The organism is Paractinoplanes pyxinae (assembly GCF_026626335.1).
GTDB lineage: Bacteria > Actinomycetota > Actinomycetes > Mycobacteriales > Micromonosporaceae > Actinoplanes > Actinoplanes pyxinae.
This window is the reverse complement of the sequence record NZ_JAPNTZ010000003.1, coordinates 167,522-282,864: the sequence shown is the minus strand read 5'-3', so window position 1 is coordinate 282,864 and position 115,343 is coordinate 167,522. Positions and strand designations below refer to the sequence as shown.

Below are 115,343 nucleotides of genomic sequence, written 5' to 3'. Positions count from 1 at the left end.
AACACGTGCTGCGGGACGGCTGCGGCAAGGCCGTGCGCCCGGCCGTGACCGAGCTCAACCGCCGGATCGCGACGCTGGCGCCGGTGCTCAACACCCAGTCGTACGCGTGGAATTTCAACGCCGGCCTGGACACGATGCTCAAATCCCACGAAGGCTCGCACTTCGTCTTCGCCATGCCGGGGCGCGACGGCGGCACGGGCAGCCAGACCCTGACGCTGCCGCCCGGGCTGACCGGGACGAGCGCCGAAGTGCTCTTCGAGAACCGCAGCGTGCCCATCTCGGGCGGCAAGCTGCAGGACACCTTCGCGAAGGAGTCGAGTTACCACATCTACAAAATCACGCCCTAGACATCGGGCCTTCCGAAGTGGACGGGCGCTCGATCGTCGGCGAGGACTGTCGACTATGGGATAGCGCCTCGTCCATTCGACCGGTTGTTGCGCACCGGCGGGGCCGGAAGCATCCACGGCGTGCGAATAAGCGTCATCGTGCCCGCTTTCAACGAGGAGGCAGGCATCCGCGCCACGTTGTCCGCATTGACCGACAGTCCCGATTCGGGCCCCGACATCGAGATCCTGGTCGCCGCCAACGGCTGCATCGACCGCACGGCCGACGTGGCCCGCGGCTTCGGCGTCCGGGTGCTCGAGATCGCCACACCCTCCAAGACGGCCGCCCTCAACGCGGCCGACGAGGTCGCGACGGGCGACGTCCGCGTGTATCTGGACGCCGACGTCCCGGCCTCGCCGTCCCTCGTGCGGCAGCTGGCCGAGGCGGTGGGCCGGCCCGGCACCGAGGCCGCCGTGCCCCGCCCGGCCGTCGACGCATCGGGCAGCACCTGGCCGGTGCGCGCGTTCTACGCGGTCAACGCCCGGCTGCCGGTCTTCCGCGGGCGGTTGTTCGGGCGCGGCGTCATCGCCGTCTCGTCGCGGGCCCGGTCCCGGTTCGACCGGTTCCCCGCGATAACCGCCGACGACATGTTCCTGGACGCGGTCGTGGCTCCGGCCGAGAAAACCGAGATCGACATTTCCGTACGCGTGGCCGCCCCTCGGACGACCGGCGACCTCATCCGCCGGGTGGCCCGCGCTCGCGACGGCAACGCCGAATTCGAGCGCTACATAGGCGCCAACCCGGGCGTGGTGGCCGCGCCGGCCGAGGCGGACTCCACGTCCTGGCTGCGCGACGTGGTGCTGCGCCGGCCGTGGCTGGCGCCCGCCGCCGTGGTCTACGTCGCCGTGGTGCTGCTGGCCGAACGCAAGCGCCGCTCGCCGTCGTGGGACGTGCGCTCCGGCTGGGGCCGCGCGGCCCAGCCCGTACGCGTGCCCGCGCCCCGCTCCCCCGCCGACGACACCGACAAGGTTGCGCCATGAGACGCCGGCTCGCCCTGACCATGCTGGCCACGCTGACCCTGACGGCCGCGTGCACGGCGGAGGACGAGCCGCGGGCGCCCTCGGTGGCGGCGAGCGAACCGAGCGCCGAGGCCGCCGGGTCGGCCGCGCTGGCCACGGCCCGTGTGCCGTGGGAGGGCGGGCCGTCGTACTACGCGAAGTTCGCCAAGGCCAAGGCGGCCGGCTGGGACGACCCCGAGTTCTTCCCGCTCGGCGTCTGGTACGAGAGCGTGCAGGCCCCGGCCGACGTCGCGAAGGACAAGGCGGCCGGCCTCAACACGTACGTCATGCTGACCAGCACCTCGAACATGGAGGTCGTCAAACGCGGCGGCATGCACGCCATGACCGAGATCCGGAAGGACGCCGGCGGCGAGACCACCGCCTGGCTCCTCAACGACGAGGTCGACATGTGGGGCGGTCCGGGCGACGGCACCTGGAGCGGCAAATTCCCGGGCGAGGGCGACATCTGCTCCCGGGGCAAGTCGTGCGGCTTCGACGTGCTGAAGCAGCTGTCGGGCAAGTTGCCGGCCGATGACGGCCGGATGCGCTACGCCAACTTCGGCAAAGGTGTCATGTTCTGGCAGAGCGACGACGAGGCGGCCCGGTTCGTCAACGAGTACACGACCGCGGTGTCCAACGACATATACTGGTACACCGACCCCAACGTGTGCACGTCGAGCTCCGAGGGCGCCCGGCTCGGCGTCGAGAAGGACAACTGCCGCCGGGCCGCCAACTACGGGCTCACCATGGACCGCATGCGCGAGCTCGACGCGACCGACGGCAAGCTCCAGCCGGTGTACGCGTTCATCGAGGTCGGGCACCCGTTCAGCGAGGCCGACGCCCCCACCATCACCGCCGACCAGATCGCCGGGGCCACGATGAGCTCGCTGATCCACGAGGCCCGCGGCATCCTCTACTTCAACCACAACTTCGGCGGGCCGTGCATCTCGCAGCACGTGCTGCGCGACGGCTGCGGCACGGCGGTGCGGCCCGGGGTGACCGAGCTCAACCGCCGGATCACCAGCCTGGCCCCCGTGCTCAACACCCAGTCGTACCGCTGGGACTTCAATTCCGATCTCGACACGATGCTCAAGGCGCACGACGGGTCGTACTACATCTTCGCCATGCCCGGGCGCACCGGTGGCACCGGCGAGCAGACGCTGTCGCTGCCGACCGAACTGGCCGCGAGCTCGGCCGAGGTGCTGTTCGAGAACCGTTCGGTGCCCGTTCAGGGCGGGTCCATCACGGACACGTTCGACAAGGAGTTCTCGTATCACATCTACCGAATCCAACCCTGACGGCCGATGGCCGGGCAACCGTTCGCAGCCTTGCGGGGATCGCGGACGGGCGAAGACACTGAACGGGTCACGGGGGAACACTGTGGGCAGTCCGCCCTCTCCGCGTGGCCGTGGCGAGAGGACGGTAGTGGACTTCTGGGACCTCACCAAGCTGTTGTTCCGGCGTTGGTACATCTCCGGGCCCCTGCTGCTGCTCACCGTCGCGGGCACGCTGATGGCCGCCAAGCGCATCGAGCCTGACTACGTGGCCACGAGCTACGTGCAGCTCGTTCCGCCCGCGGTGACGCCCGCCCTGACCGAGAGCAAGGCGCCGCAGCCCAAGAACCCCTGGCTCGACCTGGGCGTCAGCTCGCTCGGCAAGGCCGCGATGCTCACCGTCCAGGACCAGAAGGTCGTCGAGGTGCTGGACAAGGCCGGCTACTCCGACGACTTCACCCTCGAGCTCGACCAGTCGCTGCCCATCGTCACCTTCGAGGTGATCGGGCACACCGAGCAGCAGGCCTCGACCACCACCAAAGAGCTGATCAAGCGGTTCGAGTCCAGCGTCCGCGCCCTGCAGAACGAGTACGGCGCGCCCAAAAACCAGCTGGTCACCATCCGCCAGCTCGACCTGGGCGACAACGTGACCGAGTCGACCTCGAAGGTCAAGCGGGCCCTGGTCGCCATCGGCGGCATCGGGCTGCTGCTCACGGTGGCCCTCACCATCGCCTTCGACGCGCTGATGCGCCGCCGGAAGCCGGCCACTCCCCCCGAGGCGCCGGCGGTGGCCGAGACGCCCGTCGCCGACCCGGTCGTCCCGCCGCTGAACGGGCACGCCGTCGTCAACCGGCAGCAACCGGACGTTCCCCGGCCCCGCTCCACCTCGGCCGAGGAGACGCAGGCGATCGTGATCGGCGAGGACCGCACGGTGCGACTGCGGCCGACCAGCCGCACCCCGGACGACAAGAGGTAACCCCTTTTGACGGTGTCGCTGCTGCACCCGGACGACCTCGAGCCGTCCCGGCTGGCCCGGGGAACCTACGCCTCGCGCCGCCGGTTCACCTACATCGACGCGGCGGTCCTGCTCGGCCTGATGCTGTGCCTGCTCATGCTCATCCCGGCCAAGCTGATCGTGCCGAACATGACCGCCCTGGGCCGGCCCGGCCTGATCGTCGCCGTCCTGCTGTTCTGCTGGTGGGTGCTGGCCCGGTTCAGTCCCCGGCTGGCCATGATCGGCCCGCAGCCGCTGCGCTGGGTGGTGCTGCTCTATGTGCTGTCCACGCTGGGCTCGTACGCGGTGGGCTACCTGCGCGGCCTGACCACCATGGAGGCCAACAACGCCGACCGGACGCTGCTGTACACCGCCGCCTTCATCGGGGTGGCGCTGATCGTGGCCGACGGCATGCCCAACTGGTCGCGCCTCGAACTCGTGCTGAAGGTGTTCGTCGTCTGCGCGGCGTTCATGGGGCTGGTCGGCCTGCTGCAGTTCGTGCTCTGGACCGACGTCACGGTCTATCTGATGGTGCCCGGCCTGGAACCGCTGGGCTTCGTGCCCGGCTTCGAGATCCGCGGCTCGGGCATCCGGGTGGCCAGCACGACCATGCACTACATCGAGTTCAGCGCCGTGATGGCGACCGCGCTGCCGTTCGCCATCCACTTCACCCGGTTCGCGGCGACCCGCCGGGCCCGGCAGATCTTCTTCGTGCTGGCCCTGTTCGTCGCGGCCGGCATCCCGGCCACGGTGTCGCGCACCGGGTTCCTGGCGGCGGGGCTGGCCCTGCTGGTGATGGTGCCGGTGTGGACGTGGCGGATGCGCTACAACATGCTCATCCTGGCCACCACGCTGCTGGCCGGCATGACAGTGGTCAAACCCGGGCTCATCGAGACGGTGTGGGGCCTGTTCACCGGGGCCAGTGAGGACCCGAGCGTCACGTCGCGGACCGACCGCTACGACATGATCTACAGCTACTTCGTGCAGCGGCCCTGGTTCGGCCGGGGCACCGGCACCTGGGTCTCGCCGCAGTATCAGTATCTCGACAATCAGTGGTTCGCCCAGGCCCTCACCACCGGCGTGGTCGGTGTGGCCGTGCTGGCGCTGGTGCACATCGTGGCCTTCACGCTGGCCGTCATGGCGGTGCGGCGGGCCACCCGCGAGGTCGACAAGCACCTGTGCGCGGCGCTCGCGTCCACCCAGCTGATCGGCGTCGCGGTGGCCTTCACCTTCGACTCCTTCAGCTTCACCACGTACGCCACGATCTTCTGGCTGATGGTCGGCGGATGCGCCGCCGTCTGGCGTTTCACCCACCCGCAGCGCACCGTGCGGACCTCGGCGCCCCGCCGCCTCGGGCAGGAAGACGGAACGCGATCCACCGTCCGGTCGTAGGGTTCCGCCCCTTCGGCGACAGAGACCCGCTTTCGGCGAAACAACCGCCCGAGAGGCCGAGCGTGAGCGGACCCGGCCGTCAATAGCGTCCACAGTGGCTGAACTGTGGAAAGGCGATGGAGATGAACGTTCGGGTCAAGCGGCTGGTGGGAGCCGCAGCGACCGCACTACTGGCCACCAGCCTGGGTCTGGTGGCTCTGCCGGGGCGGTCGGCGGCCGCCGATCCGTGCAACCCGGTGGTCAACCCGATCATCTGTGAGAACAGCAAGGACGGCGCCCCGAACGAGGAGTGGGACATCTCCGGCGCCGGTGACGAGGACATCCAGGGCTTCGCGACCGACATCAGCGTCAACGCGGGCCAGCGGATCAACTTCAAGATCAAGGCGCCCGGATCCACGTACGGGATAAAGGTCTACCGCCTCGGCTACTACGACGGCGACGGCGCCCGGTTCATCACCGACGTCCCCTCCTCGGTCACGCTGCCTCAGACCCAGCCGGCGGACTGCATCCGGCAGACCGCCGTCGAGCTCTACGATTGCGGCAACTGGGCCATCTCGGCCTTCTGGAACGTCCCGGCCACCGCGGTCTCGGGCGTCTACATCGCCAAGCTCAACCGCACCGGCGGCGGATCCAGCCACATCCCGTTCATCGTGCGCAACGACGCCTCCACCTCCGACCTGCTTTTCCAGACCTCCGACGCGACCTGGCACGCCTACAACACGTACGGCGGCTCGGATTTCTACGAAGGCGGTGAGAACGGGCGGGCCTACAAGGTGAGCTACAACCGGCCGTTCAACACCCGCGGTCTGATGGCCGGGCGCGACTTCCTGTTCAGCAACGAGTACCCGATGCTGCGCTTCCTCGAGCGCAACGGCTACGACGTCAGCTACACCACCAACGTCGACTCCGACCGGCGCGGCGCGCTCATCAAGAACCATCAGGTGTTCCTGTCGGTCGGCCACGACGAGTACTGGTCGGGCAACGCGCGGGCCAACGTCGAGGCGGCCCGCGACGCCGGCGTGAATCTGGCCTTCTTCAGCGGCAACGAGGTCTACTGGCGTACGCGCATGGAGGCCAGCAAGGACGGCAGCAACACCGCCTACCGCACGCTGGTCTGCTTCAAAGAGACGTGGGCCGACGACCGCATCGAGGACGTGCCGGCCGAGTGGACCGGCACCTGGCGCGACCCGCGGTTCATGACGCCGACCAACGGCGGCGGGCGGCCCGAGAACGCCCTGACCGGTACGGCCTACATGGCGAACTCGGTCGACATGGCGATGAAGGTTCCGGCCGATCAGGGCCGATATCGGTTCTGGCGCGGGGCCGGCCTGTCCACCACCCAGACGACCACGCTGGCCGAGCACACTGTCGGTTACGAGTCGGATGAGGACCTGGACAACGGCTTCCGGCCGGCCGGGCTGATCCGGCTGTCCACCACCACCGGGCCGGTCGACGAGTACCTGCAGGACTTCGGCAAGGCGGTGAAGGCGGGCACCACCACCCACCACATGACGATGTACCGGGCGGCCAGCGGCGCGCTGGTGTTCTCGGCGGGCTCGATCCAATGGGCGTGGGGACTCGACACCTACCACGACGGCCCGGTCGAGCCGGTCGACGAGCGCATGCAGCAGGCCACGATCAACCTGCTGGCCGACATGGGCGTGCAGCCGGGCGACCGGATGGACGAGCTCGACCCGGCGTCGGCCTCGACCGACACCACCGCCCCGGTTGTCGCCATCACCTCGCCGTCGGCCCCGGCCAGCACGGTCGCCAACGGCGCCAAGGTCACGCTGACCGGCACCGCGACCGACACCGACGGCCGGGTGGCCGGGGTGGAGGTCTCGACCGACGGCGGGGCCAAGTGGCACCCGGCCACCGGCACCGCGTCGTGGTCGTACTCGTTCTTCACGCAGGGCGTCGGCTCCCAGGTCGTCCAAGTGCGCGCGATCGACGACAGCGTCAACGCCGGCGTCGCGTCCACCCGGCAGTTCACCCTCACCGGGCCCAACACCCTGTTCGGCACCCGGGCGCCGGAGACCGAGGCGGCCGACGACAGCGGCAGCACCGAGCTCGGCGTCCGTTTCGAGCCCAAGGTCGACGGCTTCGTCACCGGGATCCGCTTCTACAAGGGCGCCGGCAACACGGGCCCGCACACCGGCACGCTGTGGAGCGCGGGCGGCTCCGAGATCGAGTCGGGCACGTTCGTCGACGAGACCGCCACCGGGTGGCAGACCCTGGTCTTCAGCCAGCCGGTCAACGTCTACGCCGGCACCAAATACGTGGCCTCGTACCACGCCCCCAACGGGCACTACGCGGCCGACGGCCGGTTCTTCAGCGCCGCCGACCACGACGCCGGCCCGCTGACCGCCCGGCGCTCGACCCAGGTCGAGCCGAACGGCGTCTTCGGGTACGGCTCGGTCTTCCCCGACCGTACGTGGGACGACACCAACTACTACGTCGACGTCCGCTTCGTGCCCAGCGCCGACGCCCCGCCGGTCGTGGTGGCCACCACGCCGCTGGCCAACGCCAACGGTGTCCCGGTGTCGACCGCGCTCAAGGCGGTCTTCTCCAAGGCGCTGACGCCGTCGTCGATCGCCTTCACACTCAAGGACGCCGGAGGCGCGACCGTGGCCGGCACGACCACGTACGCTGCCGCGACCCGCACGGCCACGTTCACCCCGGCCGCGCCGCTGAACGCCGCCCAGGCGTACACGGCCTCGGTGACCGCCACCGACACGGGCGGGCACCCGGCCGAGGAGCCGAAGATCTGGTCCTTCCAGACCGAGCTCGACCCGAGCGTGCACAAGTTGTTCGCGACCGACGCCGTGCCCGCCCACCCGGCGGCCTTCGGCGACACCAGCCCGCTCGAGCTCGGCGTGCGGTTCACCCCCGCCGTGGCCGGCGAGATCGTGGGACTGCGGTTCTATCAGGGACCGGGCAACACCGGCACGCACACGGGCACCCTGTGGAAGGCCGACCAGACGCCGATGGCCCAGGTGACGTTCCCGCCGGGCAGCGGATCGGGCTGGCAGACCGCCGTCTTCGACTCGCCGGTCGCGGTGGCCGCGGGGACGACGTACGTGCTGTCGTACTTCGCCCCGAACGGGAATTACGCGTACGACGAGAACTTCTTCGACTCGGCCTGGACCAGCAGCGCCGGCAGCCTGAGCGCACCGGGCGGCGGCAACGGCGTCTTCCGGTACGGCAGCGCGGGCTTCCCGGAGAGCTCGTACCACAACACGAACTACTGGGTGGATCCGTTGTTCCGCCCCGGCGCCGGCCCCACGCCGACGCCCACCCCGACACCCACGCCGACTCCGACACCGACACCGACCGGTCCTGTCGTGCCTCCCACGGGGGTGACCATCTTCGCCGCCGGAGCCACACCGGCCAACGCGGCCTGGAACGACCCGGCCGAGATCGAGGTCGGGGCGCGGTTCACGGCCGACGTCGACGGAAAGATCACCGGGCTGCGGTTCTACAAGGGCGCGAGTAACACCGGCACCCACACGGGCACGCTGTGGTCGGCCACCGGGCAAGAGATGGCCTCGGCCGTGTTCCCGGGCGAGACCGCCTCGGGATGGCAGAGCGTCCGGTTCGCCACGCCGGTCGACGTGACGGCGGGCACGACCTACATCGCGTCGTACCACACGACGGCCGGCAACTACGCAGCCGACATCAACGCCTTCTACCACGACGGCGCCGACAATCCGCCGCTGCACATCCCGGCCGGCGGGAGCCTCTACCGGTACGGCGCCCGGGACTTCCCGAACGGCACGGCCAACCACAACTTCTGGGTGGACGTCTACTTCCAGCCGGCCGGAGCGGGAGGCTCCTGATCCATGACTTCCTCGGTGGACGACCGGCCGTTGATGGCCCGGGCCGGCCGGGCCCTCGGCTTCAGCTTCGCCAGCACGGCGATCGGCCGGCTGAGCACGCTGGCCATCGGCATCGCCCTGGCCCGCATCCTCGGGCCGGAGGAATTCGGTACCTACGCCGTGGCGATGGTCGCGCTGATCGCCGTGCTCAGCTTCAACGAGCTCGGCGTCAGCTTGGCCATCGTGCGGTGGCCGGGTGACCCGCGCGAGATCGCGCCCACCGTGGCGACCCTGTCGCTCGGGGCCAGCACGCTGATCTATCTGGGCTGCTACCTCGGGGCGCCCGCCTTCGCGAACGCGATGGGCGACCCCGAGGCGGTGCCGGTGGTGCGACTGCTGACCCTGGCCGTGGTGGTCAGCGGCCTGGTGGCGACTCCGGTCGCCATGCTGCAACGCGAGTTCAAGCAGGGCCGCAAGATGATCGCCGACCAGGTCTCGACGTGGGCCGGCGCGCTCACCTCGATCGGCTGCGCGCTGGCCGGACAGGGCGCGATGAGCCTGGCGATCGGCCACATCACCGGGGCGGTCATCGGGGCCATGCTGTTCATCGCGTTCGAGCCGCGCGCGGTCCGGCTCGGCTTCGACCGGGCGAAGGCGGCCGCCCTGCTCAAGTTCGGGCTGCCGCTGGCCGGGTCGAGCATCGTGGTGTTCGCGGTCGGCAACGTCGACCGGCTCATCGTCGGCATCGTGCTCGGCCCGGTGCCGCTCGGCCTCTACGTGCTGGCCAGCAACCTGTCCAACTGGCCCATCTCGGTGTTCTCGCAGCCGGTCCGCGCGGTGGCCCCGGCCGCCCTGGCCCGCCTGCAGCACGACCCGCCGGCCATGCGCCGCACGTTCCTGTCCACCACGGGCCTGCTGGCCGCGGTCACGCTGCCGGTGTGCGTGCTGCTGGCCGCCTCGGCCGACCCGCTGATCCATTTCGTGTACGGCGAGGCCTGGCGCGACGCCGCCGCGGTGCTGCCGTGGCTGGGCCTGCTGGCCATGCTGCGCATCCTGTTCGAGCTGGTCTACGACTACTTCGTCGTGCTGGCCAACACCCGCGTCGTCTTCACCGTCCAGGTGATCTGGCTGGCCGTGCTGGTGCCCGCCGTAGTGGCCGGCGCCCACCTGGCCGGCACGCCGGGCGCAGCGGCCGCCCAGTTCGCCGTCGCCCTGGCCGTGGTTCTGCCGCTCTACCTGCGCGAGCTCAAACGCGTGGAGATACCGCCCACCGCTTTCGCCCGCCAACTGTTGCTACCTCTGGCCGCCACCGCCGCAGTGGGTGCCATCGCCTGGGCCGCGGCCGCCACCATCTCGGTCGACCTGCTGGCCCTGCTGGTCGCCGGGGCAGCCGCCCTCGCTGCGGTCAGCGCCCTCGTTTACCGCCTCCGCACCACGCTGAGGAGTCTGCGGGCGTCCTGACTTCCCGCGGTCTCGTCAGGCGTCGGAATGGGCTCCGTCGAGAGTTGCTTCCGGTTGACCGCAGACGATGCACCGCTGCGCCGCCCACCAGGCGGTGTCCTCGTCGGCCTCGACGAAGCAGGCCTCCTGGAATCCGTCGCCGCAGGAGCATGCGGTGCCGGCCGGCGTGCGGTGCAGATGGTGACCGACATGCCCGGGACGGTCCGGCAACAGTGGCCGGCGGCGGCGTGCGATGCGTTCGGCCGCCCGCGCGGACGATCGAGCAGCCATCCGCTCTTCCCAGCTACCGTCCACCGGGACACCGTAGCGCCTGGGGAGTCGCCGGGCCGCCCGGTGGATCGTGGTGTGGTGAACTGGGGGCATGCAGATGCGTCCGGCCGAACTGGCGGCCATCCGGGCCGGTGAGGTCGATGTGGCGTTCCGGCGGTGGGAGCAGCCCCGGGTCAAGGTGGGCACCCGGATGCGGACTTCGGTCGGGCTGGTCGAGATCACGTCCGTCGAGCGGGTGCCGGTCAGCAGGCTGACCGCGGCCGACGCGCGCCGGGCCGGGGCGGCCTCGCTGGCGGCGCTGCGGCAGGGGCTGGACAAGGTGCACGCCGAGCGGCCGGTGTATCGGATCGGGCTGCGGTACGCCGGGGCCGACCCGCGGCAGGCGCTGCGCGAGACGGTGCCCGACACCGCGGAGATCGAGGCGATCGGGGCGTGGCTCGACCGGCTCGATCGCGCCTCGCCGACCGGGGCGTGGACGCGGGCGACGCTGATGCTGATCGACGAACTGCCGGCAGTCCGGGCGCCCGAGCTGGCCGGACGCGTGGGCCGCGACACCGCCTCGTTCAAGCTGAACGTGCGCAAGCTGAAGGAGCGCGGCCTGACCGAGTCGCTGGACATCGGGTATCGGCTCTCGGCACGAGGCGCCGCCGTGCTGGACCACGAGGGTCATCCCCGGTCGGCCGGCAGCCGGGTGGCGCCCGAACCCGGCACCCCGCTGCCGCACCTCGGGGCGCCCGCGACCCGGGCGCTCACCGCGCGCGGGGTGGTCCGGCTCGAGCAGGTGGCCGACCTCAGCGCGGCCGAGGTGCAGGCGTTGCACGGCGTCGGCCCGTACGCGCTCAGCCACCTGCGCTCCGCGCTGGACGCGGCCGGGTTGTCGTTCCGCGACGAACAGCCGGACCAGCAGCAGCGATGAGTTCGGGCCTCATGCCCGGTCTGTTCTGGTGACACCGGACAGAGGAGAAGAACCATGGGCAAGGTCGTCGCATCCATCTCCACGTCGGTCGACGGGTATGTCACCGGGCCCGACGACGGGCCGCAGTACGGGCTGGGCCGGGGCGGTGAACGGCTGCACTACTGGGTGATGGGTGGCCCATGGACGTACGAGAGTGGCCATGAATTCGCCATGCACGGCCCGGACAAGCAGTTCTACGACGAGATGGTCGCGACGATCGGGGCCGGCGTCGTCGGCCGCGGCATGTACGACGCGGCCGGCGCGTGGGGCGGGACCAACCCGTTCCCGGGGCCGCTGTTCGTCCTCACCCACCGGGTCGCGGATCAGCCGCCGGCCGAGGCCGGGTTCCGGTTCGTGGCGGACCTGGACACGGCGCTGAGCCAGGCGGTCGAGGCGGCCGGCGGTGGCGATGTCTCGGTCGGCGGCGGCGCCGACGTCATCCGGCAGGCGTTGCGGGCGGGGAAGGTCGATGAGCTGGTCATCTCGACCGCGCCGGTGATCCTCGGGGCCGGCAAGCGGCTGTTCGAGGGGTTCGACCGGGACGTGGACCTCGAGGTGGTCAAGGTCTACAGCTCACCGCTGGCCACCCACGCGCGGTACGCGGTGAAGAAGTAGCTGTAACCGGACGCCGCCGTCGAACGTGTAACCCCTGAACGCCCGGGACGCCGGGCGCCGGGGGGAGAGAGGGCACCGTGGTCGATTTGCGCCATTCACGCGAGGTCGATCCCGACCGGCCGCCCGATCCGGACTTCGACACCTTCTACGCCGCCCACTTCTCGTCGCTGACGATCCAGCTGTACGCGTACACCGGCGACCTGCCCACCGCGCAGGACGTGGTGCAGGAGGCGTTCTGCCGCGCCCTGGCCCAGTGGAAGCGCACGTCCCGGATGGACGACCCGCTGGCCTGGGTGCGCCGGGTGGCGTGGAACCTGGCGACCAGCCAGTGGCGCCGCGCCCGCACCGCCGCGCTCTTCGTGCGCAAGCACCGCATGGAGCACGTGCCCGCCCCCGGGCCGGACCGGGTGGCTCTGACCGCCGCGCTGGCCACGCTGCCGGCTCAGCACCGCCGGGTGGTGGTCCTGCACTACCTGGCCGATCAGTCGGTGCGGGACATCGCGGACCAGGTCGGCGTGCCCGAGGGAACGGTCAAGGCGTGGCTGCACCGGGGCCGCACGGCGCTGGCCGCCCGCCTCGCCGAGGAGGAGAAATGACCGATCACGATCCGCTGACCGCCGCGTTCGACGAGTTCCGCAGCCAGGCGGCCACCATGGTGAAGCCGGTCGGCGCCGAGCGTACCCACGAGGTCGTCCGCACCCGCAAGCGCCGGCGCGGCCTCACCCTCGGAGCGTTGGCCACCCTGGTCGTCGCGGTGCCGTTGACGGTCGCGGCCGTGCTGCCGGGCGACCCCCAAGGACCGCCGACCGGCTCGCCGCCGTCGGCTCCGCAGGTTTCCGCGTCCGCGCACTACTTCGTCGGGCCCGGGCAGAACGTGAATCCGTCGACGACCGCGCCGGCCGGGGGCCTCAGCGAGGCCGGCCTCTACTCGGCCACGCTCGACCTGCCCGCGTGGCCGGCCGAGATGAACGACGCGCGATGCCCGACCGGCCCGGTGCCGTTCCGGGCCGGCGACACCGTGGTCAACGACGCCAACCTCTGGATCGCCGGGGTCGTGCACGCCGACATCGACCAGGATGGTCAGGCGGAAACCCTCGCCCGCGTCTTCTGCATGAACGGCAACGACATCGGGTCCCAGGTCGTGGCGTTCGGTGCCGCGCCCGGCGGCGGGGTCCGGACGATCGGGCCCGTCCTGCAGCAGGGCGGCGCCGTGGTGGCCATCTGCGGGGTGCGCGCCGGCACCGGCGGCGCGGTCCAGGTCGAGACGGCCGACTTCCCGGTGCCGTGGCGGTGCGCCGACGCCGATCAGGGCAAGCCGCGCTACGTCACCCGGCAGTGGCTGACCTTCACCTGGAACGGGTCGGCCTTCGTCCAGCAGGGAACGACGCCGCCCACGACCAACAAGTACGCCACCGACCTCGAGCTGACCAGCACCGATCTCGTGCTGACCCGGCAGGGGAACGGGCACTACGTGGGCTCGATGACGTTGACGGTGCGCAACACCGGCACCTCGGCCATCCCGTACAAGACGCAAACCGTCGTCTCGGACGGCATGAAGCTGGTCGACGCGCCACCCGGCTGCGCCTTGGACCGGTCGCAGGCCGGCGGCGGGATGGTGGACATCCTCTGCACCGCGACCAAAATCACCGGCGGCGCGACCCGCACCGTGACGCTGAAGGTCGACTCGCCGCGGCGGTACACCCTTACCTACGTGCCGGACACGAACATCCTTCCGCTCGATGGCTTCAACGACCCCAACGAGGCCAACAACCGAGCGCCGCTGACCATCGAGTTCCGCGACTGACCGGGAGGCGAGTTCACGCACCACCCGGCCGCTTGCCCATGATGACGGTGTCGTCGCCGATGCCCGGCCCGAGCACATGCCAGCCTTCCGAGGCGTACAGGCGACGGGCCGGGTCGGTGTCGTCGGCGGTGGTCATCAGCAGCAGCCGGTCGTGGGCGAGACCGTCGGCCACGGCTCGCAGCAGCGCCCGGCCCACGCCCCGCCCGCGGGCGCCGGCCACGACTCCCAGGCTGACGAGCTCGAAATGACCGCCCAGCCAGGCCTGGCCGACGCCGGGCGGCAGCACCCGGCGGGCGTTGTCCGTCCACCATTGACCGTCACGGCCCGTGTAGCCGTAGGCGAACCCGACGAGCCGGCCCTCGTCATGGGCGCGGGCCAGGCGGAAGCCGTCCCGGACCCGATGCCTGTCCCAGACTTCGTCGCGCCAGGTGTCGAAGTCGCGCTGGTCGTCGAACACTGATTGGTAGACCGGCCACAGCGAGGCGCCGGTGGCCGCGTCGTCGACCCGGAACTCGAAGCTCACGACCTCAAGCTTGGCCCCGCATCGACGAGGACGCCAGCGTGGCCGCGTTGAAGTCGTCCCGGGCGGCCGTGCCCCGCATGCCCTCGTAACGGCGCCGCACCTTGTAGCTGATCAGACCGGCCGCCGAGCGCAGGCCGGCCCGGGTCTGACCGCCGTCGGCGGCCGACACCACCGCCGTACGGTAAATGTCCTCCTGCACCCGGGCGGCGCGCTGCAGACTGAAGCGCTCGACCGCCAGTTCGCGACCGTAGCGGCCGAGCCGTTCCCGCAAGGCCGCGTCGCCGATCACCTGCCGCAGGATCGCGGCCAGGCGGTCGGGACCGCCGGTGCCGTCGCCGATGCCGTACCACCCCTGTTCGAGGAAGAGCGGGCAGCTCTCGCGGGTGAGCAGTTCCCAGAAGCCGCGCTCCCCCTGCACCACCAGCGGTTTGCCGAAGGCGAGGGCCCGCAGCGCCGAACCGCCCATGCCGAGCATGATGTCGGCCGCCGCGTACGCGGGACGGGGGTCCATCAGCTGCCCGGTGAGCACGACGGCGGTGCGCCCGGCCTCCGCGTTGGCCTTGCGGGCGTGCTCGGCCACCTGGTCGCGGGCCGGGCCGTCGCCGACCACCACCAGCTGCAGCGGATGCTCGGCGCCGAGCCGCCCCACGACGTCGATGGCGGTCAGTAGGCCCTCGAGTTTCAACTCCGGCACCAGGCGGCAGACGACACCGAGCAGCAGCGACCCGTCCAGTCCGTGCTCGGCCCGGAAGTCGCCGGCCGGAAAGTCAGGAGCGTTTTCCCGTACGTCGACCGGCGGCTCGATGAGATGCACGGGACCGGGCCGACGGGCCGCCGAGTGCTTCTGCAGGGCCGCCGTGCCGACCACGAGCGGCATGGTGGCGGGCAGGAACGGCGCCACCGCCATCGACATGACCGTGCAGACGGCGGCGGTGCCGGGATTCCCGTACGCCGCGGCCGCCGCTTCCAAAGCGGGTGGCCATTCGTAGCCGTGCACGACGGTCAGGCCGCGCTCGCGCACCAGCGACCGCAGATGGCTCGCGACCGACGGCGACGGGCGGCGGCGCTTCGACGGCAGCGGCAGGTGTTCCAGGCCGAGCCCGTGGATGCGGTCGAGCAGCGGCCCGTCCTCGCCGATGACGGCGACCCGGTGGCCGAGGTCGCGCACGGCGGCGGCCAGCTCGATGGCGTTGAGCTGGCTCCCGCCGACCTCCATGGCGTGCGGATAGACCAGGACGTTCAGCTCTGCCATGTGGGGGTCTCCTCGGTGCGGGACGGGACGAGTCCGAGGGCGGCGGCCAGCACTTCGCCGCGCGCCTGCCAGGAGTGGCCGGCCGCAAACGCACGGCGGGCGGCCACGAGCTCCGGACGCGGAACGGCCGCCCGGCGGACGGCGTCGACGAACGCAGCCGGGCCGTCCGCGATGGTGATCAGGTCGGTGTCGAGCCAGCGGGTGGCAGGCAGGTCGGTGCTGACCGCGGGCAGCCCGGCGGCCAGATACTCCAGTGTTTTCAACGGGAACGAGGCCCGGTTGAAGGCCGATCTCGCGTACGGGGTGACACCCACATCCATCTGCGCGAACCACCCGGGCAGCGACTCGTACGGCTGCCGGTCGGTCCAGCGCACATGCGGGCGGGCGACCAGTTCCTCGAATCGGCCGGGCGCCCACCTCGGGTCGCGGGGGCCGACCAGCAGCAGCGAGATGTCCGCGTCGGCCAGGGCTTCCAGAAACGTGATGTCGATGCGCTCGGAGAGCTGGCCGACCACCCCGGCCACCGGGCGCGGCAGCGTGCTCTCGCGAGGCGCGGCCACGGGCAGCGGGGAGACGCCGTTGGGCAGCAAGCGGACGTCGCGAGCCCCGAGCCCCCGCCAGCGGTCGGCCAGCGTGGGCGAGACGGCCAGCACGAGGTCGGCGTCGTCGAGCGAGGCCCGCTCGTCGCGGCGCACCTCGTCGGGGTCGCCGCCCATGAGCTCGGCGCCGCCCACGAAATCGTCGGTGCCGTACAGGATCCGGCGCACGCCCGGCTCCCAGCCGCTGAGCATCCGGCCCATCCGGCTGTCGATCACCGCGTACGGGCGCTCCCCCAGCCGCCGCAGCGCGTGGTCGATCTGGGCCCGCAGGACCGCCCGGGTGGCCGGGCGCACGCGGCGGCGGGTGTGCAGGGGCGGGGCCACCGGCCGGAGCCGGATCAGCCCGGGTTCCGGTTCGTCGAGGCTGGGCCCGAACCGCCGGGCCGTGCCCTGCCGCAGGCCGTGCCGGGTGACCACCGAGAAGGCGGGATCGACCCACAGCACCCGGGCGTGGCGCAGCAGTTCGGCGGCCATCCGGCGGTCGGTGCCGGGCACACCGTCCCACGGCGTGCCGGCCCCGAGCACGATCAGCGGGGCGCCGGGCTCAGGCATGGCTGATCCCGGCCACGGCGGCCCGCCGCAGGTGGCGTGGGGTGCCCGACTTGGCGGAGATCATCACGGCGATGTCCTCGGGGCGGACCTTCCCGAGGAACGACCGCAGACCGGCCTCGTCGAGCGGCACCTCGTCGAAGTACTGGGGGCACAGCATGTCGTCGGTCGTGAAGCCGGTGGCCGGGGCGCCGAGCACCTCGTCGACGTAGACGCCGTACAGAATCAGTTCGGAGAAGTGCAGTTCGGCCCCGATCACGGTCGGCCAGGGGCGGCCCGCCACCTCCTCGACCCGGGCCAGCAATCCGCGGACGATTGCCGGGTCCCACGACGCGGGGGCGCAGATGTAGTCGGTGTAGGGCGGCTTTCCCGGTGGCAGACCGAGCATCCGGCGGGCGACCTCGTGCCAGATGAGGTGGCGGGGCATCTTGTCGTGGACCGCGCCCGGCTTGCGGAAGAACCGGGTCACCCCGTCGCGGCGATAGACGTCCGGGCCGAACGGGCGGATCACCTCGATGTCCGAGTCGATCAGCAGGGCCACGTCGGTTTCGAGGCGGGCTGCCGCGGCCAGCTTGACGATCTGCTGGGCGATCCAGCCCCGGATCGGCGGGTAAGGGCGGCGGGCGTTGACCCAGCCGTTCACCGCGGGCAGCGTCAGGAACGTCCGCGGCAGATACTCGGCCACGTCGTGCACGTGGGTCCGATCGCCGGCCAGGGAACGGAAGCGGGCGCGGTCGCGCCGCGGCACGATGATGTGGTGGTCGACGCCGGGCAGGAAGGCGCGTACCGAGGCGTGCAGGTCGGCGCAGAGCTCGAAATCGGGCGCGTAGCTCGGGGTGATGATGGCCAGGGGCGGCACGGTCTCTCCGTTCGTCATCGCACGACCGCCGGCGACCAGGCGTCCGGCACGAGGACCTGCGGGGGCCCGCTGCCGTCGGCCGGGACGCGCCAGATGTCGCTGGTGGCGGCGCCGTTGGTGTCGGTGCGGGGCAGGCCGTAGACGAGGGTGGCGTCGTCGAGCCATTCGACCTGGTCGTCGACGCTGCGCTGCTCGCTCGAGACGGTCTCGGCGCCGGTGCGCAGGTCGTGGACGGCCAGGCGCCACTTGCCGGGCGGCAGATCGCCGTGCTTCTTGAAGGCGATGCGGGTGCGGTCGGGCGACAGCGACGGGCACTCGACGTCGGGTCGCAAGGCTTTCACCGTACGGTCTTTCAGGCTGCCCTCGACCAGCCAGGTCTTCCCGCCGGTGGCGGCGGTGGCGTAGAAGCGGTCGTCGTCGGAGAACGTGACGCCCCACAGGTTCTTGTCGGCCGCGGTGACCGTCTTGCCCTCGACGATCAGCCGGAACTTCTCGATATCGCCGACCACTTCGCCGTCGGTGCGGGTGACCACCGTACGAGTGGAGAACTGCCCGGGATTGGCGTAGGAGTCGCCGAACACGAAAGTCGTGGTGGCGGCCAGCGAGCCGTCCCGCGAGAGCCGGGCCCGGCTGGGCAGCCCGGTCAGCGGCAGGTCACGCGTCGCGGCCCAGTCCGTGTCGAGCAGCTGGGCCCGGTATTTGGTGACGATGCCCCGGTCGGCCGACAGGCAGATCGCGTCCTGGGCCGTGGCGTAGACGCGCTCGCAGGCGGCCGGGGTGAACGCCCGGGGGCCGGTCGGCGCGCTGAGCGGCACGACCGCTACCCGCCCGTACTCGTTGCCCAGGGCGGTGCTACGGAAGACCAGGTGGGGTTGCGCGCGCAGGGACGCGAGGTCGCCGCCCTGAGCGACGGCGGGTGCGGCGGCCCTGGTCTGGGCCTGACTTTGCCGTACGTTCCACACGTACCCACCGGCGCCGAGCGCCACCACGAGCACGACCGCGACCAGCAGCGCGACCCGCAGCCGGAGAGTCATGCCGCGACCTCCTCGCGGCTGATCCCCCGCAGAAGCCAGGCGGCAACCGGGATCGCCGCCGCGAGCACGGCCGCGAACAGCAGCAGCGAACGCGCTGGCCCTTGCAGGCCCCACATCAACCCGAACAGCACCGAGGACGCGAAGCGGGCCAGCGCCACCACGGTCTGCGCGGCCGCGATGCCGCTCCCCCGCGCCTCGCCCGGCACGAGCCGGCTGATCAGGGCGGGCAGCACCCCGTCGGTGGCCGCGTAGAACACGCCGAGCAGCAGCAGGACGACGACGGTCAGCCCGGCGCCCCCGGCCGGCAGCGCCGCGAGCAGGTAGCAGGCGAGCAGGGCGCCGTGCCCGGCCACCAGCACCTTGCCCCGGCCGACCCGGTCGGACAGCCGGCCCAGCGGCACGGCCAGGCTCAGGTAGGCGATGTTGGTTCCGACGTACAGCAAAGGGAAGTAGATGGCGGCGAAGTCGTCGCGCTCCTGCAGCGACAGGTAGAGGAACCCGTCCCCGACCGTCAGCAGTCCGAGCAGGCCCGCCGCGAGCAGCGGCTTACGCAACCGGCGCCCGCCGACCTCGCGCATCGCCCGGCGCAGGCCGATCCGGGCCGCCCCGGCCGCCGTCCGCAGGTCGGGCACGAACAGCACGAGCACGGCCAGGCCGGCCAGCGCGAACGCGAACGACACGACGAAGATGGAGTCATAGCTGCCCGGCACGCTGGCCAGCAGCGCGAACGCCACCAGCGGTCCGAGCGCGGCCCCGATCGTGTCGAGCATCCGGTGCACGCCGAACGACCGGCCCAGCATGCTCGGATCGGACGCCTCGGCGATGAGGGCGTCCCGGGGCGCCGTACGCAATCCCTTGCCCAGCCGATCCCCGGTGATCACCGCCGTGATGGCGGCGAACCCCGCGGCCGGCAGCATCGCGATCCTGCTGAGCGCCGACGCCCCGTACCCCAGAACCGCCACCCACTTGGGATGGCCGCCGCGATCGCCCGCGTAGCCCCCGGCGATCCGCACGAAGGCGCTCACACCCTGGTACATGCCGTCGAGGAAGCCGTACGCGACCGGGCTCAGCCCGACCACGGCCGTCAGATAGAGCGGCAGCACCGACGCCACCATCTCGGACGACAGGTCGGTCAGCAGGCTGACCACGCCGAGCAGCAGGACCGTCGACGACACCCGCCGCGCGACACGGCCGGTCCCCGGCGCCTGATCGGCGCCGGGACGGTCCCGCAGACTGACGTACACGACAGTTCAGCCCTTCAGGGCGGTGGCCAGCTCGTCGGCCACGCGGGCCTGCTGGTCGGGGGTGATCTGGGGATAGATGGGCAGCGACAGGATCTCGGGCGCGGCCGCCTCGGCGTTCGGGAAGACGCCGCCCAGGTGAGCGAAGGCGCCGGTCTTGTGCACGGGGATCGGGTAGTGGATGCCGGCGCCGATGCCCGCCGCGTTCAGCTTGGCCAGCACCTCGTCGCGGCGGCCGTCCGGAACCCGTACGCAGTAGATGTGCCAGACGTGCTCGTTGCCCTCGTCCGTCGCCGGGCGCACCACGTCCACACTCGCCAGCAGGTCGTCGTAGCGGGCGGCGGCGGCCCGGCGGCGGGCGTTGCCGTCGGCCAGGCGGGCCAGCTTCGCCCGCAGCACGACCGCCTGCAGGCCGTCCAGGCGGCTGTTCACGCCGATCAGGTCGTGCTGATACTTCTTCAGACCGCCGTGACTTCCCAGCGTGCGTACGGTCGTGGCCCACCCGTCGTTGTCGGTGACCACCGCGCCCGCGTCGCCGTACGCGCCGAGGTTCTTGCCGGGATAGAAGCTGGTGGCCGCGATGCCGCCCGTGCCCGCCGTCCGCCCGTTGCGGGTGGCGCCCTGGCTCTGGGCCGCGTCCTCGACGACCGCCACGCCGCTCGCGCGCAGGCGCTCCACGTCGGCCATCTGGCCGTACAGGTGGACCGGCGCGATCGCCTTCGTGGCCGGGGTGACCGCGGCCAGCGCGGCCTCGGTGTCGATCAGGTACGTACGGGGGTCGCAGTCGACCAGCACGGGCCGGGCGCCGGTGCGGGCGACCGCCTCCGCCGTGGCGATGAACGTGTTGGCCGGCAGGATCACCTCGCTGCCGGCGCCCACGCCGACCGCGCGGAAGGCCAGCTCGAGCGCGTCGGTGCCGTTGGCCACGCCGACGCAGTGCGGCAGGCCGCTGAACGCCGCGTACTCCTCCTCGAACGCCGCCACCTCGGCGCCGCCCACGAAGGCGGTGGCCGCGATGACGCGCTTGAATCCGACCTCGACCTCCTCGGCCACCTCCGCGTGGGCGGCGGCGAGGTCGACGAGCGGGATGCGGGACATGTGCTAACTCCTCAGGAGGGGACGGATCAGGTGGGCCGGGTTGCCGGCCCAGACCTCGTTCGGCGGCACGTCGTGCAGCACCACCGAGCCCATGCCGACCAGCGAGCCGGCGCCCACCTTGACGCCCTCACGGACGAGGGCGCCGGCGCCGACGTACGAGCCCTCGTCGAGCACCACGCCGCCGCCCAGGCGGACGCCGGAGGCGACGGTGCAGTAGCCGGACACGTGGTTGTCGTGGGTCAGCACGGCCTGCGGCATGACGGCCACGTGGGCGCCGATGGTCACGTCGGCGGTGAGCACCGTGCCGGCCAGCAGCACGGTGCCGGGGCCGACCTCGCTGCCCGCGCCGACCGACGCAAGCGGGTGCACGACCGTGGCGTACCGGTCGTCCGGCAGGTCCAGGCGCTCGACGATGCTGCGCCGGGCCGTGAAGTTGCGGGGATTGCCCACGCAGACCACGACCGCGGCGTCCATCTCGCCCGCCAGCTCGGTGCCGCCCAAGATCGGCCGGCCCGAACGGGTGGTGCCGTGCAGTGCTTCGTCATCGTCGAGGAAGCCGAGCACGTTCCACACATGTGAAGCGGCGGCGGCAGTCTCGCGGGCGAAACCGCCGGCGCCGACGATGACGAGGTCGTTCACCGGGACAGCCCGCGCAGGACGGAGACGATGCGCTCCTGGTCGTCGGCGGTCAGTTTGTGATGCAGGGGCAGGATCAGCGAGTTGCGCGTCAGCCGCTCGGTCACCGGCAGCGGCGGCGGGGCGACATCGGCGTACGCGGGTTCGAGGTGCGCCGCCATGATGCCGCGCCGGGCCGAGACGCCCTGGGCGGCCAGCTCGGCCAGCACGTCGTCGCGGCTCGTCGGGAAACTGTCGAGGAGGACCCAGAACGACTGGTAGTTGGTCTGGCCGTAGGCGGGGTCCTTGATCGGGGTGAGCCCCTCGATTCCGTCCAGCAGTTCGTGATAGCGGGCGGCCAGCTGCCGGCGCTGGGCGACCAGACCGGCCAGACGGCCGAGCTGCACGAGCCCGATCGCGGCCTGAATGTCGGTCATCCGGTAGTTGTAGGCGGTCTCCAGGTAGGCCTCGAGCACCGGCTGCGAGCTGGCGTGCCGGTCGGCGGCCGACACGTTCATGCCGTGCTCGCGCAGCCGGCGCAGGCGGGTCGCGTGGCCGGCGTCGTCGACCGTCACCATGCCGCCCTCGCCGGTGGTGAGCAGCTTGCGCGGGTGGAACGACCAGGCGGCCACAGCCGCGCCGGCGCCGACCGGCTGGCCGTACGCCGTCGAGCCGGCCCCGCAGGCCGCGTCCTCGACCAGGTGGACGCCCCAGCCGTCGGCCGCCTTGCGCAGGGCGGCCGTGTCAAACGGGACGCCACCCTGGTGCACCGCGACGACCGCCCGGGTCTTTGCGGTGCGCACCGCGTCGACGGTCTCGACCGTGACGTTGCCGGTAGCCAGGTCGACATCGGCGAAGACGGGTGTCGCCCCGACGTAGCGGACAGCGTTGGCGGTGGCGATGAACGAGAAGGACGGCACGACGACCTCGTCGCCCGGCTTGATGCCGAGCACCACCAGCGCCAGGTGCAGCGCCGTGGTGCACGAGCTGGTGGCCACGCCGTGGGCCGCGCCGACCGCGGCCGCGAACTCGTGCTCGAAGCTCTTGACCCGCGGGCCCTGAGCCACCCAGCCGGAACGCACCGCCTCGGCGGCCGCCTGGGCTTCTTCCTCGCCCAGCAGAGGAATCATCACGGGAATCATCGGGACGACCGCCACCAGTCGACGAGGCCCTGCAGGCCCTCGTGCAGGCTCAGTTCGGAGCGGAAGCCGAGCTTGTCGGCGGCGGCGCTCGTGTCGGCCAGGCGGCGGGTGACGCCGTTGACCGCGCGGGCCGGCCCGAACTCGGGCTCGAGGTCGCTCTTCATCACGTCGCTGAGCGCCTGGGCCAGCTCGCGCAGGCTGGTCTCGGTGCCGCTGGCGATGTTGAAGACCTCGTCGGTGACGTCGGCCCGGGCGGCCAGGATGTTGGCCCGGGCGATGTCCGCCACGTGCACGAAGTCCATGGTGGCCAGGCCGTCGCCCAGGATCAGCGGCGGCGTGCCCGACTCGATGCGCTCCATCCAGCGGATCAGCACCTCGGTGTAGAGGCCGTAGATGTCCATCCGCGGCCCGTACACGTTGAAGTAGCGCAGGGCGACGTAGTCGAGGCCCTTCATGGCGTGGAAGCTGCGCAGCGTGGCCTCGTTGAACGCCTTGGCCGCGCCGTAGAACGTGTCGTTGTTGTACGGGTGGTGGCGCTCGGTCGTCGGGAACTGCTCGGCCAGGCCGTAGACCGACGCCGACGACGACGCGATCAGCTTCTTCACGCCCGCCTCGGCCGCCGCCTCGACCACGTTGAAGGTGCCGTCGACCAGCACCTCGTTGGCCAGCCGGGGCTCCTCGGCGCACTGCGTGATGCGGATGGCGGCGAGGTGGAAGACGAGGTCTTTGTTCTGCGTGCTCTGCTCGACGAGGGCGCGGTCCCGGATATCGCCTTCGATTAAGGTGACGTTCCCGTTGTCCAGAGCCCAGGTCAAATTCTCTTTGCGCCCGCGTACGAAGTTGTCGAGCACGACAATTTCGGACGCCCCGCCGCGCACGAGTTCGTCCACGACGTGCGAGCCGATCGTGCCCGCCCCGCCCGTGACGAGGGCCCGCGCGCCCTCGATCTCCACGCCCGTCACGCCATGCGCCCTTCGTCGAGTTTGATCATCGTGCCGCCCTCGGCCAGGCTGACCGAGGCGGCCTGCAGAATTTCCAGTACGCGCAACCCGGAACGGCCGTCGGTCAGGGCGGGCGTGCCGGTGGTGATGGCCCGCGCGTACTCGTCCACCATGGTCCGCAGCGCCTCCCGCTCGACCAGGGCGGGCGCGACCATGTCGCCGGAGCGGTACGAGACCAGCATGTCGCGGCGCTGCTCGTCGCCCAGCTCGTCGGGCGAGGCCACGTCGACGCCGCGGTCGTAGACGGCGATCCGCTGGCTCGGGTTCAGGTCGTCCCACACGAGGGTGCGCTTCGAACCGCCCACAATGGTGGTGCGAATTTTGACCGGAGACAGCCAGTTGACGTGGATGTGCGCGATCGCGCCGTTGTTCAGCTCCAGCGTCAGATAGGCGACGCAGGCCCGGCCGGCGCCGATGCCGTCGGCCCCGTGGGCGGCCACGGCCACCGGCCGGACGCCCGGCGGCAGAACGAAGTCGAGGATGGAGAGGTCGTGCGGCGCCAGGTCCCACACGACGTCGATGTCCCGCTGCACCAGGCCCAGATTGATGCGTACGGAATCGAGGAAGTGCAGTTCGCCCAGCTCGCCCGAGTGCAGCAGCTCGCGGATGCGCAGGACGGCCGGCGTGTAGCAGTAGGTGTGGTCGCACATGAGCGTGAGGCCCCGCTTCGACGCCTCTTCGACCAGTTCGAGGCCTTCGGCGTAGGTGGCGGCCAGCGGCTTCTCCACGAGCACGTGCTTGCCGGCGCGCAGGGCGGCCATGGCCACCGGAAGGTGGGTGCCGGCCGGGGTGGCGATGGCGACCGCCTGCACCTCGGGGTCGGCCAGCACCTCGTCGAGGTCGGCGGTCACCTGCACAGTCGAGTAGCCGCCGAGGACCCGGCGGGCCCGGTCGACGTCCAGGTCGCACAGCCACCGCAAGCGGAACGCGGGCGTGGCCTGGAAGTTGCGGACGAGGTTGGGACCCCAGTAGCCGGCTCCGACGACGGCGACGCCGATGGGCGCGGAGGAGGAAACAGTCACGGATATCCCGTTTCGTTGGGCTCTTCGTGCATGGTGGACGGTGCTCGACGGAAAGTTATCGACGGTTTCCGCTCCGCCGCCAGAGGACTGCCGGAAAACCGTCGGAAGCCGGGAGGGCGGCCCGGTACCTTCGGACACCGGGTTCCGACTGTCGGCCGGACCGGGCGACGACCATCGGTCAGAGTGAGCCGAAGTGTCGATGTTCCGGTGTCGCGAAAGGCGTTGCGGTCATTAGGCTGACACGCCGCCGAACCTCCGGAGAGGACATAAATGACCAACCGCGAGGGCGTCACCGTGGCCCCCACGGCCGACGTGGACGAACGCGCCAAAATCGGTGCAGGCACCCGGATCTGGCATCTGGCGCAGATCCGTGAGAATGCCACCTTGGGCGACAACTGCACCGTAGGCCGAGGCGCCTACGTCGGCCCAGGCGTTACCTTGGGCAGCAACGTGAAGCTGCAGAACCACGCCCTGGTCTACGAGCCCGCCCACCTGGCCGACGGCGTCTTCATAGGCCCCGCCGCCGTGCTCACCAACGACGAATACCCCCGGGCCGTGACCCCCGACGGCCGCCTCAAGACAGGCGACGACTGGACAGCGGTCGGCGTCACCATCGGCGAGGGAGCCGCGATCGGCGCCCGCGCGGTCTGCGTGGCCCCCGTGACCATCGGCCGCTGGGCCCTGATCGCCGCCGGCGCCGTGGTGACGAAGGACGTCCCTGATTTCGCCTTGGTCGTCGGCGTCCCCGCCCGCCGCATCGGCTGGGTCGGCCGAGCCGGCCGCCCCCTCACCCCCAAGGACGACGGCATCTGGCTCTGCCCAGAGACAGGCGCCGAATACACCGAGAAGGACGGCCGCCTGACCGAGCGCTGACGCTGTCGGCCGCCGCGAGGTTGCATTACCTCGATATCGTCGCGGACCGGGCGAAGACACGGAGGTTGGCCATGCCGGACATCGCCGATGATGCGGAGGAATGGGTCCGCTCCTGGTCGGCATCCGTCTCGGAGAAAGCGGCCGCTGCTCAGTCATTGTCCGACCAGGTCAGCCGTGTGACGGCCACCGCGTCCGACCCGGAACAGCTCGTCACCGTCACAGTCGACGGGTCAGGCTGCGTCGCCGGCCTGCACCTCGACCAGCGGGCCGGCCGACTCGAGATGGACCGTCTGGCGGAGGTGATCGTCCGAACCATGCGGAAAGCCCAGTCCCGCCTCACCGAGCAAGTGACGTCGATCGCCGAGCAGACGGTCGGTATCGACAGCGCGACCGGAAGGGCTGTCGTCTCGAGCTTCGAAGTCCGCTTCCCATCCGAACCGACCGGTACGGACGATGAGCGCTGAGTCGGGCTTCGAGGTTCAGGCCGACGCGATCACTCGGCATGCTGCGACGGTCGACGACGTGGCCGACCAAGTCGCTCAGGGGCGAGGCGCCGCCTCCGCTGTCACGATGGGCCGCGACGCGTACGGATTCCTCTGTCAACTCATCCCCACCCTGGTCGAAACCTTGCAAGAGGCGACTACCGACGCCTTGCAAGAGGCGGCCGACTCGCTGCAGCGATCAGCCGATGACCTTCGCACGACGGCCCGTGCCTACACCGCCTCGGACGAGCGCACCGCCGCCGCCTTCCCCAAGGAAGGGCCGTGAGCGACACCGCCAACCCGCTGATCGCGCCCCGCGAGGACAGCACCCGCTGGTTCAGCGGCGTTTTCCTGGCCGAGGACGTCGATGCGCTCATGTCGTCGTTCGGGACGGGTGGGTGGATCGATCCGGCCATCGGAGGTATCGCCGCCGGCCTCGACGCCCTCGCCTTCGTCACCGACCCGCTCGGCCAACTGGTTTCGTGGGGCGTCGGCTGGCTCATCGAACACGTCAAGCCGCTCTCGGACGCGCTCGACGCGCTGGCCGGCGATCCCGATCAGATCAACGCCTATGCCCGGACGTGGAGCAACGTCGCCGGCGCCGTGACGGCGGCCGGGACAACCCTGCACGACGGAGCAGTGCGGCAGATCAGCAGTTGGACGGGCGTCGCCTCCCGGTCATACCGGCATGTCGCCGGCGAACATGAGGCAGCCCTGCAGGCGCTGGCCAAGGCCACAACGGCGCTCGGCCAGATCACAGCCGGCGCCGGGATGCTCGTGGCCACCGTCCGCATGATGGTCCGGGACCTCATCGCCGATTTCGTGTCTGTGCTCGCCGTACGCCTGTGGGAGTGGCTGGCCGAGGCCGGTGTCACGCTCGGCCTCGGCACGCCCTGGGTCATCGCCCAGGTCACCACATTGGCCGGCAAGTGGGTCGCCCGCATCGCCAAACTGCTCGATGGTCTCATCGGCAGCCTCCGCCGGCTGACGCCCATGATGCGAGGTCTCGAAAAGATCATCGAGGACATCAAGGCGGTCCTGCGCCGGCTCGGCAGGAATGCCGGCGCAGCCGGTCCCCAGACGCGACACCCATCTGTTCCACGCCGAAGCTGACCCGCTGCGCAGGCATGGTTCCGCGCGTCAGACCCACCCCGCCGAGTGGGATGCCGCCATGCGGGAAGCCGAAGCGGCGGGCGTCGACGTCGTCGTGCGGGAAGGGGCGATGGCGTACGGACCGGCGCCCTCCGCCGGCAACCCGGGACAAATGATCCTGGACCCGGACGCCTCGTACGGAGCCCTGCTCCACGAGATGTCACACTTGCGCGACGACCGGGACGCCGGTTGGGCGGGCATGGCGGGAGCGATGGGCGACCCTCGTGCGCGCTACGAGAACGAAGCCCGGGCCTACCAGCAAGAGATCGACTACGCCCGGTCGATAGGCGATCAGGAGTCGGTCGACCGGCTGCACGAACTGCTCCGGCAGGAGTACGAGTCCATATTTGGAGCGCCACCGTGACGATCCCACCGCCTCCCGCTCTGCCGCCGGAGCCCCCGGTTCGTGACATGACCGTGGGCGAGTTGCGCGCGCTGGTCGAACGGCGGGATGTCTACCGGGCCAAGGCGGTCTTCGAGCTGGCGGCCAGGGCGCGCGATGACGACGCGGCGGCCGAGACACTCGCGGAACTGAGCCGGTTGCCAGTCCTGCGGAACGACCGGTTGCACGGGTTCGTGTCACTGGCCTGGGCGGCGATCAGCGGGCTCCTGGCCGCCGAGACGCCGCGGGCCCGGCAGACCGCGTACGCGGCGTTCGCCGACCTGCCGCCGGGCGATCAAGACCTGTTCCTCACCTATCTCAGGGCTGACACCATCGAAGCGGCCCACCCGCGGCTGTAGCCGCGATGTCAGGCGGCTTTGCGCTGGGCCTTGCGGACCGCTTTCTCGAGGTCGGGGCGGCTCAGCTTCGAGCGGCCGGGGACGTCGAGGTTTCGGGCCAGCTTGGTCAGGTCGGCCTTCGACAGGTCGCCGAGATCGGCTTTGCCGGTGGGCTTGGCCGATTTCGTGGTCTTCGCGGGCTTGGCGGTCTTTGCGGGCTTGGACGAATCGCCGGAGGCGCGGCGCTTGGAGGCGGCCTCGACGCTTCGGCGTAGGACCTCGAAGAGGTCGGAGGCTGCGGTGGGGTCGGGGGCGGGCTCGGCCGCCTTGACCTCTTTGCCCTTCTGCTTGGCCTTGATGAGCTTGTTGACGCGGTCCGTGTAGGTGTCGCGGAAGTCGGCCGGCTTCCACGGGCCGGACATCGAGTCGATCAGTTGCTGGGCCATGTGCATCTCGGCCGGCTTGGCCGTGTTGCGCTTGGGCAGGTCGTCCAGTTGTTCTTTCGGGTCGCGCACCTCGTCGGCGAAGAACATCGTCTGCAGCACCAGCAGGTTGCCGTCGGCGCGGATCGTGGTCAGGTATTCCTTGCCGCGCATGACCAGCGTGCCGATGGCCGCTCGGCCGGTGTCGGCCATGGCGTCGCGCAGAAGCCCGTACACCTTGGCCGTCTCGTCGCTTCCCGGGCCGAGCCAGTAGGTCTTCTGGTAGTACAGCGGGTCGATGTCGGCCAGCTCGACGAAGCGGTGAATGTCAAGACTGCGGGAACGACCGGGCGCCACCGAGTCGAGCTCGTCCTGGTCGAGCATGACGTAGTCGCCGCCGCCGACGTCGGCGCCCTTGACGATGTCGTCGAAGTCGACTTCCTTGCCCGTACGCTCGTTGACGCGCCGATACCGGATGCGATCAGCCGTGCCCTTCTCGAACTGGTGGAAGCTCACCTCGTGCTCGTGCGTGGCCGAGTACATCGCCACGGGAACGGACACCAGGCCGAAGGTGATCGCGCCGGTCCAGATCGGTCGTGCCATGTCCCAGCCAATACCCAGCAAAGGACTGACCGAACCAGCCGTGCTGCCCGCCCATCCGGCGTAGCGTCCAAAATTGTGACCACCAGTGCGACCGCCCACCGGAGCCGGTGGGCCGGGAAGCGCCGGTCCGTGCTGGCTCTCGTGCTGGTGGCTGCCGTCGGGCTGGCCGGCACCACGCTGGCCGCCGTCACGCTGAGCCGCATCGAGCAGGACCGCCTCGATCGCGCCCTGAGCCAGCGAACTCAGCTCGTCGAGCAGGCGATCTCGGCCGAGGTGAATCGCTACGCCTCGTTGCTGACCGACCTGGCCAAGGCCGTCGGCGCCCAGTCGGAGCTGGAGAGCGCCGAGTTCACTTCCATCACCGCCGCCGTCGACCGGCAGCGCCTGCCGGGCGCCACCGGGCTGTCGTTCGTCGTGCCGGTCCCGCATTCGGGGGTTCGAGCGCTGCAGGACGAGTGGCGCCGGCTGGGCTCGCCCGGGCTGACGCTGCGGCCGGCCGGCGAGGGCCGGCACCGGTTCGCCGTCCTCAGCAAGCCCCTCGACGGCACCGGTTCGACGGCCGGGCTCGACCTGGGCCGCTCGGCCGAGGCGGTGGAGGCCATGGACATGGCCGAGCAGTCGCGCCGGGTGACCGTCAGCCGCACCTACCGGTTGCTCAAGGACGCCGGCCTGCCGATGGAGCGTCGCCAGCTGTCGTTCGTCTTCCTCGCCCCGGTGTACGCCAGCAGCCCCACCGCGACCGACGTGGGCCGGTTCCGGGGCTGGCTGCTGCTGGGCACCCGCGGCAGCGACTTCCTGCACGAAGCGGTGGCCGGCGCGGCGGGCGACGCTGTGGCGGTGACGTTGCTCGACGGCAGCTCCGGCGATCCGATCCCGATGGCCTCCTCGCGGCCCACCGGGCCGCTCGAGACCGCCGTACAGCCGATCGACACCACCGTGCCGGTCGCTCAGCGCGTCTGGAACCTGCGCGTGGAGGGGACCCGGCAGTTGCTGGCCGGCACCGACCGGGGGCTGGACCGGATCGCCTGGTTGATCGGCCTGGTGCTCACCGCTCTGCTGGTCGCGCTCACCGGCAGCGTCGTCGGTTCCCGCAACCGTGCGCTGCGCCGGGTCGACGAGGCCACCGCCGCCTTGCGCGCGGACATCTCGCAGCGCGAGGTGGTCGAGCACCGGCTGCGGCAGCGCGAGACCGAGCTGGTCGGCTTCGCCGGCGTCGTGGCGCACGACCTGCGCAGCCCGCTGGCCCGAATCATGGGGTACGCCGATTTCCTGCACGAGGAGGCGTACGACCGCCTCGACGGTACCCAGCGCGACTTTTTGGGCCGGCTGCGCAAGGGCGCCGACAACATGCGGGTGCTGATCGACGACCTGCTCGACTACGCCACCGCCGAGAACCGCCCGATGGTCACCGTCCCGGTCGACCTGCGCCGCCTGGCCGAGGAGGTGGCGCGCGACCGGGCGGGCGACCGGGCCGCGATCATCGAGATCGGTGAGCTGCCGACGGTTCACGGCGATCCGACTCTGCTGCGCCAGGTTCTCGACAACCTCATCGGCAACGCCATCAAGTACACGCCGCCCGATCGCGAACCGCGGATCCGGGTCGGCTGCCTTCCGCTCGAGGGCGGGCGGTGGCGCTGCGAGGTGTGCGACAACGGCATCGGCATCCCGGACCGCGACCGGGCGGCCGTCTTCGACGCGTTCACCCGGGTCGGCGGCAGCGAGAACTTTCCCGGTACGGGTCTGGGGCTGGCGATCGTGCATCGGATCGTGGAGCGTCATCACGGCGAGGTCGGGGTCGACCCGAATCCGGCGGGTGGCAGCGTTTTCTGGTTCACCGTCCCCACTGACGCACGGCTGCCCGCGCCGCTGTGAGCGGCGCGGGCAGTCACTTTCTCCTTCAGCTGAGCGTGCAGCTGACCGCCGGGGTGGCGGCCGGGCCGCTGCCGATCAGGCCGAACGTCGTGCTCGCGCCGGCCGCCAGGGCGCCGTTGTGGTCGGCGTTGCGGACGGTCACGGCGGGCGTGGTGAGCACGCCGTTCCACAGCGAGCCGACCGTGGTGCCGCTCGGGTTCGTCCAGTTCACGGTCCACCGGCTGCCGGCGGTCGTGCCCGTGTTGCGTACGGTGACCTCGGCCTGGAAGCCCCCGCTCCACGAACTGGTCGTCTTGTACGTGGCGGAGCAGCCCTGATTCTCGCCGCTGCCGCCGCCGGCCGTGGTGGTCACGGTGCGTCCGGCCGAAGCCGCGGAGACGTTACCGGCCGCATCGCGCGCCCGGACACTGAACGTGTAGGCCGTCGACGCGGTGAGACCCGTGGCGTTGTAGGTCGTCCCCGACACCGTCGCGACGACCGAACCGCCGCGCAGGACGTCGTACGCCGTCACGCCGACGTTGTCGGTCGACGCGGCCCAGCTCAGGGTGGCGCCGGTGGCCGTCACGTTCGTGGCGGTGGGCTGGCCCGGGACAGTCGGTGCCGTCGTGTCGTTCTCGCCGCCGCCGGTGCTGTACCGCTGGCCCAGGCTGATGCCGGTCGTGCTGCCCGTCCCGCCCAGCGGCACCTGGTGGTCCAGGCTCACGAACTTGCCGCCGTACTGCCACAGCGCGGGCTTGAGCAGCGCGTACTTCTGCTCGTCCCAGGTCTTCCAGTCGTCCAGCAGCAGGCCGCCGGTGTCGCCGGAGTTCGGGTTGAGCACCCAGAACGTCTGGTGCAGCTTGTTCTCGACGATCAGGTCCCGCAGGGCCGTCATCCACTTGTCCTGCCGCGCGTCCTGGCCCAGCCGGCCGCCCCACTCGCCGATCAGCAGCGGCGCGGTGCCGTTCTCGTGCAGGTAGAACCAGTTCGGCCGCCACACGTCGTTGGTCAGCGAGGCCTTGTCGAACGGCTTGTCGAACCACGGCTGGTTGAACACGAGCGGGCCGTAGTCGTGCGGCGAGTAGACGAGCTGGTCCTGGTTGGCGCCCAGGTTGATCGGATAGTCCTTGACGCCGCGCAGGTTGCCGCCCCACCAGTTGTAGTAGTAGTTGGGCGACAAGTCGGGGTTGGTGTTGGGCGAGCTCCAGGTCTTGCCCTCGCGCGGATAGACCTCCTGCCCCTCGACCAGGATCAGCACCTCGGGGTTGATGGCGAGGATGCGCCGGGCCGCCGTCTCGGCCGTGTTCTTCCAGTTGTCGATGTCGGTCGAGTTGTCCCACTTGGCGCGGGTGGTGTCGTTGGCCGTGCCGTGCGGCTCGTTCTTGAGGTCGAACGCGACCACGGTGTCGTTGGTCTTCCAGCGCGTCGCCGCCCACTCCCACGCCTGGTAGTAGAGCTCCGGCGTCACCGAACCCTTGTACCAGACCGGGTGGATGTGACCCGAGTTGTCGGCCTCGGCGGAGTGCACGTCGAGAAGAACCTTTATCCCGTACGTCTCACAGAGGTCCAGCCAGTACTCGAAGATCTCGAGGCTGTCGAGCCCGGTCAGCTCCGGATTGGCGTACGTGTTGACGTTGGGCGCCGTGGCCTGGCCGGCCTTCCACTCCAGCAGCAGCTGGGTCGAGATCGGCACCCGGACGATGTTGATGCCGCGCTGGGCCATCGACCGCGTGACCTCGGTGATGTTGGCCGACCAGAGGCCGTGGAAGACGCGCTCGGACGCGTTGAAGCCGAACCAGTTGACGCCGGTCAGCCAGACCGGATTGCCGGCGGAGTCGACGATCTGGTTGCCGTTGACGTGCAGCCAGTCGGTGCCCGGCGCGGCCGCCGCTGCTTTCGGCGGAGCCTCCGGCGCGGCGGTGGCGGCCGCGGCCGGTAACGCCAGGATCAGGCCCAGCGCGGCGGCCAGGCAGGTTGTCACTCGGGTACGGAACACATGTACTCCCGGGGATCGGAGTGGTTTGCCGTGGGACTTGTGGGAGCGCTCCCATCGACAGTATTTAATGCGTTCGTCATCCAGGCAAGGGGTTCCAGGGTGTGCGCCAGGGCCTTGCCCTGGGGCGACGCGGGCCCGGCGGGGCGAATGTGAACACATGACAGTCACCTACCGCTTCGAAGTCACCGTCCTGCCTGTCTCCGACGTCGACCGGGCCAAGTCCTTCTACGAAACTCTCGGCTGGCGCCTGGACGCCGACTTCCCGATCAACGACAACCTGCGGGTCGTCCAGTTCACCCCGCCCGGATCCAAGGCGTCGATCCAATTCGGCACGGGCCTGACCGCAGCCCCCGCCGGCTCCTCACAAGACCTGATCCTGGCCGTCGACGACGTGGAGGCCGCCCGCGAAGACCTGCTCGCCCGCGGCGTCAAGGTCAGCGAGACCTGGCACGGCCTGCGCGGCCTCGACACGAGCAACCGCCTGCCCGGACCCGACCCGGAGGGCCACTCGTACCGCAGCTACGCCTCGTTCACCGACCCCGACGGCAACGGCTGGCTGCTGCAACAGATCACCGAACGCCTTCCCAACCGAGACTGATCGACAACCGCCACTGAAGCGCGTACGGTGCAGGATCGGTGGGAGCGCTCCCACTTCCCCGCCTCATCCCCGGAGGTCCTCCACCGTGCGCACCTTCAGCGCCCTTGGCTCGCTCCTCGTAGTGGCCGCCATCTCTGCCGCCGCAGCCTGCGGAACCGCCCAGCCGCCGAGCGCCGCCCAAGGAGCATCAGGCGCCCCCGCTCCCGTCTCCGCCGCGCCGCCCGCCATCCGCACCACCTGCGAGGCGCTGGGCCGCGCCTACCAGGCCAACATGGCCCCCTTGGCCGAGGCCCTGACCAAGCTGGTGGCCGACCGCAAAACGATCGCCACCGCCCAGCAGTCCCTGGCCTCCTTCGCCACCGCAGTGCAGGACGCAACCGCCGCCAGTGCCGACCCCGACCTGAAGTCAGCCGGCAAACAGGCCGCCACCCAGATGCACCAGAAGTCCACGGACGAGAAGTTCTTCAACGCCATCAAGACCACGAAGGACGTCGACAAGACCCTGGGCCCCACCCTGACCGGCTGGCTCTCCCCCGTAACCCGCCACTGCTCCTGACCGCCGCTACTCAGGCCCGGAACCACGCCGGACAGGGGTGCCGGCGGCGTCCGGCCTGGAGTCGTCGGGGGCCGGGGAACCGGCCGTCTCCTCCTCGAGGGCGGCCGATCCCGCCTTGGTACGCAGCGGAAGCTCCGGGAGGAACAGGAAGACCAGCAGGCCGAGCACCATGACCCCGGCGGCGATCAGGAAGATCATGTCCATGGAGTCGGAGAAGCCGGCCTTGAACGGGTAGGCCAGCACCGGGTCCACGTGGTTGAGGAACGACGTGTCGTTGAGCGACGCCGAGTTCATCTCGCCGCCGCCGCGCAGCGCCTCGACGACCGGCTGGTTGGCCGGGTCGGCCGCCACCGCCGGGTTAGCAACGGCCTGCTGGAAGGCGGGACCCGCGGTCCGGAACCGGTCGGCGATGTTGCCGCCCACGGTCGAGAACAGCAGCGACAGGAACAGCGCCGTCCCCGCGGTCGCGCCCATCTGGCGGAAGAACGTGGCCGACGAGGTGGCCACGCCGATCTCGCGCGGTGACATCGCGTTCTGCACGGCCAGCGTGATCGGCTGCAGGATCAGGCCCAGACCGAGGCCCAGCACGGCCATGTAGATGCCGGTACGCCAGAACGGGGTCTCGACGCCGACCAGGTGGATCAGATAGAGCCCCACCCCGGCCAGCGCGGCCCCGGCAACCGGGAAGACCTTGTAGCGGCCGGTCCGGCTGATCAGCTGCCCGGCCACGATCGACCCCACCATCAGGCCCGCCGTGAGCGGCAACAGCTGCAGGCCCGACTCGGTGGGGGTGGCGCCGCGGACGATCTGCAGATAGAGCGGGAGCAGGGCGAGCCCGCCGAACATCCCGAGGCCGACGATGAAGCCGCCCACCGCCGTCAGGCTGAAGGTGCGGTTGCCGAAGAACCGCAGCGGGATCAGCGCGTCCTCGCCCATGCGCTTCTCGGCCCACACGAACAGCGCGATGCCCAGCCCGCCGATCGCGAACGCGACCAGGGCCCGCGGTGAGCCCCAGCCCCAGTCGCGGCCCTGCTCGGCCACCGTCAGCAGCGGCACCAGCCCGACGCACAGCCAGATCGCGCCCCACCAGTCGATGCGGTGCTCGCGCCGCACCTGGTCGACGCGCAGTACCTTCGCCACCACGGCCAGCGCCACGATTCCGATGGGCACGTTGACCAGGAACACCCAGCGCCACCCGGTGATGCCGAGGATGCTCGGGGCGCCCGCGAAGAAGCCGCCGATGACCGGCCCGATCACGCTCGACGTACCGAAGACGGCCAGGAAGTAGCCCTGGTAGCGGGCCCGTTCGCGGGGCGGCACGATGTCGCCGATGATGGCCAGGGCCAGCGAGAACAGCCCGCCCGCGCCCAGGCCCTGGAAGGCGCGGAACGCGGCCAGCTGGTACATCGACGTGGCGAACGAGCTGGCCGCCGAGCCGACCACGAAGATGGCGATCGCGGCCAGGAAGAACTTCTTGCGGCCGTAAATGTCGGACAGCTTGCCGTACAACGGGGTCGAGATCGTCGCCGTGATCAGGTAGGCGGTGGTGACCCAGGCCTGCGCGCTGAGGCCGTGCAGGTCGTCGCCGATGGTGCGGATGGCGGAGGCCACGATGGTCTGGTCGAGGGAGGCCAGGAACAGGCCGAGCAGCAGGCCACCCAGCACCTGCAGCACCTGTCGATGGGTGAGCCCGGTCGGGGCGGCGGATGTGCTCATGGCCCGCTCACTACCCAGCGCACCGGTGGGGTTTCGCGGAGAGGGACGGCCGTCACGTGCGACGGCCGTCACGGATCCTCACAGGGGCAGCGCCCGCCGGACGAGATCGAGGGCTTCCTCCGCCCAGGCCAGCACCTTCAGGCCGGAGCCGAGGTTCTGCGGCGGGTGGTTGACCAGGGTGTCGCGGCGCAGCAGCCGGTCGAAGTCGACGGTGACCGGGTCGGTGCGGGCCGAGCCGTCGGGGCGGCGGAACTCGACGCCGGCCCGGCGCATGACCCCGATCAGCTCCTGGGCGATGATGCCGTAGCCGGCCGTCGTCGGGTGCACGCCGTCGAGCGAGAACAGGCCGCCGCCGGCCCGTCCGCCCCGGCCGTCGGCGGTCAGGAAGCCGGACGTGAGCGGCGGGTCGAGCGCGGCCAGCGCGGTGGGCAGCGGGTACGGCGTCCACCAGTCGGGCCGGGCGTTCGGATCCTCGGCGTAGCGGCGGTCGGCCAGCCGGTCGAGCACGCCGGCCAGGTCGAGCAGGTACCAGTCGGCGCCGTTCTTGCGGGCGTCGCGCACCAGGCCGGTGATGGCCTCGTTGTACTCGTCGATCGCGCTGTCCACGGCGCGGGCCTGGTCGGCCGTGATGTGCGGGTGCCGCCGCTGGTCGAAGGCGCGGTCCGAGATCCAGGGGCGGGTGTAGTACGGGAAGTAGCGCGAGCCCGGCTCGACCTTGGAGCCGACGCCGCGGCAGATCGGCGCGATCGTCACGTGCGGCACGGTGCACCAGATGACGTGCCGGGCCTTGATCCGGCGGACCTTGCGGTCGACCTCGGTCAGCTCGGCCCGGAAGTGCTCGGGCCGCCACACCGTGTACTCGCCCTTGCGTTCGAGGTCGTCGTACCCGTCGCCGCTCCAGCTGACCCGCAGGTCGACCACCGAGCGCAGCGCGTTGTTGGCCCCCAGGAAGACGACCAGCGTCTCGATGCCGTGGTCGGGGTCGTCCTCACCGAGTTCGGCGGCGAGGTCGAGAACCGTACGGCTGCGACCCGCCACCGGCAGCGTGGGATACAGACGCAGCGCCGCCCGCTCGGTGTGGTTCTCGACGCCCTGCTTCACAAAGCCGTCGGTGGGCGCCTTGAGGCGGGCCAGGAAGCCGTCAACTGTCTGGTCGAGGGCGTCGCGCAGATCCCACCCGTACACGGAAAGGTTGTGCGGAATGCCGGTGGACTGAGGCACCGGCGAGCCCGGGCCGCGTTCCCAGTAGTCCTCGAGCCGGTCCATCCACTGCCGCGCGGTGAACAGGGCCAGCGGCACCTCGAGCGGGTTCAGGCTGGGTCCGTGGCGGCTTTCCAGCTCACGGAACAGCAGCTCCACGTTGAACGGCAGGCCGCCCGGGCCGCCGTACTGCGGGCGGCGGAACTGGTCGAGCCAGCCGAGTTCGTGGGCGACGATGGCCGGCGCCGACAGGTCGGTCTGATAGACGGCGCCGCTCTGGAACCCGTGGAAGAGAGAGTCGCCGATGGTCACCAGGCGGTGCGGCGGCGATCCGCTCCATTCGGCCGGCACCTCGATGCCCAGGCTCGGGTCCTCGACCGGCTTGCGGGCCTGCGGAAAGATGTCCATGGCGATCCCCTTCGAAGGAAAGAACGGCCATTCCAGGTTGAGTTCCGGGCGCCGATAAAACGTCTGCCCGGCCGCCTACGCGAATCGGCGCAGAAGATCGCTTTCCTGCGTCCCTGATCCGACAGGGAAATCGGAGGGAAAGCGGACGATGAATGCCGGTCACGCGAGCAGGATCGACAGACGTGGAGAACATTCGCGAAGGAAGATACGAAGGGGACAGCGCCCGCTACTTCCTCGAACTGAGGTTCGATACCACCGACGGCGGCATCGTCAGTGGCGACCTGTTCGCGGCCGGCGACCCTCCCCGCGACTACCTGGCCTCCTTCCGGTCGAGCGCGCGACGGGAGGACGGCTGGTCGGTGGTCGCCCAGGCGGCCGGGGGTCAGATCAGCGCCGGCAGCCTCACCGTCATCCCGTTCGAGGACGGCGACGACTCGGTGGCCGTGCGGCTCCGGCTCGACCAGCCGCTGCCGGGCCTGCCCTTCGGCGCGACCGTGGCCGTCGCGGTGCGCTGGGTCTCGGCGGCGTTCCGGGTGCTCTTCGTCGAGACGGAGACCGAGGAGGACGTCGAGGTGCCGGAATTCGCGACGGTGAACGGCGTCCGGGCCTCGCTGCAGGACTGTCTGAGCCGGGCCGGCATCGAGGTGCGCGCGGCCGGGCGCCCGTCCCGGATCAACGCCGAGGCCGGCGGCTGGCAGTGGAACGACGCCAACGTCCAGTCGTTGCTCGAGGCGACGGCGAACCGCTACCGGGATCCGGGTCCCCGCGCCGACTGGCAGATCCAGGTGCTCCGGCTGTCCCGCTCGACCGAGCCGGGCATCTACGGCGTCATGTACGACGACGCCGGCCCCGACCCCCGGCAGGGCTGCGCCGTCTTCGTCAACGAGATCGAGAGCAGCTTCACCTCGGTCGAGGAGCGCGAGCGGGAGATCGTCATGACCCTGGCCCACGAGGTAGGTCACGCGCTGAACCTGACCCACCGCTTCGAGCGGGCCGTGGGGCGGGCCGGCTCCACCTCGGTCATGAACTACCCGCAGGAGTACGACGGCGGCGGCGGGGTCGACGGGTTCTGGGAGCGCTTCACGTACAGCTTCGACCCGGACGAGCTGGCCTTCATGCGCCACGGCATCCGGTCGGCCGTGATGCCGGGCGGATCGCCGTTCCACTCGGCCGACTACTGGAGCTCGGCCCCGGGCGGCCGCCCGGTGCTGCCGGTGAGCACCAGCACCGCGTTCGAGCTGTCGCTGGTGGCGCCGCCGGACGGGGCCTACTTCGCGTTCGGCCAGCCGATCATGCTCGAGGTGTCGCTGCCCAACATCTCGGGCCGGACTCAGCTGGTGCCGCGCGGGGTGCTGGACATCAAGGCCGGCTACCTCGAGATCCTGGTCGAGCGCACGGACGCGGCGGGCACGCCCCGGCCGGGCGAGGCGCAAGCGTTCACGCCCGCGATCCAGCGGTGTCTCGACCTGACGCCGGGCCGCCGCCGCTTCGAGCCGGGCGACAAGCCGCTCACCCGCAACGTCAGCCTCAGCTTCGGCGCCGGCGGTTTCGCGATGGCCGAGCCCGGCGGCTACCGCCTCACCCCGGTGCTGACGATTCCGGGCCGGGCGGGCGGACCGGCCACGGTCGTGCTGCGGGGCGCCTCGCTGCCGGTGTGGGTGGCCTATCCGAAGACCCGCGTGGACGAGCAGCACGCGATCAGGCTGCTGCAGCCGGACGTCGGCGCGTTCCTGTCGCTGGGCGGGGGCAGCTCGTCCGACCGGGCCGCCGACACCGTGCTGGACATTCAGGACGAGCGGATGGACCGGCTCGACGATCCCCTGCGGGATCCGCTCACCGCGGCCCTGACCCGCATCCTGGGGATCTACTTCGCCCGGTCGTACCTCCGCTACGACCGGTACGACGGCACGTTCGACGTCAAGCCGGAGGAGACGAAGCTGGCCGCCGCGATCCTCAAGCCCCTGGTCGACGACGACCGGGCCCTGCGCTGCTTCGACCGAAGCACGGCCGAGGCCACCCGGGCGCTCGCGCGCGACGTGTGGGCCAAAGCTTAAGCCGGGACGGCCTCGTCGGGCAGGACGCGGACGAGGCCCGACCGGTACGCCACGACGACGGCCCGGGTGCGGTCGCGGCACTGCAGCTTCATGAGGATGCGACCGATGTGGGTGCGCACGGTGCCGTCGCTCAGCCAGAGCCGTTCGGCGATTTCGGCGTTGCCCAGGCCGTGCGCGAGCAGCACGAGCACCTCGCGCTCGCGCACGGTCAGCCGGCGGATCAGGGCGTTCGAGCTCTCCCCGTCGGCCGTACGGCTCACCGGCTCGAGCAGCAGGTCGCGGACCACCACGTCGTCGAGCCAGACGCCGGCCGTGGCCACCGCGCGGACGGCGCTGACCAGCACCTCGGGCGGCCGCGAGAGCAGCAGGAAGCCGGCCGCCCCGGCCCGCATGGCGGCCCAGGCCAGCTGGGGCGTGTAGTCGGCGGCCAGCGCGAGCACCCGTACGGGCCGTTCCGCGCAGTAGTTGAGCCCGTCGGCCACGATCCGGCTGATGGCGTCGACGGCCTCGCCGTCCACGCCCGGCACCTCGAGCAGCAGCACGTCCGGGCAGAGCGTGGCGGCGACGGTCTTGACGGCGTCCTCGCCGCCGGCGGTCTCGGCCACCACGTCGATGTCCGGGCAGGCGGCGAGCAGGGCGCCGATGCCGGCCCGGATCAGCGGGTGGTCGTCGGCCACGACCACCCGGAGGCTCGCCGGCATCTTGACCGGCCTGCGGGGCGCCAGCAGGGCCACCGTGCGGTTGTCCAAGTTGCTCATGGGAGCCTCCGAGGGTGCGATGTCTCCTCATCGTCGATTCGCCGGCCGGGCGGCGGCGTCAGGGTGTCACCCCTGAGATTAGGGTCTGCGCCGGAACCTACCGTCCGGCTCCCATCGCGGCGCCCAGGTGCTCGCGGCCGGGCACGGCGAGCTTGCGATAGACGGCGGCGAGGTGGGTCTCGACGGTCTTGATGGTGACGTAGAGGGTCTCGGCGATCTCGCGGTTGGTGCGGCCCTCGGCGGCCAGCCGGGCGACCGCGGCCTGGCTGTCGGTCAGCGCGGAGACCCCGGTGACCCGGGTGCGGCGCGGGCGGCCGCCGGCCGCGTGGATCTCGGCGGTGAGCTTGGTGGCCAGGCCGGGCATGTCCAGGCGTACCGCGCAATCGAGGGCTGCGGCCAGTTCGGTGCGGGCCTCGCGCAGCCGCCCGGCCCGGCGCAGCGCGGCGCCGTAGCTCGCCTGCACACGAGCCAGCACCGGCAGGCGGGGCGTTCCGGTGGCGGCCGCCGAGGCTTCGGCCAGCATCTCCACCGCCTCCCGGGCCGGCGCGAAGGTGGCCCGGCGGCGCAGGGCCAGCGCGAGCCGGAACGGCGGGCCGTGCCGGCGGCGGACGGCCACCTCGCGCTCGGCCTCGTGCCGGGCCCGGTCGCGGTCGCCCAGGCGCTCGTACGCGTGACTGGCCACCAGGTGGGCCTCGAACTCGATCTCGCGCTCGGTGACCGCCGCCGCCGGGTCGCTCGGCAGGGCCAGGCCGGCCAGCGCCTCGGCGGGCCGCCCGGAGAGCAGTTCGGCCAGCGCGGTCAGATAGAACGCCTCGCCCGCGCCCCGCCGCAGGTGCCGCGCGGCCTCGGCGTAGTCGCCCCGCTCGAGGTGGATGCAGCCGCGGGCGGACTGCGCGGACCGCACGTAGAGGGTGAGGCCGTGCCGCTCGGCGAACCGTTCCGCCTCGCCCAGCATGACCTGCGCCTCTTCGAACCGGCCGCATCTCAACCGATTCAGCACGGTGCGATGCGACCACTCGGCCTGCAGATCGGGGGCGATGTGCCGCAGCCGGGCCACCTCGGGCCGCAGCCGGGCCAGCACCCGGTCGGCGTCGGGCATGGCCTCGACCGAGGCCAGGTAGGCGGCCGACTCGAGCGCCGCCATCACCTCCCAGTAGGTCAGCGGGCGCCGGCCGGGCAGGTCGTGGACGGCCCGGCGCAGGTGGGCCAGGAACTCGGCGGGCGGGCAGTGGCCGGTGCCCCGGCGGTGGACGGCGGCGTAGAGCAGCAGCCGGCGCTGCTCCCCCGAGCCGGTCGGCAGCGCTTCCAGGTCCACGTCGATCAGCCGGGCCGGCGCGGGCTCGGCGAGGCCGGTGGCCACGTGCATGAGCAGCGTCGAGTGCAGCCGGATCTCGGCCGGGGTGTTCCCGTACGGCTCGGCCGCGATCGCACGCCGGCGGAGCCCGGCCGCGGCGTCCTCGTCGTCGACCTCGTACAGCAGCTCGAAAAGCTCGGCCATGGCGCAGATCGACAGCTCGCGGGAGCCGGTCTCGACTACCTCGGCCAGGTGCTCGCGGGCCTTGGCCTGCGCGCCCGTGGCCCGCTCGGCCCCGGCCAGGGCCAGCAGCAGGGCCGGGCGCTCGGCCGGGGCCGGCGGCTCGGCCAGCGCACGGGCCAGCAGCTGGTGCGCGGTCGCGGGCGAGCCCGACTCGAGGTCGTGCCGGGCCTCGCCGGCCAGCAGGTCGACGACGCCCGGCGAGGCCGCCGGCGGCGCCCGTAGCAGGTGCTTGGCCACCTGAGCGGCCGGCGCCGAGGCCTGTTGGAGCACGCGGGCGGCCCGGGCGTGCAGCCGGCCCAGCTGTCCCTCGTGGATGGTCTGCTCGACCGCCGCCCGGACCAGCGGATGGGGGAACCCGACCGGCTCGGCCCGGGCCAGGATCGAGGCGGCCCGCAGCGCGGCCGCGGGCACGGCGGCCTCGTCCACGGCGGCCAGCGCCTCGACGTGGCGCAGCGGGGTGTCGTCGCCCAGCACGGCCGCGGCCTGGGCGACGGCGGTGGCCGCGGGGCCGAGCTCGCCCAGCCGCCACCGCACGGTGCGGATGAGCGCGTCCGGCCCGGTGGCGGCGAGTTCGGCGGCAGTGCCGGCCGTCGGCGGGCGACCGGCCGCCACCAACGGGCGCACGAGCTCTCGCAGATAGAAGACGTTGCCCCCGCTGGCCTGGGCGCAGGCCTGGGTGAAGGCCGGGTCGGGGGCGGCGCCGAACGCGGCCCGCAGCACGGCGGCGACCCCGGATTCGGTCAGCGGCCCCGGCCGCAGCACCCGCGCGCCCTCGATCGTGGCCAGGCGGTCGAGCATGGCCTCGACCAGAGGGTCGGACGCCGGGCGCGCGGTGACGACAATGCCGAACGGTGCGTTCTGCAGGTCTTCGGCAGTGTCGGCCAGGATCCGCAGCGATTCGGCGTCGGCCCAGTGCGCGTCGTCCACCGCGAGCAGCAGCGGCCCCTCGTCGGTCAGGGCGGCCAGCAGCCAATGGCAGCCGTAGTCGACGCCGGCCACCGTGGCCGCGCCCGGGCTGAACAGCGGCGCCGCGAAGGCCGCCGCGCCGGACAGGGCGCCGGGGCCGCCGAGCCGCATCACCTCGGGCCCCAGCAGCCGGCGCAGAAGCTCGTAGGGCGCCGCCGTGGCCAGATGCGGGCTGCGGGCCCAGAGCGCGCGGAAGCCGGCGGCCAGCGCCTCGTCCCGGGTGGCTTGCAGCAGCGCGGTCTTGCCGACACCGGCCGCGCCCTCGATGACGACGACCCGCGCCGTCCCGGATTCGGCATCACGCAACCCCGCACGCAGTGCGGCGAGCTCCCGCGTGCGATCGACCATCGTGGCGGTCCGCTCGCTCCCGGCGGCGGCCCGCGGCCGTGCGGCCATGCCCGGAATGCTAAGTGGAACCGCGGAAACTCCGCATCCCAATAACGGAGCCTTCTCGGCGTATTGACATTCACGTTTACCGGCGGAAGCGTTCATAGCCGGACAGGCCGCTATTCGATCATTGTTGTCAGACTTTTCTGCGAGCATCCGGCCGGGAGTGATCGACAATGCCCAACGGTGAAGAGGCGTCCGGAATCAACTACATCGTCATCGACGAGGAATCCATGGCGGTCTTTCCCAGCGACACTCGCCGGGCCGCCGAATTGCTCACCGCCTTCCTCGACGGCATCACGGTGGGAAGGATGACCGTCGACAGCTCCGACGACAACGACGCGGCCGGCGATGCGCCGCGACCGAAGTCCGCGCGGTCCCTGCGCGAACGCATCGAGGCGTCGATCGCCTCGGACCGGTCGCCGTTGCGAGGCCCCAAATGCACTCTCATCGCGCGCGACGTGAGCCGGATCCGCGAATCGAACGACGAGCGCGACGTCGTGATCGTGTGGGGCCCCAACGCCGCGGCCACCTTGCGGCAGATTTTCCCGTCATGAGGGAATCCCGGTACAACGTGTGGGTCGAGGACGGCCCGCTCGTGCACGTCTACAACGGCGTGTCGGGCCGGACGACGTCGATGCCGGCCGACCGGCGCGAGCCGTTGCAGCGGTTCATCGCGGGCGACGACGAGGCGCCGGCCGACCCGGGGCTGCTCGAGACGATGGCGGCCAACGCGATGATCGTCGCCGACGGCGCCGACGAGCTCGAGCTGCTGCGGGAGCGGTACGAGTCGACCCGCGCGAACCCGGACCGGTTCCACCTCACCGTGGTGACCAGCCTCGGCTGCAACCTCGACTGCCCGTACTGCTTCGAGGCCAAGCATCCGTCGCTGCTCGACGACGAGGTCCAGCGGCAGCTGCTGCGGCTGGTCGATCAAAAGCTTTCCCGCGTACGGGATTTCGGGGTGCTCTGGTACGGCGGTGAACCGTTGGTCGGCCTCCCGGCGCTGCTGTCGCTCTCCGACGAGTTCATCGCGCGCGCCGCCGCGGCCGGTGTGGCGTACGAGGCCGACATCATCACCAACGGCCACCTGCTCACCGCCGCGACCGCCCGCGAGTTGCGCGCCCGCGGCGTCCGCAACGCCCAGGTGACCATCGACGGCCCGCGCGAGGTGCACGACCGCCGCCGTCCACTGGCCGGCGGCCGGGGCACCTTCGATCAGTTGCTGGCCAACGTGATCGCGGTGGCCGGCATCATCGACGTGGCGGTCCGCGTCAACCTCGACTCCGAGAACCTGGACCAGGCGCCGCAGTTGCTGCACGAGCTGGCGGCGGCCGGGCTGGCCGGGCGGATAGCCGTCGCCCCCGGGCACGTGGTCGCGACCAAGGTGAACCCGCTGGCGCCCAGTGCCCGCTACCGCACGGCCTGCCTGCCCCGGTCCGCCTTCGCCGAGGCCGAGGGGCAGTTCGCGGAGCTGGCCGACCGGCTCGGCTTCGCCACGATCGCGCCGCCCGGCCCCACCGGTGCGCCCTGCACCGCCGTACGGGACAACGAATTGGTCATCGGCACCCGGGGCGAGATCTACAAGTGCACCGAGACGGTCGGCGACCCCGGCGAGGTGATCGGCAACCTGCGGTCGTGGCCGCAGCCGGGCGACCGCCTCTCGAAGTGGCTCACCTACGACCCGTTCGCCGACGCGGACTGCCGGTCGTGCATCGCCCTGCCGGTCTGCATGGGCGGGTGCGCGTACCACTCGATGAACGCGAGCCTGCGCGACTCGCGCTGCTCGACCTTCCGCTTCCGCCACGAGGGGCAGGTGCGGCGCCTGGCCCGGCGCGGCTCGGCCGAGGTGCGCCGCCGTCCGGGTTGATCTTGATACGGTCGGTCCTCGTGGGAGCGGTGGAAGAGGTGGCCGCCGAGCTGCGCGGGCGCATCATGGCGGGTGAGCTGCGGCCCGGCACGCGCGTACGGCTGGAAGAGGTGGCGGGCCGCCTCGGCCTCAGCATCACACCCGTACGGGAAGCGCTGTTGGTTCTTCGCGGCGAGGACATGGTCGAGCTGGAGCCGAACCGGGGCTATGTCGTGGCCCCGCTGTCCCGGCAGGACGTCGGCGACCTGTTCCAGATCCAGGCCGGCATCGCGGGCGAGATGGCCGCCCGGGTCGCCGCCCGCATCACCGCGGCCGGCCTCGACGAGCTGGTCGCCGCCGACCGGGCCCTGGGCCGCGCGCGGCGACCGGCCGAGATCGAGCAGCGCGAGCACGAATTCCACCGTCTGGTGAACCGCCAGGCCGATTCCCGCAAGCTGCACTGGTTCCTGCACCCGGCGACCCGCAGCGCGCCCCCGCCGGCCGAGCCGCCGGACCGCGACGGCCTGCGCCGCGCGCACAAGGAGCTGCTGGCCGCGTTCGCCGCCCGGGACACCGAGGCCGCCCGCGCGCTGACCATCCGGCATCTCACCGAGGACGCCGACCGCCGGCTCAGAGCCCTCGACGAGCTGGGCGTCTGGGCCGTCGAGCGGCGCCGCCGAGGATCAGGGCGCGAACAGGCCGGGCAGACCGGCGCCGGTTGAGCGCTGCGCCGCGAGCAGTTCCCCCTCGGCCACCCGCTCCTCCTCGGCCAGCACCTCGGCGGCCACCCCGGCCACGTACGCCTGCTGGCGCACCCGCGCCGCCTCGGCCGCCGCATGCTCGTACCGCTGCTTCGCCGTCCGCACGACCTCTTCGGGGGCGCCGGTCGTGGTCTCGCCGGGCACGTGCCGCCAGATCGCGTCGAGCTGGGCCGCGGTGAGATCGCCGCGCCGGTACGCCTCGAGCGCCGCCCGCTCCACCAGCTTGCGCGGCTCGTCCGGCCCCGGCCCGTACTGCGCCTCGCGATACCGGTACTCGGCCTCGTCCCGCCGCTCCTCCGCGGTGTCGACCCGCGCCCGGGCCTCGTCGGCCGCCCGCCGGGCCCGCTCGGCCGCCGCGCCGACCTCGGACGCCTGCTGGGTGAGGTCCTCGATCGGTTCCGGGAGCACCGGGGGCAGGTCCGCCGCCCGCTCGTGCTGACGATGGGCGACCACCCCCAGCAGACCGAGTCCGCCGAGCGAGAGCACGACCAGTACCACCACAGTCATCCGGTTCCTTCCGTCGATGATCGTCTCTGTCCGCTTTAACCGGGACGCGCATCGGTAAACGAAGTCCTACGATCGTCGGCATGAGGAGTCTGACCCAGGTCGAGGCCGAGCAACGGGCGGCGCTGATCACCGTCGAGCGCTACGACATATCGATCGACTTCACCGACCTGCCCACCGGCTCCAGCGTGGTCTGCGTGTCGGCCGTGACGTTCACCTGCCGCGACCCCGGGGCCTCCACGTTCGCCGACTGCGTGGCCCCGGTCATCTCGGCCACCCTCAACGGCGAACCCCTGCCCGCGCCCGTCGACGGCCGCATCCACCTGCCCGAACTGGCCGCCAGCAACGTGCTGCGGGTCGAGTCCGTGCAGGCCGACACCACCGACGGTCCCGCCGTGCACAAGTCGGTCGACCCGGCCGACGGCGAGGTCTACGTCTGGACGACCTTCGCCCCCGACGAGGCCCGCTTCCTGTTCGCCTGCTTCGACCAGCCCGACTTCAAGGCGCCGCACGCGTTCAGCGTCACCGCGCCGGCCGCCTGGCTGGTGACCAGCAACAGCGGCGACCCGGCGATCGAGGACCTCGGCGGCGCACGGCGCTGGGTCTTCCCCGACACGCCGGCCCTGGCCACGTACAACACCGTCGTCAACGCGGGTCCCCTGCACGAGGTGCGGCGCGAGGCCGGCGGTCACGACCTGGGCCTGTTCTGCCGCCGCTCGCTGGCCCCCATGCTCGACCGCGACGCCGACGAGCTGTTCACGGTCACCGAGCAGGGCCTGGCCTTCTTCGGCGAGGTCTTCGGGCTGCCCTTCCCGCAGCGCAAGTACGACCAGGTGTTCGTGCCCGACTTCGGCGGCGCCATGGAGAACTGGGGCTGCGTCACCTGGGAGGACACGTTCCTGCGGCGTTCCGAGCCGACGCCGGCCGAGCGCGAGGTGTTCGCCGTCGTGCTGCTGCACGAGATGTCGCACATGTGGTTCGGCAACCTGGTGACCATGCGCTGGTGGGACGACCTGTGGCTGAACGAGGCGTTCGCCGAGTTCGCCTGCTACTGGGCGGCCGTGCACGCCACCCGCTACACCGACGCCTGGGTCGGGCTGCTCGCCTCGGACAAGCTCACGGCGTACCTGGCCGACCAGGGGCCGGTGTCGCACCCGATCCGCCAGCCGGTGCCCGACGTCGCCGAGGCCGCGTCCATCTTCGACGCGATCACCTATCCCAAGGGCGCCGCCGTCCTGCACCAATTGATGACGTACGTCGGTGAGGAGCACTTCGTCGCCGGGATGAAGCGCTACTTCGCCCGGCACGCGTGGGGCAGCACCACCCTGCAGGATCTGATCGACGCCCTGGCCGAGGGCTCCGGCCGCGACCTGAACGCCTGGCGGGCCGGCTGGCTCGAGACGGCCGGGGTCGACCGGCTCGTGCTGGAGGGCGGGGTGCTGCGCGGAACCGGTCCGAGCGGGCCGCCGCGGCCACAGGTGGTCGGCATCGGGGCGTACGCGAAAGGACCTGAGGGTTTCACCCGCACCGCCCTGGAACTGGTCGACGTGCAGGGGCCCGAGACGGTCGTGCCGCTGCCCGCGGGGGCCGATTTCCACCTGGTCAACGACGACGACCTGACCTTCGCCACGACACGCCCGGCGGCCGCCGACCGGGCCACGCTGATCGGCGAGGCCGGCCTGCTGCCCACGCCGGTGTCCCGCGGCGTCGCGGTGGCCACGGTGTGGGACATGCTGACCAACGGCGAGGCGACCCCGGCCGAGGCGGTGCGGTGTGTGACGTCCGTGCTGGCGGTCGAGACGGCGGACACGGTGATCGAGCCGTACCTGCGCCTGGCCGGGGACGCCGCCGAGTTCTGGTCGGGCGACGACAGCCGGGGCGAGCTGATGGCCCAGGTCTTCGAGACGTGCGCCGGGCTGGCCGACAAGCCGGGCCGCCGTCAGGTGGCTTTGCGGGGCATGGCCCGTACGGCGGCCGACCTGGACGCGGTGGGCCGGGTGCGCGCGGCCGACGACGACGTCGACCTGGCCTGGCGCTGCCTGCTGCGCGCGGCCGAGCTGGGCGGCGACACCGACGCCGACGTCCGTGACCTGCTGGAACGCGACCCCGACCCGGATGCGACGTTCCGTGCCCTGGCAGTGCGGGCGGCCCGTCCGGACGCCGGCGAGAAGGCGGCGATCTGGCAGACGCTGGCCGTCGACCGGGCGGTCGGGGTGGGCTCGATGGGTCAGGTGGCCCGGGCCTTCTGGCGCCCCGGCCAGGACGCGATCCTGGCCCCGTACGGCGAGAAATACCTGAACCTGCTGCCGACCTTCGAGCGGGGCGGCATGATCCCGTCCATGGTGTTCGCCGGCCGGCTGCTGCCCCGCTTCGGCACCACCGAGGATTTCCCGTCCCGGGCCGAGAAGGCGGCGGCCGAGGTGGCGCCGGTGGTTCGGCAGACCGTTCTCGAGTACGCCGACGAACTCCGCCGGATGCTGCGAGCTCGCGGCTGACCCTTCTCGCACACTCAGCAGACTCTCAGGCCCCAATCTCACCAACTTGATCGAAATTGTTGTAAAGTCCGTGGACACGAAAGCGCGCAAGATCAATTTCTTGCGCGCTTTTCCACAAGCGTCTCCCGCGATTTCGTACGCAAAGGACACGGGCTCGACGATGTTCAACAACGCTGTCATGTACGCCAAGCAGAACGCGCCGGAATCGGTGCGCGTCCTGGCACGCCGCACCCAGCTCGAGGCGTACAACGCCCGGCTGCGACTCACCGTGCCCGTGGCCACACGCAGCGAAATCGAAAACGTCTACCACTGCGCCATCCGCAAGACCGCCAGCCAGTGGATCAAGGCAGTGTTCAGCGACCCGGTGATCTATCGCCACAGCGGCCTGCTCACGTACGACCCGCGCTTCTACAACTGGAAGCACCCCCAGGTCGTCCCCCGCCGGCGCATCGGCCTGTCGATGTTCATCCCCCGCGCCCGCTTCGACAAAATGCCGAAACCAGAGAAATACCGCGCCTTCTTCGTGATGCGCGACCCCCGCGACATGCTCGTCTCCAGCTATTTCTCGACGCGCAACTCCCACGGCCCCATGGGCGACGTCCTCGAGCAGCGCCGCGTGCTGGTCGAGAAGCCCCGCAAAGAGGGCATGCTCTGGTTGATCGACGACCTGGCCAAGAAGGGCCGCTTCAACGTGCTGCGCTCCTGGATCGACGCGCCCGCCACGGACGAGGTGCGCCTGGTCCGCTACGAAGACCTGACCGGCGACAAGCAGGCGGAGGAGATGGAAGCCCTGCTACGCCACTGCGGCATCATCCTGCCACCGGCCGAACTGGCGCAAACCCTGGAAAAATACAGTTTCACCAAAATGAACGAACGCCAGGGCACGGCCAAGGTCTCCCACTACCGCAAGGGCCAACCAGGCGACTGGCAAAACCACTTCGACGACGACATCTACGAGGCTTTCCTCAAGGCCACAGGCAACCTGGTCGAGCGGGCCGGCTACCCCACCTACCAGCAGAAGTAAGCCGCCCTCGCCGAACGCATCCGTGCGGTCGCGCCCGCCCCCGCACGGCCGAAAAGTTCACGCGACGCCGGCCAACGCACGGCCGGCCAGGCCCACCCCCACAAGGATGATGAGCGCGGCCGTAGCCGACGGCGCAACAGCCTGCCAGCGAGCCACCCACCGCCACCGCCCATCGATGCGGTGCCGCAGCCGCACAAGCAACAAACCGGCCGCAGTCAACGTGGCCGCCATGCCAAATCCATAGGCGATCACAAGCAGGACCCCGAACACCGTCCGCCCCAGCGCAGCCGCCCCCAGCAACACAATCAACGCCGACGGACTGGGCACAAGCCCACCGGCGACCCCGAGCCCGGCGAGCCCCCAACGCCCAGCACCGTGAGCGTGCGTATGCCCGTGCCCGTGCCCGTGGACATGGCCGTGCCCATGCGTCTCGCCATGCCCGTGAGCGTGGTGGTGACTCCGCCTGCGACCGATTGCACGCCTGCGAGCACGCGATTCATCGTGGCCGTGGGCGTGGTCATGACCTGACGTCTGCCCACGACCGTGCGCTTCGTCCTGACCTGGTGCGTGGTCGTGCGCACCGACCCAGCCGAGCACCGAAGCGCCACTCTCCAGCGACCGCACGCCGTCCTGGACATCGCTTACTGCACGAACGTGCACAGCAACCCAGTTGCCGTGCGCAAGATGGTCGTTCCGACCGTCGCTTTCTGCACGAGCATGCACGAACGCGCAGTCCTCAACCGACCACACACCAGCCGAGCCGTCGCTCCCTACACGAACATGTACAGAACCGTCGACGAGATGCGCGGGGTCGTCGTTTTCACTGTCGCTTTCTGCACGAGCGTGCACGGATAGGCCGTCCTCAACCGACCGCACACCATTCAGGCCGTCGCTTATTGCATGAACGAGCACAGTGGTCCCGCCGCCCTGCGCAGGATGCTCGCTCCGACTGTCGCTTTCTGCGCGAGCATGCACGGATACGCCGCCCTCGACCGACCGCTCACCACCCACGCCATCGCTTGCTGCAGGAACGCGCGCAGGGACGTCGTCGAGGTGCGCGGGGGCGTCGGTTTGAGTGTCGCTTTCTGCATGAGCGTGCACGTTTGAGTCGGGTGGCGTCAGGTGGGTGGTGGTTCGGCGGCTGAGTGCTGGGACGAGAGCGCCTACGCCCACTGTGGTTACTAAGGTTCCGCTGGCCAGGCCTAGGTAGCCGAGCACTGTTTCGCCGGCCACGCCGGAGACTGCTGTCAATATGAGGCCGAGGGCGATCACTCCGGCTGTGTGCGTGAAAGTTACGGTCGCGCCGACTAAGACTGCGTCTCGAGGACGGCCTTGGCTGCCGGCCAGGTAGGCGGCCATGACCGTCTTGCCGTGGCCGGGTAGCGCGGCGTGCGCGGCGCCGAGCACGAGGGACAGCAGAACGGCCAGCAGGCCGACCAGCGGAGTGAGCTCGGTGCCGCCGACCAGATCGTCCAGCCGCTGCTCGAAGCCGCCCAGCAAACCGGACGACTGTGCGAAGGAGCTGCTCGAGACGTGACCCGGCGATTCCGCTGCCTGAGATGAGCCTTGCGCCGCAGGGCCCGGCGACGTCGCGGACGGGGGTGCTGACGCCTGGTCTCGTGATGTCGAGGACGCGGCGGAATCGGGAACTGTGGTCAAGGTTGCTGAACGCACGTCCGACGGGGAAACGAGGGGGTCGGACGGGTATGAGCGCAAGTTGTTGGTTGGGCTCTGTGTCGGTAGCGGCGAGTTCTGCAGGCGTACGCCGGAACCGACGGCGACCAGCTCGCGCCAGCCGATTCGGTCGTCGCGGAAGCGGTTGGCGGCGTCGATGCGCGCGGGAGCAGTCAAGGACGCCGACGCGGACAAGCGGCATTCGAGGCGGCTGGTCTTCAGACCGCCTGCACCTGCGGGATAGGTCAGGGATGTGTCGCCGATCGTCCAGCGCACGGCCGCGTCGTTGACGGTCACGGTGAGCGCGGCCGCCGCCTCCTCGCAGGAAGCCGGCTCGTCCTGCAAAGTTGGCAACTCGGCCAGGTCGGCTATGGCGAGCGCGTCTATCCGGTCGGGGTGCACGGTCAGCGTGGCGGATCGGTTGACCGAGAAGTTCCCGAGCGGGTGGGCGGCGGCCGCACCAGCGGGTAGGACGGCGAATCCGACGCCCACCATTCCGGCCACCACGAGCAAGCTCTTCACGGCTGGGCCTCCAACTCGGTCAGGGCTTGGGCGGCGATGGGAGCGTCGGTGGCGGAGAAGTGCGGGTTCAGCGCGCGGACCTTCGTCAGCAGGGCGCGGGCCTCGGGGCGGTGGCCCAGGGCCAGGTGGATCTGGGCCAGGTGGAAGGCGTACGCGGCGTTGTCCGGGTTCTGCGTGACGGCCTTTTGCGCGAAGGTGAGCGCTTCGGCATCGCGGCCGGCTTTGTGCAGGGTGTGGGCCAGGATGTCGGCCACCTCGGCGAAGGGGCGGCGGCGCCACTCGGATTGGGCTGCGGCTACGGCTTCGGGGACTTGGCCGCGGGCCAGGGCCAGTTGGGCGGCGGTCAGGTCGTCGCGGCCGCCGTTGGCTTCGAAGAGTTTGTGGGCGGCTTCGGCCAGGGTGAGCTGGTGGGTGGCTTCCGCGGGGCGGCCGGCCAAGCGCAGGTATTCGGCGTACTCCATCAGGGTTTCAGGGGTGGGGGTGCGCGTGGCCACGGCAGCGGCGTCGGTGACCGCGGCGTCGAATTGAGCGTTGGCGGCGGCTATTCGTGCACGACCGCGCAACAACGGCTGGTAGGCCGGGTCGATGGCGAGGCCGGCGGCGTACTGGGCCGACGCCTCCGCCACATTGCCGCGGAACCAGGCCAGATCGCCTAACTGGTTGCGGCAGAAGGCGATGTCGGCCGGGTCGGTCGCGGCGGTCAGGGCGCGCCGCATCATGCTTTCCGCCTCCGCCAGGCGGCCGCGTTGCTCGAGGTCGTACGAACCGCGCGCGTACGCGGCCAAGCCGGGTCGCAGATCGAGCATGTTCTGCACGGCTGTGGTCGCCGACTGCGCGTTTCCGAGCTGAGTCTCGGCGTCGGCGAGCACACCGTAGGCGTACGCGTCGAAAGCATTCGCGCGAAGCGCCTGCTGCGCGAAAGCCTTGGCGGCGGCGAAATCGTGGCGGGCGTTGGCCAGCGCGCCCAGTCCGGTCAGCGCGTCGGGATTCCCTTTGACGGCCAGTGAGCGCCGCAGCGCCGCCTCGGCCAGCGGGTATCGGCTGGGGTCGGCGGTGATGCGGGCCTGTTCCACGTACGCCGAACCAAGCTCAGCCCACGTGCGGTAATCACCGGGAAGCGTGCGCAGGCGCTGCTGGGCGCGCTCGATGGCCTTGGCGCGCTGATCGACCGGCAGCACCGACACGGCCCGCGGTCCGGGCTGCGCAGGCTCGCGCAGCCCGAACACGGCGCCGACAGTGAGCAGGGCGAGCGCGGCGACCGAGACGGTCAGGGCAGCCCTTGTCGGACGGAACATGTCAGAACCTGATCGTGGGTTCGTTGCTGGACGTCATCGGGGCCCGCCGGCGTCGTTTCATCAGCCACCAGACGGTGAGCATGACGAGCAGGGCGCCCACGCCCCCGACCCCGAAGATGACCGCGGACCCGTTGCTCAGCCCGCTCTGCGCGGACGCCGGCGCGAGGTCAGGGGCGTCGGGCGCGTCGGCCGCCCCGGCAGCGGCGCCCGACGAAGACGAGCTGCCGTCCCCGGCCGAACCGGGCGAAGACGAAGACGACGAGCTTCCGGCGGCGGCCGGTGCGGCCCGATCCGCGTTCACCGCCCCCTGGTTGGGCAGTGCGACGTACGGGAAGGAATCGCCGAAGGCGTTGTCGTTGCTGTCCACCTTGTCGCCCGCGGCCAGCGCGTCGACCAGCTTGCCGCTCTGCGCCGCGCCCTCGACCGCCTGCACCGCGATGTCCACGGCGTCGTCGGTCAGCCGGCGCCCGTTCGGGAAGCCCTGCAGGTCACCCGCGAGCACCCCGAGCCGTTCGGGCTCGTCGCTCACCGGCACCGACAGGTTGAGCCGCAGCATCTCCGACGGCCGGAACCGGCTCGCGTCGACGTCCATGTTGTTCAGCTGCGAGTTCAGGTCGGCCTTGATCGGCCCGCCGGCCTTGGTGGTGATGCCGGTCAGGAAGATCTCCACGAGGTCGTTGCGCGGCGTGGCCGGCGCCTTCACGTTGTAGATCTTCTCGATGAGTTTCGGCAGCTCGGGATCGGTGACCCGCTTGACCACGGCCGGGATGCCGGCGTCCTTGTCGGGTGAGATCGAGTTGAACGCGTCCTTCAGCCCGGCTGGCACCACGACCTCGTTGACCAGCGGGTTGCCCAGCCGCGAGACCTGCACCCGGTCACCCCGGCTGGGCCCGTCGGACACGCGGGAACGGTTGCGCTCGGTCGTCGTCCAGATGCCGATGTTCGGGTTGCGCTTCGCGTTGCCGCCCAGCGCCACATCTTTGAACGGCACCTGCAGGGCGATGCTGTTCACGTTGTAGCCGGCCAGGGTGTCCTGCCCGGTCTCGCTCAGGTCCCCGCCGTACAGCAGGTCGAAGACCCGCAGATCGAGGAAGAAGGGGTCGTCGGCCTGCCCGGCGAACAGCTTCCAGCCGCCGTCGAGCTGGACCGTGGCCTGGTCGCGCAGCTTCTGGTAGTCGGGCATGGAGGCCGCGCCGATCCGGGACGGCGCCACCGGGGCGTCGCTGATCCGGGTCTTGAACGGCTGCCCGCCGAAGGACGACTCGAGCGTGTACGTCTGCCGGAACAGCAGATTCTCGTCGTCGAGCGAGGTGACCGGCCCGTTGTTGTAGAGGAACGTGTTGTTGCCGCGCTGGTCGATGTTCTTGAACGTCCACCGGAACACCGCGTCGGGCTTGGCGTCGCCGTCGTTGTCCACGTTGATCCGGTACGCCGCGTCGGTCGCGAACGGATAGAAGTTGGGGCCGCCGTCGGGTTCCTCGAACGGGATCCAGTTGGCGATCATCGTGACGTAGCCCGGCCGTTCCGGGCTGACGAACGCGTACAGGTCGGTGTTGTCGGCGGCCGGATCGCTGGCGATCAGCGGCGCTTCCCGGTGGCTCGAGGCGACCGAGGTCGCCGGTCCGAGCCCGGTCAGCGCCACGACGAGCACCGCCGCCCCGGCCGCCGCCGCTACAGGTTTGCGGATCATTGGGTCCTCCCCCTCTGTCGGGAGGACTTCGCACCGGCTCAGCTCGTGGTTGGGTGCGACTTCAGGTTTGGCACATTCAGCGCCGGCGAGTGGCGGCCAGCGCCCACGCCACGAGGGCGGGCTGGCCGAGCAGGCGGACGGCGCGTTTGGTGTCGGTGTCGAGGCCGAAGCCGTCCTTGCGTTCGACGAACTGGGCGATGTTGCCGGGGAAGACGCCCACGAAGAAGGCCGCCGCGAACTGGCCCAGCCGCGAGCGGGCCGGCTGTCGCCACGTGGCCAGCAGAGCGGCGCCCAGGGCCAGTTCGGCGACGCCGCTGACGACGACCACCTTGTCCGGGTCGGCCGGGAACCAGGACGGGACCTGGGCCTGGAATTCCCGGCGCTTGGTGGTCAGATGGCCGGCCCCGGCGGTGATCAGCACACCGCCGAGGGCCGCCTGCCCGAGTGCTCGTGTCCATCGGCTCATCCCGGGCACGTTCCCCGCTCGGAGCCGATCAACACCAGGTGAGCGTCGAATTGGTGCGCGTCACGTTGCTGATGGTGTTGTTGCTGCCCTGGCACGGGCTCCAGGTGATGTTCGTGTTCGCAACCGTCAGGTTCTGGAACCGGATGCCCGACGAGGGCGGGAACTCGCTGCGGGCGGCGATGCGGACCTCTCCCCCGCCGCTGATCGTGCCCGAGACGCCGGCGATGACGACGTTGTAGCAATTCTCGACCAGTACGGCATTGTTGCCCGTGTTGGCGATGTCGACGCGGTCGATGGTGGCGCCGCCGCTTTCCGAGACGCAGAAAATGCCCCGGCCGCCGCCGCGGGCCTTCACCGTTCCGACGCGGATGTTGTTCGGGTACGCGTCGCCGATCCGGCCGTTGCGGTTGGCCATGCGGAAGGCGGCGTAACCCGTTCCGGCGCCCGCGTTGTCGGCGTCGACAGTGCCGACGGTGGCGTTGATGGTCTGGTTGAGCAACAGCCCCGATTCGCCGACATTGCGGGCGGTCACCGTGCCGATGGTGATGCCGTCCACCCCGTACGTCTCGACCGCATGGGACGACGCCCCGGACACGTACACGTTGTCGATTTTGACGTTCCGGGTCCATTCGGCGGTGTTGCCGCGGTTGTCGATGCGCACGCCGAGGCCGCCGCTCAGACGCATGTCGATCTGGCCCAGCCACACGTTGCTGACGTTGCGCATGAAGATGCCGTAGATCGGCGCGCCGGTCACATTGAGATAAGGCACCTCGATGTTGCTGACGCCGCGGGCATAGATGGGCGCGTAGTCACCACTGCCCGATCCGGTCACGTTGATGGTGCCGCAAACCGAGAGCGATGTGTACGACGCGAGCGAGATGCGCGAGCCGGCGCTCATGGATCCGTTGCCCCGCACGACAACGCGCTGAATTGACGTACGACCGGAAGCGAGACTGCCGATGCCGGCCTGCACGGCCGCCCGGAAATCGGTGCCGCTGTAGACACTCGCGCCGGAAGCATTGCGCGCGGTCCACGTGCTGCCGCTGACGGTGACTTCCGACTGGAAGGCGCCCGAACCGCAGCCGCTGCTGCTTCCGCTGCCCACCTGAACCATCTGCCATTGCTGATTCGCCCCGTCGGCGTCGGCGAACTGCGAGACGATGCCGCCGTCCGCCGTGGACCATTCCCAGACGTCCAGGGCCTTGCCGCTGTGCCGGTTCAGCAGGCGCACGTAGCCGCCGGCCGAGTCCTTGAGCGTGAACTGCTGCCGGGTCGTGCCGTTGTCGGTGTTCTGGATGAGCTGCGTGCCGTCGGTGGCGTTGGGCAGCTCCAGCACCAGGCCGCTGTGCCGGCTCTTGATCTTGTAGTAGCCGCTGCCGGCGTCGACGAACTGCCACTGCTGCCAGTTCCCGTCGTTGCGGGTGAACTGGGCGATGCCCGCGCCGGCGTTGGTGGCCAGGTTGTAGACGTCCATCGCCTTGCCGCTGTTGCGGTTGACCAGCACGTACCAGGCGGAGGTGTTGACCGTGGCCGCCTCGGCCGGGGCCCAACCGACGAGCGCGCCGGTCGCCGCGAGCGCGAACACACCGAGCGCCGCGATCCATCGTCGTCGTGGCATGATCATCCTTTGTTATCGTTCACATTGACAGGTGTCCATGAGTGTGGGACCGCTCCCAGCCGGTGTCAACAATTAGCCCTCCAACGGGGTACCCATGACTATAGGCTTACGACTATGGTGAGCGCGTGTTGGACGCCGCTCAAGACCTCTGCGACACGGCGATCGTGTCCGAAAGTGATTACTACGACGTATGCGGTGGGAGATGTCGCGCTCCTCCCTATCGACACTCCGCGAGGACCCCGACCGCAGGAACTTGGTTTTTCCACACGCACGGCTCGCGACAAACGCGCCGAGCGGGGGTAACGTGCTCCCCGCCCGTCCTGGCGATGCCAACGGGCAGTTTTTGCGCGCTTGCCACTCTGACCCTTTACGATCAGGGTTTCGCTGTGCGTTTCATTGTGTTAGGTCCCGTCGTTCGCTTTTCATACCGGTAGGAAGCCTTGGACAAGACCACGGCGATCGAAACAGATCTCGCCGATCTGCGCGGCACCACCCTCGACCAGTTGTGTCAGCGGGCGCTTCAAGACGCCCTCGAGCCGTATCGCCGGATCCTTATCAGCCAGGTCGAACGACCCCGCCTCAACATCGGAACAGGGCCCCCCGGACGCGCCGACTGACCTAGATCCACATCGACGCGCGCTGGAGGAAACCCACTCGATGAACCCGGTCACCCGGCACCGCCTCTCCGCGGAGTCCTTCGCCGTCCTGGCGAGGGGCGAGGGAACGGCGGCCATCACCCGCGACCTTTGGGCGACGGAGGAAAGCAGGCGTTTGCTGCTGATCAGCACCCTGCTTAACGAGATCGACGCCCGCCACGGCGGCCTCGGTCCGCTGGAACCGATCGCGGCCGTACTCGCGATCCTGACCGAGGCGCAACGGGCTGCGCCGGAGGCCGTCCGCTCACTCCTGCTCGACCCGGGCGTCGGGAGCTCCTGCGCCTACGCTCTTCGCCGGTTGCGGGGTGGCGCCCATAGCGACGCGCCGCTCTTCGTCGACCTCGGCGTCGTCCACGCGCTGGGTCTCGCGGCGGCCGCCCGCGCCGGATTGCCGTGGTCGGCGCGGTTGCCGCTCCGCGAGGGTGACCTCATGGTTCACACCTTCGGGCTGGCACGCTTCCCGAAGGCGGACGCGGACGCCACGGTGGAGGCGAGCACCAACGACGGCGGGTTCACGTTTCACCTCGGCCGGCGCACCCTGGTCGTTCCGTCTGACGATACCGATTCTGATCAGCTGTCCGACGAGGCCACGTGGTGGGCGCTACGCCGCGTCACCGCCGGCCGTGAGCCGCGGCTGTCCGTGTGGGTCGATGACTTGGACCCGCTCCGTGACCTCGGTGACCCAGTTCGGCCGGCACGCCTCGATGGGGACGAGTTCGCCCGTTGGCGCGGCCTCATCGAGGACGCGTGGGCATTGCTGTGCCGCGACTACCCGGACGACGCCGACGCGATGGCCGACGGGGTCGCTTCCATTGTTCCGCTCAAACACCTGCCCGGCTGGGACACCCGTAGCGCCTCCAACGGTGAGGCCTTCGGCGGTGTCATGGTTTCCGAACCGCCGGACGCGACCATCATGGCCGTTTCGCTGATCCACGAGTATCAGCACATAAAATTGGGTGCGCTGCTGCATTTGATCCAGCTGACCGAGCCCGACGACGGATCGCTCTATTATGCTCCGTGGCGCGATGACCCCCGGCCGCTCAGCGGTCTCATTCAGGGAATCTACGCGTTCTTCGGCATCGCCCGTTTCTGGCGCATCAGGCTGCAGAAGGTGGACGGCCAGGAACGGGACGTCGCCGCCTTCGAATACCTGTACGCCCTGAAGCAGACCGCCGAGTCCGTCCATATCGGCCTCGCGGCCACGGGTCTGACCGAGACCGGCCGGCACCTCCTGGAAGGCCTGCGCGATCAGGTCGGCGAATGGCTCGCCGAACCGGTCGAGGCAGCCGGGCCGCAGTTGGAGCGGCTCGCCCAGATCACCGCGGACAGCCACCGGACGGGTTGGCGCCTGCGTCATTTCCGGCCGCGCGCCGAAGAGGTGACCACCCTGGCCGGACTGCTGGAACGACAGCAGCCCCCCGCTGCGGAAGCGGTGAGCTCGGCCGTGATCGATCCGCATCCCCAGCTGCGATGGCGGCAGCGCATTCCCGCGGTCGCTCGCCGCCAGGCCGTCGCCGCGGCCGCGAACCGCACCGGCGGCGCCGACGCAGTGGCGGCCGGCGAGAACGCTCTGCTGGCTCAGGACGGCCCGGCCGCCCGCGATGCGTTCGCCGGCGAGCTGAGCCGGATCGGTCCGGCCGGGACAATCCCGATCACCGACGACGAGGCCCGCGCCTGGGCCGGCCTGGCCATCAGCCTGGCCGACGCCGGCGAGCACGCCGCCGCGGCCGCGCTGAGCCTGCGGCCCGACCTGGTCCGAGCCGTCTACGCCGCGCCCGGTGCCCGCCACGCATCCACGCCGATCGAGGTCGCACGGTGGCTCGCGCCGGTCGTGGGCAAGTAGCGCGGCTCAGAACTGCATCGGGTCGACGTCGCAGTTGGCCCGCGCTCCGGCGCGGGCGGCGATGATGGCCGCGTGGTCGGCGCCGAGCACCCGGGCGTAGGCGTCCACGGTCTCGTCGAACAGCGCCGCGCCTTCGATCGCACGACCGAGCGCCTTCAAATCGAACGAGACGTTGAGCGCACACGCCAGCGTCGACGGGTGCTCCCGGCCGATGAGCTCGCGGCACAGGCCGAGAATCGCCGCGTCGAGCTCGTAGGCCTCGTCGTGGCGGCCCTGCTCGGCGAGGTCGCTGGCTAGGTTGATGCCGCAGGTCAGCGTCAAAATGTGCCGGTCGCCGAGCATGCGCTGCAGGCCGTTCCAGGCGGCCCGGTTGTGTTCCTCCGATTCGGTGGTGCGGCCGAGCAGTCGCAGCACGATGGCGAGATTGGTGCGGGCATAGAGGGTGTACGGGTGATCAGCGCCCAACGTCTCGCGGTAGTCCGCCGCGGTCTGCTCGGCCAGCTCCCTCGCGCGTGGCAGATCGTCCGACTCTCGCAGGTCGACCGCGAAGTTGAGGGCAGCGGCGATCGTGTCGGGCTGCGTCGGGCCGAACCGCTCGCGGAACCGGTTCATCGTGTCCTCGGCCAGCTTGTACGCGCCCTCGTGATCACCGGCCCGGCGTCGCGCCACGGCGAGGTTGCGGGCGATCCGGATCGTTTCCTGGTGCGCCACGCCGAAGAGCCGCGCGTACCGGTTGTAGTTCTCCTCAACCATCCGGCGGGAGCGGATGTACTCGCCGCACTCCCGCTCGTCGATGGTGAGGTTGTTCAAGGTGCGCAGCGTCTCGGGATGGTCGTGGCCGAGCGCCGCGATCCGCCGGCGGTAAGTGTCCGCGTCGAGTTGCCGCGCGACCCGGAACTCCCCGGTGAGCCGCAGGCTGACGCTCAGGTTGTGAGCCGCGCGCAAGGTGGCCGGGTCGTCCTCACCCAGGCTCTGCCGCGCCGTCCGGAATGCCCGCAGGTCGAGGTCGCGGGCCGCGGTGAACCGGCCCGAGACACGCAGGGTCGACGCGACCATGCCCATGGCGTCGATCGTGTCCTCGTCCTCGGCGCCGGCCGTGCTCTGGTAGAGCTGCAAGGTCTCGCGCTGGATATCGGCCGCCGACTCGAACTCGCCCAGCACCCACCAGTAGTAGCCGAGCAGTTTGGCGGTGGACAGGGTCTGCCGATGGTCGGTGCCCAGCCGGGTCCGCCAGTCCTCAAGCACCTCCTGAGCCAGGTCGCGCCCGGTCCCGTAGTCGCCCCAGTAGAAGTAGAACTTGACGAGGCTGCTCACGACATCGCGGGCCCAGTCGTCCTCGCACGCCCAGGAGCGAGAGTTGATCAAGTGCGAGGCAAGTGCCTGGTACCGCAGCCACTGCTCGGAATCCGCCGGATCGCCGAGCTTGACGCCGGTCAGCAGGAGGTGGGCGCCGTGTTCCATCAGGGCCCGCCGCTCGGCCGGAATGCTGTCCTGCAACACCTTCTGGACCAGCCGGTGCAGCTGCAGGCTGTTGCCGCGGTGGTCAACGCGGGCAAGCACGTACTTCTGAATGTCGCGGATGGCTTGGTTGAGCCGGCTGGGATTCTTGAGCGCCTCGTCCAGTTCCGGCGCCCCCATCGCCGCCCGCACGCCCTCGAACAGGTCGCGGCTGATCGGTTCCGGCGCGAAGAACGAACACACCTGCAGCAGTTGCAACGCCGCCGGGTTCTCCACGGCCAGCCGGTCGAGCGCCACGTTGGCCGCCGCCGCGACCGGTATCTCATAGCCGGGCGCCAGATCGAGGTCGGTCAGCTGGCTCTGCTTCTCGCGGATCAAGTCGAGGTAGTCGCCGACCGCCATGTCGGTCGCGTGCAGCCAGGCCGACGCGTGTTCGATCGCCAGCGGCAGGTCGCCGAGCGCGCCCGCGAGCCGGTCCGCCTCCGGCTGGGGCAGGCCGGGGTTACGGCGTTGCAGCAGCCGGACACTCTCGGCCCGGGTGAAGACGTCCACCTCGAGCGATTCCGCAATCACACTCCACTCCTGGTTGCGGGAGGTGATCAGGACCTTGCCGGTGCCTTCCTCCGGGAAGTAGCCGCGCACCGTCTCCGGGTTCTCCGCGTTGTCGAAGACCAGGAGCCAGTTGCCGTACGGTGTTCCAGCGCGCAACGCGTCTCGGACCTTGGGCACGGCGGAGATCACCTCGTTGCCCACCTCGAGGTCGAGCCGGTCGCCCAGCTCGATCAGCGATGCCAGGATCTGCGCCGGCCGCTCCGAGGGCACCCACCAGATGACGTCGTACTCGTTGCGGTGCCGGTAGGCGTACTCGATGGCGATCTGCGACTTGCCGACACCGCCTTCACCGTGCAGGGCCTGCGGCAGCACGGCGGCCACGTTCTGCGTACGCAGCCTGGTCTCCAGCTGTTCGAGCAGCGCGCGCCGGCCGGTGAAGACCGGGTTGCGCGGCGGCACGTTGCCCCACACCTCCGGCGCCTGGTCGGGGCTCTGACCCTCGACGATCTCCTGCAGCGAGAGTGGCCTCTCGTCCGGCAGCAGGCTGCTGGTCAGCCCGAATTCGTCGTGCATCGGGAACGGGGGTTCGTCCGGAACACCCCGCGGGCGTTCCGGCTCCGGCTGTGCGGGCACGGGATCACCGCCTTCCGCCACGTCCGTGCGGGGAGCACGGTCCTCGGCTGTCGGATCTTCGGCAGGCGTTCCGGTCTGCCTGTCGTAAGCGTCGATCGCCGCACGCAGCCGGCGGGCGCGTGGGGCGTAGGGCCCGGACATCGCGTCGAGCACCACGAGCTCGATGCGGTACAGGGCAACGGTTTCGTCGGTGACACGCGGTTCCGGCGCGCTGTCCGGAGCCTCGACCACCTGGGCCAGCCGGGTGCCGGCGACGTCGCGGCCCGGCCGGTGGACGGCGATGGTGCGCAGAACTCGGGCCGAGTCGTCCCGGCTGGCGCAGGCCAGCAGCGCCTCCCGTACGCCGTCGTGAAACTCGAAACCGGCGCGTTCGGCCGGGCGGACGAGCGGGCTGTTCAGCACCTCGGCCAGGTGGTGGGTCTCCGAGCCGGGCAGCAGGATCCGCTGCAGCCGGTGCAGCAGGGGCAGCTCCAGCGGAGCCGCGGCCAGCAGCGTGGCCAGCCGGAAGGCGCCAGGCGAGGTACGGCGGAAGCCCAGCACGGCGGCCTCCGGTTCGGGCTCGTCCCCCAGGTCGACGGGTTCCGGCGGGGTGCCCGGGTCGACGACGTGCACGGTGGCGTCGGCCCAGGCCGGCCGGCCGGTCAGCAGCCGGGTCCACCAGCGCAGCCAGCGCGGGCTGAGTTCGATCAACGGCACCGCGAGCGACCCGGCCGGCACGGGCGGGTCGAACAGGTTGGTCAGCTCGCCGGGATAACGGACCAGCAGCTCGCCGGTCGAGGCGGCCGGCCGGGGCGACCTCAGGCGGCACAGCCGGGGCACGAGGTTGCCGTCCCGCCAGTGCCGCTGCGGGAACGGGTTGACCAGTGTCAGTGGTCCGCAGCTGCCCCAGAGCCGCAGCAGCGCGTCCAGCGAGGGATGCCGCCAAAGGGCGCCGAGCCCGTCCGTGATCACCAGGAAGGCCTGCCGGCCGGAGGGATCGAGCAGTTCGGCCGGGCTGTGCGCGCCACCGCTGGGAGCGTGCAGCCGCGGTGCTCCCCCGTCGTCGGCGGACAGCGAGAACGTCCGTACGGCCCGGAAGGCGCTGTGCCTCTCCAGCATGAACCGGAGCGCGGTCAAGGTGGGGCGCCATACGGCCATGGTTGCGCTCGAGTCGACGATCAGCGTGAGCCCCAGCCATCTTTCCTGAGCCGGCCGGTACCGCGGGAGCCAGATGCCGGTGTCGGCCGCCCACTCGGCCGTGGCGTCCTCGTCGAGCTCGGCCTCGGTGACCGATCGCACCCGCCGTTTGAAGGGGTTGAGGGCGCGGGCGATGCGCCGGCCCGAAGGCAGGGCGCCGAGCGGGAAGCCAGGGATCTCGGTGGGATGCCGGACCAGGCCCTCGGCGACATCGGCCGGCGGATCCCGGTTGATCGGCGGCGGCTCGTACGACGTCGTGGCCGAGCCGATGCCGGCCTCAGGGGTGGACGCCCGGCCGGATCCGGCCGCCGAGTGCCGCTCCGGCTCGGGCGCCTCGACAGGCGGGCCGCCGCCGTCGCGAATCATGGCGGCCAGCCAGACCGCGTCGCGGATCTGGTGCGCGTCCGGGCGCGAGTGCTCCGGGTGGAGGGCTGCGCTTTCCGGGCCGGCCCCGCTCATCGTCCTACCGCTCCAGCGACAGCGAGTGCCAGATGTCGGTGACCAGCCGCTGCCAGGCCTCACGGTCCTGCTCGTAGACGCCCGAAGCGGTCAGGTAGACGGCGTTGAGCAGCTGGTCGCGGGCCAGCGAGTCGTCGGCCGGGCGGGCCAGGAAGTCGTCGATCAGCTGCCGCTGGCCGTCCTCGAGCGCCGGCAACTGGGCCCTGACCATGGCGGCGAGATCGTCCGGGCCCGGGGTGGGCAGGTTGAGCAGCAGGCAGCGCCGCAGGAAGGCCGGCGGGAAGTCCCTCTCCCCGTTGCTGGTGATGAGCACGATCGGGAAGGCCCGGCAGTGCACCCGGCCCTCGCGGATCGTCGCCATCCGGTCCGGATCGTCGGTGTAGACCGAGGTCTCCGGTTGCCGGCTGCTCACCCGCACCAGTTCCGGCACGGTGTAGTGGCCGTTCTCGAGGATGTGCAGCAGGTCGTTGGGCAGGTCGATGTCGCTCTTGTCGAGCTCGTCGATGAGCAGCACGCGCGGGCGCTCGTAGGCCAGCAACGCCGTGCCGAGCGGCCCGAGCCGGACGAAGTCACCGATCTTGGCGGTTGCGCCGGGACCCGCCTGCGTCTCCTGGGCCCGGCCGATCGCGTCGTACTCGTAGAGGCCGGACCGCAGCGTGGTCCGGCTGGTGATGGACCACTCCAGCACCCGGCCCAGGCGCAACTCGCGGGCGATCCGGAAGGCGATGGACGACTTGCCGGTGCCCGGGCTGCCGGTCACCAGCAGCGGACGGCGCAGCCAGAGAGCCGCATTGACCATGTCGCACTCGGCCCGGGAGGCCAGGCGGACCGGCAGTGTGTCGAAACGGCCGAGCTTACGGCTGATGTCGGCGTCGTCCTCGGGTGGCGCCGCCTGCACCGGGCTGCCGTCGAAGGTCCGCCAGGCCGGTGGGTCGGGCAGGCGGAGCCGCCGGCCGCCGTCGGCCGGGATGCCGTCGCCCCGGTAGAACCACCAGCCCGGCGGGTGCTCGGCGTTCGTCATGGCTGTGCTCCCATGTCGTAGACGTTGCGGTCCGGGTCGTCCCAGAGCACAGCGAGGTGCCGGCCGGGGTGCCGGATCTGCGCGTCCGAGCCGAGCAGACCCGCGTTGTGGCGCAGGGCGTGCACCCGGTCGATCAGCTCGCCGGGCGGGCCGTCGGTCACCTGGCCCAGCAGGTCGGCCATCTCGGACACCAGCGCCCCGGGCCGGTGATCCCACAGGATGACCGGGATGCCGGCGCGCAGGGCCGACTGCAGTTCCTGACGTCCCGCTTCCTCGTCGGGCGAGCTGCCCAGCACGACCGTGGTGAGGTGGATGTCCTCCCGCAGGCGGGCGTTCCACGGGCCGAGCTCCTCGTTGCCCCCGTTGGACCTGCCCTGCTGAACCCTCGGCTGGGGCGGGCTCTGCCAGAGCGAACGCCAGCGCTGATTCCAGACCCGATGCCGGTGCGGTTCCCGCATGCGGTCGAGGCTGCGGACGACGACGCGGTAATCGAGGCACAGCGGCGTCGGTGAGGCCGAGCCCAGCTCGGTGTGCCACCACTCGACGGCCGTGTTGATCATGTCGACCGGCAGCAGCAGCTCGATCTCGACCGGCTCGTCCAGGTCGTGCCAGGCCGACTCGGCATGCCGGATCGCCCGCTGCAGCACCCGCTCGAGCTCTCGGAAGGTCGTCTGCTGAGGATCGCTCGGTTCCGGATCCCAGTGCCGGAGCCGGCGCTGGATCCAGTACCGCACCTCGCAGCGGCCGCCCTCGATGCCGTCGCGCTCGATCTGGATCAGCAGGCAGGGGCGGATCGGCGGCCGGACGCCGCCGCGTTCGCGCGCGACAGCTTCCTCGACCGTCTGCCGGTACGCCGAGACGTGCTCACCGATCTGCAGGATCTGCCGCGCGACCCGGTCGATCCAGGCACGCAACTGACCTCCCAGCCGGCTGGACGTCCGGGCGGCGACCTGCTCGGCGAAGGCGATCAGGGGTGGGATGCGGTCCGGGCCCGCGTTCTGGCCGGAGATCCGCACCGCCATCGCGGCCAAGGTTGTCGGCTCGTCCGGCGGCGGGACGAGGGAGCCGACGGCCGCCTGCCAGGCGACCAACCCGTCCACGTCCCGAGCCTGGTCGAGGTATTCGCGCAGCCGGTCCATCTCCGGATCCGGCAGCAGATGGCGGGCGCCGTCGCGTTCGAGCCGCCAGACGAGGAACGGCGGGCACTGGGCCAGCAGGGCTCGCACACCGCCCGCCGCGACCAGGGAGCCGTACTGGTGCCACACGTCGTTCTTGTACTCGTCGCAGTAGTCGACGATGCCCCGCACGACGAACCAGTTGACACCGCGGTTGGCCACACCCGCCGCGACCCCGGCCGTCTCCATCTCGAAGGCCAGCACGCGATGACGCGCGGCCAGCTCGTCGCGCAGCGAACCGCTTTTCAGCAGCACATCGGCCGATCCGACCGCGCCGAAATGGACCTTGGGCGCGTGGTCCGGGTGACCGGACTCGTGTTTGTCCGGGTGCGGTATCAGCCGCCGGCCCCGATGCAACTGGTCCTTGCCCTCGGACGGACGGGCGAACACGGCCATCGGATAGTCCTCGGGTGGTGTGAGCAACCGTGTCCAGTCCAGGGACCGGCCGAGGATCTGATCCTCCTCGATCCGGTGGGCCACGCGCTTGAGGTCCATCGAGATGCCGCTGACCGGCCGGCGCTGCTCGGCGCCGTCCGGTCCCTGGCGTACGTGCCCGTAGTCGACGATGCCGTCGAGAGCGATCACGATGTCACCCAGCCGGACGTGCTGCCGGGGCTGCCGCGGTGACGGCACGCCGCCCGCGATGCCGACCATGATCACGCAGCGGATGTGCGGGAAGCTGCGCAGCATGTCGGTGCAGGTCGCGGCCGCGTTCCGGGTGTTGTCCTCGGCCAGCGTCACGAGCACGACCCGATGCGGCCGGCCGGCCTCCGCGCTGTCGAGATGGCCGATCCGGTACTCGTTCGGATCGTCGTTCCGGCGAACCGTACGCGGGCCGGCCATCAGCGTGCGCATTGCCGCTCCCTCGATCGCCAGGGCCGCGATGATCCCGATCGTCACGTCGGGCCAGGCGTCGCTTTCCGCCGGAGCGGGCCCCGGGCCCCCTGGAGGTGCTGACATCTCACGAGGCCGGTCGCCGGTGAGAACGCCTCCTATCAGGCGGGACGCTGGTCGAGATCGATCGTTTCCACGCCAACTCACGACCCCCGTCTAAAAAGGATCACTATTGTCGAGCATCACGCACAGCCAGCACAGTGTGACACACAATCGATCGCGCGACCGACAGGAATGGTATTCACGCTCAATTACCAAATGATCGACATCAATGGTGATCTCAGCTGTGCCAGACGGCGGCCACTTCGGACGTCAGGCGGCGGCCCTAGGCCACGCCGGCCTCGATCACAGGCTCCCAGCGGGCCGAGTCCATCGGGTTCGGGCCCAGCACCTCCATGGTCACCTCGTCCGGGGCGACCAGCGCGACCTTGGCCCGGCGGCGCAGGCCGTCGATCTCGGCCGAGGGGGCGCCGTAGAGGCGCACGGGCGCCAGCGGGGCCAGGATGACCACCCGGCCGGCCTCGGCGGCCAGGTCGGCGTTGGTGCCGGAGCGCACGCCGCCGTCCATGAAGCGGCTGCCGCCGATCGTCACCGGCGGGAAGATGCAGGGCACGGCGCAGCTGGCGGCCACCGCGCGGTCGAGGGGGACGCCGGAGGAGCTGTCCCACACCACGGGGTCGCCGGTGGCGGCGTTCACGGCGGTGATCAACAGTGGACGGCCGGGCCAGTCGCGCACCGGCAGCCGGCGGGCCAGCGCGGCCACGTACGGCTCCTCGGCCACCACCTCGGCCGCCAGGGCCAGCTCGCCCACGCCGGACCGGATCGCGGCCGGGTCGCGGCCCTCGTCGTGCAGCAGGGCGTAGGCCTGCGAGCCGCGCGCCCAGTCGGGGCGGAACGGCGGGTCGGTGTCGCCCAGCCGGGCCTCGATGCCGCGGGCCTCGACCGGGTCGATGCCGGCCGCCACCAGCGTGCCGGTGACCGAGCCGGCCGACGTGCCGACCACCAGGCCGGCCCCGGTCAGGTCGACGCCGCCCTCGCGCAGGCCGATGATGACGCCGAGGTGCCAGGCGATGCCGGTGATGCCGCCGGCCCCGAGTACAAGAGCGCTGTCCACGCATTCATGGTTAGCACGCCGGCCCGGCCGGACGGCCGGGCCGGCGCGAAACGGATCAGAGCGCGAGGCGCTGACCGGGGAAGATCTTGTTCGGGCTGTCCAGGATCGACTTGTTGAGCTGGTAGAGAGCCTTCCAGCCGCCCTTGACGTGCTTCTTGGCCGCGATCTTGGCCAGCGTGTCGCCGGAGCGGACGACGTAGTGCTTGCCGGTGCTCTTGACCGCCGCCTTCTTGGTCGAAGCCGCGGCCGGCTTCGCGGCCCTGGCCACGCCGGCCTTCTTGCCGCAGGTCGGCCAGGCGCCGATGCCCTGGCCCTTCAGCACCTTCTCAGCGATCTTGATCTGCTCGGCCTTGGTCGCCTTGTTCGCCGTCGAGGCGTACTTCGTGCCGCCGTACGCCTTCCACGTGCTGCGGCTGAACTGCAGGCCGCCGTAGTACCCGTTGCCGGTGTTGATGCTCCAGTTGCCACCGGACTCGCACTTGGCGATCGCGTCCCAGTTCACTGCCGCCTGGGCCGGCGAGGCCGGGCCGAGCAGGCTCACCGCGCCCGCGACACCGGCCGCGGTCAGGCCGAGCACGACCCGGGTCTTCTGTGCAAATGCCATGAGAGAGCTACCTCCACGCCTGCGAGGTGAGCTGTCGGGTTCGGGCTGAGGCGCCCGGCCGCGCGTGGCGGCTTCACCCCGAGGCACGCGTGAGCGCGCCGAGGAACGTGTGGGTCCCCCGCTCCATGCCTGGGTTCGTTTCCCTCGGGGCGGCGGCAAGGACTCGGCGTTCCGCCCGGGGCGTCCACGAGCGTGGACCGGGCCGACGGTAGCCACGCCCGGACCCGTACGGCCAACTCACGAAGGGCGAAAGTGAACCTGCTCTCACAAAATGAGCGCGTCGGCCACCGTCGGATGCAGGGACAGCATGCGGTCCAGATTGACCACTTCGACGACAGTGGAGACCGGCGGATGCAGCTCGGCCAGCCGCAGGCAGGCGCCCCGGGCCGTGGCCAACCGGTGCAGGTGGACGAACGTGCGCAGCCCGCTGGAGTCGCAGAAGGTCACCGAGCGCAGGTCGAGCACGAGCAGCTGGATCCCCGAGGCCAGCGCGGCCTCGCCCGCCTCCTCGAGCAGGTGGGTCTCGTCACGGTCGAGCTCGCCGCTGAGGGTCAGCACGGTGACCCGGCCGTCCGACTTGCCTACGGTCACCGTCAGCTGTCCGGTCATGGCGTTTCCTCCTCCCCGTCCGGTTGTGCCGCCGACGGCACTGTATTCAACGAGGCGGCCCGGGACCACTCGACCATCATCAGCGTGGCGTCGTCGGCGGGCGGACCACCCTGGTGCTCGAGGGCGGCCAGGGCCAGCCGCCGCAGCGTCTCGGGAGCCGGCAGCCCGGACTTGGCCCCCCGTTCCACCAGGTCGGTCATGCGGGCCAGGCCGAACCGGTCGCCCCGGGCCGTACGGGCCTCGGTCACCCCGTCGGTGTAGAGCAGCAGCCGGTCGTCCGGCTCGAACGCCTCCTCGGCGATCTCGAAGGACTTCTCGTGGACGCCGAGGCCGAGCGGCAGCCGCCGCCCGCCCTTGAGCTCCCGCACGGCCCGCCCGTCGCGCAGCACGATCGGCGCCGGGTGCCCGGCGTTGATGTAGCGCACCCGGCCCGTGTCGAGGTGCAGCTCGGCCAGCACGGCCGTGACGAACCGGCTGTCGCCGAACTGCTCGCTCAGCGCCTGGTCGACCGCCCGCGCCTGGTCGGCCAGCTCACCACCGGCGCGCCGGGCCGACCGGATCGCGGCCAGCGCGACCGCGCAGGTCAGGCCGGCCTCGAGGCCCCGGCCGACCGCGTCCAGCACGGCGAGCCGCAACATCCCGTCGTCGACGGCGTAGTCGAAGCCGTCGCCGCCCACGTCGTAGCAGGGCTGCAGGACGGCGCTGACCACCGCCCGGTCGAAGCTGGCCGTCAGCGGCGGCAGCACCGACCACAGCAGCTCGGCCGCGGTCGACATCGGCTGCGACCGGCGGGCCCGTTCCAGCTGGTCGCCGCGGTTGCGGGTGCTGACCATGAGGTGCCCGACGAGCCCGGCGATCAGCTCGCACTTCTCTTGCGAGTCCGGGTAGGCGCCGGTGAACTCGATCACGCCGAGCCGGTCGGTGCCGTCCACCATCGGGACCCACAGCCGCTGGTTCGGCTCGTCGGCGGCCGAACGCACGCGGGTGAACACCCGGCCCGCCAGCGTGCCGCTCACCGGCAGCGCCGAGGGCACCGGCCCGGTCTGCGCCAGCGGGGTCAGCGACGTCTGCTCGTAGTTGACCACCCAGATGCGGGTGCGCAGCCCGAGCGGCGCCACGACCTCGTCGAGGGCGGGAGCGACCTCTTCGGGGCGCCACAGGTGAGCACCGGTCAATATCTCGCACATCGCGTCGTACCAGCGCAGGTCGGTCGCACGATCCATGACGCTCACCCTATGCCCGCGAGCGCCCCGCTCCCGGTCAGGCCGGGGTCAGCGCACGACGGTGACGGGGCATTTCGCGTACGCGGCCACGTGCTGGCTGACCGACCCGAGCACCAGCCCGGCGAAGCCCCCGTGCCCGCGATGGCCGACCACCAGCAGATCGGCCCCCTGCGACTCGTCGATCAGCACCTTGGCCGGCCGCCCCTGCCGCACGTGCGCCTTGACCGGCACCGGCGGGCTCTCGCCCAGCTCCTCCTTGATCAGCTGGAGCAGCTCCTCGGTCGTGGTCTGGCTCGGCTCGGGCACCATGTGCTCGGACACGCTGACGCTGCCGGCCGGCGGGAGCAGCGTGTGCTCCCAGACGTTGAGCACGAGCAGGTCGGCGCCGTGATCCGCGGCCTCGGCGGCCGCCCAGGTCAGGGCCTTGCGACTGCCGGGCGATCCGTCGACGCCGACCACGATCGTCGTCCATCCGCTCATCACACACCTCCGTCGCTGATTACAGGACGCGCGACCTCGCCTGAGCAATGCCGGCCGACCAAACCGCAGACAGATGCGCTTATCGACATCTCTGGTTGCGGGGTGCTCCGGATCGGTTTAGCGTCGGTGACGGAGTGTGTGATCTAGATCACCTCCAGTGAGGAACGGGAGGTCGCGGCCATGACCACCACGACGTCGGACACCGTCACCACGGAACCCGGGGCCGAACACAAACCGCTGATGACGGGCCGAGCCCTGCTGCTGATGAACCTCGGCTTCTTCGGGGTCCAGTTCAGCTTCGGCCTCACCCAGTCCGCGGTGAACCCGCTGTTCCTGCTGATCGGGGCCGATCCCGAGCAGCTGCCGATCCTGAACCTGGCCGGGCCCGTCACCGGTCTGCTCATCCAGCCGCTGATCGGGGCGATCAGCGACCGCACCTGGCATCCCCGCTTCGGACGCCGGCGGCCGTTCATCGTCGCGGGCGCGCTGCTGTGCGCGGTGATCCTGTTCCTGTTCCCCTTCGTCGGGGTGCTCTGGCTCGGCGTGATCTGCTTCTGGCTGCTCGACGCGGGCAACAACACCTCGATGGAGCCGTACCGGGCCTTCATCTCCGACCGGCTGCCGAAATCCCAGCTCGCGCGGGGCTTCCTGACCCAGAGCATGTTCACCGGCGCCGGCGCGGTGCTGGCCAACGTGTCGCTGTTCGCGCTGCAGAAGGTGTCGGCGCTGCAGGAGGAGGCGGGCAACGGCGTCCCGTACTGGATGTTCGTCTGCTTCATGATCGGCACGGTGTGCATCCTGCTCACGGTGCTCACGGCCATGGCCCGTACGAAGGAAATCAAGCCCACGGACGAGGAACTGGCCGAGATGCAGGCGGCGCCCAAGGGCCTCGGCCCGGCCGTCCGCGAGATCGCCGACGCCGTCCGGTCGATGCCGGTGGCCATGCACAAGATCGGCGTGGTCTTCGCCTTCCAGTGGTACGCCATGTTCATCTACTGGCAGTTCCTGGCGGTCAGCCTGGGCGAGACGGTGTTCGGCGCCAACCCCGAGCAGGGCGGCCCGGCCTGGGACGACGCCATCGGCTGGAGCGGCCTGCAGAACGCCGCCTACAACTTCGTGACCATGGTGTCGGCGCTGTTCCTGGTCGGCTTCGCCCAGCGGATCGGGGCCAAGCGGGTGCACGCCATCGCGCTCGGCCTGGCCGCGTTGTCGCTGGTCTGGCTGGCCCGCATCGACAACCAGTACACGGCGCTGGTGCCGATGATCGGCGTCGGCATCTTCTGGGCCAGCGCGGTCGGCATCCCGTACCTGATGGTGGCCAGCATGGTGCCGGCCAAGCGCACCGGCGTCTACATGGGCATCCTGAACATGATGATCGTGGTGCCGATGCTCGTGCAGACGGTCACCTTCGGCTGGATCTACGAGCACTGGCTGGGCGGCAAGGGCAGCAACGCGATCACCCTGGCCGGCGTCCTGCTCGGCATCGGCGCCGTGGCGATGCTGTGGGTCAACCCGCCGGCCGAGGCCGACGAGTCCCCGATCGTCCCGCTCGGCGGCCGGCGCAGCATCACCGTCTACGACCGGGTCGTGGTCGGTTCCGACGGCACGGCCACTTCCCTGTACGCCGTGGACCGAGCGGCCGAGGTCGCGCAGGCCGCCCAGGCCCGTCTGGTCGTCGTCACGGCGTACCGGGACGACGACGACTCACCGGCCACCGGCGCCGCCGAGGGCGTGCACCGCGACCTGTACGGCGCCGCCGCGGCCCGTCAGGCGCTGAGCCAGTCGGTCACCGGGCTGACCCGCGAACGGGCCCGCTACATCGAGCAGCTGCTGGTCCGCGGCGACCCGGCCCAGGCCCTGCTCGACACCGTCGGCAACAACCCGGCCAACCTGATCGTGGTCGGCAACCGCGGCCTCGGCGCCAGCCAGGGGCAGCTGCTGGGCTCGGTGCCGGCCGGGGTCGTCCGCAACGCGGTCTGCGACGTGCTGGTGGTGCAGACCTCGGCGCTCGACGAGGAGCGCCTGTTCAGTGCGGACGACAAACCCAGCCGGTCCGAACCGACCACTTAGTACTGGCAGCGGAGCACGAGCATGGCGTGGGCGGGAACCCGGACGCCCTCCTGCGCCTTGACCGTGCCCGCGTTGGCCAGCAGCGGGTCGGCCGTGTCGACGGTGATCTCCCAGGCCTGTCCGAAGGCGGGCTCGGGCAGGGTGAACTCGACGTCCTCGTGCGACGGGTTGAACAGCGTCAGGAACGAGTCGTCCACGATGGCCTCGCCCAGCGCGTCCGACTCCGGGATGCCGTGGCCGTTGAGAAACACCGCCACCGTACGGGAGGCCTCGGGCGACCAGTCCTCGTCGCGCATGGGCGTGCCGTCCAGCCGCAGCCAGGCGATGTCGGGCAGCTTCGAGTCGCCCGCCGGGGCGCCGGTGAAGAAGCGGCGGCGGCGGAAGATCGGGTGCTCGGCCCGCAGCCGGGTCAGCTGCCGGGTGAAGACGGTCGTCACGTCGTGGTTGCGGGCGTCGGCCCAGTCGATCCAGCTGATCTCGCTGTCCTGGGCGTAGACGTTGTTGTTGCCGCCCTGGGTGCGGCCCAGCTCGTCGCCGTGCGCGATCATCGGCACGCCCTGCGACAGCAGCAAAGTGGCCAGGAAGTTGCGCTTCTGCCGCTCCCGCAGCTGCACGATCTCGGAGTCGTCGGTCGGGCCCTCGGCCCCGCTGTTCCACGAGCGGTTGTGGCTCTCGCCGTCCCGGTTGTCCTCGCCGTTGGCCTCGTTGTGCTTCTCGTTGTACGACACCAGGTCGTTCAGCGTGAAGCCGTCGTGCGCGGTGACGAAGTTGATCGACGCGATGGGCCGCCGCCCGTCGATCTCGTACAGGTCGGAACTGCCCGCGAACCGCGAGGCGAACTCGCCCAGCGAGGCCGGCTCGCCGCGCCAGAAGTCCCGGACGCTGTCGCGGTACTTGCCGTTCCACTCGGTCCACAACGGCGGGAAGCCGCCGACCTGGTAGCCGCCGTCGCCCACGTCCCACGGCTCGGCGATGAGCTTGACCTGCGAGACGATCGGGTCCTGGTTGACCAGGTCGAAGAACGCGGCCAGCCGGTTGACCTCGTGGAAGTCGCGGGCCAGGGAGGCCGCCAGGTCGAACCGGAAGCCGTCGACGTGCATCTCGGTCACCCAGTAGCGCAGCGAGTCCATGATCAGCCGCAGCGACTCGTGGTGCCGGACGTTCAGGCTGTTCCCGGTGCCGGTCGTGTCGTAGTAGTACTGCTTGTCCTCTCCGACGAGCCGGTAGTAGGCCGGGTTGTCGATGCCCTTGAACGACAGCGTGGGCCCGAGGTGGTTGCCCTCGGCGGTGTGGTTGTAGACCACGTCCAGGATGACCTCGATGCCCGCCGCGTGCAGGGCCTTGACCATCGACTTGAACTCCTGCACCTGGCCGCCGCGGCCGCCGAACGAGGCGTAGTCGTTGTGCGGGGCGAAGAAGCCGATGGTGTTGTAGCCCCAGTAGTTGCGCAGGCCGCGCTCGACCAGGTTGCTGTCGTGCACGAACTGGTGCACCGGCATCAGCTCGACGGCGGTGACGCCCAGATCCTTGAAGTGCTTGATCATCGCCGGGTGGGCCAGGCCCGAGTACGTGCCCCGGACGTCCTCGGGGATCTTGGGGTGCCGCTCGGTCATGCCCTTGACGTGCGCCTCGTAGATCACCGTCTGGTGGAACGGGATGCGCAGCGGGGTGTCGTTGGCCCAGTCGAAGAACGGGTTCACCACGACCGACTTCATCGCGTAAGGGGCCGAGTCGTCGTCGTTGAAGGCGCCGGGGTCGTCGAACCGGTACGAGAACAGCGCCTCGTTCCAGTCGTTGTGACCTTCGATTGCTTTCGCGTACGGGTCGAGCAGCAGCTTGTTCGGGTTGCACCGCAACCCGTTGGCCGGGTCGTACGGGCCGTGCACACGGTAGCCGTAACGCTGCCCCGGGACGATCCGCGGCAGATAGCCGTGCCACACCATCGCCTCGCGCTCGGGCAGGTCGATGCGCGTCTCGGTGCCGTCGTCGTCGAACAGGCACAGCTCGACGCGCTCGGCGACCTCCGAGAACAGGGCGAAGTTCGTGCCGCCACCGTCGTAGGAGGCGCCCAGCGGATACGGCGAACCAGGCCAGATCTTCATGGTGCGGCTACTCGTCTCTCTCAGTGATCTTCCACGAAGTCAGGCGGTTACCCACTTCCGGCCGGATCAGACGTGAGTCCCTTACCACTGCAGGGTGATCTCCAGCGCCTGCGACGGTACGAGCGGATCGTCGACATCGACGACGGCCAGCAGCCGCACTCCGTCCGGGCTCGCCTCGCGCACCGCCAGCCCCTCGACCTTGGGCGCCACCCCGTCGGTCGCGGGCAGTTCGGCCACCGCCACCACCGTCTCGTCGTCGAGCAGGGCGAGCGCCGCGCCCACGACCGGCCCGTCGTCGACCGCGTTCGGGGTGTCCTCGGCGGCCGCGCTGATCAGCACCCGCCCGTCCGGCAGGGTCACGGCGTCGGTGACGGCCAGGGCGACACCCCGGGCGAGGCCGAGGTCGTATCGGCGTACGCCGGAAATGCCGATCGGCTCGGCCGGCCCGCCCGCCGTCACCCGCAGCAGGGCGGCGAGATCCACGTCGACCGACGCGCTGGGCACCCCGGCCGCCGAGTTGCCGCGCTGGAACCAGCGCAACCGGTCGCCGGCCAGGCAGGCGCCCTCCAGGTTGAGCTGGTCCGCGTGGATCCCGAGCCGGCCCGCCACCGCCGAGTAGAGCGCCGGCAGGTCGGCCACCACCGTTTCGTCCGGGGTGACCAGCGCGACCCGCGTCCGGGCGGCCGTCGAACCTGAGCCGAGCAGCAGCACGCCACCCGTGGGCAGCGGGCAGGCCGCCTCGAAGTCGGGCTTGAGGTGCTTGGTGCCCGCAACCGAGCTGAACACCTCGAGCCCGTCGACCGGAGCGACGACCCGCACCGGCGTGACCGAGTCCCCGCGCACCCAGGCCGCGTGCGTCGCGTCGTCCTGCACGACCAGCCACCCGCCCCCGAAGGGCGCGACGGCCGACGCCGCCCGCACCGGCGACCCGTCGTCGAAGATCAGCGAAGACACCCGCTCCACGCGCACCCGCATACCGGCATTGTCAGGCACGACCGCCCCGGGCCGCGGTGTCCCGGGTGCCGGAAACACGACTGCCCGGCGCCGGTGCGGCTTGGAGCCGGCGCACGGCCGTGGTCAGGAGCTCGGCCGGGCGCGGGAGGTGGCCGATCAGGCTCGTGAAGGCGCTGTGCCGCAGCACCCGGCCCGGGAAGGCGCCCCAGATCCGGCCCGGGCCGTCGAGCGGGGCGTCGAGGTTGTCGACGCCGTTGTCCGGGCGGCCGGTGCGCTGCGAGCCCTCGCCCAATCGGCGGATCGACAGCACCGCGTCGGTCAGCGCCGGGGACAGCCGCTGGGCCAGGGTGAAGGCCGCGGCGGCCCCGCCGACCAGGATCTCGCGCCCCGGGTGAGCCGCCGCGTGGACGATGCTGCGTGCGACGACCTCGGGCGCGTAGACCGGCGGGGGCGGCTTGGCCATGGCGCCGCCGAGCTTGTTGCGGGCGTGCTCGAAGAACGGGGTGGCGATGGACGCGGGCAGGATCGAGGTGACCCCGATCGGCGAGCCCTCCTGAGCCAGTTCCATCCGCAAGGTGTCGTAGAAGGCGCGCAGCGCGAACTTGCTGGCCGTGTACGGCCCCTGCAGCGGGACGGCGCGGACGCCCTCGACCGACACGACGCCGATGATCGCGCCCCCGCCGGCCCGCCGGAGCGCGGGCAGGGCGGCGTGCACGCCGTGCACCTGGCCCAGGAAGTTGACCCGCAGCACCCGGTCGAACTCCTCGTCGGTGACGTCCTCGACCCGGCCCCACACGCCGACGGCGGCGTTGTTGACCCAGGTGTCGATGCGGCCGTACGTCTGCTCGGCCAGATGGGCCAGCGCCCGCACCCGCACCGGGTCGGCCACGTCGGTGGGCGCGGCCACGGCCAGGCCGCCGCCGGCGCGGATCTGCTCGACCAGCGTGTCCAGCGCCTCGGCCGACCGGGCGGCGCAGACGACCTTGGCCCCGGCCGCCGCGAAGGCCAGGGCCGTGGCCCGGCCGATGCCGCTCGAGGCTCCGGTGATGACGACGACCTGTTCGGCGACGGGTTTGGGCATGTCGTGGCCCGTACCCGCCGCCGAGCCGTTCTAACTAGTCGAAGATTTCGCCGATGCGGTCGGCGAAGGTGAGGACGGACAGCACGCCGAACAACAGGAACGCCCACACGAGCGCGGCCAGCCGGACGCCGCGGACCCGGATCGGCGCCGGCAGGATGCGCCGGTTGATGAGGATCAGCAGGCCGGAGTAGATGAACATCATGAAGCCGCCGACCACGGCCGAGATCACCAGCAGGACGATCGGCTGGCTGAAGCCGGCCACCAGCACGACGATGCCGATCAGCACGAGCCCCCACACCAGCAGCGCGTACACCTTGCTCTCGTTGGCCTCACGGGCGTACGAGGTCTTGATGACGTCCGCCGCCAGCCGGCTCGTGTAATCGACGATGCCGAGCGCGGCCGCGAACAGCGAGAAGGCGCCGATGATCCAGAACAGGTACTGGAACCACGAGCCCACCCGGTCGGCCAGCACCTGCCCCTCGACCTCGAGGAAGCCGATGCTGTTCTCGAGCCCGTCGCGGCCGTAGACGGTGGAGTAGGCCAGCAGCGAGGTGAACAGGATCGTGATGAAGGTGATCAGCACGAACGTGGCCAGCTGCTCGAGGTTGGCGAACTTCCACCAGCCACGCCAGCGCCGCAGGTTGTCGGCGGTCGGCTCGAAGGCGTACCCCGTGCTCGGTTCCGCCTCGGGCTGCCCCGTCACCGGGCTGACCAGGCGAGGCACGTACGTTCCCATGCCGTAGCCCTTGTCGCGGATCCAGTTCGACTGCACCAAATTCTGCCCGCCGCCGGCCCCGGCGAACGCGAGCGCGCCCAGCAGCAGCGCGAAGCCGAGCTCGTCGATCGGCAGTCGCGGCTGGGTCACCACCTGCGGCAGGTCGCTCCAGGCGGAGGCGCCGACCGCGAAGATGGCCGCGATCACGAAGAACCCGAGCACGGCCGCGACCTTGAGCATCTGCGCCCGTTCGAGCGCGACGTAGACCACCGGCGCCAGCGTGAGGATCAGCCCGATGGCGATCAGCATGCCGACGGCGATCACCGTGCGGTTGCCGCCGAAGATGTACGTCGTGAGCGTGGCCGAACTGGTCGCCCACCCCGGCCACAGGTTGGCGAAGTAGGTGAGGATCGCGAACACGAGCCCCCAGTGCCGCCAGTAGCGGCTGAACCCGGTCAGCGCGGTCTCGCCGGTGGCCAGCGTGTACCGCTCGATCTCCATGTTGATGAAGTACTGCGTGATCAGGCCGACCAGCGCGGCCCACACGAACACCAGCCCCACCTGCGAGGCGATGTACGGGAAGAGGACGAACTCGCCCGAGGCCAACCCGACCCCGGCGGCGATGATGCCGGGGCCGATCAGCCGCCAGTAGCCGCTCGGCTCCTCGGGCAGGTCTCGGATCTGGGGACTGGGCAGATAGCGGGTGGGAAAGGCCCGCGCACCATCACTCACATCGTCGGAAGTCGCCACGGAAGCTCCTCGATCGGGTCTACAACCCTTCTCGGAGCCACCTCGATGTGTCAAGGGTCACAGCATGGAGCGACTTCAATTCCGGTACGCCGGCCGCCTCCAGCACCTGCTCGACGATCCCGTTGGCGTTGATCACCCGGTAGGCGCAGCCGCACTCCCAGGCGGCCCGGCGGCCCTCGATCAGGCTGCGGACACCGGCCGCGGCCAGAAAGGAGCAGCGCTCTAGGTCGACCACCAAGGTGTTCAGGCCGCCCTGTTCGGCCGCGTTCCGGATGATCATGGTCAGGGCCGCGCCCACGTCCTCGTCGATCTCGCCGTGGACGGCGATGCGCACGACCCCCTGACCCTCGTCGTGCTTGCGCGTGCCGAACGCCCCGTTCATTCCCGTCCCCTCGCCCGCAGCCTTCCGGCTCGCCCGCCTCGATTCTGCGTCAAGCGCGCCGAAAAGCGCGGCTTCATCACCCGATCGACTAATTCAGGGCCTTTCTTTCCTCCCCCGGTACGGGTTCCCGCTCCCGCAACGCCAAACCGGCCCAGACGACCTTGCCGCCGTCGGCCGGGATGCTGCCCCACCGCTCGGCCACGGCGTCGACCAGCAGCAGCCCGCGACCCGTGGCCTGATCGCCTCGCTCGCCGAAGTCCACGTGCGGCGTCGCGGTCGACCCGTCCCGGACCGCGACGAGCAGGTAGCGCCGGCCCAGGGTCAGGCGCACGTCGAACATCGTCTGCGCGTGAACCATGGCGTTCGTGGCCAGCTCGCCGGTGACCAGCCGGGCCGCCGGGGACAGACGGGACAGCTCCCACCGGTCGCACGCCTCGTCGGCCAGCGAACGCGCGCGAGCCGGAGCGCCGCGGACGGGCAGGAGGCTTTCACTCAGCGAGGGCAGGCCCTGCCGGGGCTTCACCGCGAGCGCCTCGTCGAGGCCGGCGAAGACGACCGGGCGGCCGTAGTCGGCGAGCAACTGCCGGATCTCGGGCTGCGGGACGCTCAGCGCGATCGGCGTGCCGGGCCACATCGCGGCCTGGCGGGCCACCACTTGAAAGACCGACAGCGTGTACGGATCCCGCACGGTCAGCCCGGCCAGGTCGACCACCAGCGAGTCAGGCTGATCGACCAGGCACTTGAGCAGGATCGCGCGGACCCGGGGCACGGTCAGGCCGCAGAGTTCACCGTCGAGGCGGACCACCAGGCTCGTTCCCACCTGGTCGACGTCGCTGCGTAACTGCGGCACCCACCCATTGTGCGGCGGACGATGCATCCTTGGCCACGACGCTCGCTCATTCGGCGGAAAGCAGGTGGGTCGCCCGCGGCGGGCCGTCGGCCAGGCGCTGGGCCCGCTCCTCGGCCTCCCGGTCGGCGCCGGTGAGCCGGCCCGTGTGCTGACGTTCGTGCTCGTCCCAGGTCGGCACCAGGTAGGCCTCGACGAAGCAGCCCGGCTCCTCGCCGTTGCGGAACAGGCCCCACTGCACCGCGCCGGTGCGCAGCCGGCTGCGGCGGACGGCTCGCATCGCGGCCACGAACTCCTGCTCGTTCTCGGGCCGGACGGGATACGTGACGGTGACCAGCACCGGCCCGTCGTGGTCGTCGGGGTCGAGCTCGAGGTGCGGCTCGGGCCAGTACGAGGCCGGCTCGCGGTTCATCCCGGCCGTGTTCAGCATCGGCCACCAGCGGAGCGTGACCACCCCGGCCGCCATCAGCGCGGCCGCCGCCACGTGCGCGGTCACCAGCCCGACCGCGTCGGACAGAGCACCCCAGGCCAGCGCGCCCGCGGCCTGGGCCCCGGCGAACACCATCTGATAGACGGCGAGCCCGCGCGCCCGCACCCAGTTGGGCAGGAACAGCTGCATGGCCGCGTTCACGCTGGACAGCACCATGACCCAGGCGACACCGGCCGGCAGCAGCGCCACGACGACGGCGGCCTCCGAGCGGACCAGCCCCAGGACGGCGAGCACCAGCGCGAACAGGACGCCCGCCACCAGCAGCAGCTTGGTCACCGACCATCGGGCGCGCAGCCGGGGCAGCAACAGCGCGCCGATCACCGCGCCCACGCCCACGGCGGCCAGAAGGACGCCGTACCCGCCGGAACCGAGACCCAGCCGGCGGCCCGCCACCAGCGGCAGCAGCGCCCACAACGCGCTGCCCGGCACGAGGAACAGGGTCGCCCGCAGCAGGATGCGCCGCACCACCGGCGAATGCCGCACGTACCGGCCACCCGCCCGCACCGCCGCGGCGAACCGCTCGGGCACGGCGCTCGTGGTCAGCACCGGCGGCCGCCATCGCCACAACACAAAGGTGAACAGGGCGAACGTCAGGGCGTTGAGCGCGAACACCACGCCGGCCCCGGTGCGGGCGATGAGCACGCCGGCCACCGCCGGGCCGACCGCGCGGGCCAGGTTCATGCTGATCGCGCCGAGCGCGGAGGCGTTGGCCAGCTGCGGGCGCGGCACCAGATCGGGGATCAGGGCCTGCCAGGCCGGGGCGGTCAGGGCCTGGCCCGCGCCGAGCGCGAAGGTGAGGGTGAGCAGCAGCGCCGGCGGCATGTGCCCGGTGAGGGTCAGCACGGACAGCAGCACACCGACCGCGACCAGGAAGCTCTGCACGGCGATGAGCAGCCGGCGGCGGTCGAGGGTGTCGGCGAGCGCACCCGACGGCAGGGCGAGCAGGACGATCGGCAGGGTGCTGGCGGTCTGGACGATCGCGACCAGGGTGTCCGAGCCGGACTGCTCGACCAGCAGCCACTGCGCGCCGACCGTCTGCATCCAGGTGCCGATGTTGCTGGCCAGCAGGGCCAGCCAGAGGTTGCGGTAGGCGGCGATGCGCAGCGGCGCCCACGCGGACGGCGCGGGGGCGGTCGGGGCGGTCACGCGGGTGGGACTACCCCGGGACGGCGGGCTTAAAGAGCAATTGACATTCGTCGTTGGATGGCCGGACTATGGGAGCGCTCCCAGCCCGACGTCCTCCGTGGAGATTCCCATGCCGACAACTACCCCTTCCCCGCCCGACCAGGGGGCGGGCCCAAGCTACCCGCTCGTCAAGCCACCGCCCCGAGTTATCCACAGGCTGCTGGCCGGCGCGCTGCTGCTCGCCGGTGTCACCGCTGTCGCCGCCCCGCCCGCCGCGCAGGCCGCCGCACCCGCCGAGACCAGGGTCGACGTCGACGTGCGGGCCGGACTGGCCGCCGTCGGCGACGTCGCGCTCGGCGTCAACCACGCCATCTGGGACTCGCAACTTGGCACACCGGCCGTCTCCGGTCTGCTCAAGGACGCGGGCGTGCAGATGCTGCGCTACCCGGGCGGCTCGTACGCCGACATCTACCACTGGCGCGACCACACCGCGCCCGGCGGCTACGTCGCGCCGGACACCGATTTCGACACCTTCATGGCCGGCGCGAAGCGGACCGGCGCCCAGCCGATGATCATCGCGAACTACGGCACCGGCACCGCCCAGGAGGCGGCCGACTGGGTCCGCTACGCCAACATCACCAAGGGGTACGACGCCAAGTACTGGACGATCGGCAACGAGAACTACGGAAATGGGCACTACGGCTCGGCGTGGGAGGCCGACGAACACGCCGACAAGAGCCCGAAAGAATACGCCGCCACCGTCATCGCGTACGCGCAGGCAATGAAGGCCGTCGACCCGAGCATCAAAATCGGCGCGGTGCTCACCATGCCCGGCAATTGGCCGGACGGAATTGTCGGCGCGGGCGACGAAAGCAGCTGGAACCAAGAGGTGCTGACCCGGGCCGGCTCGGTCATCGACTTCGCCGACGTGCACTGGTATCCCGGCGGCAGCACTCCGGCCGAAACCCTCACCAAGACCGGGCACATCCAAGAGGCGGCCCATCTTCTGAGGCAACAAATTGACACGTACGGCGGTCAGGCGGCCGGGAAAATCGGCATCAGCATGACCGAGACCAATGTCGACATCGGGCGCAACACGCAGCCCGGCGCGCTTTTCCTGGCCGACGCCTACAGCGGCCTGCTCGCTCAGGGCGTATTCACCGTGCACTGGTGGAATGTCCACAACGGCATCGGCGACATCACCACCGTGCAGGGCGAGACCGACTACGACGATTTCGGGCTGCTCTCGAGCGGAAATTGCAACGCCGACAATTCCGTCTGTCAGCCACCGCTGAACACGCCGTTCGCGCCGTACCACGCTTTGTCGCTCATGGGCGACTTCGCGCGGACGGGTGACCGGTTCGTCGGCACCGGCACCGACGACGCGCTGGTCGCCTCGCACGCGGTACGCCGGGCCAACGGCGACGTGGCCGTCCTGCTGATCAACAAGGACCCGGACGCGGCGCACACGGTGAAGCTGAACTACCACGGCTTCACGCCGGCCGCGGGGGCCCCGGCGGTGTCCACCTTCGCCAACGGCGACGACGACGTGACCACGGGAACCGCCGGCACCGCCACTTCGCAGACTCTTGACCCGTACTCGATAACGCTGGTCACGCTGCACCCGGCCCGCACCGACGCGGCGACGCCGAAGGCGCCGGCCCAGCCGGCCGCGACGGTGACCGACCGCACCGCGACGATCTCGTGGCCGTCGAGCGGGTCCGGGCTCAAGTACGAGGTGTACCGGCAGAACGGCGGCGTCAGCGACCTGCTCGGCGAGACCACCGGCACGTCGCTGACCGTGCGCAACCTGGAGCCGGGCCGCCGCTACACGGTCAATGTGCTGGCCCGCGACAACGCCGGACGCCTGTCGGCCGCGTCGCCGCCGCTGACGTTCAAGACAGGCACGCCGGCCACCTCGGCCTGCACGGTGAAGCTGCGCGACACCAACGACTGGGGCAACGGCTTCGTCGGTTCGCTCGACATCACCAACAACGCGGCCGCCCCGGTCAACGGCTGGACGCTCACGTTCACCTGGCCCACGACGTGGCAGAGCGTGAGCAGCGGCTGGAGCGCCACCTGGGAACAGACCGGCCGCACAGTCCGGGTCACGAGCGACGCCGCCTTGGCCGCGGGAGCCACCGCATCCACCGGTTTCGTCGGCGCCTACAGCGGTCCCAACGCCCTGCCCCAGGTCTTCACCCTCAACGGCACCGTCTGTACGACCGTCTAGAACCTGTTCCATGTCGGAGCGCGGCCCCGGTGACGTCCACACCGGGGTCGCGCTCGCTATTCGCCGATCATGTCCAGCGACACCTGCCACAGACGGGCGGCCTTCGACGGGTCCAAGGCGTAGGCGGCCACGCCGCGGCGCACACCCGGCGTGTAGGGCCCGGCTTCCTGGCAGTCCCCGAAGTAGCGTCCGGTCACGCCCTCGACCAGCGGGGACGCCGCCAGCAGGACCGAGGTGGCCGCGCCCTGCTCGATGTTCTTGACCGACACGCCGGTGGCGCCGGCCGGGTCGAACGACTGCGGCGGAGCGGTCATGTGCCGGCCGAGGCTCGTCTCGGCGATCCGGCCCGGGTTGAGCGCGTTCACCGCGATGCGGTCGGGCGCCCAGCGCTTGGCCGCCTCGACGGCGAAGAGGATGTTCGCGGTCTTCGACTGGCTGCAGGCCGCCCATGGCTCGTACGGGTGCCGCCGGAAGTCGAGGTCGTCGAAGAGCACCTCGCCGTTGACATGACCGACCGAGCTGACCGAGACCACGCGGGCGCCGGCGGCCGCGGTCAACGCCTCGTGCAGGCCCAGGGACAACGCGAAGTGACCCAGGTGGTTGGTGGCGAACTGCAATTCCCGACCTTCCGGCGTACGGGTCTTGGGGGTGGCCATGACACCGGCGTTGTTGACCAGGATGTGCAGCGGATCGGTCCACGCATGAGCGAACCGGCGCACGGACGACAGGTCGGCCAGATCGAGCCGAGCGACGCCACCTCACGCCGTGTTTCTTCGGCAACCCGGCGCCCCGGCCGCCTCGTCGCGGACGGCGAGGATCACTTCGGCCCCGGCGCCGGCCAGCGCCCGGAGGCGACGCCTACGACCTGTTGCTCTCGCTCGGCGGCATCACCTTGATCGTCGCCGAGGAACGCGAACGCACCGTCGCCTCCCGCTTGATCGGCCTACTGCTCACCGGCGTCACCGTGCGGCGAGCAGCCAACAAACGGTGACGACGCCCGCCGCTCACCGGCGCCACCACGCAGTGACCAGGCAACGACCAGTGACGACGCCTGCCGCGACGGCTCAGCCTTGGTGCCGGTCGGCGCCGGCCTCGGACGGGGACGCGAGAAGTTCGCCCACCCGGTCGAGCACCGCCTGCCACTGGGCCGGTTGCACGTTCTCGCGAACCTGACCGGCGAGTTCCACCGCCACCAGCTCGATGATCTGAGCCGTCAGGCTTCCCGCACGAGCCGCAGCCGGCGCGGCCGCCTTCACCGTAGGAGGGTCCGACACCACCCCGGGAACCGCTACCGCCATCGGCGCGGGCTCAGCAACTTCGACGCGCGGCGAAGGGACCGTGGCCGTGCCGACAGCCGGGACCACAGTGATCGTCCGGGTCACCTCGAAGTCACCGATCTGCCGCGGCGGCTCGAAGTCGCTGACCGGCCGCACCGGCTCGCCGCCGACCGCTGGCCGGGCGTGCTCGTGAGTGTCTACCGGCTCGGACCGCTCGTGAGCGTCCGCCGGCCAGGATTGCTCGTGAGCGTCCGCCGGCCAGGATTGCTCGCGAGTGTCCGCCGGCCGGGACTGCTCGTGGTTGTCCGCCGGCCGCATCCGCTCGTAGCCGACCATCAGCCCGAAGCGGTCGACGTCGCTCGCCGGCCGGGCCCGCTCGGAGCCGACGACCAGCCGATCCTGCTCGAGATCACTCACCGGCGGGGCATGCTCGAAGTCGCCGCCTGCGCCGACCGGCTGAAACTCGGCCACCCCGCCGGACGGGCGGAACTCGCCCACCGCCTCGGCCGGTTCGAAGTCGCGCGATGTCACCGGCGACGCGGCGTCCGATTCCCAGGTGAACGCCGCGCGGTCCGGATCGTCGAGGCCGACCGGGTCGGGAGTGGAGCCCGTGGACGGCTCGCCGCCGGTGAGGGACAGCGGCTCGGTGGCGCCGAACGGCGGCAGGACCCCGACGACGTGCAGATAGCGCGTCGTGCGGGTCAGAGCCACGTACAGAAGCCGGTGGCCACGCTCGTCCTCGGCGATGATGTCTTTCGGCTCGACCACCACGGTGGCGTCGAACTCGAGGCCCTTGGCCTCGTGCGGGCTGACCAGATTGACGCCCTGGCCGAGCTCGCTGCGGGAGGCCGCCCGCCACGCCACGTCGCGCACGGCCAGCTCGGACTCGATCGCCCAGCGGTGCACGGCCGGGCAGATGATGGCGACCGACCGGCCGTGGGACGCGTGGGCCATCGCCGCCTCGACCGCGACGGCCGCCCGGCCGTCGTCGTCGACCAGGCGGAACACCGGGTCGGCGGGACCGTCGCGGACCACCTGGGGCGCGGTGATGCCGGGCGCGGCCACCGGCAGCAGCCGCTCGGCCAGCTCGAAGACCTGCCGGGGCACGCGGTAGCCGTAGCGCAGCTCGGCCGTGACCTGCGGCAGCTGGGAGGGCAGGTGCTCGAGGATGTCGTCCCACTCGTCGCGCGCCCACAGGCCGGTGGACTGGGCGATGTCACCCACCACGGTCATCGAGCCCGACGACGACCGGGCCGCGACCGACCGCAGCTGCATGGGCGACAGGTCTTGCGCCTCGTCGACCACGATGTGCGCGTACCGCTCGTCGATGCCGTGCAGCAGCCCCTCGAGGAAGTCGAGCAGCGGCAGGTCGGCCTCGCTCCAGATCTCTTCGGTGATCCGTTCGCCGGCACGGCGGTGCAGCAGCGCGACCTCGCGGGCGGTGAATGCCTCGCCGGCCGCGGCGATCAGCCGGTCGCGCGAGCCGAACAGCTCGCGCAGGAACGCGGCGGCCGTGAACGACGGCCAGATCCGCTCGATCAGCTGGTCGAGCGGCGTCCGCACGCCCAATCGGCGCTCGCGCGCCCGGTCCATGCCGACGTTGACCATCAGGCTGCGGAAGATCTGCCGCTGCTGGGTGAACGAGCCGGGGGTCTGCCGGCTGCGCGCCACGATCTGGTTGATCTCGTCGGCCGTGAACACGACGGGACGGCCGTCGAGATGGGCCTCGACGGCGGGCTGCCCGGCCGGGACGCCGACCCGGTCGTACAGCGCACGCCGCAGCAGCCCGGCCAGCCGGCCGTCACCTTTGAGCCGTACGACTTCGGGGTCTTCGGTGCGGCCACGCCGCACCGGCGGGTGGAACTGGCCGATGTCGCGCTGGACGACGCTGATGTCGCCCAGGCTGGGCAGCACCGTGCGGGTGTAGCGGGTAAATGTCGGCGTCGGGCCGACGATCAGCACGTCGGCCGCGGAGAGCGTGTCGCGGTAGTTGAAGAGCAGCCACGACACGCGGTGCAGCGCGACCGCCGTCTTGCCCGTGCCCGGGCCGCCCTGGACGACCAGCAGCTGCTCGAGCGGCGCCCGGATGAGGTCGAACTGGGCGGCCTGGATGGTGCGGACGATGTCCTGCATCTGGCCGGTGCGGTCGCGGTTGAGGTCGTCGAGCAGGGCGTCGTCGGGCGCCTCGAGCTCGGCGACGGCCGCCGCCAGCTGGCGGAAGACCACATCGCTGTACGACTCGATGAGGTTGCCGCGGCACTCGAACGTCCGCTTGAGCGCCAGCCCGGCCGTGTCGGCGTGGGTGGCCGTGTAGTACCGCGCGGCGGCCGGCGCCTGCCAGTTGACGACCAGCACCTCGGAGTCGTCGTCGGTGATCGTGTGGTGGCCGACGTACAGGACGTCGCCGTCCTCGTCGTCCATCCGCCCGACCGCAACGGCCTCGTCGGGCCCGCCGAGGCGTTCCAGCCGAGCCTCGACGTCCTTGCGCAGCCGTGCTGCCGCCCCCGCGTTGGCCGCGGCCGTAGGAGCCTCGAGCAGCCGGCGCCGCATGCGCTCACGATGGTCGGAGACGTGGTCGAAGTACTTCTGCTCGGCCGCCAGGACCTCCGCCACCGACTCCACCAGGCACTCCCCTCACTCGCGCCCCACCACGATCCGTGACGGCCGTCGAATCAACCATGGCCCGTTCGCACGCGAACAACTGACCGTGTCGCCAGCAAAGCAGAGGGGTACGACAGAAAGGCGCCGGCCGTGGGGGCGGCCGGCGACGGCGTGGCGGTTGCGTGTCCAGCGGCGGTCAGTCGCCGCTGGCGCCCCAGAAGTAGAGCTCGGTGGGATGGCCGGCGGCGTCGTGCAGTACCGCGCAGCGGCCGACCCAGCGCTCGTCGGCCAGGGCGTCTAGCTTTTCGACGTGCTCGCGCGTCGGCGTCGTGGTGCCGGCGGCGGCCAGGGCCTCGGCCGGGGTGACCGGCACGACCACGCCGAAGGAGGGCGTCGTGGCGATCTTCCGGACGTCGAGGATGGAGTGGGTGCCCGACTCTTGCACGGCCTCGTCGGACCACAGCTCCCGCTCGGTGGTGGGGCGGTTCGGGAAGTCGGCGGCCGACTTGTCGAACTCGTAGGGCACCGCCCACCAGTAGTCGCCCGTGGCGAAGGTGTGGTTCCGCAGCTCGGTCAGTGCCGCCTGCAGGTCGGGCTGGTAGGGAACGTAGTACTGCCAACCGGATGCGCCCATGGCGATTCCTCCCCGTCGATGGTGATCGGCAGGGACCTTAGACCCCCCGTACGACAGAACCGTCCTCGGCCACGGTCATCGTGCCCCACGAATTTCCGGCCACGTAAGGGAATCGGCCGGGGCGGCCGCCCGACGTCCACGCGCTCAGCAGCGACCAGCCGGCCATGGCCCGTACGTAATGGTCGCCGCACTCGATTTCGTTGAACGGATTGCGGCGGGTGCCGTCGTACCGCTCGCGCACCCCACGCACGATGGCCAGCCCCTCGTCGTCCAGACCCTCGTAGAAGCAGTGCGCGGCGACCTGGTACTCGACGCCCGTCCACACCTCGTCGCAGTAGCGCAGCGGCACGGCCGGACGGCCCCCGTGCGGCCAGCTGCACACGACCAGCCCCGTCTCGCCGCCGTCGGCGAACGACCGGTAGCCGTGCGGCTCGAACCCCGTACGCAGGTTGTGTCGGACGATCGAGCGCAGAGCCTGCCGCACCCGGTCGGCCGGCAGCAGATGCCCGAGCCCCAGTTCGTGGGCCCACCACTGGCCGAGCAGCTGATCGGACAGGCAGCCAGGCCCGAAGTCGTACGCCTCACCGGTCGAGGACTGGCCGTAGAACTCGCCGTTCCACAGCAGTTCGTCGTACGCCTTGGCCGCCTTGGCGAAGACGTCGGCGTACGGGTCCGGCTCCCCCAGCCGAGCCGCGCAGGCCGACATCGCCCGCAGGGCCGCCAGCCACAGCGCACCGACGAACATGTTCGGTCCGTGCAGCGCGATGTCGTACGTGACCGGCTGTTCTCCGCGCAGAACGCCGTCATCCGACGCCCAACGCTCAGAAACGTGCATCATCAGCCGGCGAAGCGACAACCACTGGTCGCGCAACCACTCATCGCCGGCGCCGTCGAGCACCGAGCGGTACGTCTTGAGCACCGCCCCCAGCATCCCGTCGAGCGCCGGTTTAACCGGCCCGCCGATCGGCACCCCGTGCAGTTGCGGCAGGTAGAGCGGCAGCACCACGCGGTGCGGGATCGACCCGTCCGCGCCCTGGATCAGGAATTCGGTCTCGCGCATGTCCCGCCCCACCGACGGGAACAGCCGCGACAACGCCTGCTCGTAATTGAGCACATGGTTGCAGTTGAGCGGACAGGAACCACCGGCATCGCCGTTCCAGTTGCGCGTGGACGCCCCGAGCGCGCCCTCGAAAGCGAACGTCCGGCCGTCCGCCGTACGGAAGATGCTCGGGGACCGTACGAGGGAGGGTTGGGCCGCGATCGTGTCGCGCAACGGTTCCGGCAGGTCGCTCGTGGTCACCGCCTCCGCCCAGGCGCGGGACGAAGCGTCGAGCTCGTCGCGGTGCAGCAGGTACGAGTCGAGCACGTCGACCGCCCCGCCGAAGCGCGTCGCGTAGTGGTTGCCGACCCAGAACCGCGCCGGCCCGTAGTGCTGCTGCGGCCCGAAGCGGTCGAAATCCGCGTACCGGTTGGGGAACCACCACGCGTGCACGATGTCGATGGTCGTGGACTCCCCCGGCTCGAGCGCGAAAGCGGCCGCCAGCCCCGCGTCCCACGTGTGCCCGGCCGGGCTCGGCCCGACCGGCGCCCGCATCGGCGACGCGCCGTCGCGCAGGGCGGCGCGCAGAGCCGCCGACGAGAAGTCGCCGAGCTGGGTCGGAGCGGTCAGCCGCAAGGTCTCGACCCAGCGCAGCAGGGCCTCCGCGTCGTACGCCCGCGGCAGCACCGCCGCCGGCGCGTCGGTCCACAGCAGCATCTCGCCCGCGGCCGGATCGTCCTCGGCCAGGCTCGGGTTGTCCATGAGCACGCCGCTCTGCCCCGGCCGTCGCAGCAGCCGGTTGACGTTGCCGCCGTAGCCGGCACCGCGCGTGCCGTCCATGGGCGTCACGCCGTCCCAGCCGGCCGCGTTCTGCAGCGCGCCCAGCAAGAACCCGTGCCGGAACTCGGTGCTGTCGTTGCGGATCGTGAAGCGGTACCGCACGAGCGGCAGCGAACTGGCGTCGACGTCGAGCGGCACGAACGGCGTGTGCGCCTCGAGCGTGACCGCCACCGGCAGCGCGGAGTCGTGATAGTCGACGGTCGCGAACGGGTAGGCCGCTTCGAACGTAGTGTTCTCGACGAGCGGCCACCGCCGATCCGGCGCCGAGTAGACGCCGTCGGAGACGTTGGGCGCCGGCGTGTACGCGGGCGGTTCGGACTGCAGCAGACGGACAACATCGGCCGGCGGTTCGAGCGACGAGACGCGCAACGCGAAGAAGCTGTCGGGCAGCAGCGCGTGGTGGTTGGGCAACCCGTGCAGCTGCCACTGCCGCAGCGCACCGTCCCCGCACAGCGCCACCTGCCCGGTGCCGAACCCGCCGAGCGGGAACGCCACCGCGCGCCGCGCGTCTCCGGTGAACCGCATCCAGGACCTCCAGATGATGAAATCGATTTCAGCGAAGGTAGATCGAAGCTCACGGACTGTCAACTAGGGTGAGCCCATGGCCACGATCTACGAGGTTGCGGCGCTCGCCGGCGTCTCACCCGCGACCGTCTCGCGCGTCTTCAACGGCAACACCGTGTCGCCGGAGAAGCAGCGAGCGGTCCGCGAGGCCGCCGCCAAACTGGCCTTCACGCCCAACAAGACCGCCCGCCGCCTGCGCAAGCAGAGCTCCGAGGTGGTCGCCCTGCTCATCCCCGACATCGAGAACCCGTTCTTCACCGCGCTGGCCCGCGGCGTCGAGGACAAGGCGCAGGAGTCGGGCTTCTCGGTCGTGCTGTGCAACACCGACGACGATCCCGGCAAGGAGCTGCGCTACCTGCAGATCGCCGCGTCCGAGCAGATGGCCGGCGTGATCCTGGCCCCCGCCTCGGACGAGGCCGACCTGGGCGCGATCGCCTCGCTGGGCAGCCCGGTGGTGGCGGTCGACCGCACCACGCCGTACCCGGTCGACGCGGTCAAGGTGGACAACCGGGCGGCCGGCATCGCGGCCACCACGGCGCTGTTCGACGCCGGGCACCGGCGGATCGCCTGCATCGCCGGGCCGGTCGGCATCGAGTCGACCGAGGACAGGTTCCTGGGCTGGCGGCAGGTCATGACCGCGCGCCGGGCGGCCATCCCGGAGGGCTACCTGCAGCACGCGAACTTCCGCGCCGACGGTGGCCACGCGGCGATGCGGCACCTGCTGGCCCTGCCCGAGCCGCCCGAGGCGGTGCTCACCACGAACAACCTGATGGGCGTGGGCGCCCTGCAGGCGGTGGTCGAGGCCGGCGTCGACCCGGCCCGGTTCGGGCTGGCCGTGGTCGGCGAGCTGCCCTTCATGTTCCTCACGCCGCCGGCAGTTGTGCAGGTCAGGCTGCCTGCGCGGCACCTCGGCACCACCGCGGCGACCATGCTGCTGGAGCGGATCGGCGGCGACGCCCAGCCCCCTCGTACGGTCGTCCTGCGCGCCGAATTGGCCTGAGACTGCAATCGATCCCAGGTGCAACTCCCCTGATCAGGGCGCTACCGGCCGGAGAAAGCCGAGACCTTGACGAAATCGATTTCTTGGACTTCACTGTGGCGCACCGCACCGCCTCTATTCCGCTCCCAATTCGAGAGGGACGCAGGCTCATGAACACCTCGTTACGAAAGCTCGCGACGGCAGGCGCGGTCGCCGCGCTCGCGGTCTCGTCCATCACCGCTTGCTCGAACGACGAAGCCGCGGGCGGCGGCGACAAGTCGCTCGAGATCGTCTACTGGAACTACGGCCCGGCCGCCGAGACCGGCAACAAGGCCACGGCCGACGCCTTCATGGCGGCCAACGCCGGCACCACGGTGACGCTCACCCCGGTCACCGGCGAGAACTGGGGCACCTACTACGCCAACGTGGCCACGCTGATCGCCTCGGGCAAGCGGCCCGACCTGATGGTCATCTCGGGTGAGGGCGCCCAGTTCGTGCACGCGAACAACCTCGTCCGGCCGATCAACGAGTATCTGGACAAGGACGCCGACGCCAAGGCGATCACCGGCGACATCGCGCAGGGCCTGATCGACGGCTTCACGGTCAAGGGCGACGTCGTCACGCTCACCTACGGCTGGAACAACATGGTCGTCTACTACAACACCGACGTGTTCAAGAAGGCCGGTGTCGAGCCGCCCAAGGCCGACTGGACCTGGGCCGACTTCGAGGCCACGGCCAAGAAGCTGACCACTGACACCAACAAGGACGGCAAGCCCGACACGTACGGCTTCACCTGGGCCAGCAACGAGATCTTCCCCGGCATCATGCCCTGGGTGGCCAACGCGAACGGCAACCTGACCAGCGACGACGTGTGCTCCGCGACGGCCGACACGCCGCAGGTCACCAAGGCCGTCTCGTTCCTGCGCAAGCTGATCACCGACGGCGTCTCGCCCGCGCCGATGCCGATGAGCGACGTGTTCACCCGCTTCCAGAACGGTCAGGTGGCCATGTTCGGCGCCGGCCGCTGGCCGATCGGCACGTTCCTGCCGGCCGGCTTCAAGGCGTTCGACATCCAGCAGTACCCGAAGGGCGACACGTACAAGACGGTCTTCGGCGGCGCCGGCTATCCGATCCTCAAGTCGTCCAAGAACCCCGATCTGGCTTGGGAATACCAGAAGTTCACGGTCAGCGAGGAGATCGAGAAGCAGTACGTGGGCACGCCCGAGAAGCCCGGCGACTCCATCCCCTCGCGCCGCTCGCTGGCCCAGACCATCTCGAAGGTCGGCGTCCCGCCCGCGAACTCCGACCTCTACTACGACAGCATCGACAAGCAGCCGACGCTCGTGCCCTACCCGGCGCCGGCCAAGTACAGCGCCTTCGAGTCGACAGTCCTGCGTCACCTTCAGCTGATCTTCGCCGGCGAGGCGAGTGTCTCCGACGGCCTCAAGAACATGCAGGGTGAACTGAGCAGCATTGTCACCTGCTGAGATGGCCACTCTCATGACCGAACGTCAGGCTCCCCCGGCTCCGGGCCGGGGGGCCACCCCTGGGAAGCGCAAGGACGGACTCGCGGCGCTCGCGTTCCTGTCCCCCTCGATCGTCACCTTCGTGATCTTCGTGCTGGCCCCCACGCTGGGCGTGCTCTACCTGAGCTTCTACGACTGGAACCTGCTCAGCGACGGCACGTTCGTCGGGCTCGACAACTTCGAGCGGTTGTTCACCGATGAGCGTCTGCTGCGCGTCTACGGCTCGACCGTGTACATGGCCCTGGCCATCCTCGCGATCAACGTCGTCCTCGGGTTGCTGCTCGCCGTACTGCTGGAAACGCGCATGCCCCGGTGGCTGCGCGGGGTGTTCCGGTTGTCGTTCCTGTTCCCGTTCGTCGTCTCGGCGGCCGCCGTCGCGCTGATCTGGCGGTTCCTGCTCAACAAGGACCTCGGGCTGGTCAACTATCTACTCGGCGGGCTCGGGATCGACCGCATCGACTGGCTCGGCTCGTCGGTGTGGGCGCCCATCTCGATCATCATCGTGAACTCGTGGAAGACGATCGGCTTCTCGATCCTTGTCTACATCGCCGGCCTGCAGGCGATTCCGGACCAGCTGAAGGAGGCCGCGATCGTCGACGGGGCCAACGCCTGGACGAGGTTCTGGCGCATCACGTTCCCGATGCTGTCGCCGACCATCTTTTTCCTGGTCGTCATCAACACCATCAACTCGTTCCAGATCTTCGCCGAGCCGCGGGTGCTCACCCAGGGCGGTCCGGGCGACGCCAGCCGGACGATCGTCGAATACCTCTACGACCGGGCGTTCGGCGACTTCGACCTCGGCTACGCCTCCGCCATCGGCATCACGTTCATGCTCGTGCTGATCGTGCTGACCGCCGTCCAGTTCCGGTTCTCGCGCAGATGGACGTTCTACGAATGAGCCGCACCCTCAGCCGAGTGGCCACGTTCGTGATCCTCGCGATCGCCGCCCTCGCCATCACCGCACCGTTCCTCTGGATCTTCCGGGGCGCCTTCTCGGCCTCGGACGCGGAGCTCTACAAGCTGCCGCCCACCTTCGAGCCGGCCAACCTCACCGGCGCCAACTTCGGCCGGGTCACCGACCAGGTGCCGTACTTCCGGTTCTTCACCAACTCGATCGTCGTCTCGACCACGGTCACGGCGGCCCAGATCGTCACGTGCGCTACCGCCGCGTACGCGTTCGCCCGCTTGCGTTTCCGCGGCAAGGGCGTCCTGTTCGCAGTCGTCATCGGCTCGCTGATGATCCCGATCCAGGTGACGATCGTGCCGCTGTTCCTGGTCATGTCGAAGCTCGGCCTGACCAACACCCTGTGGTCGCTGATCCTCCCCGGGATCTTCAGCGGCTTCGGCATCTTCCTGCTCCGCCAGCACTTCCTGGCATTGCCGTACGAGTTGGAGGAGGCCGCCAAGCTCGACGGCGCCGGGCACTTCCGCACCTTCGCCCGGGTCATCCTGCCGCTGTCCGGTCCGTCGATCGCCACGCTGGGCATCCTGTGCTTCACGTACTGGTGGAACGACCTGCTGCTGCCGCTCGTCATGATCAGCGACACCGAGCGGCAGACCCTGCCGGTGGGCCTGGTGCTGCTGGCCGGCCGCTTCTCCACCGGCTCGCTGGGCACGATCGCGGCCGGCATCGCGATGGCCATCGGCCCGGTGCTCATCGTGTTCCTGGCCGCCCAGCGCTACATCGTGCAGTCGATCGCGTCCAGCGGTCTCAAGCTCTGAGGAGGCCTTCATGGATGTTCTGGTCAAAGAGACCTGGTCCGGCGCCACGGCGTTCTGGCACGAGCTTCCCCGTACGTTGGTCGCGGGCGCGCTGACCCTGCTGTCCTCCGCCCCGCTGGCCACCGCGCTGCTGTCCGGCGCCCCGCGCTGGCTCGCCGCAGTCACCGTGCTGCCGCTGATGCTGGCCCTCACCTCCGTGGCCGCCTTCGCCGCCGGGGTGGCCGACGGGCAGCGGGGCAGACTCGGCCGGCCGGATCCGGTGCTGGCGTTGTTGTTGTCGGTCGCCGGGCCGGCGCTGCTCACTCCGTGGGGTGTGCTGCCGGCGGCGGCCGTGGTGATCGTCGGGCCGTTCGCGCTCGCCTACGGTGCGGTTCGGGGCAGGCGCGGCCTGACGGCGGTGCGCGGCGGGGCCATCCTCGCCGCGTACCGCCCCTCGTGGGCGCTCACCCTGACGGGGCTGACGGTGCTGACCGGTTTCGCCGCCGTGGCTTCGGCCGGGGTGCTGGCCCTGGTGGCCGCGCCGCTTCTGCTGACCGTCGCAGCTCGGCAGACCACGAATCTGCTGACCGAGATCGACGCCCGGCAGAGCCAAGCGTGGTGACCATCTACGAGGTGGCGGCCCGAGCCGGCGTCTCCACCTCCACGGTCAGCCGCGTTCTCAACGGCGCCAAGGTGTCCGCCGAATCCGAGCGGCTTGTGCGCGCCGCCGCCGAAGCGCTCGCCTTCACCCCCAACCGGACCGCCAGCCGGTTGCGGGGGCGGCGCTCGGCCGTGATCGGGCTGATCATCCCGGACATCGAGAACCCGTTCTTCACCGCGCTGGCCCGCGGCGTCGAGAACCGGGCCAGCGCCGCCGGTTACTCCGTCGTCCTGTGCAACACCGACGAGGATCCGGAGCGCGAGGCCACGTACCTGGAAATCGCCGTCGCCGAACACATGGCGGGCGTCATCCTGGCCCCGGCCGACGACGCCAGCGACGTCAGCCGGCTCGTCGCCCATCAGAGGCCGGTGGTCGCGGTCGACCGCAGCCTGGCCCGGGCCGACGTCGACGCGGTCACCGTCGACAACCGGGCCGGTGGCCGTTCGGCCGCGGAATCGTTGTTCGCGGCCGGTTTCACGCGGGTCGCCTGCATCACCGGGCCCAGTTCGGTCGAGACCGCTCAGCTGCGGATGGCCGGCTGGCGGCAGGCGGCGACCCGGCACACCGGCTCGGCCTATCTCGACGACCTTCTGCGGTACGCCGATTACCGCGTCGAAGGTGGGCGGCTGGCCATGGCCGACCTGCTCAAGCTGCCCGACCCGCCGGACGCCGCCGTCGTCGCCAACAATCTGATGGCCGCCGGCGCCCTGGACGCCCTGCACGACGCCGGGCTCGACACTCCGGACTTCGGCCTGGCCGTGTTCGGCGACCTGCCGTTCGCTTCCCTGGGCCGGCGCGGCATCCGGGTCGTCGACGTGCCCGCGCGGGAGCTCGGCGAGGCCGCGGCCACCCTGCTGCTGGACCGCATCGGCGGCGACACCAGCCCGGCCCGAACCGTTGTCCTGCGAGCAGTGGAGTTGAAATGAGCCTCTACCTCGGTGTCGACATCGGCACGTCGAGCAGCAAGGGCGTCCTGGTCGACGAGGACGGCGTCGTCAAGCGATTGGCGGTGCGCGAGCACGAGGTCGACCGCCCGCAACCGGGTCACGTCGAGATGGACGCGTCCGTCTGGTGGCACGAATTCGTTTCCCTGGCCGAGGAATTGACCGCCGGCACCACGGTCGCCGCCGTCGGTGTGAGCGGCATGGGCCCCTGCGTCCTCGTGACCGACGAGGCCGGCACGCCGTTGCGCCCGGCCATCCTGTACGGGATCGATACCCGTGCCACAGAACAGATCGACGCGCTCAACCGGGAACTGGACGGGATTCTCGAGCGCTGCGGCTCGGTGCTGTCGACACAAGCGGTCGGCCCGAAACTGGCCTGGCTGGCCGAGCACGAGCAGACGGGCAGCCGGCTCTTCATGCCGGCGTCGTGGTTGGCGTACCAGCTGACCGGCGCCTACACGCTCGACTACCACTCGGCCAGCCAGTGCACGCCGCTGTTCGACACGCACGCTCTCGACTGGTATCGGCCGTGGGCACAACGCATCGCGCCCGATCTCGAGCTGCCGCCGCTGGCCTGGCCCGGCGACGTGGCCGGCCACACCAGGGAACCGATCGCGGGCATCCCGGCCGGCACCCCGGTCATCACCGGCACGATCGACGCCTGGACCGAGGCGGTCAGTGTCGGCGCCCAGAATCCGGGCGACCTGATGCTCATGTACGGCACCACGATGTTCCTCATCGCCACGGTCGACCGCCCGCTCACCACCCCGGCCATGTGGGGCACGGTCGGCGCCTTCCCCGGCACCCGCAACCTGGCCGGCGGCATGGCCACCTCGGGCGCGATCACCGCCTGGCTGCGCGACCTGACCGGCGCCGGCTACGAGCAGCTGCTCGCCGAAGCCGAAGCGTCCGGCCCCGGCGCCCGTGGGCTGCTCATGCTGCCGTACTTCGCCGGGGAACGTACGCCGGTCATGGATCCCGACGCCCGCGGGGTGATCGCCGGCCTGACCCTCGAGCACAGCCGCGGCGACCTCTACCGGGCCGCCCTCGAAGCGACCGCCCTGGGCGTCCGCCACAACGTCGAGGCGTTGCATGAGGCCGGCGCCGACATCCGCCGCGTCGTGGCCGTCGGCGGCGGAACCCGCGGCGGCCTGTGGACCCGGATCGTCTCCGACGTCACCGGCTTGGCTCAGGTCGTTCCCCGGGTGACCACCGGAGCCGCGTACGGCGCCGCTTTCCTGGCCGCCGGTGACAAAGACATCAATGCGTGGAACCCGGTCGCCGAGACCATCGAGCCGAATCCCAGGCACAGCAACGAATACGACGAGCTCTACGCGCTCTACCGAGACCTCTACCCCGCCACCCGCAGCATTGCCCACTCGCTCGCCACCCGCCACCGGAGGACCCCGTGAGCACGTACACCCTCCCCGCCGCACCCACGCGGCCCATCGCCGAGCCCAACACCGCCTATCTCATCGCCAGCGGTGACCTGCGCCCCGCGGCCAACCGGGCCGGATGGCCTGTGCAGCAACAGATGGAGGCCGCCGTCACCGCCGCGCTGGCCGACCTCGGCTGGAAGGTGCGGCGCGCCCACGACTTCGATCCCGAGGCGGGGCACGGCTTCATCTCGAGCCAGCGGATGGGCCTCGAGGTGTTCAAGTCGATCCCGCCCGAGGCGCCGCTCATCGTGGCCGAGGCGGTGTGGCAGTACAGCCACCACGTGCTCGCCGGACTGCGTACGCACAAGGGTCCGATTCTCACGGTGGCCAACTTCGCCGGCGACTGGCCGGGCCTGGTGGGCCTGCTCGGCGTCAACGCGGGCCTGGCCAAGATGGGCGTCGGCTATTCGACGATCTGGTCGGTCGATTTCACCGACGACTGGTTCCGGGCCGGCCTGCGCAGCTGGGTGAGCACCGGCTCGATCGCGCACGACCTTTCCCACGTACGGAATTTGCCCGCACTGCCGGAAAATGAGGAAACAGCCCTCGGGCGCAGCCTCGCGGCTGAGCTCCTCGCCGACAAGGCCATCATCGGCGTGTTCGACGAGGGCTGCATGGGCATGTACAACGCGATCATCGACGACGAGCTGCTGAACCCGCTCGGGATCTACAAGGAGCGCCTGTCGCAGAGCGCGTTGTGGGCCGAGATGCAGCGCGTCCCCGACACCGAGGCGGACGCGGTCGGCGCCTGGCTCACCGCGAAGGGCATGACGTTCGATCTCGGCGCCGACGAGGCCACCGAACTGACCGAGGCGCAGCTGCGCTGGCAGTACAAGATGTACGTGGCCGCCCTGCGCATCAGCGACGACTTCGGCCTCGACGCCGTCGGCATCCAGTACCAGCAGGGCCTCAAGGACCTCTCCCCCGCCTCGGACCTGGCCGAGGGCCTGCTCAACAACGCCGACCGCCCGCCGGTCACCTCCCGCGACGGCGCCCGCGTGCTGTGGGCGGACCGCCCGCTCCCCCACTTCAACGAGGCCGACGAGGGCGTGGCCGTCGACGCCCTGATCACCAACCGGATCTGGACCGCCATGGGCCTCGACCCGGCGACCACCCTGCACGACGTCCGCTGGGGCGAGGAGTACGACGGCCAGTTCGTGTGGGTGTGGGAGATCTCCGGTTCGGTGCCCCCGTCCCACTTCGCCACCGGCTACGCCGAGGCCGTGGGCCGCCGTCAGGACCCCGTCTACTTCCCGCTGGGCGGCTCCACCATCAAGGGCATCAGCAAGCCCGGCGACGTCGTCTGGAGCCGAGTCTTCGTCCAGGGCAACGCTTTGCACGCCGACCTGGGCCGCGCAACCGCTCTTTCTTTACCCGCCGAGGAATCCGAGCGCCGCTCCCAGGCCACGACCCCGGCCTGGCCCATCATGCACGCGGTCCTTCACGGCGTGACCCGAGACCAGTTCATGGCCCGCCACAAGGCCAACCACCTCAACGTCGCCTACGCCCCCGACCCCGAAACCGCCGACAAGGCCCTGCTCGCCAAGGCCGCGATGCTCTCCGCCCTGGGCGTCCAGGTCCACCTCTGCGGCGAGACCCACCTCTGACAGCACTCGGTCGGCACTGGCCTTACTACGGTTTCGGCCACGAGAACCCTTGTGACGGCGGCAAAGGATTGGTCGGACGCACTTCGGTGTCGGCGCTCGAGGACCAGGGTCATGTCGAGGTGGTGGCCGAGCGTCGACATTCTCACCGGCGCGAGCGACTGTCCTTGACTCGATACTCCGTTCCTCGCGATGCGCGCAGTATCTCACCGAGGACAGAGAACGGGAGGACGTCATGGAAATGGGAGACTGGGCCACCTGGGCCGGGGCGGTCGGGACGATATTGGCCTTCTTCTCCAGCTTGAAGCTGCACCGCCGCCAACTGGCGCTGCACCGCATGCTCGTCGAGCGCTTGCCGAAATCGGCGGACGCCGCCACACATGAGCAGACGGTCGAACGGTAGCGGCTGTTTGAGCAGCCGATAGAGTAAAGCGCCGGAGGTTGACGCTGATGCCGATGGAACTGGGGTTGTGGCGGGTCGACGGCCAGCCGGCGCGGCTGAGCCCGGTCGGCGTGCCGCTCGAGAAGACACTCGAGGATCTGATCGAACATGATCCAGATATTCTCGGCGAACCCCTGATGATCGTCGGGCGTCAAGTCCCCACCGCGCACGGCAAGGTCGTCGACCTGCTCGCCGTGGACAGCGAGGGCGTTGTTCATGCCATCGAGCTGAAGAGGGATCGCACTCCCCGGGAGGCGACCGCTCAGGCGCTCGACTACGGCTCATGGGTACAGGGCCTGGCTCACGACGACATCTTGGACTTGTTCACCCAGTACCGGCCAGGGCACACGTTCGAGCAGGCCTTTGTCGACCGTTTTGGTACTGCGCCGCCCGAGCAGATCAACGCCGAGCACCGGTTGACCATCGTCGCGGGTGACATGGACCCGGCGACCGAACGGATCATCGGCTATTTGTCTCGCTACCAGGTGCCCATCAATGTGGCGCTGTTCCGATACTTTCAGGACGGCGACCGGTCGTACTTGGCCCGGACTTGGTTACTTCCGGACAACGATGTCGCCGACGCCGCCGCGCCACGCCGGTCGAGCGCGAAGGAAACCTGGAACGGTCAAGACTGGTACGTGGCTTTCGGTGAGGAATCCTCCATTCGAGCTTGGGACGATGCCCGCAAATACGGTTTCATTTCCGCTGGCGGCGGTGAGTGGTACAGCCGTTCACTGCGCGCGCTCCCGCTCGGGGGCCGCATCTTCGTCTACATTCCGAAAACCGGGTACGTCGCCGTGGGCACAGTGGTGGGTCCCGCCGCCACCTTTGACGAGGCCATACTCACCGTTGACGGTGAGCCTCACAAGATGACCGATCTGCCCCTGACGGCGGGGTATCGGCATGCTGTCAGCGGTCCCGACAAAGATGAATACGTCGTTCCGGTGAAGTGGATCAAGTCCTTGGACAAGGATCACGCGATTTGGGAGAAGGGCATGTTCGCCAACCAGAACTCCGCCTGCAAGCTCCGCAACCGCTTCACCTTGGAGATTCTTTCTCAGCGATTCGATCTGGATCAATGACGCAGCCCACGGAGTCTGACTGACCGACAACAGGAACGGCTAGAGCCCGCCGCGGCGTAGCGGGATCGGGTTGTCGTCGGGAACGACCTGCCAGGCGCGGTCGGCCAGGGGCGCCAGCAGCTTGGCGCATCGTTCGGTGTCGGCCGCGCCCAGGTGCCGCCAGGGGCTCGCCGCCAATTCGTCGGTCAGCTGCTCGACCCGGGCGTACGCCTCACGGCCGGCCGTCGTGGCAGTTCCCTCGGCGTCGAGCCAGCCCTTCTCGTGCAGGCGGTCGGCGGCGGCCTGCCACTCGTCGTCGGTCCAGCCGCGGGCGGGCTGGGTGACCTCACGCAGCCGGCCGCCTTCGAGGCCGGCTCGCCACACCAGCGCCTCACACCCGTCGACGCCGGCCGTCAGCAGCGCCGCGACGTGCCCGTCACCCCGCTGTTCCCGCAGCACGGTGGCGGCGTGCCACAGCCGCCCGACCGCGTCGTCCGGCCAGTGCAGCCCGGCGTGCGCGGCGGCCAGCACCCGCCCGCCCAGGTCGGCCGCCCGCGCCGCCTGCTCGAGCAGGTCGGCCACCTCGGCCGGCTGCTCCCCCGCGAACAACTCGGTCAGCGTCGCCGTCGCCCCCGCGGTGCGAGCCGCCAGCGCGTCGGCCGGGCTGATCCGCTCCCACACGCTGGGCAGGGCCCGCGCCACCATCCGCGGCGCGAACCCGTAGAAGGCCGCGGTCACCGGCTCGGCCCCGACCGCCCCGAACGCCGCCGCCCGCCCCGCGAAGTACCGGCGCCAGAACCCGGTCAGCCCAGCCTGCTCAAACGCCCCGGCCGCCCCGGCGCGAAGTAGGTGACCGCATGCAACGGCTCGAACAACGCCCACATCCGGCGCTCGACAGACGGCTCGCTCATCCCCCCATCCCATCGCCCGGACGCCCGCCCGGCAAGACCGTCAGGCGGCGACGGCGCGGCGCAGGTCGTCGGCGCCGGGGCCGTCCAGGTGGCTGATCCGGGCGGCTCGGCCGGTGAGCAGCAGGAACAGGTCGGTCATGGTGCCCGTGACCAGGGCGCCGTCTCCGGTTGTCCAGGGGTGGTCGGTCGCGGTCAGGCGAAACCGGGCCAGGGGCAGCGCGCGGAAGACCTTCGCGTTGCCGCGGCCCCGGTAGGAGACGACCCGGTCGGCGGCTTCGGCCACGTCGGTGGTGGGGACGTGGATGTCGCGACCTAGGGGGATGGCCATGTCGTAGGTGTGGCCGATCGCGTCGATCAGCGCCTCGCGGCAGGTCAGGCCGGGGATCGGGCGGTGCTGTCCGACCAGCCGGTTGAGCCTGTCGATGAGCTGAGCGCGGTTGTGGCGCCGGGCCAGGTCGATCGAGCCGTCCCGGATCAGGTGGTTGGTGCGGCCGGGGTGCCGTAGCGCGAGCAGCAGGAACTGGGGCAGGGTCAGCAGCGGCATCGTCAGGTGGGCCGCGACGTCCTTGACCGTCCACCCCGGGCACAGCGAGGGGGTGTCCCATTCGCCCGGCGTCAGGCCGGTCAGCAGGTCGATGATCGCGCGGCGGCGCTGGTCGACGGCCGCCCAGACTTCGGTGTCGTCCATGGTGCCCGTTCCTCTCGCCGGGCCGAATGTAGTACGAGGATGGTACTAATAACGGGTGGTTGATCGCGAGGTCTCGTCCGGCTGGCTCATGTTCATGGGCTTCCGGGCGGCCGAGGACCGTATCGTCGCCGCGCTGGCCGCGGCCGGCTACGCGGATCTGACCCGGGCCCAAGCGCGACTGCTGGCCCATATCGACGCGGACGGCACCCGGCTGGTCGTTCTGGCCGACCGCGCTCGGATCCCCAAGCAGACCGCCCTGGCCCTGGTCAACGGGCTCGAGACGGCCGGTTACGTGGAGCGAACACCCGATCCGTCCGACGGGCGGGCCCGGCTGATCCGGCTGACCGCCCGCGGTCGCGGCATGCTGCCCGTCGCGATCGCCGAGGAGGAGCGGATCGAGGCCGACTGGCAGGCCGTCCTCGGCGTCCGCCGGATGCGGGCGCTTCGCCGTGCGCTTCAGAAACTGACCGGCCCCGGACCAGATGGTCCGGGGCCGGTGGGCGGTTGAGGGTCAGAGGTCGGCCGGGCCGGCCTCCGTGGCCTCCTGGACTGCTTCGGTGCGGCGCTCGTCGGCCTTGGCGGTGTCGTCGGTGCGCGGGGCGGCCGGGCGGGCCGCCGAACGGGCCGCGGCGGCCGCCGGGTCGGTGACGACGCCGCGGCGGATGCGGTTGTTGTCGGCGATCGTCGCGACCGGGGTGTTGCCGGTGGCGGTCAGCGTGCCGTCGATGATGTTGTCGTCGACGGTGACGCCGCCCGTGGTGCTGGTGACGCTGACGTCCTTGCCCCAGAAGCCGCCGGAGGCGCAGGAGTCGAGCGGGCCGTTCGGGCCGAGCTGGACGCCGCCCAGGTTGCCGGCGAACGTCGCCTTGCCGCGGATCGAGCTGCCGCAGAAGACGCTGCCGGTGCTGCTGTTCAGCACCGACACCGTGCCGTCGACGAACGAGTCGTGCACGTCGGTGTAGTACGTGCCGGTGCTCGTGATGCTGCCCGTGATCGACGTGTTCTTGTCGACCCGCACCTCGCCCGCCTGCACGTTGACGCTGCCGGTGACCGTCGCGCCCTCGGTGAACAGGAAGCTGTCGACCGTGGTGGTGCCCTTGGGGCGTACGGTCACCGCGCCCGTCGAGGCGTCGCGCAGGTACACCCCGTACCCGCCGGCGGCGAGCACGACCGGGCCGCCGACCTCGGTGTCGGAGGCGTCGAAGTAGCCGTTGCCGGCGATCCGCACGTCGCCCGAGAACTTGCCGCCGCTGACGACCAGGTTGCCGCCCGCGGCCACGCTGACGTTGCCGGTGACGATGGTGCCGGTCAGCGAGCACGACTCACCGGCCGGGACGTACAGGTCGTTGGGAACGGTGACCGCTCCCCCGGTGCCGATGCAGTGGGTGACCAGCGCGGCGCTGGCCGGCGAGGCGGCGGCGAGAACACCGGCCGCAGAGATGACGGTGACGGCAGCCAACAAACGCTTCACAAAACTCTCCTTCATGATCCGATGTCCGATCGGGCGGCCGCGCGGACGATCGTGCCCTGCTGCCGTTTGGTGAGCGTGCCGCCGGTGACCAGCGCGGCCGTGACGGTTTCGACGTGCCGCACGAACGCGGCGTGGTCGCGGTAGTCGCCGTGCTCGGCGATCTTGTCATTGACGGTGCACCCGTCGCTGAGCCGGTAGTTCTGGACGCCCGTGTCGTCGCCGTCGATGACCACGGTGGCCCGGGTGTCCGGCACCTCGCAGCCCTCGCCGCCACCGCCGGACGACACCACGGTGAAGCCCACCGACTTCTCGGCCGACCGGTTGCCGGCCGTGTCCGTCGCCCTGGCTTTCACCGTGTGAGCCCCGAGCCCGCTGACGACAACCGGTTCCGCGTACGCGATCCAGGCGCCCGCGTCGAGCGCGTACTCGATCGAGGCGACCTCCGACTCGGTGTCGGTCGCCGTCACGGTGACGGTGGCCGATCCGACGTACGCGCCGTCGTCGTTCTGCTCGCCGCCGACCTCGGCCAGGACGGTCGGCGGGGTGGTGTCCGGTTCCTCGGCCGGTACGACGGTGAAGTGCGCCATCTGCTCGGCCGACGTGTTGCCGGCGTTGTCGGTCGCCCGGTAATGCAGCATGTGCATCCCCGGCGTGGTGATGACAACCGGATTCGCGTACGCCTTAAAGGCCCCGCCGTCCAAGGAGTACTCGATCCGCGCGACACCGGAGTCGTTGTCCGAAGCCGTCAGAGTCGCGGTCGCCGTACCGAGATAGTCGCCCTCCCCGTCGCGATCGCCGCCGATCTGTGCAGTGACAGTCGGCGGAGTCGTGTCTTCCTCGGGTGACGGCTCGACCACCGCGAAGGCCAGCGACCCGACCTCGGAGACGTTGCCTTCGTTGTCGGTGGCCCGGTAGCGGAAGGTGTGCGACCCGACCGCGGTCACCGCCACCGGCGCGGTGTACGCCTGGAAGGCCGCGTCGTCCAGCGAGTACTCCACGGTGTCGACGCCCGACCCGCTGTCGGACGCGGTGACCGTGACGGTCGCCGACCCGACGTAGGCGCCGTCCCCGTTCTGCGTACCGGCCGCGGAAGCCGAGACGGTGGGCGGGGTCGTGTCCGGCGTGGTTCCGCCGTCGGTGACCACGAACTCGCCGACCATCGTGCTGTGCCCGGGGATCGAGCAGAAGTACCGGTACCGCCCCGGCGTCAGCGTCACCGTCGCCTCGTGCCGCCCGTTGTTGGCGTCGAACGGGTTGGCCAGGATGTTCAGGGTGACGTCGTGGTTGTAGCCCGCGGTCGACGTGTCGAAGGTCAGCGTGTGCGGCATGCCGGTGTTGTTGCCGGTGGCCTCGCTGTTCTCGAACACGATGGTGGTGGCGCCGGCGACGGCCTGCGCCGGCGCCGTCTGGTACGCGGTGATGCTGTTGTCGGCCTTCCAGGTGAGCACCTGTTCGGCGGCGGCCGGCGCGGTCGGCGTCAGGATCAGCAGCACCCCGAGGATCGCGATGAGGATTCTCTTCACAGAGCACGCACCCGGATGTCGCGGAAGTCCACGAGGTCGGTGTCGCTGTGGTTCTGCAGGCCGATCAGTCCCTCCGTGAACTGCCTCAGGTCGGTCGGCGGGTCACCGGCACGCGAGCTCTGCTTGCCCGGCGTGTTGTCGAACTCGTTGATGACCTTGCCGTTGCGGATGATCGTGTAGTGCTGGCCGACGACCCGGATCTCGTAGCGGTTCCACACGTTCTTGGCGGTGGCGCCCGCGGCGGAAAGCGGGTTCGGGTCGAAGTTGTAGATGGAGCCGGTCTTCTGCACCTCACCGGTCTCGCCGTCGTAGATCTGCACCTCGTGGCCGCAGTAGATGGCCACCCAGGCCTGCGACGTGCGGGCCGAGCCGACCGTGCCGCAACTGCCGGCCGGCCTCTGCTCCAACGGGATCCGCGGGTCGGGGAACCGGGTGAAGACTCCGCTGTTGCCGCGGGCGTCGCCGGGTGCGACGTCGCGGAACTGCAGCGTCAGCGAGAAGTCCTTGAACGGCTTGGTGTAGTACAGCATTCCGAGTCCGCCGCTGGGCCGCAGCGACCCGTCCGGCTGGATGGTGAACTGGCCGGTCGGCGCCTGCGCCCAGTCCTGCAACGATTCCGGCGTGCCGTTGTAGATCGAGACGTAGCCGGTGTGCCCGGCGGTGCCGATCTTCGAGGACGCCGCGAACCGGGTCAGGGTGCCCGCCTCGCGGTCGTTCACAACGCCGTCGGCCTTGAGCGAGTTGACGACCGTCGTCACGTGACGGACGAAGGCGTCGTGCGTGGCCCAGGTGCTCTCGTCGTCGATGAGGTCGTCGATCGTGCAGCCCTGGCCCACGACCCGGTTCGCCACGCCGGTGTCGGTCTCGTCCAGCCGTACGGTGGAACTCGGATCGGCGACAGCGCAACCCACCACGACCGTCGTCTTCACGGTGGCCGTCTCACCCCCGGCGTACGTGATGGTGAGCGTCGCTGTGTAGGAACCGACCTTCGCGTACGTGTGGGTGGGATTGGCCTCGGTCGAGGTGCCACCGTCGCCGAACGTCCACTTGTACGACAGCCCGCCCGAGCGGGATCCGTTGAACGCCACCGTGAGCGGCTTGTTCTGCACCGCCACCGACGTCGCGGCCGGCGCCGGCGTGGCCGCCCCACCCTGGTAGGTGACCCGGATCAACTTCTGGTTCGGGTGCAGGCTGAAGAAGCCGCCCGCGTAGTCGAGCAGGTAGAGCGCGCCGTCCGGCCCGAACTTGGCGTCCATCCACGACTGCAGCGTCGTGGCGGTGCCGCCGGCCGGGATGATGGCCCGCAACGACTCGCCGAAGGCCGGCGGCTTACCCGGCTGGTCGACGGTGACCGCGACCCGGTTGGCCGCGTTCGACTGGTCGCCGATGAACCACTTGTCGTTCCAGTACGAGGGCCACGCGACGCCGCTCGAGGCGTCGACCAGGTCGCGGTGGTAGGTCGGGCCGGACATGATGGCCTGGCCGCCGCCACGCAGGTAGGGCTGGGTGTACGTGGCATCCGCGGCGTTGTAGGTCGGGATGTCACTGCCGGCCCGCTTCGGGAAGACCGGGCCGCCGCCGTCCGGCGAGTACCAGATCATGTTGTCCTTGATCGGCGGCAGGTCGGTCAGTCCGGTGTTGCGCGGCGACTCGTTCTTCGGCGCATCGCAGTCGTACCAGCCGGTCAGCACCTTGGCGTCGGTGTTGCTGCGGTCGCGGTACGGCTGCCGGTTGCCCATGCAGTAGGGCCAGCCGTGGTTGCCGGCCTCGGTGATGATGGTGGCCGTCTCGTACTTGGCCGGGCCCAGTTCGGGGTTGGGCGAGCCGGCGTCCGGGCCGACCCAGCCCGCGGTCAGCCACTGCTTCTTGGGGTCGATCTGCAGGCGGGCGATGTTGCGCACGCCCATCACGTAGATCTCGGGACGGGTCTTCGCGGTGCCCGGCGGGAAGAGGTTGCCCGACGGGATCGTGTACGTGCCGTCCGCCTCGGGGTGGATGCGGATGATCTTGCCGTTGAGGTCGTTCGTGTTGCCGGCCGTGCGCCGCGCGTCCTGGAACGACAGGCCCTGGTATTCCTGCGTCCAGTTGTTGCCGGAGTAGCCGTCCGAGCCGCCCGACGAGTTGCTGTCACCGGAACCGACGTACAGGTTGCCCTTGTCGTCGAAGGCCATGCCGCCGCCGGCGTGGCAGCAGCTGTGGATCTGCACCGGCCAGTTCAGCAGGTCTTTGCGGGTGCCCTGGTCGATGGTGCGCGCGGCCTTGTCGTACGTGAAACGCGAGACCGTCCGCTGGCCGACGCGCTTCTCACGGTCGATCGAGGCGTGCGGCATCCAGTAGACGTAGAGCCAGCCGTTCTCGGCGAACTTGGGGTCGGGCACGATGCCGAGCAGGCCCTCCTCGTTCTTCTGCAATTCGTCGCCGCTACCCCGGTTGCCCATGACCGGCAGGGTGGTCAGCAGCTTAACCGACTTGCTGGCCGGATCCCAGCTGTGGATGGTGCCGCAGCCGAGGCCGACGTTCGGGTTGTCCCACGGGACGACCGGGCCGCTCGGGCAGGCCGCCTTGCCGACGTAGAACACCGTGCCGTCGGGCGCGATGGTCAGGCCGTGCGGCTCGCCGATCTGGTCGAGCTGGCCGGTCTGGTTGGCCGCGGTGAGCCGCTCGACCTTGTAGTTGCTCGCGATCGTGGCCTGGCAGTCGCCGCGGACGATGCCGCTGGTCCAGCCGAGCGCGCCGGTCAGGTGCTTGCGGAAGGCCTCTTCGCCGTACGAGCCCTCGGTGTGACCCATGCCGGTGTAGAAGGAGCGGCCGCCGTCGTAGTCACGGCACCACGAGACCGGGTGGAACGGGCCGTTCGCGCCCAGACCCGGGTTGTAGTGGCGCTCCTCGACCTGCGCGAGGGTGTGCACCTGGCCGACCGGGTTCGGATCCCAGTTGTGCCAACGGTCCTCGCGCGTGACGGTCAGCGCCAGGTCCTTTGTGGCCGGATGTTGACGGTCGAGGATGTCGACCACGGCCCGGTTCACCGCGGGCGGGGCCGGCGTCTCGGTGGTGCCGGTGAACAGGCGCAGATCGGCCAGCTGGGTCAGCGGCTCGCCGCTGTTGGCCGTGATGTTCAGGCGGTAGAACTTGTAGTCGCCCGGGGTGGTCACGTCGAAACGCCGGATCTGGAAACGATCCGGGAAGGTCTGGTTCGTCCGGCGGTCCACATCGGACCAAACCTGCCCGTCGGCGGAGCCCTGCAGCGTCCAGTCCTTCGGGTCACGACCGGACGAGTCGTTGGCCGACGTCAAGGCGTAACCGGTGACCCGGGCCGGGGCGGCCAGCTCGTAGCGCACCCAGCCGGTCGGCGTGCGCACCAGCCACTTGGTGTTCGAGTCGCCGTCGATGAGCTTGACCGCGGTCTCGTTGGGCGGGTTCTCGCCGCTGGCCGTGACCGCCGAAACCGGGTGCGACACCGGGATCGCGCCGGCCGGCCGGGTGCCGATCAGGCCGGTGAACCAGGTCGAGTCGAGCTGGGCCCGGGCCGCGTCACCGATGCCCAGGAAGCCGCCGCCCGCGTTCACAAAACCCTTCAAAGCGTTTTCCTGTACGGCGTTCAGCGGCACGCCGTCAGCGGAGAGAAAGACGACGGCCCGGTACGCCGCGAGACCGGCCGGGCTGAACACAGCCGGATCGGTGGTGGCGGTGACGGTGAGGCCCTGGGCGACGCCGAGCTCCTTGATGGTCTGGGTGGCCCGGGTCACCGGGTCTTGCTGGGCGGTGGCGGCGCCGGAGAAGACCAGGACGGCGGGCTTGGCGGGCGCTGCGGCGGCCGCGGCGGCTTGCTGGGCGGTGGCCTCGCGCGGTGGAGCGGCGCCGACGGTGAGCAGCACCGCCAAGCCGATGATCAGGGTTCGATGCCTTCGGAATCTCATGAGCCAGTCCCTCCGTGGACGTGCGGTTGTGCCGACTCGGTAGCTGTGGTGGCGGCGGTGGCGGCCGCCGTGTGCTGGTGGCCCTGGAACCGGTCGATCGCCTCCTGAGCGCCGGGCGGCATCGTGCCGTCCGCGTTGCGTACGAGGAAAATTCCGGCCATGCCCGTGTCCGAGTGCATCTGGACGTGGCAGTGGTACATCCAGGCGCCCGGCCCGACGGCTTCGCCGGCGAGCACTTGGAACCCGAACGAGCTGCCCGGGTTGAGGTCTTTGTTGTCCACGACCTGACTGGGGTCGGCCGGGCCCTCGAGCATGCCGGTGCGGTTGTCGGCCCAGCGGTGCGCGTGCAGGTGGAAGGTGTGGAAAAGGCTGCCGTGGCCGATCGCGATCCACTCCACCCGTTCACCCAGGTTGGCCTCGAACATCGGCGTGTTGGGCGCGGACTTGTTGTTGATGAGCATGTCGTTGAAGACGACGGTGATCTGCTTGTCGGGCAGGATGTCGCCCCGCCGCCGCACGATCAGCGCGCCGTAGAGCCCGCGGGCCAGGCCGCCGGTGCCGTGGTCGGTGCCCAGCGCGTGGTCGTGGTAGTGCCAGTAGCCGGCGCTGCCGGGCATGAACCGGCGACCGGCCACTGTGGTCATCTCGTGCGAGCGCCAGGTGTAGGTGCGGGTCTGGCCGGGCTCGTTGAACGAGGCGTTGAACGGCGACCCGTCGGAGTCGACGCTGTAGTCGACGCCGTGGGGGTGGATGGACAGCCGCTGGGTGGTCGTGTTGACCAGGGTGATCTCGAGCGTGTCGCCCTCGTACATCTCCAGGATCGGGCCCGGGATGGTGGCGCCGCCCCTGGTCAGGCCGTATCCGATCAGGTTGCCCGGCAACGCCTCGGCGTAGATGGTGATCTTCTTGGTGACGCCGGCGGCGGCTCGGGCCGGCTCGCCTCGCGTCACCGCGACCGCGCCGCCGGTCAGGCCGAGCACCCCGGCCGCGGCGAGCAGGGACCGGCGGCGAAGACGCTCTCCGTCCCGGTTGACAACGTTGTCGTTCATGCGCGTCCTCCAACGTCACCGGCCGGGCCGGAACGCCATTGCTGTCGAGGGTGGGCGGGCAGGTGGTCCGCGAGTGCCGGGCACGGCACAGCCCACACTCGGGCGGTCGCCGCCAAGGCCGCCCTCGCGTGTTACGGACTTTTCTCAGAAGAATCAAAACTTCGGTTTGATGTGAGCAACTTATGACGCACATCGATGGAAGTAAAGGCGTCGTCACCAAAAGTCAGCCGTGGGAGCGCGCCCATTTACGTCCGAGGCGCATCGGCGCTGGCCAATGCATCGGCCTGACTTTTGCATCGGCCAACGTCGATGATTGGCTCACTCTGCCAGACCGGCGGCGCGGTTCCAACGCCTTCGCCCCGGTACGGCCGTCGCGCTCAGGCGACCTTCCGCGCCCGCCGCGAAGCGCGCCCGCCGGCGAAGCGTGCCCATCGCGAAGCGCGCCCATCGCGAAGCGCGCCCGGCCCGCCGCCTCGCTCAGGCGACCTTTCCGCGCCCCTCGCGCAGCGCGCCCGGCGCGGCAGCCGCCCACTCCTGCAACCCGGCGGCTACAACGGAAAGGTTCAGCAATGCGCGGCGCAGTCCACCCAGACCGGCCGGGTGCCGTCGCGCATCCCGGGCGACGACCCGCACGCAGGCGGCGGGCCGGTTGCCGCACCGCGCGAGCAACCAAGCCGACTCCAGGTCGGCGACGAGGGCCCCGGTCATGGCAAGCCGAGCCCGCTCGGCCGGCCCTGAGAGGCGGTCGGTGCTGATGGCCACGCCGGTGTGCACGGTCAGCCCGCGGCTCCGCAGGGCGGCAGCGAGCAGGGATGCCGTCGGCAGCCACCGCGCCGGCGGAACGACCCCCTCGGTCAGCGCGTCGGCCCGGACGACGGAGGCCACGACGACGTCGCCCGGCCGCAGGCTCGGCGACAGGGCCCGCCCGAGGCCGGCCACCGCGAGGGCCGGGCTGTCCAGCACGTCCGGCTCCATGGCCGTGCGCCGGGCCCGCCGCAAGCCGGCCCCGGCGCACCACACCCGCAGGCGCTCGTCCCCGGCCAGTCCGCGGCGCAGCGCGGCCGCCTCGACGCGCATCGGCGCCAGCACCGTGCCCAGCGGCGCCACCGGTCGCGGCGCCGGCGGAGCGAGCGGCTCGGCGTAGTCGGCGTCCAGGGCGGGCAGGTCGCCCATCTGCAGCGGATTCATGATCGTCGGCCTTCCGGCGGCAACTCGAGAACCGAGGCGGATTGCCAACTCCGGGTAGGCGCTAAACCCCGTACATCGAAAGATGCACGCCGATGCCTTGCTCGTTCTCCCCATTCCCCCCCCAAGCCGGACGGTGACCACGCAGGTTGGCCTCAACGGGCCAGGCCGGGTGCCGATGGACAAGTCATGCCATCACCGCGCCTCGACGATCACGGGGTCGACTACTGGACGCGCCAGATCCGCGTCGGGGCGCTCATCGCCACCCTGGTCACGCTGCTCGGCGCCGTCCAGGTGATCTTCGTGTGGGAGCCGGAGCGCCGATGGTGGGCGGCGCCCGTGGCGGCGGCCGCGCTCACCCAGGCGGTGCTGGGCACCCTGCCGTGGCGCCGGTGGGTGCGGCATCCGCGGGTCCGGTCCGGTCTGATCGTGTGGTGGGTGCTGGAGCTGCCCGCGCTCGCCCTGCTGGCGTACTTCGACCCCAACGGCGTCGTCTACTACCTGCCGTGCGCCATGCTGATCGTCATCCTGGCCACCGCCCTCTATCCGGCGACCGTCGTGGCCGGCCTGGGCGGGCTGGCGGTGGCCGGCTTCCTGGCGCTGCTGCCCGGCCACCCCGGCACCAGCTCGGTGCTGGTGGCGGGGCTGCTGTCGGTCATGGGCTGCGTGGTCCTGATCACCGCGATCATCGCCCACAACCGGCGCCGCCTCGACGAGCGGCGCCGGGTGGCCGAACGCCGTACCGAAGCCTTGTTGCAGAACTCCCCCGAGGTGGTCATCGCCATCGACCGGGACGGCGAGATCCGGTACGCCACTCCTTCCATGCGTACGGTTCTGGGCCACACGCCCGAGTCGGTCACCGGCTCGCCCCTGACCGAGCTGATCCACCCGGACGACCGGCCTCAGCTGCGCAGCTGGACGGCCACCCTGCGGTCGTCGCCGCCGGGCACGATCGCCGAGCTCGAGACCCGGCTGCGGCGGGCCGACGGCTCCTGGGCCGTGCTCGACGCGATCGGCACCAACGGCCTGCACGACCCCGACCTCGAGGCGATCGTGCTCAGCGTCCGCGACATCGGGCCGCGCAAGACACTCGAGCAGCAGCTGAGCCGGCAGGCGTTCTGCGACCCGCTCACTGGCCTGTCCAACCGGGCCCTGTTCCGCGACCGCCTCGAGCACGCCACCGCGCGCCGGGCGGCCGACGTGACCGTGCTGCTCATCGACCTCGACGACTTCAAGGGCGTCAACGACAACCTGGGCCACAGCGCCGGCGACGAACTGCTCACCGCGCTGGCGGCCCGGCTGCGCGACAACGTCCGGCCCGGCGACACTCTGGCCCGGCTCGGCGGCGACGAGTTCGCCGTACTCATCGAGGACCTCGACGGCCGCGACCCCGGGGCCCTGGCCGAACGGCTGCTGCACGAGCTGCGCCAGCCGCTGACCATCGCCGGCCACGATCTGCGCCGCACCGCCAGCATCGGCGTGGCCACCGGCGGCGAGAGCGGCGAGGAGCTGCTGCGCAACGCCGACCTGGCGATGTACGCGGCCAAACGTCAGGGTCGCAACGCGTACGCCCGGTTCGACCCCGGCATGTACGCCAGCCTGGTCAACGAGGCCCAGCTGCGGGCCGAGATGGAGACGGCCCTGGCCGCCGACCAGTTCGTCGTGCACTACCAGCCCGTGGTCGACCTGCCGACGCAGCGGCTGACCGGGGTCGAGGCGCTGGTCCGGTGGCAGCACCCTTCGCGGGGACTGCTCGGCCCGCAGCACTTCATCGACACCGCCGAGGACAGCGGCCTGATCGTGCCGCTCGGCCGCTGGGTGCTGCGCGAATCGCTACAGCAGCTGGCCCGGTGGGACCGGCCCGGCCTCAAGGTCAACGTCAACCTCTCGGCCCGCCAGTTCCAGGACGCGGCCCTGGTCACCGATGTCCGGGACGCGCTGGCCGAGTCGGGCGTCGAACCGGCCTGCCTGACCCTCGAGATCACCGAATCGATGCTGCTGCAGGACATCGACGTGGCCGCCGACACCCTGCACGCGCTGCGCCGGCTCGGCGTACGGCTGGCCATCGACGACTTCGGCACGGGCTACTCGTCGCTGAACTACCTCAAGCGCCTGCCGGTCGACATCATCAAGATCGACCGGGCCTTCGTCACCGAGGTCGCCACCGACCCCGAGGACAAGGCCCTGGTCGACGCGGTGGTCGGCCTCAGCCAGGCGCTGCGGATGCAGACCGTGGCCGAGGGCATCGAGACCGACGACCAGTGGACCGAACTGCGCCGCCTGGGCTGCGACTTCGGCCAGGGGTACCTGTTCGGCCGCCCGGTCGGCCCGGCCGCCATCGAGCTGCTGCTGAGCGAGCCCGCCGCGGCCGGACCGGCGCGATGACCGTCAGCCGGTCAGCCGGGCCAGGAAGCCCTTCTTCACCTCGGTCGCCCGCTGCTGCTCGCCGGCCAGCGAGCTGACGACGATCAGCGCCCCGGTCAGCACCGGGACGACCCACTGCAAGGCCGAGAGCTGCTTCTGCGCCTTGGCCACCTCGGCCGGGGTGCTGGCGGCGGGTTCGGTGCCGGCCAGGGCCGGCACGGCGGTCCGCTCGGCCACCTTGCGGCCCAGCACCCGGCTGTAGCCGGTGACGGCCAGCGCCGCCGCGGTCAGGCCGGTCTTGGCCAGCGCGGTGGATCCGGCGCCCTGCTGGACGGCCAGCCGCCCGCGGTTGCCGATGAGCTCGCCGACGCTGCCGACCAGGTGGGCGCCGATGGCGGCCGCGTTGACCGGAGTCCACTTGTTCCAGCCGGTGTTGGCCACCCGGCCGGTGCCGTTCGCCGTGTCCGCCTCGGCCGCGGCCGGGTTGAGCGCGACGGCGTTGGCCAGGGTGCCCCCGAACCAGGCGGCCAGGCCGACGTCGTGCAGGGAGCGGGACAGGGTGTCTTTCGCCACGGTGGATCTCCTCAATCGAGTTGCTGTCCCGCCTCGCCTACCCTGGGCATCCCCGCCTACACGAAGTCGCCGAGGACTAGGCCCCACGGTGCCAAGCTGCTCAACCCGGGTGACCGTCCCGAAGTTCGCGAACCAGGGACGAGACGACGGCCTTGAGGCTTCCGTTGTTGTCGGCGGCCACGCGGAGCTGACGTTGATAGCTCGCACCCCGGTCGACGATGTTCTGCACTCCTTCGAGCTCGGCCACGCAGTCGAGCGATTCGGCGATCGGAGCCAGGGCGGGCAGCAGCTCCTCCAGGTCTTTGGTGACTAGCACCTCGTCGCCGGCCGTGTTCTGGATGATGATGGCTTCCATGCCGTAGCGGGCGGCCCGCCACTTGTTCTCGCGCACGAACCACGGCTGCAGGGTCGGCACCTCGCGGCCCGCGTCGAGCTCGCGCGAGAAGTGCTCGACCAGGCACTGGGTCAGCGCGGCCAAGGCGCCGATCTCCGACGCGGTCGGGATGCCGTCGAACGTACGGACCTCGATCGTGCCCCATCTGGGGGAGGGCCGGATGTCCCAGCGCAGCTCGTTGAGCTCCTCGATGACCCCGGTGTGCATCAGATCGGCCACCAGGTTCTCGTACT

The 115,343-nt window shown here is 70.7% G+C and carries 93 protein-coding genes, 1 pseudogene and 1 riboswitch (2 of these 95 running past the window's edge); of the genes and pseudogenes, 42 read left to right on the top strand and 52 right to left on the bottom strand.

Annotated features, from left to right (window positions below):
* The 7 genes from OWR29_RS09320 to OWR29_RS09290 form a co-directional block, all read left to right on the top strand.
* Positions 1–347: the 3' portion of a DUF4082 domain-containing protein gene (locus OWR29_RS09320; protein WP_267562173.1), read on the top strand. 1,636 nt of this gene lie to the left of the window's left edge; the window shows 347 of its 1,983 coding nt (coding positions 1,637–1,983); its start codon lies off the left edge, out of view; its stop codon occupies positions 345–347.
* A 120-nt stretch (positions 348–467) separates the two neighbouring features.
* Positions 468–1,364: a glycosyltransferase family 2 protein gene (locus tag OWR29_RS09315; RefSeq protein WP_267562172.1), complete on the top strand. Its 897-nt coding sequence runs from the start codon at positions 468–470 to the stop codon at positions 1,362–1,364.
* Complete coding sequence (locus OWR29_RS09310) at positions 1,361–2,680, top strand: hypothetical protein (RefSeq protein WP_267562171.1); 1,320 nt, start codon at positions 1,361–1,363, stop codon at positions 2,678–2,680. The genes OWR29_RS09315 and OWR29_RS09310 overlap by 4 nt, the downstream gene beginning before the upstream one ends.
* Positions 2,681–2,807: 127 nt before the next feature.
* On the top strand, positions 2,808–3,632 hold the full coding sequence (locus OWR29_RS09305; protein WP_267562170.1) for a hypothetical protein: 825 nt from the start codon (positions 2,808–2,810) through the stop codon (positions 3,630–3,632).
* A gap of 12 nt (positions 3,633–3,644) precedes the next feature.
* Positions 3,645–5,042: an O-antigen ligase family protein gene (locus tag OWR29_RS09300; RefSeq protein ID WP_267562596.1), complete on the top strand. Its 1,398-nt coding sequence runs from the start codon at positions 3,645–3,647 to the stop codon at positions 5,040–5,042.
* Positions 5,043–5,158: 116 nt separating this feature from the next.
* Positions 5,159–8,881, top strand: a complete 3,723-nt coding sequence (locus OWR29_RS09295; RefSeq protein ID WP_267562169.1) for a DUF4082 domain-containing protein — start codon at positions 5,159–5,161, stop codon at positions 8,879–8,881.
* A 3-nt stretch (positions 8,882–8,884) separates the two neighbouring features.
* On the top strand, positions 8,885–10,321 hold the full coding sequence (locus OWR29_RS09290; protein WP_267562168.1) for a lipopolysaccharide biosynthesis protein: 1,437 nt from the start codon (positions 8,885–8,887) through the stop codon (positions 10,319–10,321).
* Between the two features lie 15 nt (positions 10,322–10,336).
* On the opposite strand, the gene OWR29_RS09285 is transcribed toward OWR29_RS09290, so the two are convergent.
* Complete coding sequence (locus OWR29_RS09285; RefSeq protein WP_267562167.1) at positions 10,337–10,615, bottom strand: hypothetical protein; 279 nt, start codon at positions 10,613–10,615, stop codon at positions 10,337–10,339.
* Positions 10,616–10,682: 67 nt separating this feature from the next.
* Between OWR29_RS09285 and OWR29_RS09280 the strand changes: the two genes are divergently transcribed.
* The 4 genes from OWR29_RS09280 to OWR29_RS09265 all read left to right on the top strand — a co-directional run bounded on the left by OWR29_RS09280 (position 10,683) and on the right by OWR29_RS09265 (position 13,965).
* Positions 10,683–11,507 (top strand): hypothetical protein, encoded by an 825-nt coding sequence (locus OWR29_RS09280; RefSeq protein WP_267562166.1) that lies wholly within the window; start codon positions 10,683–10,685, stop codon positions 11,505–11,507.
* Positions 11,508–11,561: 54 nt separating this feature from the next.
* Positions 11,562–12,161 (top strand): dihydrofolate reductase family protein, encoded by a 600-nt coding sequence (locus OWR29_RS09275; RefSeq protein WP_267562165.1) that lies wholly within the window; start codon positions 11,562–11,564, stop codon positions 12,159–12,161.
* 86 nt (positions 12,162–12,247) lie between these two features.
* Entirely contained in the window at positions 12,248–12,757 is a 510-nt protein-coding gene (locus OWR29_RS09270; RefSeq protein ID WP_438872571.1) for a SigE family RNA polymerase sigma factor, read from the top strand.
* A complete protein-coding gene (locus OWR29_RS09265) occupies positions 12,754–13,965 on the top strand; it encodes a hypothetical protein (RefSeq protein WP_267562163.1) in 1,212 nt (403 codons plus the stop codon). The genes OWR29_RS09270 and OWR29_RS09265 overlap by 4 nt, the downstream gene beginning before the upstream one ends.
* Before the next feature lie 13 nt (positions 13,966–13,978).
* On the opposite strand, the gene OWR29_RS09260 is transcribed toward OWR29_RS09265, so the two are convergent.
* The 11 genes from OWR29_RS09260 to OWR29_RS09210 are packed head-to-tail and all read right to left on the bottom strand — an operon-like array spanning position 13,979 to position 24,900.
* On the bottom strand, positions 13,979–14,488 hold the full coding sequence (locus OWR29_RS09260) for a GNAT family N-acetyltransferase (RefSeq protein WP_267562162.1): 510 nt from the start codon (positions 14,486–14,488) through the stop codon (positions 13,979–13,981).
* 4 nt (positions 14,489–14,492) lie between these two features.
* On the bottom strand, positions 14,493–15,740 hold the full coding sequence (locus tag OWR29_RS09255) for a glycosyltransferase family 4 protein (RefSeq protein ID WP_267562161.1): 1,248 nt from the start codon (positions 15,738–15,740) through the stop codon (positions 14,493–14,495).
* The gene (locus OWR29_RS09250; RefSeq protein ID WP_267562160.1) at positions 15,728–16,891 is read right to left on the bottom strand and encodes a glycosyltransferase; all 1,164 of its coding nucleotides are present in this window, start codon (positions 16,889–16,891) and stop codon (positions 15,728–15,730) included. The genes OWR29_RS09255 and OWR29_RS09250 overlap by 13 nt, the downstream gene beginning before the upstream one ends.
* Positions 16,884–17,765, bottom strand: a complete 882-nt coding sequence (locus OWR29_RS09245; RefSeq protein WP_267562159.1) for a DUF6492 family protein — start codon at positions 17,763–17,765, stop codon at positions 16,884–16,886. Before OWR29_RS09245 ends, OWR29_RS09250 begins: the two co-directional genes overlap by 8 nt.
* Positions 17,762–18,781: a TolB-like translocation protein gene (locus OWR29_RS09240; protein WP_267562158.1), complete on the bottom strand. Its 1,020-nt coding sequence runs from the start codon at positions 18,779–18,781 to the stop codon at positions 17,762–17,764. The genes OWR29_RS09245 and OWR29_RS09240 overlap by 4 nt, the downstream gene beginning before the upstream one ends.
* Positions 18,778–20,025: an MFS transporter gene (locus OWR29_RS09235; RefSeq protein ID WP_267562157.1), complete on the bottom strand. Its 1,248-nt coding sequence runs from the start codon at positions 20,023–20,025 to the stop codon at positions 18,778–18,780. The genes OWR29_RS09240 and OWR29_RS09235 overlap by 4 nt, the downstream gene beginning before the upstream one ends.
* A gap of 6 nt (positions 20,026–20,031) precedes the next feature.
* Positions 20,032–21,120: a DegT/DnrJ/EryC1/StrS family aminotransferase gene (locus OWR29_RS09230; RefSeq protein WP_267562156.1), complete on the bottom strand. Its 1,089-nt coding sequence runs from the start codon at positions 21,118–21,120 to the stop codon at positions 20,032–20,034.
* 3 nt (positions 21,121–21,123) lie between these two features.
* Positions 21,124–21,759 (bottom strand): acetyltransferase, encoded by a 636-nt coding sequence (locus tag OWR29_RS09225; protein WP_267562155.1) that lies wholly within the window; start codon positions 21,757–21,759, stop codon positions 21,124–21,126.
* The gene (locus OWR29_RS09220; RefSeq protein ID WP_267562154.1) at positions 21,756–22,865 is read right to left on the bottom strand and encodes a DegT/DnrJ/EryC1/StrS family aminotransferase; all 1,110 of its coding nucleotides are present in this window, start codon (positions 22,863–22,865) and stop codon (positions 21,756–21,758) included. Before OWR29_RS09220 ends, OWR29_RS09225 begins: the two co-directional genes overlap by 4 nt.
* An 8-nt stretch (positions 22,866–22,873) precedes the next feature.
* Positions 22,874–23,839 (bottom strand): NAD-dependent epimerase/dehydratase family protein, encoded by a 966-nt coding sequence (locus tag OWR29_RS09215; protein WP_267562153.1) that lies wholly within the window; start codon positions 23,837–23,839, stop codon positions 22,874–22,876.
* Positions 23,836–24,900 (bottom strand): Gfo/Idh/MocA family protein, encoded by a 1,065-nt coding sequence (locus OWR29_RS09210; RefSeq protein WP_267562152.1) that lies wholly within the window; start codon positions 24,898–24,900, stop codon positions 23,836–23,838. The genes OWR29_RS09215 and OWR29_RS09210 overlap by 4 nt, the downstream gene beginning before the upstream one ends.
* Before the next feature lie 270 nt (positions 24,901–25,170).
* Here OWR29_RS09210 and OWR29_RS09205 point away from each other — a divergent pair, with 270 nt between their 5' ends.
* From OWR29_RS09205 to OWR29_RS09180, 6 genes are all read left to right on the top strand, one after another.
* Complete coding sequence (locus OWR29_RS09205) at positions 25,171–25,773, top strand: acyltransferase (protein WP_267562151.1); 603 nt, start codon at positions 25,171–25,173, stop codon at positions 25,771–25,773.
* 71 nt (positions 25,774–25,844) lie between these two features.
* A complete protein-coding gene (locus tag OWR29_RS09200; RefSeq protein ID WP_267562150.1) occupies positions 25,845–26,237 on the top strand; it encodes a YbaB/EbfC family nucleoid-associated protein in 393 nt (130 codons plus the stop codon).
* Positions 26,227–26,541: a type VII secretion target gene (locus tag OWR29_RS09195; RefSeq protein ID WP_267562149.1), complete on the top strand. Its 315-nt coding sequence runs from the start codon at positions 26,227–26,229 to the stop codon at positions 26,539–26,541. The genes OWR29_RS09200 and OWR29_RS09195 overlap by 11 nt, the downstream gene beginning before the upstream one ends.
* Positions 26,538–27,368: a WXG100 family type VII secretion target gene (locus tag OWR29_RS09190; protein ID WP_267562148.1), complete on the top strand. Its 831-nt coding sequence runs from the start codon at positions 26,538–26,540 to the stop codon at positions 27,366–27,368. Before OWR29_RS09195 ends, OWR29_RS09190 begins: the two co-directional genes overlap by 4 nt.
* A gap of 58 nt (positions 27,369–27,426) precedes the next feature.
* Positions 27,427–27,771, top strand: a complete 345-nt coding sequence (locus OWR29_RS09185; RefSeq protein WP_267562147.1) for a hypothetical protein — start codon at positions 27,427–27,429, stop codon at positions 27,769–27,771.
* Positions 27,768–28,148, top strand: coding sequence for a hypothetical protein (locus OWR29_RS09180; RefSeq protein WP_267562146.1), 381 nt, complete (start codon positions 27,768–27,770; stop codon positions 28,146–28,148). Before OWR29_RS09185 ends, OWR29_RS09180 begins: the two co-directional genes overlap by 4 nt.
* 8 nt (positions 28,149–28,156) lie before the next feature.
* Here the strand turns inward: OWR29_RS09180 and ku are convergent, their stop codons facing one another.
* Positions 28,157–29,152: a non-homologous end joining protein Ku gene (gene ku / locus OWR29_RS09175; RefSeq protein WP_267562145.1), complete on the bottom strand. Its 996-nt coding sequence runs from the start codon at positions 29,150–29,152 to the stop codon at positions 28,157–28,159.
* 75 nt (positions 29,153–29,227) lie between these two features.
* Between ku and OWR29_RS09170 the strand changes: the two genes are divergently transcribed.
* The gene (locus tag OWR29_RS09170; RefSeq protein ID WP_267562144.1) at positions 29,228–31,024 is read left to right on the top strand and encodes a sensor histidine kinase; all 1,797 of its coding nucleotides are present in this window, start codon (positions 29,228–29,230) and stop codon (positions 31,022–31,024) included.
* 25 nt (positions 31,025–31,049) lie between these two features.
* Here the strand turns inward: OWR29_RS09170 and OWR29_RS09165 are convergent, their stop codons facing one another.
* Positions 31,050–32,999, bottom strand: coding sequence for a cellulase family glycosylhydrolase (locus OWR29_RS09165; protein ID WP_267562143.1), 1,950 nt, complete (start codon positions 32,997–32,999; stop codon positions 31,050–31,052).
* 157 nt (positions 33,000–33,156) lie between these two features.
* Between OWR29_RS09165 and OWR29_RS09160 the strand changes: the two genes are divergently transcribed.
* Entirely contained in the window at positions 33,157–33,597 is a 441-nt protein-coding gene (locus OWR29_RS09160) for a VOC family protein (RefSeq protein ID WP_267562142.1), read from the top strand.
* An 85-nt stretch (positions 33,598–33,682) separates the two neighbouring features.
* The gene (locus OWR29_RS09155) at positions 33,683–34,153 is read left to right on the top strand and encodes a hypothetical protein (protein ID WP_267562141.1); all 471 of its coding nucleotides are present in this window, start codon (positions 33,683–33,685) and stop codon (positions 34,151–34,153) included.
* 6 nt (positions 34,154–34,159) lie between these two features.
* Here the strand turns inward: OWR29_RS09155 and OWR29_RS09150 are convergent, their stop codons facing one another.
* Both OWR29_RS09150 and OWR29_RS09145 read right to left on the bottom strand, forming a co-directional pair.
* On the bottom strand, positions 34,160–35,869 hold the full coding sequence (locus tag OWR29_RS09150; RefSeq protein ID WP_267562139.1) for an MDR family MFS transporter: 1,710 nt from the start codon (positions 35,867–35,869) through the stop codon (positions 34,160–34,162).
* Between the two features lie 78 nt (positions 35,870–35,947).
* Positions 35,948–37,477, bottom strand: coding sequence for an SGNH/GDSL hydrolase family protein (locus OWR29_RS09145; protein ID WP_267562138.1), 1,530 nt, complete (start codon positions 37,475–37,477; stop codon positions 35,948–35,950).
* A 182-nt stretch (positions 37,478–37,659) separates the two neighbouring features.
* Here OWR29_RS09145 and OWR29_RS09140 point away from each other — a divergent pair, with 182 nt between their 5' ends.
* Positions 37,660–39,531: a zinc metalloprotease gene (locus tag OWR29_RS09140; protein WP_267562137.1), complete on the top strand. Its 1,872-nt coding sequence runs from the start codon at positions 37,660–37,662 to the stop codon at positions 39,529–39,531.
* Here the strand turns inward: OWR29_RS09140 and OWR29_RS09135 are convergent.
* Together OWR29_RS09135 and OWR29_RS09130 are read right to left on the bottom strand one after the other, a co-directional pair.
* Positions 39,528–40,289 carry a response regulator transcription factor gene (locus tag OWR29_RS09135; RefSeq protein WP_267562136.1) on the bottom strand — a complete coding sequence of 254 codons (762 nt, stop codon included), beginning with the start codon at positions 40,287–40,289 and terminating at the stop codon, positions 39,528–39,530. The genes OWR29_RS09140 and OWR29_RS09135 overlap by 4 nt on opposite strands.
* A gap of 97 nt (positions 40,290–40,386) precedes the next feature.
* A complete protein-coding gene (locus OWR29_RS09130) occupies positions 40,387–43,188 on the bottom strand; it encodes an ATP-binding protein (protein ID WP_267562135.1) in 2,802 nt (933 codons plus the stop codon).
* Between the two features lie 167 nt (positions 43,189–43,355).
* Here OWR29_RS09130 and OWR29_RS09125 point away from each other — a divergent pair, with 167 nt between their 5' ends.
* From OWR29_RS09125 to OWR29_RS09115, 3 genes are read left to right on the top strand one after another with little or no spacing between them, the layout of a single operon-like run.
* Positions 43,356–43,736: a hypothetical protein gene (locus OWR29_RS09125; RefSeq protein WP_267562134.1), complete on the top strand. Its 381-nt coding sequence runs from the start codon at positions 43,356–43,358 to the stop codon at positions 43,734–43,736.
* Positions 43,733–45,049: a radical SAM/SPASM domain-containing protein gene (locus tag OWR29_RS09120; RefSeq protein WP_267562133.1), complete on the top strand. Its 1,317-nt coding sequence runs from the start codon at positions 43,733–43,735 to the stop codon at positions 45,047–45,049. The genes OWR29_RS09125 and OWR29_RS09120 overlap by 4 nt, the downstream gene beginning before the upstream one ends.
* Before the next feature lie 20 nt (positions 45,050–45,069).
* The gene (locus tag OWR29_RS09115) at positions 45,070–45,750 is read left to right on the top strand and encodes a GntR family transcriptional regulator (RefSeq protein WP_267562132.1); all 681 of its coding nucleotides are present in this window, start codon (positions 45,070–45,072) and stop codon (positions 45,748–45,750) included.
* On the opposite strand, the gene OWR29_RS09110 is transcribed toward OWR29_RS09115, so the two are convergent.
* Complete coding sequence (locus OWR29_RS09110) at positions 45,712–46,296, bottom strand: hypothetical protein (RefSeq protein ID WP_267562130.1); 585 nt, start codon at positions 46,294–46,296, stop codon at positions 45,712–45,714. The two genes, OWR29_RS09115 and OWR29_RS09110, sit on opposite strands and share 39 nt — an antisense overlap.
* A gap of 80 nt (positions 46,297–46,376) precedes the next feature.
* Between OWR29_RS09110 and pepN the strand changes: the two genes are divergently transcribed.
* Entirely contained in the window at positions 46,377–48,788 is a 2,412-nt protein-coding gene (gene pepN, locus OWR29_RS09105; RefSeq protein ID WP_267562129.1) for an aminopeptidase N, read from the top strand.
* A 160-nt stretch (positions 48,789–48,948) separates the two neighbouring features.
* Positions 48,949–49,812, top strand: a complete 864-nt coding sequence (locus OWR29_RS09100; protein WP_267562595.1) for a sulfotransferase domain-containing protein — start codon at positions 48,949–48,951, stop codon at positions 49,810–49,812.
* Between the two features lie 57 nt (positions 49,813–49,869).
* On the opposite strand, the gene OWR29_RS09095 is transcribed toward OWR29_RS09100, so the two are convergent.
* From OWR29_RS09095 to OWR29_RS09075, 5 genes are all read right to left on the bottom strand, one after another.
* Entirely contained in the window at positions 49,870–52,008 is a 2,139-nt protein-coding gene (locus OWR29_RS09095; RefSeq protein ID WP_267562128.1) for an urease accessory protein UreH domain-containing protein, read from the bottom strand.
* Positions 52,005–53,303: a tetratricopeptide repeat protein gene (locus tag OWR29_RS09090; RefSeq protein WP_267562127.1), complete on the bottom strand. Its 1,299-nt coding sequence runs from the start codon at positions 53,301–53,303 to the stop codon at positions 52,005–52,007. The genes OWR29_RS09095 and OWR29_RS09090 overlap by 4 nt, the downstream gene beginning before the upstream one ends.
* Before the next feature lies 1 nt (position 53,304).
* Complete coding sequence (locus tag OWR29_RS09085; protein ID WP_267562126.1) at positions 53,305–54,993, bottom strand: DUF4331 domain-containing protein; 1,689 nt, start codon at positions 54,991–54,993, stop codon at positions 53,305–53,307.
* A 76-nt stretch (positions 54,994–55,069) separates the two neighbouring features.
* Positions 55,070–55,459 (bottom strand): DoxX family protein, encoded by a 390-nt coding sequence (locus OWR29_RS09080; protein WP_267562125.1) that lies wholly within the window; start codon positions 55,457–55,459, stop codon positions 55,070–55,072.
* Between the two features lie 28 nt (positions 55,460–55,487).
* A complete protein-coding gene (locus OWR29_RS09075; RefSeq protein WP_267562124.1) occupies positions 55,488–57,077 on the bottom strand; it encodes an RICIN domain-containing protein in 1,590 nt (529 codons plus the stop codon).
* A gap of 440 nt (positions 57,078–57,517) precedes the next feature.
* Between OWR29_RS09075 and OWR29_RS09070 the strand changes: the two genes are divergently transcribed.
* Together OWR29_RS09070 and OWR29_RS09065 are read left to right on the top strand one after the other, a co-directional pair.
* Entirely contained in the window at positions 57,518–57,694 is a 177-nt protein-coding gene (locus OWR29_RS09070; RefSeq protein WP_267562123.1) for a hypothetical protein, read from the top strand.
* A 40-nt stretch (positions 57,695–57,734) separates the two neighbouring features.
* Positions 57,735–59,576: an HEXXH motif domain-containing protein gene (locus tag OWR29_RS09065; protein WP_267562122.1), complete on the top strand. Its 1,842-nt coding sequence runs from the start codon at positions 57,735–57,737 to the stop codon at positions 59,574–59,576.
* Positions 59,577–59,582: 6 nt separating this feature from the next.
* On the opposite strand, the gene fxsT is transcribed toward OWR29_RS09065, so the two are convergent.
* From fxsT to OWR29_RS09025, 8 genes are all read right to left on the bottom strand, one after another.
* Positions 59,583–63,854 (bottom strand): FxSxx-COOH system tetratricopeptide repeat protein, encoded by a 4,272-nt coding sequence (gene fxsT / locus OWR29_RS09060; protein ID WP_267562121.1) that lies wholly within the window; start codon positions 63,852–63,854, stop codon positions 59,583–59,585.
* A gap of 4 nt (positions 63,855–63,858) precedes the next feature.
* On the bottom strand, positions 63,859–64,875 hold the full coding sequence (locus OWR29_RS09055) for an AAA family ATPase (protein WP_267562119.1): 1,017 nt from the start codon (positions 64,873–64,875) through the stop codon (positions 63,859–63,861).
* Positions 64,872–67,010, bottom strand: coding sequence for a VMAP-C domain-containing protein (locus OWR29_RS09050; protein WP_324291230.1), 2,139 nt, complete (start codon positions 67,008–67,010; stop codon positions 64,872–64,874). The genes OWR29_RS09055 and OWR29_RS09050 overlap by 4 nt, the downstream gene beginning before the upstream one ends.
* A gap of 259 nt (positions 67,011–67,269) precedes the next feature.
* Positions 67,270–68,058, bottom strand: coding sequence for a patatin-like phospholipase family protein (locus OWR29_RS09045; RefSeq protein ID WP_267562117.1), 789 nt, complete (start codon positions 68,056–68,058; stop codon positions 67,270–67,272).
* A 55-nt stretch (positions 68,059–68,113) separates the two neighbouring features.
* Positions 68,114–68,662 (bottom strand): LysM peptidoglycan-binding domain-containing protein, encoded by a 549-nt coding sequence (locus OWR29_RS09040; RefSeq protein WP_267562116.1) that lies wholly within the window; start codon positions 68,660–68,662, stop codon positions 68,114–68,116.
* A gap of 2 nt (positions 68,663–68,664) precedes the next feature.
* A riboswitch (cyclic di-AMP (ydaO/yuaA leader) is annotated at positions 68,665–68,810 on the bottom strand.
* Between the two features lie 116 nt (positions 68,811–68,926).
* On the bottom strand, positions 68,927–69,271 hold the full coding sequence (locus OWR29_RS09035; RefSeq protein WP_267562115.1) for an STAS domain-containing protein: 345 nt from the start codon (positions 69,269–69,271) through the stop codon (positions 68,927–68,929).
* On the bottom strand, positions 69,268–70,494 hold the full coding sequence (locus tag OWR29_RS09030) for a PP2C family protein-serine/threonine phosphatase (protein WP_267562113.1): 1,227 nt from the start codon (positions 70,492–70,494) through the stop codon (positions 69,268–69,270). The genes OWR29_RS09035 and OWR29_RS09030 overlap by 4 nt, the downstream gene beginning before the upstream one ends.
* A gap of 48 nt (positions 70,495–70,542) precedes the next feature.
* Complete coding sequence (locus OWR29_RS09025) at positions 70,543–70,974, bottom strand: universal stress protein (protein WP_267562112.1); 432 nt, start codon at positions 70,972–70,974, stop codon at positions 70,543–70,545.
* Positions 70,975–71,154: 180 nt separating this feature from the next.
* Between OWR29_RS09025 and OWR29_RS09020 the strand changes: the two genes are divergently transcribed.
* Entirely contained in the window at positions 71,155–73,044 is a 1,890-nt protein-coding gene (locus tag OWR29_RS09020) for an MFS transporter (RefSeq protein WP_267562111.1), read from the top strand.
* On the opposite strand, the gene glgX is transcribed toward OWR29_RS09020, so the two are convergent.
* The 7 genes from glgX to OWR29_RS08985 all read right to left on the bottom strand — a co-directional run bounded on the left by glgX (position 73,041) and on the right by OWR29_RS08985 (position 81,511).
* The gene (gene glgX / locus OWR29_RS09015; protein ID WP_267562110.1) at positions 73,041–75,146 is read right to left on the bottom strand and encodes a glycogen debranching protein GlgX; all 2,106 of its coding nucleotides are present in this window, start codon (positions 75,144–75,146) and stop codon (positions 73,041–73,043) included. The two genes, OWR29_RS09020 and glgX, sit on opposite strands and share 4 nt — an antisense overlap.
* A gap of 81 nt (positions 75,147–75,227) precedes the next feature.
* A complete protein-coding gene (locus tag OWR29_RS09010; protein ID WP_267562109.1) occupies positions 75,228–76,121 on the bottom strand; it encodes a DUF6910 family protein in 894 nt (297 codons plus the stop codon).
* A gap of 10 nt (positions 76,122–76,131) precedes the next feature.
* Positions 76,132–77,181 (bottom strand): SDR family oxidoreductase, encoded by a 1,050-nt coding sequence (locus OWR29_RS09005; protein WP_267562108.1) that lies wholly within the window; start codon positions 77,179–77,181, stop codon positions 76,132–76,134.
* Between the two features lie 34 nt (positions 77,182–77,215).
* On the bottom strand, positions 77,216–78,646 hold the full coding sequence (locus OWR29_RS09000) for an Nramp family divalent metal transporter (protein WP_267562107.1): 1,431 nt from the start codon (positions 78,644–78,646) through the stop codon (positions 77,216–77,218).
* Positions 78,647–78,665: 19 nt separating this feature from the next.
* On the bottom strand, positions 78,666–79,028 hold the full coding sequence (locus OWR29_RS08995; RefSeq protein ID WP_267562105.1) for an STAS domain-containing protein: 363 nt from the start codon (positions 79,026–79,028) through the stop codon (positions 78,666–78,668).
* An 88-nt stretch (positions 79,029–79,116) separates the two neighbouring features.
* The gene (locus OWR29_RS08990) at positions 79,117–79,878 is read right to left on the bottom strand and encodes an STAS domain-containing protein (RefSeq protein WP_267562104.1); all 762 of its coding nucleotides are present in this window, start codon (positions 79,876–79,878) and stop codon (positions 79,117–79,119) included.
* Positions 79,879–79,924: 46 nt separating this feature from the next.
* Complete coding sequence (locus OWR29_RS08985; protein WP_267562103.1) at positions 79,925–81,511, bottom strand: MFS transporter; 1,587 nt, start codon at positions 81,509–81,511, stop codon at positions 79,925–79,927.
* 109 nt (positions 81,512–81,620) lie between these two features.
* On the opposite strand from OWR29_RS08985, the gene OWR29_RS08980 reads away from it, so the two are divergent.
* Positions 81,621–83,723: a cellulose binding domain-containing protein gene (locus OWR29_RS08980; protein ID WP_267562102.1), complete on the top strand. Its 2,103-nt coding sequence runs from the start codon at positions 81,621–81,623 to the stop codon at positions 83,721–83,723.
* Between the two features lie 56 nt (positions 83,724–83,779).
* Here the strand turns inward: OWR29_RS08980 and OWR29_RS08975 are convergent, their stop codons facing one another.
* The 4 genes from OWR29_RS08975 to OWR29_RS08960 form a co-directional block, all read right to left on the bottom strand.
* The gene (locus OWR29_RS08975) at positions 83,780–84,451 is read right to left on the bottom strand and encodes an SDR family NAD(P)-dependent oxidoreductase (protein ID WP_267562593.1); all 672 of its coding nucleotides are present in this window, start codon (positions 84,449–84,451) and stop codon (positions 83,780–83,782) included.
* A 336-nt stretch (positions 84,452–84,787) separates the two neighbouring features.
* Complete coding sequence (locus tag OWR29_RS08970) at positions 84,788–87,622, bottom strand: UvrD-helicase domain-containing protein (protein ID WP_267562101.1); 2,835 nt, start codon at positions 87,620–87,622, stop codon at positions 84,788–84,790.
* 175 nt (positions 87,623–87,797) lie between these two features.
* Complete coding sequence (locus OWR29_RS08965) at positions 87,798–88,235, bottom strand: hypothetical protein (protein WP_267562100.1); 438 nt, start codon at positions 88,233–88,235, stop codon at positions 87,798–87,800.
* A 37-nt stretch (positions 88,236–88,272) separates the two neighbouring features.
* The gene (locus OWR29_RS08960) at positions 88,273–90,639 is read right to left on the bottom strand and encodes a GH116 family glycosyl-hydrolase (RefSeq protein ID WP_267562099.1); all 2,367 of its coding nucleotides are present in this window, start codon (positions 90,637–90,639) and stop codon (positions 88,273–88,275) included.
* Positions 90,640–90,715: 76 nt separating this feature from the next.
* Here OWR29_RS08960 and OWR29_RS08955 point away from each other — a divergent pair, with 76 nt between their 5' ends.
* From OWR29_RS08955 to OWR29_RS08910, 10 genes are all read left to right on the top strand, one after another.
* A complete protein-coding gene (locus tag OWR29_RS08955) occupies positions 90,716–91,678 on the top strand; it encodes a LacI family DNA-binding transcriptional regulator (protein ID WP_267562098.1) in 963 nt (320 codons plus the stop codon).
* 149 nt (positions 91,679–91,827) lie between these two features.
* The gene (locus tag OWR29_RS08950; RefSeq protein ID WP_267562097.1) at positions 91,828–93,144 is read left to right on the top strand and encodes an ABC transporter substrate-binding protein; all 1,317 of its coding nucleotides are present in this window, start codon (positions 91,828–91,830) and stop codon (positions 93,142–93,144) included.
* Positions 93,145–93,157: 13 nt separating this feature from the next.
* Complete coding sequence (locus OWR29_RS08945; RefSeq protein WP_267562096.1) at positions 93,158–94,081, top strand: carbohydrate ABC transporter permease; 924 nt, start codon at positions 93,158–93,160, stop codon at positions 94,079–94,081.
* Complete coding sequence (locus OWR29_RS08940; protein ID WP_267562095.1) at positions 94,078–94,905, top strand: carbohydrate ABC transporter permease; 828 nt, start codon at positions 94,078–94,080, stop codon at positions 94,903–94,905. The genes OWR29_RS08945 and OWR29_RS08940 overlap by 4 nt, the downstream gene beginning before the upstream one ends.
* A 10-nt stretch (positions 94,906–94,915) precedes the next feature.
* Positions 94,916–95,506: a hypothetical protein gene (locus OWR29_RS08935; protein ID WP_267562094.1), complete on the top strand. Its 591-nt coding sequence runs from the start codon at positions 94,916–94,918 to the stop codon at positions 95,504–95,506.
* Positions 95,500–96,471, top strand: coding sequence for a LacI family DNA-binding transcriptional regulator (locus OWR29_RS08930; protein ID WP_267562093.1), 972 nt, complete (start codon positions 95,500–95,502; stop codon positions 96,469–96,471). The genes OWR29_RS08935 and OWR29_RS08930 overlap by 7 nt, the downstream gene beginning before the upstream one ends.
* Positions 96,468–97,901: an FGGY-family carbohydrate kinase gene (locus OWR29_RS08925; protein WP_267562092.1), complete on the top strand. Its 1,434-nt coding sequence runs from the start codon at positions 96,468–96,470 to the stop codon at positions 97,899–97,901. The genes OWR29_RS08930 and OWR29_RS08925 overlap by 4 nt, the downstream gene beginning before the upstream one ends.
* Entirely contained in the window at positions 97,898–99,535 is a 1,638-nt protein-coding gene (locus OWR29_RS08920; protein ID WP_267562091.1) for a fucose isomerase, read from the top strand. The genes OWR29_RS08925 and OWR29_RS08920 overlap by 4 nt, the downstream gene beginning before the upstream one ends.
* Positions 99,536–99,767: 232 nt before the next feature.
* Positions 99,768–99,935, top strand: a complete 168-nt coding sequence (locus OWR29_RS08915) for a hypothetical protein (protein ID WP_267562090.1) — start codon at positions 99,768–99,770, stop codon at positions 99,933–99,935.
* Positions 99,936–99,982: 47 nt separating this feature from the next.
* Entirely contained in the window at positions 99,983–101,056 is a 1,074-nt protein-coding gene (locus tag OWR29_RS08910) for an endonuclease NucS domain-containing protein (RefSeq protein ID WP_267562089.1), read from the top strand.
* Positions 101,057–101,095: 39 nt separating this feature from the next.
* Here OWR29_RS08910 and OWR29_RS08905 read toward each other — a convergent pair.
* Both OWR29_RS08905 and OWR29_RS08900 read right to left on the bottom strand, forming a co-directional pair.
* A pseudogene (locus tag OWR29_RS08905) lies at positions 101,096–101,946 on the bottom strand (SCO6745 family protein).
* Between the two features lie 40 nt (positions 101,947–101,986).
* On the bottom strand, positions 101,987–102,634 hold the full coding sequence (locus OWR29_RS08900) for a maleylpyruvate isomerase family mycothiol-dependent enzyme (RefSeq protein WP_267562088.1): 648 nt from the start codon (positions 102,632–102,634) through the stop codon (positions 101,987–101,989).
* 55 nt (positions 102,635–102,689) lie between these two features.
* On the opposite strand from OWR29_RS08900, the gene OWR29_RS08895 reads away from it, so the two are divergent.
* Complete coding sequence (locus OWR29_RS08895; RefSeq protein WP_267562087.1) at positions 102,690–103,142, top strand: MarR family winged helix-turn-helix transcriptional regulator; 453 nt, start codon at positions 102,690–102,692, stop codon at positions 103,140–103,142.
* 3 nt (positions 103,143–103,145) lie between these two features.
* Here OWR29_RS08895 and OWR29_RS08890 read toward each other — a convergent pair whose 3' ends face one another.
* The 5 genes from OWR29_RS08890 to OWR29_RS08870 form a co-directional block, all read right to left on the bottom strand.
* The gene (locus OWR29_RS08890; protein WP_267562086.1) at positions 103,146–104,105 is read right to left on the bottom strand and encodes a hypothetical protein; all 960 of its coding nucleotides are present in this window, start codon (positions 104,103–104,105) and stop codon (positions 103,146–103,148) included.
* A gap of 11 nt (positions 104,106–104,116) precedes the next feature.
* The gene (locus OWR29_RS08885) at positions 104,117–105,628 is read right to left on the bottom strand and encodes an OmpL47-type beta-barrel domain-containing protein (RefSeq protein WP_267562085.1); all 1,512 of its coding nucleotides are present in this window, start codon (positions 105,626–105,628) and stop codon (positions 104,117–104,119) included.
* A complete protein-coding gene (locus OWR29_RS08880; protein WP_267562084.1) occupies positions 105,625–109,545 on the bottom strand; it encodes a ThuA domain-containing protein in 3,921 nt (1,306 codons plus the stop codon). Before OWR29_RS08880 ends, OWR29_RS08885 begins: the two co-directional genes overlap by 4 nt.
* Entirely contained in the window at positions 109,542–110,594 is a 1,053-nt protein-coding gene (locus tag OWR29_RS08875) for a multicopper oxidase domain-containing protein (RefSeq protein ID WP_267562083.1), read from the bottom strand. The genes OWR29_RS08880 and OWR29_RS08875 overlap by 4 nt, the downstream gene beginning before the upstream one ends.
* Positions 110,595–111,071: 477 nt before the next feature.
* On the bottom strand, positions 111,072–111,782 hold the full coding sequence (locus OWR29_RS08870) for a phosphorylase family protein (RefSeq protein WP_267562082.1): 711 nt from the start codon (positions 111,780–111,782) through the stop codon (positions 111,072–111,074).
* A 186-nt stretch (positions 111,783–111,968) separates the two neighbouring features.
* On the opposite strand from OWR29_RS08870, the gene OWR29_RS08865 reads away from it, so the two are divergent.
* On the top strand, positions 111,969–114,164 hold the full coding sequence (locus OWR29_RS08865) for a putative bifunctional diguanylate cyclase/phosphodiesterase (protein WP_267562081.1): 2,196 nt from the start codon (positions 111,969–111,971) through the stop codon (positions 114,162–114,164).
* Positions 114,165–114,167: 3 nt separating this feature from the next.
* Here the strand turns inward: OWR29_RS08865 and OWR29_RS08860 are convergent, their stop codons facing one another.
* On the bottom strand, positions 114,168–114,716 hold the full coding sequence (locus OWR29_RS08860) for a hypothetical protein (RefSeq protein WP_267562080.1): 549 nt from the start codon (positions 114,714–114,716) through the stop codon (positions 114,168–114,170).
* 100 nt (positions 114,717–114,816) lie between these two features.
* A protein-coding gene (locus tag OWR29_RS08855) for a glutamate--cysteine ligase (protein WP_267562079.1) crosses the window boundary here: on the bottom strand, positions 114,817–115,343 show its end. The gene runs 607 nt beyond the window's last position; 527 of the gene's 1,134 nt are visible here — the last part of the coding sequence; its start codon lies beyond the right edge, outside the window; the stop codon is at positions 114,817–114,819.

What these genes read in the sequence shown, in the direction of transcription:
- OWR29_RS09310 (WP_267562171.1), top strand. Translation starts at nt 1,361, where the DNA reads ATGAGACGCCGGCTCGCCCTGACCATGCTGGCCACGCTGACCCTGACG.
- OWR29_RS09295 (WP_267562169.1), top strand. Translation starts at nt 5,159, where the DNA reads ATGGAGATGAACGTTCGGGTCAAGCGGCTGGTGGGAGCCGCAGCGACC.
- OWR29_RS09290 (WP_267562168.1), top strand. Translation starts at nt 8,885, where the DNA reads ATGACTTCCTCGGTGGACGACCGGCCGTTGATGGCCCGGGCCGGCCGG.
- OWR29_RS09280 (WP_267562166.1), top strand. Translation starts at nt 10,683, where the DNA reads ATGCAGATGCGTCCGGCCGAACTGGCGGCCATCCGGGCCGGTGAGGTC.
- OWR29_RS09275 (WP_267562165.1), top strand. Translation starts at nt 11,562, where the DNA reads ATGGGCAAGGTCGTCGCATCCATCTCCACGTCGGTCGACGGGTATGTC.
- OWR29_RS09265 (WP_267562163.1), top strand. Translation starts at nt 12,754, where the DNA reads ATGACCGATCACGATCCGCTGACCGCCGCGTTCGACGAGTTCCGCAGC.
- OWR29_RS09255 (WP_267562161.1), bottom strand. Translation starts at nt 15,740, where the DNA reads ATGGCAGAGCTGAACGTCCTGGTCTATCCGCACGCCATGGAGGTCGGC.
- OWR29_RS09250 (WP_267562160.1), bottom strand. Translation starts at nt 16,891, where the DNA reads ATGCCTGAGCCCGGCGCCCCGCTGATCGTGCTCGGGGCCGGCACGCCG.
- OWR29_RS09245 (WP_267562159.1), bottom strand. Translation starts at nt 17,765, where the DNA reads ATGACGAACGGAGAGACCGTGCCGCCCCTGGCCATCATCACCCCGAGC.
- OWR29_RS09240 (WP_267562158.1), bottom strand. Translation starts at nt 18,781, where the DNA reads ATGACTCTCCGGCTGCGGGTCGCGCTGCTGGTCGCGGTCGTGCTCGTG.
- OWR29_RS09230 (WP_267562156.1), bottom strand. Translation starts at nt 21,120, where the DNA reads ATGTCCCGCATCCCGCTCGTCGACCTCGCCGCCGCCCACGCGGAGGTG.
- OWR29_RS09220 (WP_267562154.1), bottom strand. Translation starts at nt 22,865, where the DNA reads ATGATTCCTCTGCTGGGCGAGGAAGAAGCCCAGGCGGCCGCCGAGGCG.
- OWR29_RS09205 (WP_267562151.1), top strand. Translation starts at nt 25,171, where the DNA reads ATGACCAACCGCGAGGGCGTCACCGTGGCCCCCACGGCCGACGTGGAC.
- OWR29_RS09200 (WP_267562150.1), top strand. Translation starts at nt 25,845, where the DNA reads ATGCCGGACATCGCCGATGATGCGGAGGAATGGGTCCGCTCCTGGTCG.
- OWR29_RS09195 (WP_267562149.1), top strand. Translation starts at nt 26,227, where the DNA reads ATGAGCGCTGAGTCGGGCTTCGAGGTTCAGGCCGACGCGATCACTCGG.
- OWR29_RS09185 (WP_267562147.1), top strand. Translation starts at nt 27,427, where the DNA reads ATGCGGGAAGCCGAAGCGGCGGGCGTCGACGTCGTCGTGCGGGAAGGG.
- ku (WP_267562145.1), bottom strand. Translation starts at nt 29,152, where the DNA reads ATGGCACGACCGATCTGGACCGGCGCGATCACCTTCGGCCTGGTGTCC.
- OWR29_RS09160 (WP_267562142.1), top strand. Translation starts at nt 33,157, where the DNA reads ATGACAGTCACCTACCGCTTCGAAGTCACCGTCCTGCCTGTCTCCGAC.
- OWR29_RS09150 (WP_267562139.1), bottom strand. Translation starts at nt 35,869, where the DNA reads ATGAGCACATCCGCCGCCCCGACCGGGCTCACCCATCGACAGGTGCTG.
- OWR29_RS09145 (WP_267562138.1), bottom strand. Translation starts at nt 37,477, where the DNA reads ATGGACATCTTTCCGCAGGCCCGCAAGCCGGTCGAGGACCCGAGCCTG.
- OWR29_RS09135 (WP_267562136.1), bottom strand. Translation starts at nt 40,289, where the DNA reads ATGAGCAACTTGGACAACCGCACGGTGGCCCTGCTGGCGCCCCGCAGG.
- OWR29_RS09130 (WP_267562135.1), bottom strand. Translation starts at nt 43,188, where the DNA reads ATGGCCGCACGGCCGCGGGCCGCCGCCGGGAGCGAGCGGACCGCCACG.
- OWR29_RS09125 (WP_267562134.1), top strand. Translation starts at nt 43,356, where the DNA reads ATGCCCAACGGTGAAGAGGCGTCCGGAATCAACTACATCGTCATCGAC.
- OWR29_RS09120 (WP_267562133.1), top strand. Translation starts at nt 43,733, where the DNA reads ATGAGGGAATCCCGGTACAACGTGTGGGTCGAGGACGGCCCGCTCGTG.
- OWR29_RS09110 (WP_267562130.1), bottom strand. Translation starts at nt 46,296, where the DNA reads ATGACTGTGGTGGTACTGGTCGTGCTCTCGCTCGGCGGACTCGGTCTG.
- pepN (WP_267562129.1), top strand. Translation starts at nt 46,377, where the DNA reads ATGAGGAGTCTGACCCAGGTCGAGGCCGAGCAACGGGCGGCGCTGATC.
- OWR29_RS09100 (WP_267562595.1), top strand. Translation starts at nt 48,949, where the DNA reads ATGTTCAACAACGCTGTCATGTACGCCAAGCAGAACGCGCCGGAATCG.
- OWR29_RS09090 (WP_267562127.1), bottom strand. Translation starts at nt 53,303, where the DNA reads ATGTTCCGTCCGACAAGGGCTGCCCTGACCGTCTCGGTCGCCGCGCTC.
- OWR29_RS09085 (WP_267562126.1), bottom strand. Translation starts at nt 54,993, where the DNA reads ATGATCCGCAAACCTGTAGCGGCGGCGGCCGGGGCGGCGGTGCTCGTC.
- OWR29_RS09080 (WP_267562125.1), bottom strand. Translation starts at nt 55,459, where the DNA reads ATGAGCCGATGGACACGAGCACTCGGGCAGGCGGCCCTCGGCGGTGTG.
- OWR29_RS09075 (WP_267562124.1), bottom strand. Translation starts at nt 57,077, where the DNA reads ATGCCACGACGACGATGGATCGCGGCGCTCGGTGTGTTCGCGCTCGCG.
- OWR29_RS09065 (WP_267562122.1), top strand. Translation starts at nt 57,735, where the DNA reads ATGAACCCGGTCACCCGGCACCGCCTCTCCGCGGAGTCCTTCGCCGTC.
- fxsT (WP_267562121.1), bottom strand. Translation starts at nt 63,854, where the DNA reads ATGAGCGGGGCCGGCCCGGAAAGCGCAGCCCTCCACCCGGAGCACTCG.
- OWR29_RS09055 (WP_267562119.1), bottom strand. Translation starts at nt 64,875, where the DNA reads ATGACGAACGCCGAGCACCCGCCGGGCTGGTGGTTCTACCGGGGCGAC.
- OWR29_RS09050 (WP_324291230.1), bottom strand. Translation starts at nt 67,010, where the DNA reads ATGTCAGCACCTCCAGGGGGCCCGGGGCCCGCTCCGGCGGAAAGCGAC.
- OWR29_RS09040 (WP_267562116.1), bottom strand. Translation starts at nt 68,662, where the DNA reads ATGGCATTTGCACAGAAGACCCGGGTCGTGCTCGGCCTGACCGCGGCC.
- OWR29_RS09035 (WP_267562115.1), bottom strand. Translation starts at nt 69,271, where the DNA reads ATGACCGGACAGCTGACGGTGACCGTAGGCAAGTCGGACGGCCGGGTC.
- OWR29_RS09030 (WP_267562113.1), bottom strand. Translation starts at nt 70,494, where the DNA reads ATGGATCGTGCGACCGACCTGCGCTGGTACGACGCGATGTGCGAGATA.
- OWR29_RS09025 (WP_267562112.1), bottom strand. Translation starts at nt 70,974, where the DNA reads ATGAGCGGATGGACGACGATCGTGGTCGGCGTCGACGGATCGCCCGGC.
- OWR29_RS09020 (WP_267562111.1), top strand. Translation starts at nt 71,155, where the DNA reads ATGACCACCACGACGTCGGACACCGTCACCACGGAACCCGGGGCCGAA.
- glgX (WP_267562110.1), bottom strand. Translation starts at nt 75,146, where the DNA reads ATGAAGATCTGGCCTGGTTCGCCGTATCCGCTGGGCGCCTCCTACGAC.
- OWR29_RS09010 (WP_267562109.1), bottom strand. Translation starts at nt 76,121, where the DNA reads ATGCGGGTGCGCGTGGAGCGGGTGTCTTCGCTGATCTTCGACGACGGG.
- OWR29_RS09005 (WP_267562108.1), bottom strand. Translation starts at nt 77,181, where the DNA reads ATGCCCAAACCCGTCGCCGAACAGGTCGTCGTCATCACCGGAGCCTCG.
- OWR29_RS08995 (WP_267562105.1), bottom strand. Translation starts at nt 79,028, where the DNA reads ATGAACGGGGCGTTCGGCACGCGCAAGCACGACGAGGGTCAGGGGGTC.
- OWR29_RS08980 (WP_267562102.1), top strand. Translation starts at nt 81,621, where the DNA reads ATGCCGACAACTACCCCTTCCCCGCCCGACCAGGGGGCGGGCCCAAGC.
- OWR29_RS08965 (WP_267562100.1), bottom strand. Translation starts at nt 88,235, where the DNA reads ATGGGCGCATCCGGTTGGCAGTACTACGTTCCCTACCAGCCCGACCTG.
- OWR29_RS08960 (WP_267562099.1), bottom strand. Translation starts at nt 90,639, where the DNA reads ATGCGGTTCACCGGAGACGCGCGGCGCGCGGTGGCGTTCCCGCTCGGC.
- OWR29_RS08955 (WP_267562098.1), top strand. Translation starts at nt 90,716, where the DNA reads ATGGCCACGATCTACGAGGTTGCGGCGCTCGCCGGCGTCTCACCCGCG.
- OWR29_RS08950 (WP_267562097.1), top strand. Translation starts at nt 91,828, where the DNA reads ATGAACACCTCGTTACGAAAGCTCGCGACGGCAGGCGCGGTCGCCGCG.
- OWR29_RS08945 (WP_267562096.1), top strand. Translation starts at nt 93,158, where the DNA reads ATGACCGAACGTCAGGCTCCCCCGGCTCCGGGCCGGGGGGCCACCCCT.
- OWR29_RS08940 (WP_267562095.1), top strand. Translation starts at nt 94,078, where the DNA reads ATGAGCCGCACCCTCAGCCGAGTGGCCACGTTCGTGATCCTCGCGATC.
- OWR29_RS08935 (WP_267562094.1), top strand. Translation starts at nt 94,916, where the DNA reads ATGGATGTTCTGGTCAAAGAGACCTGGTCCGGCGCCACGGCGTTCTGG.
- OWR29_RS08925 (WP_267562092.1), top strand. Translation starts at nt 96,468, where the DNA reads ATGAGCCTCTACCTCGGTGTCGACATCGGCACGTCGAGCAGCAAGGGC.
- OWR29_RS08915 (WP_267562090.1), top strand. Translation starts at nt 99,768, where the DNA reads ATGGAAATGGGAGACTGGGCCACCTGGGCCGGGGCGGTCGGGACGATA.
- OWR29_RS08910 (WP_267562089.1), top strand. Translation starts at nt 99,983, where the DNA reads ATGCCGATGGAACTGGGGTTGTGGCGGGTCGACGGCCAGCCGGCGCGG.
- OWR29_RS08900 (WP_267562088.1), bottom strand. Translation starts at nt 102,634, where the DNA reads ATGGACGACACCGAAGTCTGGGCGGCCGTCGACCAGCGCCGCCGCGCG.
- OWR29_RS08880 (WP_267562084.1), bottom strand. Translation starts at nt 109,545, where the DNA reads ATGAGATTCCGAAGGCATCGAACCCTGATCATCGGCTTGGCGGTGCTG.
- OWR29_RS08875 (WP_267562083.1), bottom strand. Translation starts at nt 110,594, where the DNA reads ATGAACGACAACGTTGTCAACCGGGACGGAGAGCGTCTTCGCCGCCGG.
- OWR29_RS08870 (WP_267562082.1), bottom strand. Translation starts at nt 111,782, where the DNA reads ATGAATCCGCTGCAGATGGGCGACCTGCCCGCCCTGGACGCCGACTAC.
- OWR29_RS08865 (WP_267562081.1), top strand. Translation starts at nt 111,969, where the DNA reads ATGCCATCACCGCGCCTCGACGATCACGGGGTCGACTACTGGACGCGC.